Origin of the sequence: Micromonospora sp. NPDC005298 (genome assembly GCF_040607375.1) — a bacterium.
Lineage (GTDB): Bacteria > Actinomycetota > Actinomycetes > Mycobacteriales > Micromonosporaceae > Micromonospora.
Genome location: NZ_JBEXGP010000013.1, coordinates 1 through 115343 on the forward strand (window position 1 = coordinate 1; position 115343 = coordinate 115343).

Consider the following 115343-nt stretch of genomic DNA (forward strand, 5'->3'; position numbering starts at 1 on the left):
CTGCTGGGCAGCATGGGCGTGAAGGCCACCGCCGGGGACAGCGCCGCGCTGCTCCCGCCGGCGCACACGTTCGACACGCTGCGCATGGCAGGGCCGAGTCGCATACCGGAAGCCTATTGACGGCACCAGGCCCGCCCATCTCGGAACGTGCCGGGCCTGCCGTGCCGCCGGGCGGGAAGCAACCGGAAAGGTGCGGTCGCGGCGGCACCCGGGAAATCCTCGACTCCGGACCAGCCGCCTGCGCACCCGGCCTGGCCCGTCCCGCGACAGAGGTGGAGGAGAACCCCGAATGTACGACTATGTGATCATCGGTGGCGGCTCGGCGGGATGCGTGCTCGCGGCGCGCCTCAGCGAGGACCCCGACGTGACGGTCTGCCTGATCGAGGCCGGTCCGCCGGACACCTCGCCCAACATCCACGTGCCGGCCGGTGCCGCGAAGCTCTTCCGGACGCAGCTCGACTGGGACTACGACAGCCACCTCGAACCGTTCTGCAACGATCGCCGGATCTACCTGCCGCGCGGCCGGGTGCTGGGCGGCACGGGCTCCATCAACGGCATGGTCTACACCCGGGGCAACCGCCTGGACTACGACTCGTGGGGCCAGCCGGGCTGGAGCTTCGACGAGCTGTTGCCGTACTTCGTGCGGGCCGAGGACAACGAGCGCGGCGCCTCCGAGTTCCACGGCGCGGGTGGACCGCTGTCGGTGAGCGAGAACCGGTCCCGCAACCCGATGTCGGACGCCTTCATCGCGGCCGCGCTCGAAGCCGGCTACCCGGCCACCGACGACTTCAACGGCCCGTCCCAGGACGGCTTCGGGTACTACCAGGTCACGCAGCGCGACGGGATGCGCTGTAGCAGCACGGTCGCGTACCTGGATCCGGCGCGGGAGCGTCCGAACCTGACGATCGAGACCGGCCTGCAGGTGCACCGGGTCCTCATGGAGAACGGCCGGGCCGCAGGCGTCACCGGCGCGCGGGCGGACGGCGAGGTCGTGATCCGGGCCGAGCGCGAAGTGATCCTCAGCGCCGGCGCGTACAACACGCCGCAACTGCTGATGCTGTCCGGCATCGGCCCGGCCGACCTGCTCACCGCGCTGGGCATCCCGGTGGTGGTCGACCAGCCGCTGGTCGGCCAGAACCTCCAGGACCACCCGCAGTTCTGGCTGGTCTACGCGCACTCCGAGCCGGTGAGCCTGCTCGCCGCGGGAGAACCGCGTCACCAACAGCAGTTCGCGGAACACCACTCCGGACCGCTGTCGTCAAACGGGCCGGAGGCCGGCGGCTTCATCCGCTCGCGTCCCGACCTGCCGGCGCCCGACCTGCAGTTCGTCTCCCTGCCGGTGATGTACGTCGACGGCGGCCTCGGCTTCCCCAGCGGCCACGCCATCTCGTTCGGGGCGTACGTGCTGCAGCCGCGCAGCCGGGGCAGCGTGACACTCGCCGGCGACGACCCCACGGCCAAGCCGCGGATCACCCACAACTACTACGCCGACGAGGAAGACCTGCGGATCGCGGTCGAGGGCGTGCGGGCCGCACTGCGCATCGCCGGGCAGAAGGCCCTCTCCCGCTTCACCGAGCAGCCCAAGAGTGTTCCGGCCTCGGAGTCCGACGCCGACATCCGTGACTTCCTCCTGCGCAACACGCAGTCGTCCTACCACGCGGCCGGTTCGTGCTCCATGGGGCTGGTGACCGACGCGGAGCTGCGGGTCCTCGGAACCGAGGGTCTGCGGGTGGCCGACGCCTCGGTGATGCCGCGTCTCGTCAGCGGCAACACCAACGCGCCGACGGTCGCGATCGCGGAGAAGGCCGCCGACCTGATCCGCGGCCGGGCACCGCTGACCCGGACGGCGGTCGCCGCAGTCGGCGGCTGACCGGGGGGCGGTGCGCTCCGCCACTGTGGTTCGCGGTGGGGCGCACCGTCCGCCACTGTGGTTCGTGGTGGTGGCGGAGCAGCAGGCCCGCCGCGGTTCCCGACGGGGACCGCGGCGGGCCTGTCTCCGTCTGCTCTCCATCGGTGGATGCGTGCCGTGGCAGCCTCCAACCGAGGGGACGCGGGCGTGCGGATGTCGCGAACGGGCACCAGGTCCGCTGCGGCACCAGGATCGTCACATGCCGAAAGGCCGGGCGGCGGCGGCCCGCCGGGGCAGGGTCGCGTCGACCCTGAATTCCCGCAGCGGTCCGCCGGCAGCCCGGCCTCCGTCAGGATGCAGCCCTCAACGAGCGGCCGGCGAGGGGGACCGGATCAGATGTACGCCGTGTTGGGGTCCAGACCGCAGATGATCCGGCCGTAGAGCTCGAGGTTGGTGTTCGGGTGCAGGATGCCGTGCAGGTTGAGTACCTGGATGTCCCGCAGGATGCGCTGGATCGGCACGTCGCGGTAGATCGAGGAACCGCCGCTGGCACCGTTCAGGATCTCGATCGCCTCCTTGGCGCGCTGGCACGCGGCGCCCAGGTCGAGCCGGACACGGGCCCGCTCCTCCAGGCTCCACGACTCGCCGGCCTGGCCCTTGGTGTCGATCATCGTCGCCGCGCGGTGGGCGTGGAACCCGACCTCGTCGATCAGGGTGATCGCCGAGGCGACCTCCAGGTGGGTGATCGGCGCCTCGGCCTGATTCTCGTAGGCGGTGTAGGAGATCTTCCGACCGGGCAGCCGGTCGAGGAAGGCGTCCTTCGCCGCCAGGGCCAGACCCAGGGCCGGCGCGCTCACCGTCGAACAGGCGGTGGGCATGAACGGGGCCTGGTAGATCGCCGCGTTCGCGTTCAGTACGGACTTGTGCTGGCCCTGCAGCACCGGCCCCATCTGCAGCACCCGTTCGGCGGGTACGAAGACGTCCTGGGCGATCGTGGTGACGCTGCCGGAGCCGCGCATACCCGAGGTGTGCCAGTCGTCGACGATCTGCAGGTCCTTCACCGGCACGGCGATCATGACCGGAGCGAAACCGCCGTCCCCGGTCGGCGTGACCGCCGCGTTCGTGTTCCAGGTGCTCTGCTGCACTCCCGAGTTGAACGACCACTTGCCGTTGACGAGGTAGCCGCCGTCGACGGGCACGGCCATCGCGCCGGGGCTGAGGATGCCGCTGATGCGCACATCCGGCGTCGAGAACACCTCGTCCTGCACCTCGTCGGGGAACAGCCCCATCATCCACGTGCTGATCTGCCAGACCGAGACCGTCCAGGCGGTCGATCCGTCGCCCCGGCCGAGCTCCGCCAGCACGTCCACGACCGTGCCCATGTCGGACTCGTAGCCGCCGTAGCGGACCGGGACGCGCATCTTCAGGATTCCCGCGTCGGTGAGGGCGTCGATGACGTCGTCGTGGAGCCGCCGGTTCTCGTCCATCCAGACGGCCTTGTCGCGCAGTAGCGGGACCAGCTCCGAGGCGCGACGAACAAGCTCGTCCCTGGGCGGTGCTTTGGTGATCTCCATGTTTTCTCTCCTCAGCGGGCGTCCCGGTGGCGGGGCCATGCCGGTTAAACATCGACAACCCTTCGAAGGCTGTCAACCCGATCACGCGGCCGCACCTTGGCGATTGCTGCGCGGCGCATCGACGACGGACGCCGGCACACCTCCGAGCAAAGGCGGATAAGACTGCGCCGGAACGCCGACATAGCTTCGAAAAGACGATCCATCTTGATGGTCGGAGGAAGGAATCGCGGTGCCGACAAGTGTGAATGCGCCCCCGACAAGGAGGTCGGCCGTCCCACCCGAAGTGAGCTCCCTGATCAGACCGATGTCCCGGCGGGACAACTGGCTGAACTGGCTCTTCCTGGCGGGCGACTGGTCTGTCATCGGCGCAGCCGTCGCGGTGCACCTGCTGAGGCCCGGCCTGGTGACCTATCTGCTCGTCCTGGCTGTCATCGGCAGCCGGATGCGCGCGCTGGCGAACCTGCTCCACGAGGCCGCGCACTTCAAGTTGTTCCGGAACCGCCGCCTGAACCACCTGGCGGGCCGTGTGCTCTGCGCATATCCCATCTTCGTCGGTTACGACAGATACGTCGCCGACCACAAACTGCACCACCACAACCTGTGGAAGAACGAACAGGATCCCGATCTGGCCCTGTACGAGATGACCGGGACGGTGGGCGCCTCCAACGGCCGGATGTCCTTCGCCCGGTTCGTTTTCTTCCACGTCGTCCTGGTGGTCATCCCGGTGATGCCGTTGTGGCGTCTCTACCGGGAGTCGCTGCGTGACCGGGCCAGGCTGGCGACCGTGTGTCTGCTGCTCGCGATCGGGGCCGTCCTGACGGCCACCGGCCCGACGGTGCTGACCGAGATCGTCGTCTTCTGCTGGATCATTCCCTGGTTCACCGCCTACCAGAGCATCACGTACTGGGCCGAGCTCGGGGAGCACGGCGGACTGAAGGCCTACGGCGGGAACTGGGGCAGCAGGAACTGGCGCGGGAACATCGTGACGCGCTGGGTGATCGGCTCCCACTCCGACGATATCTACCACCTGCTCCACCACTGGTTCCCGTCCATTCCGCACTATCGACTGCGGTCCCTTGACCGGGTCTGCCGGTCCCGCTGGCTCGAATACGGTTCTCAGGCACGGTGCGACGGCTTCTTCCTCAGCAACAGGTGGGGAAAGTCCGTGCTTCGTGACATCTGGCTCGGAGGGAAATAGCAATGACCAACGACACCTTCACGGATGCGGCCGGTGCGCCGGGCGGAACGCTCGCGAACGCGGTCGACGACGGACGGTTCGGGGTGCGGTCGATGATCGCGCCACTGCGCCGGGTGCTGGTTCGCCGTCCCTCGACGACGGGTGACTTCGACACGGCGGAATGGGAGCGGCCCGATCCGGAGCTGCTGGTCCGCCAGCACGAGGACTTCTGCCGGCTGCTCGCCAGCCTGGGATGTGAGGTGGAGCTGGCCGACACCGCCGAGGGCCTGGTCGACGCGACGTTCATGAAGGACCCGGGCCTGGTGATCGGCCGGGGCGCCGTGGTGTTCCAGATGTCGAAGCCGGTTCGGCGCGGCGAGTCGGTGCTGTTCGCGGAGGCGCTGAGGGCCGCCCGGGTGCCGATCACGGCCGAGCTGACCGGTGCCGCCCGGGCCGAGGGCGGCGACATCCTCTGGCTCGACTCCGCCAACGTGCTTGTGGGTCGCGGCTACCGGACGAACACCGAGGGGGTACGGCGGCTCCGGGAGATCTTCCGTGACGAGGGCGTCAACGTGCGATCGGTGGACATGCCGCACGACCGCGGTCCGCTGCACGTACTGCACCTCACCTCGATCGTCTCGCCGGTCACGGAGGACCTCGCCGTGGTGTACCTGCCCCTGGCGCCCGTGCCCCTGCTGGAGGAACTCGAGGCGCGGGGGGTGCGCGTGATCCCGGTGCCGCCGGACGAATACGAGACGATGGCCTGCAACGTGCTTGCCATCCGTCCCGGTGTGGTCGTCATGGTGGACGGGAATCCCCGTACGCAGGCGGCGCTGGAGGCTGCCGGCTGCGAGGTGCACGTCTACGACGGCTCGGAGATCTCGGTGAAGGGCACCGGCGGGCCGACCTGTCTGACCGGCCCGATCTGGCGCAGCTGATGCGCGGCGAGGGCGGCGACACGCTGCCGCGACTGCTGGAGCTGCAGGCGGCACGGACCCCGGACGCCACCGCGGTGATCTTCGGTGCCCGCAGTCTCTCCTACGCCGAGCTCCACCAGCGGGCCAACCAGCTCGCCCGGCACCTGGTGACGCTGGGCGCAGGCCCGGAGCGGCTGGTCGCGATCGCGTTGCCGCGTAGTGAGCTGATGATCGTCGCGGTGTTCGGCGTGTTGAAGGCCGGTGCCGCGTACCTGCCGATCGACCCGGACTATCCGTCCGAGCGGATCTCCTTCATGCTCGCCGACGCCGCCCCGGTGCTGATGATCACCGACGCCGCGGCCGGCGTGCCGCGTACCGGTGGGCTTCCGGTCGTGGACCTGGACGACCCCCGGACCCTGGCCGTCCTGGCGGACCTGCCGGAGACGGACCTGGCCGACGAGGAGCGGATCGCCCCGCTCCGGCCGGAAAACCCGGCGTACGTCATCTACACCTCGGGCTCCACGGGCACGCCCAAGGGGGTCACCGTCGCCCACCGCAGCGTCGTCAACCTGGTCCACTGGGCGGCGGCCGAGTTCACGCCCGAGGACCTGTCGCTGGTGCTGGGCGCGACGTCGCTGAGCTTCGACGTCTCGGTGTTCGAGATCTTCAGCCCGCTCGCGTGGGGCGGCAGTCTCGAGATCATCCGGAATCTGCTGGCGCTGGCCGACCGGCCGGGCGGCGCGTGGGAGGGCAGTCTCCTCACCGCGGTGCCGTCGGCGATCTCGCAGCTGCTCGGCACGCCGTGGGCGCCCGTCAAGGTGCGCAAGGTGCTGCTGGGCGGCGAGACCCTGACGGCGCACGTGTGTGCGAACGTCCAGGCCGCGCTGCCGCAGGCGGAGGTCGTGAACGTCTACGGCCCGACGGAGTCCACGGTGGACTCGATCGTGCGGCGTTCCGTGTACGGCGACATCGCCGGCGGCGAGGCCCTGCCGATCGGGCAGCCGATCGCCGGCACGCGGGTGTTCGTCCTGGATGACGGGCTGCGGCCGGTCCCGCCGGGAGTGGCGGGGGAGCTCTACCTGGCGGGTGCCGGTCTGGCGCGCGGATATCTGAACCGGCCGGGCCTGACGGCGCAGCGGTTCGTGGCCTGCCCCTCCGCGTCCGGCGAGCGGATGTACCGGACCGGTGACCTGGTGCGGTGGCGGGCGGACGGGAACCTGGAATTCGTCGGCCGGGTGGACGACCAGGTGAAGGTCCGGGGGTTCCGGATCGAGCTGGGCGAGATCGAGGCGGTGCTCGCGGCGCAGGAGGGCGTGGCGCAGGCGGCGGCCGTGGTGCGCGAGGACCAGCCGGGGGACCCGCGCCTGGTGGCCTACGTCGTGCCGGAGCAGGGAGCGGCGATCGACGCCGCCGGGCTGCGTGCGGCGGCCGCGCGCCGGCTGCCCGAGCACATGGTGCCCGCGGACGTGGTGCCGCTGGCGGAGCTGCCGCTGTCGGCGAACGGGAAGCTGGACCGGTGGGCGCTCCCGGCGCCGGACGCCCGGGTTTCCGCCGGCGGGCGGGACCCGGCCTCCCCGCGGGAGGAGATCCTGTGCGAGTTGTTCGCCGACGTACTCGGGGTCGACCGGGTGGGAGTGGAGGACAGCTTCTTCGAGCTGGGCGGGCACTCGCTGCTGGTGGTCCGGCTGATCAGCCGGATCCGGTCGGTGCTCGGCGTGAAGGTCGGGGTCCGGGCGGTGTTCCGGAATCCGACAGCGGAGGCGCTCGCGAAGGTCCTGGGCGAGACCGGCAGCCCGTCGCTGCCCCTGGTGGCGGCGACCCGGCCGGAACGGGTGCCGTTGTCGTTCGCCCAGCAGCGGCTCTGGTTCCTCGAGCAGCTCGACGGCCCGAGCGCGACCTACAACATTCCGCTCGCCTGGCGCCTGAGCGGGCGGCTGGAGGTGGCCGCGCTGCGGTCGGCCCTGCACGACGTGGTCGGGCGGCACGAGTCGCTGCGGACCATGTTCTCCGTCGCCGGTGGCCAGCCGCAGCAACGGATCGTCGACACCAGCGCGGCGGTGCCGGAGGTCACGGTCCGCGCGACCGATGAGGCGGGTCTGCCCGCGCTGCTCGACGAGGCGACCCGCCACGTGTTCGACCTGACCGTCGAGCTGCCGGTCCGCGCGTGGTTGTTCCAGCTGTCGCCGACCGAGCACGTGTTGCTGCTGCTGACCCATCACATCGCCTTCGACGGCTGGTCGATCGGCATCCTGGTGCGGGACTGGGCCGAGGCCTACCGGGCCCGCACCGCCGGCCGGGCGCCCGGGTGGAGCGAGCTGCCCGTGCAGTACGCGGACTATGCCGTATGGCAGCGGCGCCTGCTCGGGGACAGCCAGGACGCGGACAGCATCCTGGCCGCCCAGGTGGCCTACTGGACGTCGACGTTGCAGGGTTTGCCGGACCAGCTTTCGCTGCCCTTCGACCGTCCGCGACCGGTCGAGTCCACCCACCGGGGCAGCACGGTGCCGTTCAGCGTGGACGCCGCCCTGCACGGCAAGCTGCTGACGGTGGCGCGCGAGCACGGAGCGACCCTGTTCATGCTCCTCCATGCCGGCCTGGTGGCCCTGTTGAACCGGCTCGGAGCGGGCACCGACATCCCGGTCGGGACGCCGGTGGCCGGCCGCACCGACGAGGCGGTGCGTGATCTGGTCGGGCTCTTCGTCAACACGCTGGTGTTGCGGGCGGACGTCAGCGGCGCCCCGAGCTTCACCGAGTTGCTGACCCGGGTCCGCGAGACCGACCTGGCCGCCTACGACCATCAGGACCTGCCGTTCGAGCGCCTGGTCGAGATACTCAACCCGGCCCGCTCGGCGTCCCGCCACGCGCTGTTCCAGGTGATGCTCGTCTCCAACAACACGGTCAACCGGCCGTGGCAGGTGCCGGGCCTGCGGAGCGAGATCGAGCCGGTCGGTCACGAGACCGCCAAGTTCGACCTCATTCTCGCCGTCCGCCAGGAGCAGGCCGCTGACGGCTCGCCGGCGGGCATCCAGGGCGCCTTCGAATACTCGCTGGACCTGTTCGACGAGGAAACCGTGCGGGCGATGGCCAACCGGCTGACACGGCTGCTGAGCCAGGCCGCCGAGAACCCGGCTCTGCCGGTGAGCGACCTCGACATCCTGTCCGACACGGAGCGGCAGCGGTTCCTGCACGAGTCGACAGTCGGTCGGCTGGCATCGGACGCGACGCTGCGCAAGGCGCTGGAGCGCGACGAGTTCGGTGCGGCCCGGCCGGTGGCGGACTCGCGGGTGTACGTGCTGGACGGGCAGCTGCGGCTGGTCCCGCCGGGGGTGGCGGGGGAGCTGTACCTCACGGGTACGGAGCCGGTGTGGGCCGACGAGGACCGGCCGGCGTTGACGGCACAGCGGTTCGTGGCGTGTCCCTTCGGCTTCGGTGAACGCATGTACCGCACGGGAGAGCCGGTGCGGTGGCGCGTGGACGGGACCCTGGAGTTCGCTGGCCGGACCGACGACCCGGAGTCGCCGCCGGACCTCGACATGGCGACCGGTGACCGCGACCAGGCGTCCCCGCAGGAGGAGCTCCTGGGTGAGCTGTTCGCGCAGCTGCTCCGGGTGGACCGGGTGGGAGCCCGGGACAGCTTCTTCGATCTGGGCGGCCATTCCCTGCTGGCGGCGGTTCTCGTCGCACAGGTGACGGAGCGCTTCGGTGTGGAACTGCCCCTCAAACAGTTCTTCAAGGACCCCACCGTCGCCGCTGTCAGCCGATACCTGGAGAGCAGCCTCGGCAGCGGCGGACCGCGTTGACCGGTCCACGGATCTACCCGATGAGCCGCGAGCAGGAGGCGCTGTGGCTCGACGACCTCTTCTGTGACGGGCAGTCGATGTACGGGGAGTCGTGGGCCTGCCGGGTCACCGGGAATCTCGACGTCGACGCGGTCGAGTGGGCGATCGGCCAGATCGTCGCCCGCCATGAGGTGCTGCGCACCCGGCTGACCGAGAGGGCGGGTGAGCCGGTCCAGATCGTCGGTGCGACGGAGTCCGTCCGGCTGGCGCAGCTGTCCTGCTCGCCGGAGGACCTTCCGGGCGCGCTGAGCCGGGTCGTCGCCGAGCCGCTCGACCTCGACGAGACACCGATCCGGCCCTGGCTCGTCCGGTTGTCCCCGACGGAGGCCGTCCTGGTGGTGCAGCTTCACCACGCCGTGGTCGACGACTGGGCGCTGAACATCTTCCAGCGCGAGCTCATGCACCTCTACAGGAGCCGCCTGCTCGGCCGGCCGCCCGGTCTGGAGCCGTTACCGGTGCAGGCCGGCGAGTTCGCCGTCGCCCAGCGGGCGCAGGAACTGGACCCGGCGGACATCGAGTACTGGCGGGAGCGCGTGCGGGCGGCTCCCCGGTCGTTCCCGCTCCCGCCGGACCGGCCCGGCTCGGCGGACCCACCGCACCGCGCCGAGCGGTACGTCCTCACCGTCGATCCCGAGCTGGGCCGGGCGGTCCGCGCCGCCGGCCGGGTTCTGCGGACCACTCCGTTCACCGTGTTCGCCGCGGCGATGGCCGCGCTGTTGTGGCAGTACGGCGAGTCCGACGAAGTGATCTTCGGAACGCCGGTGTCGCTGCGGGGGACCGCCGCCGTCGACGACATGATCGGCTACCTCTGCAATCTGCTGCCGCTGCGGCTGACGGTCTCGCCGTCCACGTCGTTCCGGGCGCTCGCGAACGCCACCAGGGCCGAGGTCCTGGGCGCGATGGCCCACCGCTCGGTTCCCTTCTCCCACCTCGTCCGCATGAGCGGACGGAAGGCCGACGACGGCCTGCCGTTGCTGTGCGACGTGTTCCTGGTGGTCGACGACATGACCTGGGAACCGCTCGCCCTCCCCGGGCTCGCTGTGGAACGGATCTACATCCCTCCGGTGCGGGCCAAGTGCGCTCTCATCATCAGTCTCGTGGCGGGGGAGGACGGCGGTTACACGGGATACTGCGACTACGACGCCGACGCCTACGAAGCCTCCACCGTGGCGCGGGTGGCCGGCCGGTACGCCGCGCTGCTGGCCAAGTGCGTCGCGGCGCCGGACGAGACCGTCGGTCACCTCACCGGTCTGCCGGGGACGTCCGCGGCGCACCCGCGGTCGACGGCGCTGAGCACGTCGTCTCCGGGAGGGACCTGAGGGTACCGACGGGTGCCGCACCCCGCGCCTCAGCGGATACGCCCGCGCTGCGGGCGAACGGGTGGGGGACGGGCGATGGCTGCTGGCGGGTTCTCGGCCGGACGACTGACGCGGCTGCGTCGGCTGCTCGAACGGTACGTCGATTCCGGCTACGTCCCCGGCATGCTCGCCGTTCTCGCCCGCCACGGCCAGGTCCACACCGAGGCGATCGGCAGCCTCGCGTTCGAGGGCGCCGGGGCCGGGGTCCCGATGGCGGGCGACTGCTGACCGACCCGGGTGGATCCCTCGACGACACCGTTGCGGCGGTACGACCGATCACCCTGCGGGACCTGCTGACGCTGACCCTCGGCACCGGCATGGTCCCCGCCGAGCCGGGAACCGTCCCCATCGGCGACGCCCTGGGCGCCCTGGGCGAGCCGTCGCTGGACGAGTGGGTCGGCCGGCTCGGTGCCCTGCCGCTCGTCCATCAGCCGGGCGAGCGCTGGATGTACGAGACCGGCTCGGACGTGACGGGTGCGCTCATCGCCCGGGCCACCGGCACGTCGTTCGGGGAGGCCCTGCGCGAGCGCGTCTTCGAGCCGCTGGGCATGAAGGACACCGCCTTCAGTGTGAGCGCGGACCGCCTCGACCGGTTCGCGACGGCGTACGACGTGCAGGACGGTCCCACCGGTGCGGCACAGGTCGCCGACGGTCCCGGCGGGATGTGGAGCGCGCCGCCGGAGTTCGAGGGGGGTGGCGGCGGGCTCGTCTCGACCGCCGACGACTATCTCGCGTTCGCGTCGACAACGACCCGGCCGAGGACATGTCGGTGATCCGCATGATGCAGCGGGCGCGCGCGGGCGATCCCCGGCGTCCGCTGCGGAGGGACTTCTGGACGACCGTCTACCAGGCCATCGACGACTGATCCCGGCCGATCGTGGGCCGCCGACCGCCCCTCAGCACTGGGGGAGATGGTCGCGGCCGCGGACCCTGCGAGGCTCCCAGTGAACCGCAGGCGGCGACACGCTGGATGTCAGCGCCGGCGCGGTTCGATCTGGACCCTGCCGGAATGAGGAAGCGTGGCTCATCGATTCAAGGTCGAGGAACTGTCTCCGGCCGGCGGGTACCGGACACTGACGGCCACCGAGCGGCACCAGCTCCTGGACGAGTGGAACGACACCGCCCGGCCGCTACCGGCGCGGACGCTGCCGCAACTGCTGGCGGCCCAGGCGGCACGGACCCCGGACGCGCTCGCGGTGACCTTCGAGGGCCGTACCGAGCTGTCGTACCGGGAACTGCACGAACGGGCCGGGCAGCTGGCCCGGCGGTTGACGACCCTGGGCGCCGGGCCGGAGCAGACCGTCGCGGTCGCGCTGCCCCGCAGCGAGTCCCTGGTCGTCGCCCTGCTGGGCGTGCTCCAGGCGGGCGCGGCCTACCTGCCGATCGACCCGGACCACCCCGCCGGCCGGGTGGAGTTCATGCTCGATGACGCCCGTCCGGTGTTGCTGCTCACCGATGCCGCCACCGCGACGGTGCTGCCGGCCACCGCCGGTCTGCCGGTCGTCCTCGTGGATGATCCGGCGGTCGCGGCGCCGCCGGCTGCGGCGGCCACCGGCACCGGTCACGAGCGACCACTGCTGCCCGGGCACCCCGCGTACGTCATCTACACCTCCGGCTCCACCGGCCGGCCCAAGGGTGTCAGCGTTCCGCACTCGGCCATCATCAACCGCCTGACCTGGATGGACAGCGAGTACCCGCTGTCCGCCGACGACCGGGTGCTGCAGAAGACGCCCTACAGCTTCGACGTCTCGGTGTGGGAGTTCTTCTGGCCCCTTCTCACCGGTGCGGCGCTGGTGCTGGCCCGGCCGGGCGGCCATCAGGATCCCGACTACCTGGCCGACCTCATCGAGACCACCGGGGTGACCACCCTGCACTTCGTACCGTCCATGCTGGACGCGTTCCTGGCCGCCGGCGGTGCCGCGCGGTACCGCACCGTCCGGCGGACGTTCTGCAGCGGTGAGGCGCTGTCCGGGCGGCTGGCCGCCCGTTTCCTGCGGGAGACCGGGGGTTCGCCCCTGCACAACCTCTACGGCCCGACCGAGACGGCGGTCGACTCCACCTACTGGGCCTGCACACCCGGCGACGGCCAGCAGGCGCCCCCGATCGGCCGGCCGATCGCGAACACCCGCGTCTTCGTGCTCGACAGCGCGTTGGAGCCGGTTCCGGTCGGGGTGACCGGCGAGCTGTACCTGGCGGGCGCCGGGCTGGCCCGCGGGTACCTGCGCCGGCCAGGGCTGACGGCGGAGCGGTTCGTGGCGTGCCCGTTCGGTGTGGCGGAGCGGATGTACCGGACCGGGGATCTGGTGCGGTGGCGTGCGGACGGGAACCTCGAGTTCCTGGAGCGCGCGGACGACCAGGTGAAGATCCGCGGTTTCCGCATCGAGCTGGGCGAGATCGAGGCGGCGCTGGCGGCCCAGCCGGGGGTGGCGCAGGCGGCGGCGGTGGCGCGGGAGGACCAGTCGGGCGACCGCCGGCTGGTGGGCTACGTGGTGCCGGCCGCGCACGCGCAGGTCGACCCGGCCGTGGTGCGTGCCGCCCTGGCGCAGGACCTGCCCGAATACATGGTCCCGGCCGGGGTGGTGGTGCTGGCGGCGCTGCCGTTGACGACGAGCGGAAAACTGGACCGGCGGGCGCTGCCGGCACCGGAGTTCGAGGCCCCGACCGGCGGGCGGGCACCGGCCTCGCCACGGGAGGAGATCCTGTGCGAGCTGTTCGCGGACGTGCTCGGAGTCGACCGGGTGGGGGTCGAGGACAGCTTCTTCGCCCTGGGCGGGCACTCCCTGCAGGCGATCCGGCTGACCAGCCGGATCCGGTCCGTACTCGGCGTGGAGGTCCCGTTGCGGGCGCTGTTCCGCAATCCGACGGTGGCGTCGCTGACCCCGGTCCTGGACGGCGCCGACAGCGCCCGGGCGCCCCTGGTGCCGGTCCGCCGGCCCGAGCGTCTGCCGCTGTCGTTCGCACAGCAGCGACTGTGGTTCCTGGCCCGGCTCAACGGCCCGAGCACGGCGTACAACATGCCGTTCGCCTGGCGGTTGCACGGCCGAGTGGATCCGGACGCGCTGAGGTCGGCTCTGCACGACGTGGTCGGGCGGCACGAGTCGCTGCGCACCAACTTCCCGGTGGCCGGCGGTCAGCCGTACCAGCGGATCGTCGACGCCGCGGACGCGGTGCCCGAACTGACGGTGGTGGAGGCGGACCCGGCGGACCTGCCCGGCCTGCTGGACCACGCCGCGCGGCAGGTCTTCGACCTGGCGGAGGATCTGCCGGTCCGCGCCTGGCTGTTCACCACGGCGCCCGGCGAACACGTGCTGCTGCTGCTCGCCCATCACATCGCCTGTGACGGCTGGTCGATGGGCATTCTGGTCCGGGACCTGGCGGAGGCGTACCGGGCCCGGGCCGGGGGCCGCGCTCCGGACTGGACCGGGCTGCCGGTGCAGTACGCCGACTACACCGTGTGGCAGCGGAGCCTGCTCGGGGACGGCCGTGACGCGGACAGCCTGCTGGCCGGCCAACTGGACTACTGGAGTTCGACCCTGCGGGAGCTGCCCGATCAGCTCGAACTGCCCTACGACCGGCCGCGCCCGGCCGAACCCACCGACCGCGGCGACACCTTCGGATTCGACCTGGACGCCGCACTGCACGGCGCGTTGCTGACGCTGGCACGGAAGCACCGGGCGACCCTGTTCATGGTGCTGCACGCCGGGCTGGCGGCCGTGCTGTCCCGGTGCGGCGCGGGCACCGACATCCCCATCGGTACGCCGGTTGCCGGCCGCAGCGACGAGGCGGTCCACGACCAGGTCGGCTTCTTCGTCAACACCCTCGTCCTGCGCACCGACGTGTCCGGTGATCCGAGCTTCGCCGAGCTGCTGGCCCGGGTCCGCGAGACCGACCTGGCCGCCTACACCCACCAGGATGTGCCGTTCGAACGCCTCGTCGAGATCCTCAACCCGGCCCGGTCCGCGTCGCGGCACTCGCTGTTCCAGGTGATGCTCGTCGCCGACAACGCCGTCACCCACCAGTGGCAGCTGCCGGGTGTGCGGATCGAGCCCGAGCCACTCGGCCACGACACGACCAAGTTCGACCTGTCCCTGTTCATCCGGGCGCAGCACGCCGCCGACGGCTCACCGGCCGGCATCCGCGGCACCTTCGAGTACGCGATGGACCTGTTCGACGCGACGACGATCGAGACGCTCGCGGACCGGCTGCTGCGGTTGCTCCGGGAGGCGGTCCGGGATCCGTCCCTGCCGGTGGGGGACCTCGAGGTCCTGACCGACGCCGAGCGGAAGCAGATCCTGCACGACTGGAACGACACGGACCGGCCGTTGCCGGCGCTGACAGTCGCCGGGTTGTGGGACGAGCAGGTGGCCCGGACCCCGGAGGCCACCGCGGTCGTCTGCGGCCCGAGGAGGCTCACCTACGCCGAGCTGGACCGCCGCGCCAACCGGCTGGCCCGCGCCCTGATCGGGCGGGGCGCCGGTCCGGAGCGGACGGTGGCGGTCGCGGTGCCCCGGAGCGAGCTGATGGTCGTCGCCCTGCTGGCGGTTGCCAGGTCCGGGGCAGCCTGTCTGCCCGTCGACCTCGACAGCCCGGCCACGTCCGTCGCGTCCCTGGTCGCTGACACGTCTCCGGTCCTCGTGGTCAGAGACACCGTGGCCGAGCTTCCGGGAGCCGCCGGCGTGCCGGTTGTCGACGCCGGTGAGGCCGCCCTCGATGCGCTGCCGGCGGGTGTGGTCACCGACACCGAGCGCACCGCGCCGCTGCTGCCCGCGCACCCGGCCTGGATCACCCGCACCTCGGGGTACACCGGCGCCCCGAAGAGCGTCGTCGCCACTCAGCAGGGCGTGGTCAACTACTGCCTCTGGGCGCGCGACACGTACCGCGTCGGGCCGGGCTGCACCACGCCGGTCCGGGGCCCCTTTCTCGACTCCGCCCTGGTGGCACTCTCGGGTGGGGGAACGGTCGCGGTGGACCCGGAGGGCGCCGGCTCCCCGGACGGGACGGCGGGCCGTGTGTCACCGCTGCGGAAGCCGCCGTCCGATCTCCGGGCGGCCCACGGCCCGGCGAGCCCGTCGGTGACGGTCGTGACCGGCGGTGAGGTGTTGCCGTCGGCGTCGGCGCGGAGCTGGTCGCAGGCGGGTGCCGAGGTCTTCAACGAGTACGGCGTGGCCGAGTGCACGGCCGGCAGCGTCGTGCACCGGGCCGGTGACGCACCGGGTGCGGTGGTGCCAATCGGCCGGCCGATCGCGAACACCCGGGCCTACGTGCTCGACGCTGGTCTGCGGCCGGTTCCGGTCGGGGTGGCGGGGGAGTTGTACCTGGCGGGTGCCGGCCTGGGCCGGGGTTACGCAGGTCGGCCCGGGCTGACCGCGGAGCGGTTCGTGGCGTGCCCGTTCGGCCGGGGCGAGCGGATGTACCGTACCGGTGATCTGGCGCGGTGGCGCCCGACCGGCGACCTGGACTTCCTGGGCCGAGCGGATGACCGGGCGACGATCCGGGGATTCCGGATCGGCGTGGGTGAGATCGAGGCGGCACTGGCCGGCGAGGCCGGAGTGGTCCAGGCGGCGGTGACGGTACGGGAGGACGAGCCCGGCGACTTCCGGGTGGTGGCCCACGTCGTGCCGGACGCGGAGGCGACGGCCGATCCCGGCTGGCTGCGGGAGGTGGTGGCGCGGCACCTGCCGGAACTCCTGGCGACCACAGTCGTGGTGCTGTCGGCGAAGCTGCCGACGACGGCGAACGGCAAGCTGGACCGGCGGGCGTTGCCGGCACCCGGCCCCCAGGACCAGGCGGGTGCCCCGGAGCCGGCATCCCCGCGCGAGGAAATCCTGTGCGGACTGTTCGCCCAGGTGCTCGGCGTCGAGCGGGTGGGGGTCGAGGACAGCTTCTTCGACCTGGGCGGCCATTCCCTGCTGGCCGCCGTCCTCATCACCCGGGTGGCGGAGGCGTTCGGGGTGGAGGTGTCCCTCAGGGAGTTCCTCAGCGACCCGACCGTCCGGGCCGTCGACAGCCATCTGACCGCCTGGGAGTCGTGATGCCAGCGGCTGACCAACGACCGTCCGCGGACTTCTGGCTGTACTTCGCGGGACGGTTCATCAGCGATCTCGGATCGGCGTTCACCGCGTTCGCCATTCCGCTGCTGATCTTCACGAAGACGGGCTCGTCGGTCGGCCTCGGCCTGTCCCTGGCCGTCTCGCTGCTGCCGTACCTGCTGTTCGGGTTCGTGGCCGGGGCTGTCGTCGACCGCGTCGACCGGCGCTCGCTGATGATCGGCGTCGACCTCGCCCGCGCGGCCCTGCTGGTGTCGCTGCCGCTGATCGCGCTGGGCGACGAGCTGAACCTGGTCTGGATCTACGTCGTCGCGTTCCTCGGGTCGACGCTGCAGATCCCGTTCACCGCCGGGCAGTTCGCGAGCGTCACGCACCTGGTGGGGAAGGACCATCTGGTCACCGCGAACGCCCGCCTGCAGGGGGCGACGTCGCTGGCTCAGATCGCCGGCCCGGTGCTCGCCGGCCTCGCGGTCGCCACGCTGCCGGTCGTCGACCTGCTGCTGATCGACGCGGCGACCTTCGCCCTGTCGGCGGCCTCCCTGGCGTTGATCAGGTCGACCTTCAACGACGCCCGGCCGCCCGGCGAGGGGCCACGCCGGGTGGCGGTCCTGCTGCGCACGCTGCGCGCCGACATCCGGGAGGGCCTGGCCTACGTCTGGCACAACCCGTTGCTGCGCAGCATCGCGGTGACCATGGCGGTGGTCAACCTGTTCGCCTCCACCACCCTCGCCCAACTCGTCTTCTACGCCAAGCGCCAGCTGTCGGTCGGCAACGGTCAGGTGAGCCTGATGTTCGCCGCCGGTGCCGCCGGGGTGGTGCTGGTGTCGCTGTCGGCCGGTCGCCTGCGGCACATCCGGCTGGGGGTGATCCTCGTGGCGAGCCTGGCCCTCAACGGCCTCACGGTCGTCGGGCTGGGGCTGACCACGAACTACGCGGTCGCGATCGTCCTCTGGGCGGTCAACAGCGCGGTGAGCGTGCTGTTCAACATCAGCACGATGACCCTGCGCCAGCGGATCGTCCCCGACCGCCTGCTCGGCCGGGTGATGACGGTCTCCATGGTGCTGGCCTGGTCGGTGATCCCGGTCGGGGCCCTGGCCGGCGGTTTCGTCGTCGAGCGGGCCGGCATCGGCCCGGTCCTGGTCGGGATCGGCGTGGTGATCGCCATGACCGCCGCCGTCACCGCCGGTTCGCCGCTGGGACGGGCCCGGCTGGCCTCGGACGAACCTGCCGCGCCGCCGCAGACCGCGCCGCCGCAGACCGCGCCTGGCGATGCCAATGAAACCGTGTCCGGTGGGAGGACGACCCGTGAGTGAGATGTTCCTGGTGGTCCGCAACGACGAGGACCAGTATTCGACCTGGCCGCAGGCCCGGCCGGTGCCGGCGGGCTGGCACCCGCTCGGTGTCGCCGGGGCGCTCGACGACTGCCTGGCACGGATCGGGCGGCTCTGGACCGACCTGCGTCCGCGCAGCGCCCGCCGGGCCGAGACGGGACCTGTCCGCACCGTCCACGACACCGGACGGCTCCAGCTGCGCCAGGTGCTGCCGGCCGAGGTGTCGTGCCGGCGCGTCGACGGCCACCGGCACGCCGACTGGGCGCCCGGCTACCTGCCGGCACCCACGTCGTCCCGAGCCCCGGCGGAACTCTACGAGATCGTGCTCACGTCGACCGGCAGGGTGATCGGCGACCTCGGGGTCGCGCCGGCCGTGGCCGACGTCCACGATCTTTACTACGCGCTGGAGCCGCTGTCGCGCGGCCAGGGCTACGCCACCGAGGCGGTGGACGCGCTGGCGGCCCGGCTGCTCGCCGAGCCCGGCGTCTCCGGGGTGACGGCCACCGTCGAACAGAACGACGCGGACGCCGTGGGTGTGGCCATCCGCGCCGGGTTCAGCCTGGCCGACAGCGGCGACGGAGCACGTGTCTTCCGCCGGTCCGCCTGACCGCATCGCTCCCGCACCCCCACCACGAGGAGGCAACCGCGTGACCGACACCACCATCCGACCCAACCGCTGGATCCAGCGTGCCCAGCCACGCCCGGACGCGCCGGTACAGGTGGTGTGCCTGCCCAGCGCGGGCGCCGGCCCGAGCATGTACAGCCGGTGGGCGGCCGCCCTGGGCGACCGCGCCGAGGTCGTCGCCGTGACGCTGCCCGGCCGGGAGGGCCGGATGGCCGAGCCGGCCTGCCCCGACCTGCACCTGCTCGCACGCCGGATAGCGGTGCCGCTACTGTCCACATTGGACCGCCCGTACGTGTTGTTCGGGCACAGCATGGGCGCGCTGATCGCGTACACGATCGCGCGGGTGCTGCCGGAGGCCGGTGGGCCGGCGCCGGCGCGGCTGGTCATGTCCGCGGCTCGTCCACCGGACCTGCCACTCCCGGCTGCGGTGGCCACCAGCAGCGACAAGGAACTGGTCGCGGGGTTGCGCGAGCTGGGCGGCATGCCGGACGAGATCCTGGCCGAACCGGACTGGCTCGCGATGTTGCTCAAGCCGCTGCGTACCGACCTCGTCGCGGTGGACGCGTTCCAGCCGCTGCCCGGAGGTCCCCCGTCGTGCGCGGCGGCGCTGGTGGCCGGTGTCGGCGACGACCACGCGCCGCCGGCCGTCGTGGCCGGGTGGCGGCGCTTTCTCACCGGTCCGACACCCGTGTACGCCCTACCGGGCAACCACTTCTACCTGCGGCAACCGGACAATGTGAAGGCCCTGGGCGACATCGTGCTCGGTGCCCCCGACCGGCCCCACCCGAGGCCGTGGGGCGGCTACGCCGTCGAGCCGTTCGACGGCGACCCGGCCGCGCTGGCGGCGCTGGCGGCAGCCTGTCCGCACGCACCGGCCCCGCCTGCCCCCGATCCGGACCGTCACCTGCTGCGGATGGCCGTCCGCGACGGTGACCAGCTGATCGCCTACGTGGAGTGCGGCGAGGCCGGCGACGACGAGTGTCACGTCTGGGGCCTCGTGCATCCGGCCGCCGCCCGGCGCGGTATCGGCGGGTTGCTGCTCGGCGAGTGCCGGGCGTACGCCGCCGCGCTCGGCCGGAAGGCGCTCGTGACCACCCTCGACGGGCACAAGGAACCGCCACCGTGGGTCGTCGCCCGCGGCTTCCGCCCGGAGCGGTCCGTGGGCGGCCGGGCGACGTGGCGACTAGGAATGGAAGGCTGACATGGTTGACGCACCCGAGCTGCCCCCGCCGGACTGGTTCGCCACCGACCGTCCCTTCGTCCCGAGAACTGTTCCGGACCTGCTCGCGGCGGGCGCGGCGGCCCACGGCGGGCGCCCGGCGCTGGTGACCGCCGACGGCATCGCCTACCGGCACGACGAGCTCGCCGCCGCGTCCGCCACCACGGCGGGATTCCTGCACTCCGTGGGCGTGGGGCCGGGCACCGCTGTGGGACTCCTCTGCGACCACCACCCCGAGGCCGTCCGATCGGTCATCGGGGTGCTGCGCGCCGGCGGCGTCTACGTGCCGGTCGACGTCCGCTGGCCGGCCGAGCGCATCGCCGTGGCGCTGCACCAGATGAACTGCCGGTCGCTGCTGGTCGACCGCTCGACCGCCCGGACCGCCTACGAACTGCTCGACCGGGTGCCGAGCCTGACGTCGATCGTGTGCGTGGACGGGGACCTGGACGCCTTCGACGACCCGGACCGTCTCACGATGATGGTGGGCCTGTGGAACTCGATCGCCGCCGACCCGGACGAGTACCGGGGCGCCGGGTTCAACCTGCGCCCGAACAGCGTCACCTTCACCGAGGCGGAGATCCTCGCCTATCGCGACCACGTGGTCGATCTCGTCGCCGCCGCCGGTGACGGCTGCCGGGTGCTCGAGATCGGCTGCGGCAACGGCCTGATCGGCAAGGCCCTGATGGCCGCCGGCTTCGACTACGTCGGTGTCGATCCGTCGCCGGTGGCCGTCGCCGGGCTCACCGCCTGGGCCGCCGAACACGATGTCAAAGCCACCGTCCGCACGGGGTACGCCCACGAGCTCGGCCCGGACGACGAGCCGTTCGACGTGGTCCTGGTGGCCAGCACGGCCCAGTTCTTCCCGGGACCGCGGTACCTGGCCACAGTCGTCGGGGAGTGCCGCCGGGTGCTGCGCGACACCGGCCGGCTGGTGATCGCCGACGTCATCGACCCGATCAGCGGCGACAACCCCGACCTGTTCCGGATTCCGGTCCGGGCCTGGGAGTTCCTGGCCGCCGACGGGTTCGCCGGGGCCGAGATCGTGCGCCGGTCGGACGACCGCCTTCCGGGCCTGCTCCAGCGGCGCTACGACGTCGTGCTGGCGGCCGGCGGATCGGACCGGCCCGCCGACCGGCTGGTGCTGGCCGGGCGGCCCCAGGTCGATGCGAGCACGCCCTGGAGCGGATCCGGCCCCGCGACCCGGGACATGGCCTACTGCATCTTCACCTCGGGCTCGACCGGTCAGCCCAAGGGCGTCCTGGTCACCCATCACGCGGTGGCGAACCTGATCGACTGGGTCAACCGCGAGTTCGGGGTGGACGCCTCCGACCGCCTGCTGTTCGTGACGTCGTTCGCGTTCGACCTGTCGATCTACGACATGTTCGGCGTCCTCTCCGCCGGCGGCAGCGTCCACCTGCTGCCGGACGCGGTGCTGGCCCAACCCGAGCGGGTGTACGACGTGCTGACCAGCGAGGACATCACCTTCTGGGACTCGGCCCCCGCCGCCCTGTCGGTGGTGCTCACCGCGACCCGCGGCCGGCCCCCCGGCGGTCGCCCGGCACTGCGCCGGGTGTTCCTGTCCGGCGACTGGGTGCCGGTCAGCATGCCCGCCGAGATCCGCGACCGCTTCGGAGCGGACACGACAGTCGTGGCCCTCGGCGGCGCCACCGAGGCCACGGTGTGGTCCAACGCCTTCGTCGCCGGTGAGGTCGATCCCCGCTGGCCGAGCATCCCGTACGGCAAGCCGATGCAGAACGCCCGCTATCACGTGCTGGACGAGCGGTGGGACCCGTGCCCGGTCGGTGCACCCGGAGACCTCTACATCGGCGGCGAGTGCCTGGCGACGGCGTACGCGGGTGATCCGGAACTGACCGCGACCAAGTTCATCCCGGACCCGTCACCGGACCGCCCTGGCCAGCGCCTGTACCGCACCGGCGACCGGGCCCGCTGGCTCGCCGACGGCAACCTGGAGTTCCTCGGCCGGCTCGACGACCAGGTCAAGATCCGTGGATACCGGATCGAGCTCGGCGAGGTGCAGGCCGCGCTCGTCCGGCAGCCCGGCGTCCTGGACGCGGCGGTGGTCACCGCGGTGATCGCCGGGGACCGGGCGCTGTGCGCGTTCTACGTGGCCGGTGCCGATCCGGTGGACGAGACCCGGCTGCGCTCCGGTCTGGGCAGGACACTGCCGTCGTACATGATGCCGACCCGGCTGACCGCGCTGCCGGCGCTGCCGGTCACGGCCAACGGCAAGGTCGACCGCGCGGCGCTCGCCGGCCTCGCGGCCGGCCCGCCGGCCACCACGCCGGACACACCACGGCAGGACCGGCCCGCCCCGGTCACCGGTGAACCCGACGGGGTGGAGCAGGTCGTACGGGCCGCCTGGGTCGAAGTCCTCGGCCCCGGCGCCGAGTCCGGCGGCGACTTCTTCCTGGCCGGCGGCGACTCGCTGACCGCGGCGCGGTTCGTCGCACTTGTCAACGAGGACGCCGGCACCGCGCTGAAGGTCCGGGACGTGTTCGACCTCCTGACCCTCGACGCGCTCGTCACGCGCGCCCGTGCCACCGAGGAGGCCCCGCAGTGAGCAGCGACGGACAGCCGACCGACCACGCGGCACTCGTGCGCACCATCCAGTCGGTGTGGGCGACCGAGCTGGGATCACCGGCCGCGCCGGACGACGACTTCTTCACCGCCGGCGGCACGTCACTGGCCGCCGCCCGGATCGTCGGGGCCATGCGCGAGCAGGGCATCGACACCGCGTTCACCGTGCTGATGCGCCACTCCACCCCGGCCCGGTTCGCCGCGGCGATCCTCGCCGGTGACGGTGCCGCGCGGCTGAGCCTGCCGCACCTGGAGGACGGTGACACGCCACCGGTCACGGTCCAGCAGGAGACGATCTGGTTCCTGGAACAGCTGCGGCCCGACAACATCGCGTACCAGAATCTCGCCGTCATCGACCTGCCCGAGCGGGTCGACCGCATGCGGCTGGCCGACGCCCTGGCTGCCCTCGCGGCGCGGCACAGCCTGCTGCGGACGTCGTTCCCCGTCCGGCGGGGCCGCCCGGTCCTGCTCGAGCGGCCCGACCCGGTCGTCCACCTCGACACCGCGGACCTGTCGGCGTCGGATCCGGCCGAGCGGAACCGGTGGATCCGAGACCTGGGCCGCCAGCGCTTCGACCTGACCGAGGCCGGAGCGCTGCGGTGGACCCTCGCGGAACTCGGCGACGGCCGGCAGGCCCTGATCCTGGTCGAGCACCACTTCCTGCACGACGGGTGGTCACTGGGCCGACTCATGAACGAGCTGGCCCACGTCTACCGCACCGGTTCGAGCGCCGGCCTGCCCGCGCTTTTGCACCGGTACGCCGACTACGCCGCCTGGCAACGGATGTGGCTGCACACCGACGACGCCGCGGCATCGCGGAAGTTCTGGGCCGAGTTGCTGGCCGATCCGGTCGAGCCGCTGCGCCTGGGCGACGACGCCCGGCGCCCGGCCGAGTTCTCGTTCACCGGTGACACCTACCACGATCGGCTGCCGGCCGCGGTCGTGGCGGCGGCGGACAGCTACGCCCGGTCGCAGCGGACCACGAGCTTCGTCGTGCTGATGGCCGCCTTCGCGGCGGTGATCGGCGGGGTCAGCCGCAATCCGGACTTCAATCTCGGCTCGATGATGCGCAATCGCCGGGTCCCCGGCACCGAGGACATCCTCGGCATGTTCGTCAATACCATCGCGCTGCCGGTCCGCGGCTGGCCGACCCGGACGATGCGGGACCTGACGGCGGAACTGTCGGAGGTGCTCACCCGCGGTCTGGACCATCAGGAGATCCCGTTCCCGAGCGTGGCCCGCGAGCTGCGCGGCGGGCGGGACGGCTCGCGCAATCCGCACTTCCAGGTCTGCTTCTCCATGAACGACTACCCGGACCTGCGTCCCGCGTGGGGGCCGGGAAAACGGGCCAGCCTGCGGTTCCCCAGCAACGGCGGCGCCAAGTTCGACCTCGACGTCGTCCTGGTGCCCGATCCGCAGGGCTACGGCACACTGTGGCGGTTCTGCACGCCGCTGCTGACCGCAGAGCAGGTCCGGGGCCTCGCCACCGTCTTCCACGCCGCGGTCCGGGCGCTCACCGGCGCACCGGATACCCCGATCTCCGTGGTGCTCGGCGACGTCCTCCCCGGCGCGCCGCGGTGACCGGTCACCCACGACCGAGCTGGACCGCCATCGCCGCGACGTCCTTCCAGCGCGACTTCTGGTTCCTCGACCGGGTCACCCGCCGTCCGGGCACCTACAACGTCGCGGCGAGCATGCGCTGGCCGGTTGCGCCGGACGTCGAGCTGGTGACCGCCATCGCCACGGAGATCGCCGGACGGCAACCGGCGCTGCGGACCCGGCTCGCCACCGCCGACGACGCGCTCTACGCCCTGGTCGGTGACCAGCCCGACGCGCAACTCGACGTGACCGCCGTACGCGCCCCGCCGGAGAACTGGGACACGATGGTCACCGCGCTGGCCCGTGAACCCATCGACCCCGGTGCGGCCGGCACCGTACGGCTGCGGTTGATGTCGCCGGAGTCGGACCGGTCGGCTCCCGGCGAACCGCGGCTGTGCGCGGTCAGCCACCACGCGCTGATCGACGGCCGGTCGCTCGCCGCGTTCCTGGCCGAGGTGTGCCACACGGCGATCCACCCAGACCGCGCCGACGCGCCCCGCTTCGTGCCCGGCTCCAGCGCGGCCGCGCAGCTGGTCAACTTCCGCCGCCGTCACGATGACGACGTCACGTACTGGACGCGGTTGCTGCGGCCGGCGGACCGGCCACCCGCCGCGCCGCACCGGCGGGACCCGCCGGCGGATCCGCACGAGACCGAGTCCGTCCAGGTACGCCTCGACCGCACGCAGCGGCAGGCGGTCGCCGACTTCGCCGCCGGGGAACGCAGCAGCGCCTTCCTCGTCCTCGTCGCGGCGTTCCTGGAGGCCCGTCGGCGCGGCGGGAGCGGCGCGGAACTCGCCGTCGGCATCCCGGTCGACGGCCGGCCGGCGACCGTCGACCGCGGCGAGTACGGCTGCTTCACCACCGTCCTGCCGATCCGGGTCGGCACCGCCGGCCCGGCCGCCCCCCAGAACCTGGCGGCCATGCACGCCCGCCTGCGCGACGCGTTCCTCGACGCGCTGGACCACGCCACGATCACCGTCCGGGACCTGCAGTCGATCGGCGGGCGGGCGGGTCTCACGGCGGCCTACGACTCGATGGCCACCATGCTGACCTCCGCCGCTGACATCCGCCCTGTCAGCAGCGGCACCAAGGTCGATCTCGCCCTGACGATGATCGACCGGGACGGTGCCACGGACTGCCTCTTCGTGTACCGGCCGGGCGTGCTCGGCCGGGCCGAGGTCACCGGGCTCACCAGGACCTTCGTGCGGCTGCTGGCCGGTCTCTGACCGGGACGGCGGGCGCCGGAACGCGTCGCGGGCAGGGCAAGCAAAACCGGAGAAGCCGGACGACCGGGACTGTTGCGACGATTGGCGACCGAAGACGGGAACGCGGAGCAGAAGGATCGGAATGACTGAATCCAGGGAACAGTTCGTTGACAACGTCTTCGCCGAACCGGAGGGGGACGGCGAGCAGGCCGTCGCCGGGGTCATCGCCGAGGTACTGGGCATCGACCGTGTCGGCCGGACGGACAGCTTCTACGACCTCGGTGGGACGTCGCTCGCGGCCATCAAGATCTGCGCACGGCTCGAGCACGAACGCGGCTGGCGGGTGGACCCGGCGTGGCTGTTCACAAGCGACGTCGTCGCCGACTTCGCCCGCAAGGTGCAGTCCGAGGCCGCGCTGGCAGCCGAGACATGACCGGTCCGGTCGGCTTCCCGCCGGTGATCCACGCGGCCGTGGCGGAACAGGCGGCGCGTGATCCACGGGCGACCGCGCTGGTCTGGCACGACAGCGAGATCAGCTACGGGATGCTCGAAACGGCCGCGAACGACTACGCCGCCGACCTGTCCGAACGCGGTGTCGGACCCGGCCTGATCGTGCCGCTCCTCATGGACCGCTCGCCGGAGATGGTGGCGCTGCAGCTGGGGGTGCTCAAGACCGGTGCGGCCTACGCCAACCTCGACCCGAGCTGGCCGGTCGAGCGACGGCGCGTGATCCTCGACCTCCTGGCGCCGGTGGTGGTCATCGCCGCAGCCGGCCAGGAGACCGGCGGACACGCCAGTTGCCTGCCGCCCGCCGGCGGCATCGCCGGCGCGGTCCGGCGCGCCCGGCCGTTCGACGCGGCACCGGTGGCGCCGGACGCGCCCGCGACGGTCCTCTTCACGTCCGGCACCACCGGCATCCCGAAGTGCGTGGTGTCGCCCCACCAGGCGGTGACCCGGTTCTTCGGCGCGGGAGGCCTCAGCGGTTTCGGTCCCGGTCACGCGACACCGCAGATCGCGGCACTGCCCTGGGACATGTACGCGTTCGAGCTGTGGGGCCAGCTCACCACCGGCGGCACGGTCGTGCAGATCCCGGCGAACTACCTGCTCCCGAGCACGCTGCGCCGGATCGTGGCGAAGCAGGGTGTCGACACCCTGTGGCTGACGACGTCGGTGTTCAACCTGCTCGTCGACGAGGACCCGCACTGCTTCACCGGCCTCACCGACGTGTACTTCGGTGGGGAGAAGGCGTCGCCGGACCACGTCCGCAGCTTCCTGCTGCATCATCGGGGCATACCGCTCTGGAACGCCTACGGCCCCGCCGAGAGCTGCATGATCACCACCCTCCGGCGGGTGGTGCCCGCCGACTGCGACCGGCCCGGCGGGCTGCCGGTCGGGACACCGGTGCCGGGGACGGACGTGGCCGTGCTCGATGCCCTGGACCAGCGGTGCGCGCCCGGTCAGGAGGGCGAGATCTGCATCTCCGGCGCCGGCCTGGCCACCGGTTACCTGGGGCAACCGCAGCTGACCCTGGAGAAGTTCCCGACCATCGACCTCGACGGGCCGGTCCGCATCTACCGGACCGGCGACATGGGGGTGTGGGACGACGACGGCGTCCTGCACTATCGCGGTCGGCGTGACCGCCAGATCAAGATCAGCGGACTGCGGATCGAACTCGCCGAGATCGAGTCGGCGGCCGCCGAGCTGCCGGGCGCCCGCAACTGTGTCGCCCTGGGGGTGAACGGCGCCGACGGCAGGCCGGAACGGCTGGCCCTGGTCTACCTGGCACCGAGATCGGACGCGGCACCGGAGACATCCGGCCCGCCCGACGACGACCCGCTCGGCGTACGCGCCCACCTGCGTCGGGTGTTGCCCGACTACCTGGTGCCGCAGATCGTGCGGGCCCTGCCGGAGTACCCCGTGACCGCCAACGGCAAGGTCGACCGTGCCGCCCTGCACGACGTCGTGCGCCGATCGCGGCGGGCGGCCCGGCGGTGACCGTCGGGCGAGGGCTCCGGCACGCCGGCGGGGCGCGGCTGCTCGGCCGGGCCTAGCGGCGCGCCGCCCCGGGCGTCTCCCGCGAGTTCGTGGTTCCCGTTCGGGACCGGAGACGCTGCCCGGGCGGGCTTCTACCGGACCTGGGGCCGCGTCGACGGCCGGCCGCTCCCTCCGGCCACCCGCCGGGAGGAGCGGCACCCAAAAAGGCCGACGACCTCGGCCGGGGAGGCCGTCCGACGGCTCACGCCAGAGCTGATCAGCGGCGGCAATCGCGGAGGTGTGACCGGTGGCCCGGACTGCGATCGTCGGGGGTACGGGCCGCCGACACCGGTGTCAGCCCCCGCGGCACATGAGGCTTACTTGGAGGTCTGTGGTGAGTGAGCGTGATGCGCCAGAGCAACGGGAAGCGGTGACCGTCGCGATCGTCGGTCTCGGCGTCCGGGGACTGAGCGTTCTGGAGCGTCTCGTCAGCCACGCCGCACTCGCCGGTCCGACGGTGACGATGCGCGTGCACCTGATCGACGCCCGCCCCGCGCAGCCCCGGCAGTACGACGTCCGCCAGCCGGACTATCTGCTGCTCAACCACGCCTGCGCCCAGGTGTCGATGTTCCCCTCCGACCGGTCCGTGACCCGGGCACCGGCGATCAGCGGTCCCAGTCTGTTCGACTGGGCGCGGGAGCGGGACCTGCGTGTGGCGGACGACGGTTTCACGGTGGGAAGCGCCGGGCGCCCGGCAACGCCTGACGACAATCTGCCGCGCCGGGTCTTCGGTGAGTATCTCGTCTGGTTCTACGAGCGCCTGCGCGCCATGGCGCCGGACAACCTCCAGCTGATCGACCACCACTCCGAAGCCGCGGATGTCGTGCCCCGGGGCGCAAGCTCGGTGCTGCGGCTCGACAACGGCGACCGCATCGAGGCGGACCACGTCTTCGTCACGGTCGGCCAGCGTCCCCAGCCCGCCCCGGAGGCCGAGGACGGCTCGTCCCGCCGACTGATCGGTCTGCCGTACCCACTGCCCGAGCAGTTCGCCTCCGTCCAGCCCTGCGACACGGTCGCCATCGCGGGACTCGGCCTGACGGCCGCCGACGCGATCTTCGCCCTGACCGTGGGGCGGGGCGGCCGGTTCGACCGGACGGACTCGCGCGAGCGGTACGTGCCCAGTGGCCGCGAGCCGCGCATCGTGGTGTTCTCACGCTCCGGTCTCCCGTACGGCGCCCGGCCCACGCCCTCGTCGTCGGTGTCGTACGAGCCGGTCGCGCTCACCCGGGAGGCGATCGACCGGCTGCGGGCCCGGACACCCCGGCTGGACTTCGAGCGGGACATCCTCCCGCTGCTCCTGCTCGAGCTGCGGGTGGCGTACCGCCGGGCGACGCTCCTGCGGGACGCCGGCCGGGAGGACGCCGAGGCGTTCCTCCTCGGCGCCCGTGCCGCCGCCGCCGAGGGATGCCTGGCCACCCTCGCCGACCTGCCGGGGCCGGCGGAGTTCGACGCCGACGCCGCGTACCACGGCACTCTGACGCCGGCCGGGGCGGAAGCCGCCGCCCGGGCCGACGGGCGCAGCTATCAGCGCTCGATCGAGTCCTGGCTGGAGGCCGACATCGCGCGGGCGGTGCGCGGATTCGAGGGGAGCCCGTTCAAGGCGGCGACCGAGACGGCCCGCGAGGTCCGGGACCTCCTGCGCTACGCCATCGAGTTCGGCGGACTCACCGACGCCTCCCTGGACCGGTTCTACAGCTATCACGTGGAGGCGATCAACCGCCTGGTCATCGGGCCGGAGAAGGAGCGGGCGGGGGACATCCTGACCCTGCTGAGGTCGGGCACGGTCACCGCTCCGCTGGGCCCGGACCCGCTCGTCAGCTGGGACGGCGGAAGTCGCACGTGGACCCTGTCCTCGACGGCGCTGGCGGTGCCCGAGACGATCAGCGCGGACTGGCTCTACCGGGGATTCACCAACCGCCTCCGGTCGCTGGAGAGCGATCCGACGATCGTCGGCGCGATGGCGCGCCGGGGCCTCGTCCGGCGCTACCGGCCGGAGAGCACAGTGGTGTCCTCGATCGACGTGGACGGAGACGGTCACCCCATCGGCGAGAGCGGTGAGCCCGCCGCCGGGATCACGGTGTTCGGGCTGCTCTGCGAGGGCGCGACGTTCTACAACGGCTACCTCACCTCGCCCGGACGGTTCGAGCGCGCCCAGTTCGACGCCGACCGCGCGGTGGCGGAGCTCCTCGAGAGGTCCCGGCCGGAGCGCCGGGTCATGAGTGCGGCCGAGGGGAGTACGCAACGATGATCATCGAGACCGGGTTGTGGGGAGGGCCGGCTCAGCCGCCCTGCGTCCTCACGGAGTTCGAGCGCACGGTCGCACTCCGGCCGGACGCGCTCGCCGTCACCGACCCGGAACACCGGCTGACCTATCGCGAGCTGGCCGACTGGATCGCCCGCATCTCGGCGGTGCTCCGGGAGGCGGGCATCGTGCCGGGTGACACGGTCGCCGTCACCGGGCCGCGGGGCGCCGCACTCGTGGCCGCGGCCTGGGCGGTCATCGGCGCGGGCGCCACGTACCTGCCACTGGACAGCAACTTCCCGCAGAAGCGGCTCGCCTACATGCTCGCCGAGAGCGGAGCCAAGCTGCTCCTGCAGGCGGGGCCGGAGCACGAGGTGCCGGGACCGCGACGGATCATGATTCCCGAGTGGAGCGAGACCGAGCGGACGGCCGGGGCCGGTCTGAGCTTCGCCCCCTGCACGCCGGAGGCGCCGCTCTACGTCATCTACACGTCGGGGTCGACCGGGAATCCCAAAGGGGTGGCGGTCCCGCACAGGTGCATCGACAACATGGCGTACTGGCAGCGGCAACACTCGGCCCGCCCGGACCTGCGGACGGCACAGTTCGCGCCGATGAACTTCGACATCTGGTTCCAGGAGGTGCTCAGCACGCTCTGCGGGGGCGGAACGCTCGTCGTCATGCCCGAGGAGCTGCGGCAGGACCCGATCGAGCTGCTGGACTGGCTCGCGCACGAGCGGATCGAACGCCTCTTCACGCCCTGCGTGGCGCTGCACATGCTGGCCACCGCGGCGACGGCCGCCGCCTCGCTGGAGGACCTCGCCCTCCGGGAGATCAACACCGCGGGCGAACAGCTTGTCTGCACACCGGCGATCAAGGAGTTCTTCGGCCGCCTGCCGGACTGCCGCCTCAACAACCACTACGGCCAGAGCGAATCGCACACCGTGTCGGTGCACACCCTCGACGGGCCGAGCGGCGACTGGCCCTCGCTGGCACCGATCGGCCTGCCGCTGCCCGGCTGCGAGGTCCTGCTGGACACCGCCGAACCCGGCGACGGGCCGGTCGGCGAACTGCTCGTGGCCGGGTCGCCCGTCTCCCTCGGCTACCTCAACCAGCCGGAGCTGACCGCGCAGCGCTACGTGCAGGTACCACCGACCGCGTACGGGCACACCCGGGCCTTCCGGACCGGTGACCTGGCGAGAGTCGAGAACGGGGTGCTGTACTTCCTCGGCCGCATCGACGACGAGGTCAAGATCCGGGGCTTCCGGGTCAACCCGCTCGAGGTCGAGGCCTGCCTCGGCAAGCTGCCGGGGGTGGCGGAAGCCGTCTGCGTCCCGGTCAATCTGGGCGCCGGATCCCGCCAGCTACGGGCCGCCGTGACGGTCGCGGCCGGTGAGCGGTTCGACGCGGTCACCTCGCTCGCCGCCCTGCGCGACGAGCTCCCGTGGTTCTCGGTGCCCCCGTCGATCGCGGTGCTGCCGGCACTGCCCCGCAAGTCCAGCGGCAAGGCCGACCGAGCCGCGGTCGCGCGGCTGCTGAGCCCCCGCCGGCCGGCGGCAACCGTCGACGCAGAGGAGCGATGACCCCTTGTCCGAGAACTCCCTGCTCGTCCTGGACTTCCCGGGCCGCCGGCCCGAGGCCCACGTCAGCGAGATGCAGCTCGACCGACACGGCTTCACCTGTACGGAGGTTCTGACGTCGCCGATGCCGGTGGCGCTCACGACTCCCGCGTACGCCGGTGAACTCCGCGCCCGGCAGTCGCTGGACCGGCCGCTGGCCATCATCGCGTACTGCGCCACCGCGCCTCTCGCCGTCGCCCTCGCCGGGCTCCTCGCCGGCCCCGACCGGCCGGTGCCCATCGTGCTGCTCGACCCCCAGCGGACACCACCCGACGAGTTCCTGCGCGAATACCGGGAGGTCGTCAGCCAGGTCGAGGGCCAGGCGGTGTCCGCGAAGCGGCCGGCGCTGCTCGACGTCGAGCGCCTGCTCGCCACTCCGGGCGTCCTGGTCGAGCGCATCGGTACGGATCTGCGCCGGCGCGCCGAACTGGCGCTGGCCTCCTACGGTTTCACCGGCGCCGACGTCAGCGGCCCGGTGGAGAGCCTCGTCGGCGTCTACGTCGAGTGGCTCACCTTTCTCGTGGCGGCTCACCACGACGAGCTGAGCCCTCCGCGTGGGCCGGTCCTGCAGGTGATCTCCCGGGACCACCCGGCCGACGCCGGCTGGTTGGGTGCCAGCGACCTGCGCACCGTGCGCGTCCCCTGCGAACGGCCGGAGCTGGCCGTCAACGCCGAGGCGCGGACCGCGATCGTCGACTTCCTGTGCCAGCAGGCCGTCGCGGGACATGAGAGGTAGGGACATGCACGCCGACCTCGTCACCGAGACCGAGCTCGCTCTCGCCGGACTGTGGACCGAGATCCTGCAGGTCGACGACATCGGACGGTCCGACAACTTCTTCGACCTCGGCGGTGACTCGATGCTCGCCACCAGGGTGGTCCTCTCCGCCCGACGCACCTGGAACGTCCAGTTCTCCGTCCGCGTCCTCGTCGAGTCGCCTGTGCTCAAGGACCTGGCCGACCACATCGACGCGCTGGTAGCCGGGGCCGATTCGGCCGGTGAGCCACCGGCAACGAGCAAGATGCCCGATCCCGCCGCAGCACGCAGACTCGGAGCGGATGTCCGCCCCGTGACAACGGAATGAGGGGTACTCGTGTCCAACCCGTTCGAAGACGCCGATGCTCGCTATCAGGTCCTGGTGAACGGCGAAGCCCAGTACTCCCTGTGGCCCGTCGCACTCGCCTGCCCCGACGGCTGGACAGTCGTGCACGACGACGACTCCCGCGCCGCCTGCCTCGCGTACATCGAGGAGCACTGGACGGACATGCGTCCGGCCAGCCTCGTCCGCGCCGACCATGGCTGAGGCGCGATGATCTATGACGCGACCTACGAGATTGTCACCGACGACATCTTCCTGAACATGGACGGGTTCATCCCGGGGGTCGATCTGATCCTCAAGCTGGAGGGCCTGAACCCCGCCGGCTCGATCAAGCTGAAGACCGCCGTCGCGCTGATCGAGGACCTGATCACCAGGTTCGGCATCGGCCCCGGTGACCGCCTGATCGAATCCTCCTCGGGGAACCTCGGCATCGCGCTCGGCACCCTGTGCGCCACCCGGGGGATCAACCTCACCATCGTCGCCGATCCGAACACCAACGCCGCCGCCATCTCCACGATGCGGGCCCAGGGCACCAGGGTCGTGGTGGTCCAGGAGCGGGATCCCAACGGAGGCTTCCTGCAGACCCGGATCGACTACATCCGGTCCCAGCTCCGGCAGGACCGGAAGCTGTTCTGGCCCAACCAGTACGCCAACCGGGCCAACAGTTCCGCCCACTACCGGCACACTGCACGCAGCATTCTCCGGGAAGTGCCCGAGGTCGGCGCCGTGGTGGTGGGAGTGAGCACCTCCGGGACGCTCATGGGCTGCCGGGAGTTCTTCCGGGAGAACCGCCCGGAGACGCGCGTGATCGCCGTCGACGCCGAAGGCTCGATCCTGTTCGGCGGCCCCGGCGCCCCACGCCTCATTCCCGGTCTGGGCGCGAGCCTCCGGCCCGGGTTGCTCGTCGACGACGGTGATTTCGAACGCGTCATCGTGCCCGAGATCGAGACCGTCGCGGCGTGCCACATGATGGCGCGCCGGTGCGGGCTGCTGGTCGGTGGTTCCACCGGCACGGTGCTCGCCGCAGTCCGCCGGCTGGCACCCACGTTCCGCAACGGGGAGCCGGTGGTGGCCGTCTCGCCGGACAACGGCGAGCGCTACGTCGACACCGTCTACTCGGAGAAGTGGGTGAGCGAGCACTTCCCGGGCATCGACTCGGTCCTGGCCCGCTGGTGAGGAGTCCGAATGTTCCAGGTCGTTCCACACGCGGTGGCCGCCGACGTGCTCGGCGGCTCCCGGGACGCCGTCCTGGCCGCGGTCGAGCAGGCGTACCTCGCCCATGACAAGGGCGACACCGTCAACCCGCCGAGCCACTTCCTGCGCTTTCCGGACCGGCCCGCCGACCGCATCATCGCCCTGCCCGCCTACCTCGGTGGCGGTGCCGGGATGCCGGGCCTCAAGTGGATCAGCAGCTTCCCCGGTAACCACGAGCTCGGCCTGCCCCGGGCGTCGGCGGTGCTGCTGCTCAACGACGACCGCACCGGCCGGCCCGTCGCCTGCCTCGAGTCGGCGCACATCAGCGCCGCGCGGACGGCGGCCTCGGCCGCGCTGGCGGTGCGCGCCCTCCGGCCCCACGGTGGACCGGTCAGTCTCGGCGTCGTCGGCACGGGTGTGATCGCCGCGACGATCGCCGCCTACCTGCACCACACGGCGCTGCCGGTGACCCGGTTCGTCTGCCACGACCTGGTGACCGAACGGGCCGAGCGGTACGTCGGCGACGCCGAGAAGCACTGGCCCGGGCGCGGCTCCGCCGGCGACCTGGAGGCCGCGCTCGGTTGCGACGTGGTCGTCCTGGCCACCACCGCGGCCGAGCCCTACCTGCCGGAGACGCTGCGGTTCCGGGCCGGACAGACCGTCCTCAACATCTCCCTTCGCGACATCCACCCGCGCACGCTGCTGGCCGCGCGGAACATCGTCGACGACGTGGACCACTGTCTGCGCGCGGGGACCTCTACGCAGCTCGCCGAGGAGTTGTCCGGCGGGCGCGAGTTCGTCACCGGAACCCTCGCCGACGTCCTGACCGGCCGGTGGACGCCGGGGGAGCAGGAGCCGGTCGTGTTCTCACCGTTCGGCCTGGGCATCCTCGACATCGCCGTCGGTGCCGTCGTGCTGGAGCGCGCGGCGCACGATCCCCGCACCGTCGTGGTGCCGGGCTTCCTCGAGGACTGAAGCGCTGGGAGGGCGACGGTGGGTGAGGCGTGGCTGGAGTGCGGCGACCACGGACATCAGACATACACCTACGACTACGCGAGATCTCTGCTGCCGGGCCCCGGCACGGGCGCCGGCATGTGGCGCTATCAGGCTCTGCTGCCACGGCCGGACGAGCCCACGAGCTATCCGCTGCCGGTGGGTGGCACGCCCCTGCGTGCCCCGGGGGCGCTCCGGCAGCTGCTCGAGCTGCCGGAGCTGTGGCTGAAGGACGAGACCACCGGGCCGAGCGCGTCGAACAAGGACCGGGCCACGGCTCTCGTGATCGACGAAGGGCTGCGTACCGGTGTCCGGGTCGTCTCGACCGCGTCGACCGGAAACGCGGCCCTCTCGACGGCCATCGGCGGCGCGGCTGCGGGCCTGGCCGTCGTCATCTTCGTGCCGGACGACTGCGCACCGGCCAAGGTGGACCTGATGGTCGCCCGGGGGGCGTACGTCTTCAGGGTCCGTGAGGGTTACCGTGCCGCGTTCGAGTTGTCGCGGCGGGCGGCGGCGCGGTTCACCTGGCTGGACCGCTGCACCGGGCTCAATCCGCTGACCGTCGAGGCGAAGAAGACAACCTCGTTCGAGGTGTGGGAGCAGCTCGGCCGGCGCGCGCCGGACGCGGTGGTGCTGCCGGTGGGCGACGGGGTGACGCTGATCGGCGCGGCCAAGGGTTTCCGGGAGCTCGTCGCCTGCGGGGCGCTGGCACGGGTGCCCCGCATCATCGCCGTGCAGGCACGGAACTGTGCGCCGCTCGCCGCGAGGTGGCACGGTGACCCGGAGCCGGCCCACTGGCCGGGCACCGTGGCCGACGGCATCGAGGTGCCGCAGCCGATGCTCGGGGACTGGACCCTCGACGAGGTACGGGCCGCCCGCGGAGACTTCGTCACGGTCAGCGACGCCGAGATCCTCGACGCGGCCGGCCTGCTGGCCGACGTGGCGGGAATACCGAGCGAGCCGGCCGGTGCGGCGGCCTTCGCCGGTCTGCGCCGGGCCGTCGCGGACGGCCTGCTCGAGTCCCGCGAGACGGTGGTCGCCTGGGTGACCGGGGCGAACCTGCCGGTCGCGCCGGTCGGTGCGACCCGGCCCGGCGCGGTGTCCACCATCTCGGCCGATCTGGACGCGGTGGCCGCCGCGCTCGCCGACACCCCGATTCCGGTGCCGTGAGCACCGGCGCCGGCGAACGGCACCGCGTCGTCCACAGGGGTCGGACGCGGTGCCGCACCGGAGATCGACCCCAATGGTCAGGCGTCGACGAAATGGGAGCTGATCCGTTGCCGCCACACCTCGTACGCCGGTTCGGCCCCCGCCTCGCGGACGGCGGTGGCGTCGGCGAGGGCGAGCGCCTTGTCGATGTCCAGCCCGGTGAGGGCCCGGCAGGCGGTGGTGGTGTAGTCCGGCACCAGGCCGGCGTACGTCCGGGCCTTCACGGCGAAGATCGAGCCCAGGGCCAGTTGCGCTTGCTCGTCTCCGGCGGTCCGCCGCAGCGCGGCCAGGCTGTCCGCGTCGCTCCCTCCGGCGAACGTGGCGGCCAGACCCACACCACTCCACAGGTCCGCCCGGCGGTGGGCGGCGAAGCGGTGTACCGCGGCGGCGACGTCGGGCGCCTGGCCCCCGCAGATGAACCACAGGGCCCGGCCGATGCCCTGGTCGACCGCGCGGAGGAAGTAGTCGGGCGAGCCTTCCCAGCCGTACGGCTCGGGTTGCTTCTGCTCGGTGACCCAGCGCCGCGTGTCGAAGTAGGCGCGGTCGAAGCCGTACCCGTCGACCGCCAGCCAGCTCATGGTCGGGTGGTAGGGATCGCCGTCGAGGTCGGGGACCACCTTCTTCCACAACGGCCGCGGCAGCCGGGCCATCGCGAAACCGATGCCGATGTACGCGAGGAAGATGTGCCGGCTCCCCGGCCCGAGCAGCAGATCGCGGGTCCGGTGACCGCGGCCCATCGCGTCGAGGACGGTGCAGGCCATGGTCGCCCCTTCGTAGGCGAATCCGCGCAGTTCCGCCTCCACCAGCTCCAGTCGGCGCTCGACCTCCCACTGGTCACGGGCGTCGATTCCCCACTCGAACCCGCAGATCACCGCCTGGGGAACGGCCTCCAGGTGCCGGACGGCGGGGGACGGCCTGGCCGGGAAGCCCCGCTTGGCGAAAGTCACGTCGGCGAGCTGAGGCGAGAGTACGAGCCTGCGCACCGATCCGAAGACAGTTGGCATGTGTCCACCTTCTACGGTTGTCACCGACGGTCACCCGGCCATCATGGCGGGCTACGGCTGCGGGCCACCACCTCCCGATTGCTGCCCGGTGAGGGGGTTCGAGCCCATGACCAGCGAATGTCGCGATCTCATGCCCGTGGCATGAATTTCTCACCCTCCGGGTCGTGACCAGGTCTCTGGAGTGCCGGGTGCAACTCGACGCATGCTCGGAACTGCAAACCCGCCGCGCGAGCGTTTGGAGCTGCGAGATGGACGAGGAACACGGAAACGTGACCCTGCGGTTGCTCGGCCCGGTGTCCGCCCACCTGCTCGGCCGGCCCGTGATGCCGACCGCGCCCAAACAGCGCCAGACGCTCGCGCTGCTCGCGCTGCACGCCGGCCGGGTGGTCACCAAGCAGACGCTGATCGAGGAACTCTGGGGCGACGAGCCGCCCCGCAGCTTCGCCACCACCCTGCAGACGTACATCCTTCAGCTGCGGGCCCGGCTCGGGGCGGCCGCCAGGGACCGCGGGTGGGCGCGGCGGCTGCTCGAGACCAAGCACGCCGGGTACCAGTTCAACGCGCAGCTGGTCGACACCGACGTGGCGGAGTTCCAGCGTCTGGTGCATGCCGGACGGCGGGCGGCTGAGGCGGGGGACCCGGTGGCCACCTCCGAACTGCTGGGCGGCGCGCTGGGGCTCTGGCAGGGGCCGGCCCTGGTGGACGTGCCGGTCGGGCGGGTCCTCCGGGCGGAGGTGGCGGCGCTCGAGGAGACGCGGCTCGGCGCGCTGGAACGCCGGATCGACGCCGACCTGATGCTCGGCCGCCACGCTGACCTGCTGGGGGAGCTGACGATGCTGGTGGCCAGGAGCCCGATGAACGAGAACTTCCGGGCCCAGTTGATGACCGCCCTCTACCGTTCCGGGCGGGCCGGTTACGCGCTTGAGGTGTTCCGGCAGGCGCGCAGCGTGCTCCGCGAGGAACTGGGGGTGGAGCCGGGCCCGCGGCTGCAGCGGCTCCACCAGGCGATCCTGACCGGTGACCTCGACGCCGAGTCGGCCTGGCTCGCCTCCTGACCGGCGACCCCGCCGGTCAGGCCGCAAGCACCCGGACCGGGAGGCCGCCCCGCACCCGGAGGGACAGCATGGCCTCCGGCACCGGCTCGGCCGGTCCCGCGAACTCGAACCGGAATCGACGCGCGACCATGGCCGCGATGAGGGTGGCCTCCAGCATCCCGAGATGGCTGCCGACGCAGACCCGCGGGCCGGCCCCGAACGGGATGTACGCGTACCGGTGCGCCACGGGCGGCGCGTCGGCAGCGAACCGCTCCGGCCGGAACTGGTCCGGCTCGGTCCAGAAATCACGGTGCCGGTGCAGTGTGTACGGGCTGATCATGACGTCCGCGCCGGCCGGGACCGGGTACCCGCCGATCTCGTCGGCGGCCAGCGCCCGTCTCGGCAGTCCCCAGACCGCGGGGTAGAGCCGCATCGTCTCCTGGATGACCATCGTGGTGTACGGCAGGCCGGTCAGGTCGGCGTACACGGGCGTGCGGTCGCCGAGCGCCGCGACAGCCTCGGCACGCATCCGCTCGGCCACCTCCGGGTGCTGGCTGAGCAGGTACCAGGTCCAGGAGAGGGTGCTCGCCGTGGTCTCGTGCCCGGCGAGGAGCATCGTGACGATCTGATCGCGCAGCCCGGTCCAGCGGGCGTCGGCGTTCGGCTCGCCGCCGCCGGCGCGCAGCAGCATGGCCATCAGGTCGGAGCCGTCGGTGCCGGCGCCCTGTTCCCGGGTGTTGACGAGCGTCCGTACCGCGTCCTCGATCTGCCGCCGCGCGGCCCGGAACCGCCGGTGCCGGGGCAGGGGCAGCCACAGTGGTAGCGCGCCGAGCGTGACCATCTCGAACATCGCCTGTTCCTGGGCGGTTTCGAACGCGGATCCCAGGAAGCTCAGCGGGCTCAGGTCGGCGTCGAGCAGCGTCCGGCCGAGGACGTCCATGGTGAGCGCCGTCATCTCCCCGGCCACATCGACGACGTCGCCGGTCCGGGCCTCCAGACGCCCGGTCAGCTGGACGCCGGCTTCGGCCACCACGTCGGCGAAGCCCGCGATGCGCTCCCGGCGGAACGCCGGGGAGACGACCCGGCGCTGGCCCCGCCACGTCTCGCCCTCGCTGGTGAGCAGGCCGTCGCCGAGGATCCGCCGCCGTGCCTCGGCCAGGCCCAGTCCCTTGTGGTAGTTCGCGGCGTTGTCGGTGAGGACGTGCCGCGCGTGGTCCGGGTGGTTGAAGAAGTAGAGGGTCTTGGGACCCATCGCGAAGCGGACCACGTCGCCGTACTCGTCCGCCGCGTCGGACAGCAGTCGCAGCCGGTCACCCCACAGCTTGCGCAGCAGTCCGGGGGTCGCCCACGGCGGTGGCCCCGGGTAGGAGCGGGGGCCGCTCCGGACCATGCTCATGCCCGACCCCCGGAGCTGCTGGCCGCGGCTGACGGGGCGGGGGCGACCGCGTAGGCCTTGAGCGCCGATCCGAGCTGCGGCGGAACCCGCGCCGGGGTGGCGGCGCCGTCGGTGTCGCGCATGCAGGCCACCCGCTGACGGCTACGGGCGACCAGCTCCTCCCCGCTTCCGCCCACGCGGACGAGGTCGAACGCGAAGCCGATCTGGGTCGGCGACAGGTGCTCCAGCCGCATCCTGATCGACACCTCGTCGAACGCCGAGATCTCACCCAGCTGTTCGTCCTCGGACTCGACCGTGCACAGCTCCAGGTCGCCGTTCAGCTCGTCCAGCACGCCCGGGGCGTGTTCGAGCAGGAACATCTCGCGGCACCGGCCCTGCCAGCGCACGTAGTTCACCGGATAGACGTTGCCGACGAGGTTGGTCTCCTCGAAGTCGACGACGTGCCGGTACTCGTAGTACTGCTTCCTCATGGCCGCCTCCGTCAGTCGCTGACTTACGACCAACATGCGGGCCGGGGGTGCCCCGCTCCATCTCGGACCTTGCTCACAGAAAGGCACCCCGTGGTCGCCGAGAGACACGGGCTACGGCAGCCAGCCCGAGTCGTAGGCCATCTTGACCGCCTCGACACGGTTGCGGGCGTGCAGCTTGACCACGACCGTCGTGAGGTAGTTCCGGACGGTCCCGACGGACAGGTGCAGGGAGAGGGCGATCTCCGCCGGGTCGGCGCCCTGGGCCGTCAGCCGCAGGACCTCGTGCTCCCGGGTGGACAGCGGGTTCTCACCGCAGTCCCACGCGGAGAGGGCCAGCTGCGGGTCGATCACCCGGCGGCCCTCGGCGACGGCGCGGATGGCCTTGGCCAGGTCCTCCGGCGGAGAGTCCTTGAGCAGGAAGCCGGACACCCGGGCGGTCAGCGCCCGGCTGACCGTTCCGGAGCGGCCCAGGCTGGTGAGGATGAGGGTGCGGCATTCCGGCAGCTCGGTCCTGAGCTGGGCGGCCGCCGACAGGCCGTCCAGGCCCGGCAGGGCGATGTCGAGCACCGCGACGTCGGGCCGGCAGGTCAGCGCCGTGGGAACGATGTCCGTGCCGTCCTTGACGGCCGCCACGACCCGCAGATCCTGCTCCAGTTCGATGAGGGCCACCAGTGCCCCGCGAACCATGGCGACATCCTCGGCCAGCAGGATCCGCAGCATGGCAACTCCCTCCGTGGGACCGGTCCGGCAGACGCCGCGGGCGACGAGGTGGGTCCGGCGCGGTTCTACCGGACACCCACGGGCGCGTCAGCTCCGCTGGCGATCGCCGCGAGCACATGGAAACGTCCGTTGTCGCGCACCGTTGCACTCAAGGTGCCGCCGACAGCTTCGAGCCGGAAGGCGAGGTTCTCGAGTCCGCCGCCGTGGCGGTGGACGGCAGCGGTGCGCGGCACTCCGTCGTTGGCGACCGACAATGTGACGTGCTCGTCGGTCTGTTCCGCGGTGATCCAGCAGTTCCGCGCGCTGCTGTGCCGGAGGACATTCGTGATCAGCTCACGGAGGATCATGGCCAGGACACTGTCGACCTTGTCGGGCAGCATTCCGCAGTTCATCTCGACGCTTACCGCGATGTCCGCCCGGGCGAGCAGAGCCGCCGCGGACGCCACCTCCTGCGCCAGCGAGATGTTGCGGTAGCCGTCGGCCACCTGCCGTACGTCGGCGCAGGCCTCCCGTGAGGTGGCGACCACCTCCCGCAGCTCGTTGCCCGCCGAGACCGGATCGCTGGTCATCAGCCGTCGGGCCAGCTCGGCCCGGAGTGTGATCGCGTTCAGGCTGTAGCCGAGGAGATCGTGCAGGTCGCGGGCGAAGCGCAGCCGTTCTCGGACCACGGCCAGCTGCGCCTGTTCGGCGTGCCGGCTGTGCGCCTGTCCGAGCGCGTCGGTCAGGCGGCACGGGGCGAACATGGTCAGGCCGATGGCGAGGCTGGCGACGGCTATCACGTTCGCGTCCCGCAGGCCGGTCCCGAGCGCCAGGGCGGCGGCGAACAGGCTCACGACGACCGTTCCGGACAGCGCCCAGGCGGCCGGGCCGGGCACCACGAGCAGCACGGACGCCGCGAGGAATCCGCCCATCCCGGGCCAGGCGGCGCCGGCGGTCAGCAACGGCAGGTAGGTGGCGAGCCCCTGGACGGCGAGCACTCCCGTGCGCAACAACCCGGAGTTCCGAGCCGCCCGCAGGAAGAGCATGCCCTGCAGCACGGCCAGGGCGGCGACGGCGGCCAGGCAGCCGGTCTGCTGCCCCGCCGGCATGGGCGCGGCCAGGATCACGCTCACCTGCACCGCCAGGAGCGCGGCGAGGATCACCAGCCGCAGGCGTGTGACTTCGGGTGAGCCGTCCTGTGCAGTCATTCGGCACCTCCTGAAACCGGGTGTTCGCGGAAGGTCGAGCGACGTGAGGACCGTTGCGCCGGGGAGGCGCAGCGTTGACGGTGCCAGCCGTCCGGGGACGCACGGCAAAGCCTTCCGGCACGGTGCCGGGATGCGACACCTGCACAGGTAGCGGTCGAGTCGGTGGGGCAGTGGTCGGCACACGGTGCGCGTCCACCGCTGGACGTCGGGGATGCGGTGGTACGTGGTGCCGAGCAGTTCGTCCCGGGGGCGCAGGGTGACCGGGCCGGGGTGGCCGTCGCCGATCGTCCATGTGTCATGCGCCCCGCGCACGTGCGGACCGGCGCGATGTCCGCGCCGTCCCGCAGGCGAAGACCTCGGTGATCAGGCCGGCCCCGTGTTCCGGCATCGCCGGCCGGCGGGCGGACTCGTCGAACCGGGTGGCATCGCACTCGCGGCGGAACAGCGCTGCCGACCCGTCCGGTCGGCGGTACGCCTTCAGCCCCTCGGCGCTCTCCGGTCCATGGTGGAAGACGAACGCGGACGGCCGAGCGGTGGGGGCGTGGAACTCCTCCAGTCGCCCGTCGTGCCACCCGGGTCCGGCGTTCCGCCGCTTGGTGATTGAGTGGTCGGTGACCATCTCCTCGACGTCCGGCGTATCACGCGTCGCCCCCCGCTCCGCTTTGGACATCGGACTGCCGCTCGGACGCATGTCGAATTGCAGGATGACTACTGCCCTCCCCCTGGATCGACATGATGGAACGGCCCGGTCCCGCAATATGGGCCGCGATTTACGATGACATTCTTTTATTGATTGCTGGGGCGTCGCCGTGATAACTCGTCGTACCGGAAAGGTCACTCGATCGGCATTTCGACGCGCGGATCCAGTGGCATTCAAACGATCGGCCGATAAGTCCGTTGATGCACCGCACGACCGATCGGACCCATTCATACTAATCGCCTCCCCGGGTCGGCTCAGCGGACCTCAGCGGACTATCTCCTCGGTGATGGTAGATCATGTCGCGTTCACGCGTCGAGACCCGTCGATCACGCGTCCGGTCGCATGGCCTGCTCTTCCTTCGCATCGTGCCAGCTCAACGTAGCCTCCAAGATCTTTTGCAGGCGACCCGGCCCTTGCTTGGCCACCTTGCGGCCCCGAGCGGCCCGGTCGGGGCGCGCGCTGGCGGTCGGGACGCCCGATCGGTCGGATTCTGCTTCCGAATATCAGTTCCCACGCGAAAGCGACATTGATCCCCATGGCTATGATCTTCCCTATAAACGTCCTTATCCGTGTCGTGAGAGGAGCCCGGGGTATCCTCGATCCTTACGTCCCCTCCCGGGTGCGCCGGGCACCGGGCCCGGTGCCTCCATCCTGCCGGAAGCATGCGATCCGCGCTCTTCTTGATGTTTGCGTCCGCAAATAGTCAGTCGGCCGGTGATGCCGGGGGACCGGCCGCGCCGTCGTCCGGCGCCCGGCGGCCGGGCCGGGGTCCGGCAACCCGGCGCGGCCCGCCTCGGCGCTCTCCACCGAGGACGTCGCCCGCGTCGTCGCGGGTCGGAGCGGCGCTCATCACGACGAGCCGCACCGCGGCGGGATGCGAGCCGCTTCCCGGCTCCACCGGGCGGGTGCGCGCGGCTTGCCGGGCTGTCGAAGCGGGCTTCGAGATCCGTGCCGCCGCCTCCGTCGTCGGCGGGTGAGCGCTCGCGCTCAGGCGCCCAGGGCGCGAGTCAACGTCGCCAGTAGGCGCTCGAGCGCAGCGCGGTCGCTGTCGCTGAGGCCACGCAGGACTCTCGCCTCGTTTGCCAGATGCTCCTCGATCAGGAGGTCGACCAACGCCAGTCCGGCGGGGGTCAGTGCCACCACTCTGCCGCGAGCGTCGGATTCGACCACCGAGCGGGACACGAGCCCTCGGGCGATCAACCGGTCCACCCGCTTGGTGGCCGCGCCGGTGGTGACGAGCATCCGTTGGCTCAGCTGCCCAGCCGTGAGCGCGTACGGCTCACCCTCGCGGCGCAGCGCCGCGAGGACGTCGAACTCGCCGTTGCCGAGGTCCGCCGCGGCGAACGGGGGCCGCAGGGCCGTGTCGAGTACGGCGGCCAACTGCTGGATCCGACCAATGATCAGCAGCGGTCTGGGGTCGAGGTCCGGTCGCTCGCGTCGCCACTGATCAACGATCCGGGTGATGCGGTCGTCATCCACCGTCGCATCCTATCTTCCGTGGAAGGTAAACTCTCTTCCATGGAAGATAAACTTGAGCGTGCGGTGCCGGTCACGGCCTACGTGGACCCGTCCTGTCCGTTCGCCTGGATCACCTCACGCTGGCTGGTGGAGGTGGCGCGGATGCGCCCGGTCGATCTCCGGTTCGAGGTGATGAGCCTCGCGGTGATCAACGAGAACCGCGAGCTGGAACCCTGGTACCGCGAATTCAACGACCGTGCGTGGGGGCCGGCGCGGGTGTGTACGGCGGTATCGGCCGAACACGGCCCCACCGCCCTCGCGAGTCTGTACGAGGCGCTCGGTCGCCGGATCCACACCGAGGGCGACAAGGATTTCGACGCCGTCGTCCCGGCGGCCCTCGCGGAGGCGAGCCTCCCCGCCGACCTGGCCGGAGTCGCCCGTCGCAGCGACGTCGACGCGAGGATGCGGGCGAGCACCGCCCGCGCACAGCGACTCGTGGGCGAGGACCTCGGCACCCCGACGGTCGTGGTCGACGGCGTGGCGTTCTTCGGCCCCGTACTGAGCTCGATCCCGCGCGGGGAGGAAGCTCTGCGCGTCTTCGAGGGCGCCCGTCTGCTCGCCGCCTGCGGAGCCTTCTCCGAGCTCAAACGCGTCCGGGCCGACAGCCTCAGTTTCGCCTGACCCGTCCTACCGTGCGGCGGGTCGAGACCGTGAGAAGGAAGTCCCCGGGGGTCGCCCGCACCGCGTCAGTCGGTCAGGCGAGGCCGGCGTCGTGGGCGAGCAGAGCGACCTGGGTACGGTTGTCGAGGTCGAGCTTGGTCAAGATGTGCGACACGTGGGTCTTCACGGTGGCCAGGGTCATGTCCAGCGCGGTGGCTATCTCGGCGTTGTTGTGGCCCTGACCGATCGCCACGACGACGTCGTGCTCGCGGGGGCTGAGCGCCCCGAGGATGGCCTTGGCGCGGGCGTACGCGCCAGCTTGGACGGCGACCCGGTCCATCAGCCGACGGGTGATCCGCGGGGACAGGATCGGCTCGCCGGCCGCGACCTGCCGGACCGCCTCGGCGATCCGAGCCGGCGGCGTGTCCTTGAGCAGGAAGCCGCTGGCCCCGGCACGCAGCGCGTGCAGGATGTTCTCGTCGGTGTCGAACGTGGTGAGCACGATGATCTCGGGCGGTCGCGGGCGCGCCCGCAGGCGACGCGTGGCGGTTATGCCGTCGACTTGACGCATGCGCAGGTCCATCAGCACGACGTCCGGCGCGTGCGCGTCGGCGGCGGCCGGCACCTGGTCACCGTCGGCGGCCTCGCCGACCACCGCGATGCCCGGCGCTCCATCGAGCATCATGGTCAGCCCCGCGCGGACGAGCGCGTCGTCGTCGACGACGAGCACACGCACCGCAGGGGTCACGCCGGCCATGGTATCGAGGCGTGCAGCCGGAACTCCCCGCCGACCACCTCGTGGTCGAGCTGCCCGCCGGCCAGGTGCACCCGCTCGGTGAGCCCCACCAGCCCGGCGCCTCCGGACCACCCGGGCGGTGCATTGCCCTCCGTCGTCAGCGCGTTGCGCACGTCGATCCGCAGGCCCGCCCCGGGCCCGCCACGCAGGGTGACGTGGACCGGTTGGCCGGCAGCGTGTTTGCGGGCGTTGGTCAGGCCCTCCTGGATCACCCGGTAGGCCGTGCGGGCCACCGAGGGGGGCGCCTCGGCCGGCTCGGCCACCGCCTCTCGCAGCAGAACGTCGGTGCCGGCGTCACGGGACTCCTCCACCAGGCGTGGGACGTCGGCCAGCACCGGCTGCGGCCGGCCGCCATCGCCGTACGGCGGGTCGTCGTCGCGCAGCAGCGAGATCACTTCGCGCAGCTCTTCGAGTGCCTGGTGCACGCCGTCCCGGACGACCCCGGCGGCCCGGGACAACCGTTCGGGTGAGGAGTCCGGACGGTACTCCATCGCGCCGGCGAACGTCGCCAGCAGCGACAGGCGGTGGGCGAGGACGTCATGCATCTCCCGGGCGATCACGCGCCGTTCCAGCATGCGCGCCTCGGCCACCCGGCGGCCCTGCTCCGCCTCGGCGCGGCGCGCCCGGTCGTGCAGCGAGCGGATCAGCGCCTCGCGGGCCCGCGCCCACGCACCCCAGCCGAGCAGCGCCAGGTAGCCCACGGCGACCAGAGCCAGCCACCAGCCGTACGAGATGCCACCGCTGGATCGCCAGGCACCCTGGACCGCGTGTGCCGCGAGCCCGGCCGCCGCCACCGCGACGGCAGTCGGGGTACGTCGGCGCCGTGCCACCTGCACCGCGCCGATGATGGCCGGTGGGGTGGCCGCCGGCGACACCGCGGCGAGCAGGGTGAGCACCACCGTGGTAGCGGTCGGCCGCGTGAGCAGCAGCGGCGTCAGGAGCAGGCTCAGCGCGCCGGCCGAGAGGTCGAGCGCCAGCAGCGGGCCGACCGGACGATTGATCCACCAGCCCAGGACCGTCGCCGCGACGAGCATGCCCGACACGCCCAGGATCGCGCCGACCGCCGCGACGCCGGGACGCCTGTCGCAGTCCTCCGACCCTGGAGAGAGGCTGTTCACCCGGCGAGGCTAACGGGCGGGCGTCGGATCCCGACACCTTCCAAAGTTGGTGGTCGGGCTCTCCGAGGAGGGTATCGGCGCGGCTCCCGGTCCGATGTGCCCACGCGGCCAGCGCCGTGATGCTCTCGGCATGACGAACGAGACGCAGCAGACCACCGACACGACCAGGGCCACCGCGCGGCGTACGGGCCGTGCGTTCACCATCACCGCGGGTGCGGCCGGCGCCCTCCTGCTCTGGGCGGTCCACAGCCCCTGGGCCGGCACCGACCTCGCCGTCCGACGCGGGGACGCAACTCAGCACGTCGGCCCGGTCGCCGTCGTCGTGACCGCGCTGATCGCCGGCCTGGCCGCCTGGGCCCTGCTCGCGCTGCTGGAGCGGACCGTCCGTCGCCCCGCCCGGACGTTCCGGGTCATCGCGCTGATCGTGCTGGTGCTGTCGCTGGCCGGCCCGCTGGCCAGCGCCGTCGACACCACCAGCCGGCTGGCGCTGCTCGGCATGCACCTGACCGTCGGGGCGGCACTGATCATCGGCCTGCCCGGCCGGCGGAACTGCCGGTGAGCACACGCCACCGTCGGTGGTCGGTCGCACGCGCTGCTTCCAGGCCGACCACCGACGGCGGCTCGCCGAGGACGGCGCTACCGCCGTTCGTGCCTCAGTCCGTGCTCTCGGTCTCGGCCAGCCGGTCGGCCGGGGCCTGCGCCACCGGGTGGCCCGTGTCGTCGACCAGTCCGGGTGCCATGCTGCCGCCGTGGGCGTCCTGCGCCGCCCGGGTGCGGCGGGTCTCCTCATCCTGCGGCACTCCGGTCCGCTCCCCGTCAGGTCGCTGGTCCCGCTCGGTCATGCGTGCCCCCTTCGTCGGTCCTGACCAGCGGCGGTACCCCGACGAGCGGCCGGGAAACCGATCAACGACCGGTCCCGGCCGCCCGACCGGTCACCGTCGATCACCAAGGCGGCTGACGGCCACGCGCCGCCCGGGACAGGACCCGGGGGCGCGCCTCCCACCTGGCGGACGTTGCCCGATGCGTACCAGCCGCGCGTGCTCCACTGCCGGTTGGCGCCGCCGGGGCAGGCTCACAGGTGAACCTGACCCCCTGCTGGGAAGATCGCCGGGTTCAGCTCCGACTCCATCGTTGGTTGGCCGAGCCGGTGCAGTCCCAGATCTGGATGCGCGTGCCGTTGGCCGTACCGTTGCCGACCGTGTCCAGGCACCGGCCCGAGCCGACTCCGGTGATCGAGCCGTCGGCATTGAACCGCCACTGCTGGTTGGACTGGCCGTTGCAGTCCCAGATGATCACCGAGCTGCCGTTCGTGGTGCTGGCGCCGTTGACGTCGAGGCACTTGCCGCCGAAGACGCGCAGCTCCTGGGCGGCCGTCGAGGTCCAGCTCTGGTTGCTCTGGCCGTGGCAGTCCCAGATGATCGCCGCCGTGCCGTTGGCCTGAGAGGCGCCGTTGACGTCCAGGCACCGTCCGGACGACGTGCCGCGCAGGGCAGACGTGCCGCCCGGTGGCGGGGTCGTCGGTGGCGGGGTGGTCGGATCGGTGCTGCCGAACTGGGTGAAGAACCTCCACACCTCGCCCTTGGTCCACGTCCTGGCTCCGCTGTCCCCGCCGCCGTCCACCGGGCCGGGAGTGTGCCCTCCGTCGAAGGCGGCCCAGACCACCGGATAGCCGGACCGGCAGCCCGAGTAGGTGGTGGTGATGTGGGTCAGGCTGCCCGCCCTCGGCTCGGGCGGGTTCTGTGCGGTGCACCCGTTGTTCCGTACGAACGTGTCACGCAGGGTCCGTCCGGCGGAGACGTTGAGCACCGGGTCCCCGATGCCGTGGATTCCCATGTAGGCGATCGGTTGGGTGCCGCCGTTGCATCCGCTGAGCTGCCCGCCGGAGTAGACCGCGACAGCGCGGAAGACACCTGCCCGCGAGCAGGCCAGCGAGTAGCTCATGCCGCCGCCGTAACTGAAGCCGAGCGCGAAGAGCTGTGTCGTGTCGACACACAGGTCCGCCTCGATCACCCGGATCATGTCGTCGACGAAGGTCACGTCCTGGCCGCCGGGGTTGGCCCAGCCGTTGCCGTTGCCCTGGGGGGCGACGAAGATGGTGCTGTTGTTCGCCTGCTGCCGCAGCCCGTAGTAGGACCAGGCCGCCCCGTCGGACCCGCCGCCGTCGACGTCGTTGGCGGTGCCGCCGTTCCAGTGGAATCCGAAGATCAGCCGGTAGGCGTGGTTCCGGTCGTAGTTGTCAGGAATCCGCAGGATGAAACTGCGGTTCTGGCCGCTGCTCTGGATGGATCGTTGGCCGCTGGTCAGCGTGGGCGCCTTGCCGCACCCGGCGGTCGCCGCGGCCGCTCCGACGTCCGCGGCCGACGCGGTGGTGCTCAGACCCCCGGCCAGTGCCGCCGCGCTCACGGTCACGATGACGGCCGCCGCCGTCGCGAGAAAGCCGAGGATGGGTCTACGTCTTGTCATGAGAGGGCTCCCGCCACTCGACGCGAACTGATTGAGGTCCACGGCGATCCGGCTCATCGACGCAGGTCTTCGCCGCCGGTCTCGCCGCCCACGCGGGACCGGTCGTTCGTCGACTCGGCGGTGGCCCACATCGTGCGCGCCCGAACACCACGCCACCGATGCCGGACGGTGCCACTGCACCAGGCCCGACGTCGAATCGATTCGCTCCGACGCTAGGTGGCACAGTGAAAGATGTCAATGCCATCTCCCGCCGGGCGGCTCGTGCACCTGGTCGCCCCGGTTGCCCTGGGCAGTCGTCTCGTGCCCACGGGCGACGAACCCGGGCGTCGAGGGCGATCACGGCTTGCGGCGTAGTTCGCGCAACACTCCGTGCCGGCGGACGGCCCAGGCGAGGCGCCGGACGCTCGGGTGCCGGACGAACAGCACCGCCGCCCGGCGGATCAGGCCGAGCCTGTTGTCACTCATCTGGTTGTCGACCGCCTGCCAGATCAGCTCGCGTACCGTGGCGCTGTCCAGCACCGCCCGTACCTCACGTCGCACCGCGGGATCCTCCGCGGCCGAGGCGATGGCGGCGGCCAGGCGCGGTCGGTCGGCCAGCGGCTCCACCACGGCCGCGACGAGCGGCCGGCGGACCTCGTCCTGCTCCAGCAGCAGCAACACCGCTTCCCGGATCTCGACCGTGTCCAGGCCGGACCGCAGGAGGCTCAACAGGCTGCGCTCGACCTCATTGTCGTGGTCGGTGACGGACAGCGCGGCCAGCAGCACCGCCACCTCGTCGAGGTCGATGAGGTGACGCACTCCACTGCGGAACTCCGGCAGACCCCACGCAACCTGCAGGCCCTTCACCAGATTGCGATTCATGAGGGATCCGCTACCCGCAAGCCGAAGCTGGCGAAACCCGTATCAGCCACGACGGCCGAGGAGCGGCGGGTGACCGGGTCGCCCCACCGCGCAACGCCCCGACGGCGAAAGGCGACGAAACGTCGGCATTGGCGCGTGGTGAACGACGGCTATCCGAACGGCGGTCCGGCGTCGATCATTGCCCGGAGATAGATATGAGTCATTCTCACCTCCGGGCGGAACGCCCGGGCACGGAGGGCGAGACGTGAGCACCGAAAGCCGGGCGTACCGAACGGTCCGACCCCGCGTCCCCGGAGGTCCGCCATGCCCCGTCCCGCTCACCGTTCCCGGCTCGCGGCGTTCACCGCCGCAGCCCTGACCGCGAGCGTCCTGACCGTCATCCCGCCGACACCGGCGATGGCCGCCAGCACGTTCGCCGCAAACGACTACTGCCTCGGCCAGTGCGCCGACATCCTGCCCCCCGGGCAGAACGGCAACGCCACGCTCGTCGACATCCTTGCGCACCAGGCGCTCGGCACCCGCCCGGCGCACTCCAGCGACCAGCTCGACGAGTACGCGAACCTGGTCTACAAACTACGCCGGGCTGACCGACGAGCAGATCGGCCACTTCTACAACGACGCATCGTTCGGCGTACCGGCCGCGCAGGTGGAGAGCACCGTCTCGCCACGCGCGGACGTCACGATCGTGCGGGACAAGGCCACCGGCGTTCCGCACATCACCGGCACCACCCGCGCCGGCACCATGTTCGGCGCCGGCTACGCCGGTGCCCAGGACCGGCTCTGGGTGATGGACCTGCTGCGGCACGTCGGCCGGGGCAACGTCACCTCGTTCGCCGGCGGCGCCCCCGGCAACCGGGAACTGGAACAGAGTGTCTGGGCCAACTCGCCCTACACCGAGGCGGACCTCCAGGCCCAGGTGGACGCCCTGCGCACCAAGGGCGCGCGGGGTCAGCAGCTCTACACCGACGTGGTCGACTACATCGCCGGCATCAACTCCTACATCGACAAGTCGATCGCCGACGACAACTACCCGGGCGAGTACGTGCTCGCCGGCGCCGGCAAGCCGAAGCACTTCACCATGACCGACCTGATCGCCACCGCCGGCGTCGTCGGCGGGCTCTTCGGCGGAGGCGGCGGCAGCGAGATCCAGTCCGCGCTGGTCCGGGTGGCCGCCCGGGCGAAGTACGGCGCCACCGAGGGCGACAAGGTCTGGGCGGCGTTCCGGTCGCAGAACGACCCGGAGACCGTGCTCACCCTGCACGACGGGCAGAGCTTCCCGTACGGGGCGACGCCGCCGGGCGCGACGAGCGCGGTGCTGCCCGACGCCGGCTCGGTGGTCGCCGAGCCCCTCGCCTACGACGCCACCGGCGGCGCCGCCGCCCGCACCGGCGCCAGCACCGCCACGAAGGAGCTGCTCGGCGGCCTGTCCAACCTGCGCGCGCACGGCATGTCCAACGCGGTCGTGGTCTCCGGGCGGCACACCACCACCGGCAACCCGATCGCCGTGTTCGGCCCGCAGACCGGCTACTTCGCGCCGCAACTGCTGATGCTCCAGGAGTTGCAGGGCCCCGGCATCAGCGCGCGGGGCGCCGCGTTCGCCGGGCTCAACCTCTACGTGCTGCTCGGGCGGGGCCAGGACTACGCGTGGAGCGCCACGTCCGCCTCCCAGGACCTCACCGACACGTACGCGGTGCCGCTGTGCACCACCGACGGCAGCGCGCCGACGCTGCGCACCAACCGCTACCTCTACCACGGTCAGTGCCTGGCCATGGAGGCCCTGGAGCAGCGCAACTCCTGGTCGCCGACGCTCGCCGACTCCACCCCGGCCGGCTCCTACACACTGCGCGCGCTGCGCACCAAGTACGGGCTGGTGTCCTACCGGGGCCTGGTGAACGGGCGGCCGACCGCGTTCACCAAGCTGCGCTCGACCTACCGGCACGAGGCCGACTCGGCGATCGGCTTCCAGGCCTTCAACGACCCGTCGGCGATGGGCAGCGCGGCGGCGTTCCAGACGTCCGCGGCAAGCGTCGGGTACGCGTTCAACTGGTTCTACGTCAACTCGACCGAGGCGGCGTACTACAACTCCGGGTCGAACCCGGTCCGGTCGTCGGTGACCGACCCGAACCTGCCGGCGAAGGCCGAACCGGCGTACGAGTGGGTCGGCTGGAACCCGGACACCAACGACGCCACGTACGCCCCGCCGTCGGCCCACCCCCGGTCGGTGAACCAGGACTACTACGTGAGCTGGAACAACAAGCAGGCGCGGGACTTCGGGGCGGCGGACGGCAACTTCAGCTTCGGCTCCGTACACCGGGGTCAGTTGCTCGACGGCCCGGTGCGCGCCGCGATCGCCCAGCGCAAGCTCGGCCGCGCCGACCTCGTCAAGATCATGGCGGACGCGGCGGTGACCGACCTGCGCGGTCAGCAGGTCCTCGGTGACCTGCTGCGGGTGCTGGACGGCGCGCCGGTCACCGACCCGGCGCTGGCCGACGCGATCGGCAAGCTGCGGGCCTGGCAGCAGGCCGGCTCCCGGCGGGTGGAGACCGCACCCGGCTCGAAGGTCTACCAGCACGCCGACGCCATCCGGATCTTCGACGCGTGGTGGCCGCTGCTGGCCTCGGCGGAGTTCCGCCCCGGCCTCGGGCCGGACCTCTACGGCGCGCTCGTCGACGCCATCGAGGTGAACGAGGCGCCGTCGGGCGGCCAGAACGGCGGGCGTGGCGGCGCGGTGAGCTGGGCGCCGCAGGGACAGGCCCACAAGGGATCGTCGTTCCAGTACGGCTGGTGGGGCTACGTCGACAAGGACCTGCGCACCGTGCTCGGCGACCCCGTCGCCGGTGGACTGGGCCGCGCGTACTGCGGCAACGGCAACCTCGGCGCGTGCCGGCAGTCGCTGACCGACACGCTCGGCCAGGCCGCCGCCGTGCCGGCGACCACCGTCTACCCGGGCGACAAGTCCTGCGGGGCCGGCGACCAGTGGTGTGCCGACTCGATCGCCCAGTCCGGCCTCGGCGGCATCACCCACCCGCTGATCGCCTGGCAGAACCGCCCCACCTACCAGCAGGTCGTCTCGTTCCCGGCACGCCGGGGTGACGACGTCACCAACCTGGCCCAGGGTCGCCCGGCGAGCGCGTCGAGCACCCAGTTCCTGACCAGCTACACGCCGGACAAGGCGGTCGACGGGAGCCTGGGCAGCCGGTGGGCCAGCAGCTACAACGACAACCAGTGGCTCCGGGTCGACCTCGGCGCCGCCCGCACGGTGAGCCGGGCGGTACTGCGCTGGGAGTCCGCGTACGCCACGTCGTACCGGATCGAGGTCTCCGGTGACGGCAACTCGTGGACGCCGGTGTTCACCACCACCGCCGGTAACGGCGGCGTCGACAACGCCACCTTCGCCCCGGTCACGGCCCGCTACGTGCGGGTGTACGGCGTCAAACGGGCCACCTCGTACGGGTTCTCGCTCTACGAGTTCGAGCTGTACGGACGGTGACCCCAACCCCGGGGGCCGGCGGGAACACCCGTCGGCCCCTGCGGGCCGGGACGGGTCCGGTCGCATCGCCTCAGCGCCCGCACCGACTCGGCGAGATGGGCCTGCCAACGCGGGCAGGTCGCGGTGTCCCCTGGTCACCGTGGATGGCCGAAGTGGTGGGTGAGGGACGCGCGCAGCGTCTCGGCGTCGCCGGCCGACCAGGCGACGAAGCAGTCGGGGCGTACCAGCATGGCTGTCGCGGTGGTGCCCTCCAGCGATCCGGTGACCACGTCGACCCGGTCCCGCCAGGGCGCGGCCACCTCGGCGTAGGCGCCTGTGGAGTCCAGCAGCAGCGGACGGGCGGCACGGGTCAGTTCGGCGAGACGGACCGGGCCGCTCTCACCGTGCACGACCACCTCTGGCGCGTAGCGACCGGCCAGTGGGTCGGCGGGGTCGGCAGGGTAGCGGACGTCCGCGCCCGACATCAGCGCCGCGATGTGCCCGGTCACCTCCGGGATGCGCAAGAGTTCGGCGAAGAGTTCCCGCAGGCCGGTGATCTCGTCGCCGGGGCCGATGAGCGCCGACTGCGCCTGGGTGGACATGACCACCCGTTCTGCGACGGGGCGGCGCTCGGTCTCGTACGTGTCGAGCAGGCCCTGCGGTGCCCGGCCGCGCACCGTGGCGGCGAGCTTCCAACCCAGGTTGGCGGCGTCCTGTAGCCCCAGGTTGAGGCCGGGGCCGCCGATCGCGGGGTGCACGTGCGCGGCGTCGCCGACCAGCAGCACCCGCCCGGCGCGGTAGCGGGTGGCGATGCGGGTGTTGCCGGCGGTCAGCCGCCGCAGCAACCCGGGGCCGTCGGGCGGACCGAGGGGGATGTCGGCACCGAGCACCCGCACGACGCTGGCGCGTAGCTCCGCCAGGTCCATCGGGGTCTCGTCGGTCGTCGGCGCGTCGGGCCACTCCGTCGTGCTCAGGATCGCCGGGCGACCGGGGAACGGAGCCCAGGCGATCAGGCCGCGCGGGGTGCGGGTGTGCTGGAACGGCGGGACGACGCCGTAGCCGGGAACGCGCAGGCCGCCGGTCCCGGGGTCGAGAAAAGGCGCGGGGACGGTCACCGTGGCGGTACGGGAGACCGACCGGTCGTTGGTGACGCCGGGAAAGTCGATGCCGGCGAGGCGGCGCACCGCGCTGTGACCGCCGTCGGCGCCGACGAGGAAACGGGACGTGAGCCGCGTACCGTCGGCAAGTCGGACCTCGACCGCGTCGGGGCGTTGGTCAAGGTCGACGACCTCGTGGCCGCGACGCAGGTCGACTCCGAGCTCGACGGCCCGTGCGGCCAGGGCGGCCTCGAGCTGGGCCTGTGGCACCCCGAGCGCGTAGTGCGGGTTCTCCGTGAGCACCGTGAGGTCCAGCGGGAACGCCCCGAAGACGAAGGCGGGCTGGGGGAGCGGCGGGGTGCTCTCGCCGGTGAGCCGTGTGTAGAGGCCGCGTCGGTCGAGCAGGCGGACGACCTGGCCGACGAGGCCGTTGGCACGGGGCTCGCCGGTGGGTGCGGCGTGGCGTTCGAGGACGACCGGGTGGACGCCGGCGAGGGCGAGCTCGCAGGCGAGCATGAGGCCGTTGGGGCCGGCCCCGGCGATGAGGACATCAATCATGATCGTGATCCTTTTCGGACGTGCGTCATCGCCACGGCGGGCGGCGGCGCGCGGCCGGCCCGCCGCGGGGTGTACGCGGCTGAGGAGGTGGGTGCTGTCGGCGTCGAGTGCGTGCTTCAGCGGCGGGGCGGCGGGAGGCCGGCGGCGACCTGGGTGAAGGCGTCGGTGATGAGGCGCTCGATCGGGGTGGGCGGGTCGGCGTTGTCGAGGTAGTGCTGCATGGCCACGGTGACGGCGGCGCTGGCGGCGGCCGCGACGAGTCGCGGATACATGTCGGTGGCGAGGTCGGTGCCGGTGCGGTCGGCGACCGCGGCGGCGAGTTCGGCCTCGGCTGTCGCGACGGCACGCAGTCGCTCGCCCTGTAGCGCGGGCTCGGCGAGCATGGTGCGGATGCCGGCCGCCCACTGGGTGTGGGCGGGGGACGGCATCGCCTCGACCTCGGGGCCGGGCGTGAACTGCTCCAGCGCGGCGTGGGTCAGTGCCGTCCAGAGCGGCTCGTCGGCGGGGCGTTCCCGCAGCGCGGCGGCGGTGCGCAGGCTGCGGTCCAGGTGACGGGAGGCGATCGCCTCGGCCTTGCTGGAGAAGTAGTTGTTGAAGGTGCGCGGGGAGACGCCGGCCGCCTCGGCGATGTCCTCGACGCGGACGTTGTCGTAGCCGCGCTCGACGGTGAGGTGGATCGCGGCCCAGCCGAGCGCCGCCCGCGTCTCGGCCTTCTTGCGCTCTCGGAGCCCCGTCATGTCACCCACGTTAGCACTAGTTGCGTGGCACGCAAAGATGCGTGCCACGCAACTTTAGTGGCGGGGTCCGGCGGTGGCGGCTACGGTTTGCGGGCGAGAAGCCCCACGAAGGTGTGGTACGTGTCGGTCTGGGCCGAGGCGGGCGTACTCGGCTCCGGACGCCACTCCGCCAGCGGCACGACCCCCGGCTCCAGCACCGTCAGGCCGTCGACGAAGGAGAGGATCTCCTCGTCCGTCCGCCAGCGACCGGTGCCCAGCGACTCGTTGAAGATCCGCTCGACCTCGCGGGCCTTGCGGGAGCCCTCCGGGTCCCGCTCACCCGGGTCACGGAAGTGCGAGATCGCCACGTAACTGCCCGAGGGCAGCGCGTCGATCAACTCCGCCGCCACCGCGCGCGGATCCTCGTCGTCACCGAGGTGGTGCAGGATCGCGAAGAGCAACAGCCCGATCGGCCTGTCGAAATCGAGGAACCGACGTGCGTCCGGGTGGTTGAGGATCTCCTGCGGTGCCCGGATGTCCGCCTGGATCACCGTCGCCGTGCCCTCCGCGGCGAGCAGCGCCCGCCCGTGGGTCAGGACGATCGGATCATTGTCCACGTACACCACCTGGGCCTTGGGGTTGTGCTCGGTGGCGACCTCGTGCACATTGCCCTGGGTGGGCAGCCCCGATCCGATGTCGAGGAACTGGTCGATGCCCGCCTCGGTGACGAGGAATCGAATCACCCGACGCAGAAAGGCCCGGTTCGCCTGACCGGCCGCCGGCCCGTCCGGTGTGATCCGCAGCGCGTGCTCGGCGACCTTCCGGTCGGCCTCGAAGTTGTCCTTGCCACCCAGGAAGAAGTCGTAGACGCGGGCCACACTGGGAATGCTGGGGTCGATGCCGGGGGGTGCCGCCTTGTCGCGGGTCACAGGCGTCTCCATTCGATTCGGATCAGCGCCCGCAGACGTCTGCGGGCGGTGCCGGGGTTGCGGCGAGTGTAGCGATCGGGAGGGCCGGATTCCGCCCCGACTGGTACCGCTCCCAACCGACCGGCCGTCACCTCGGCTGTCGTTCGGCGACGGTGTGTCGACGACCTGGGCATTGGTGCGAATCGACTCGACGATGTCACCGGGCGTGGTACCAATACCCGGATAGACGAGACCGGAGGAATTGGGCGTCCCATGTCGACGAGGGCTGTGGCGCTGCTTCGCAGGCCTGGGCAACCGCAGCGGCCGAGTCTTCTGGAACTCTTCTTCGACCTGGTGTTCGTCTTCGCCCTCAACCGGGTCTCCCATCGACTGGTCGAAGATCTGACCGAGCGACGGGCGGTCGTCGCCGAGGTCGGCGAGACGCTGCTGTTGCTGCTGGCATTCATGGTGCTGTGGTTCGTCACGGCCTGGGTCACCGACCTCTACGATCCGCAGAGGCTGCGACTTCAGCTGCTGGTCTACGCGGCGATGCTCGGCGCGATGATGATGGCGGTGGCGGTGCCGCACGCGTTCGGCGACCGGGCCCTGGCCTTCGCCGGCGCGTACGTCGCCGTGCACATCGTGCGTGGGCTGGTCATCGTGCCGGGGCTGCGCGGCCACGAGGCTCAGCGTCGAGCAGCCGGGGTGTTTCTCTGGTTCACGATATCGGCCGTGCCGTGGATCGCCGGGGCGATCGTGTCGGATCCGGCCCGCGGGCTGTTGTGGACGCTCGCGATCGGCATCGACTTCGCGGCGCTGCTGCTGTTCTATCCCGCGCCGTGGACCCGCCCCATCCAACGTGAATGGCCCGTCCTGGCCGAGTACATCTCCGAGCGCTACCGCCAGTTCTTCATCATCGCGCTCGGCGAACTGATCCTGACGACCGGATCGGCGTACAGCGACACGTCGTTCCGCGAGGGCGGAGCCGCGGCGGCCTTCGGGGTGGCGTTCGTCACGAACATCCTGCTGTTCCGGGTCTATCTCTTCAAAGCCGGCCAGTTGCTGCCCGAGGCGATCAGGGCCTCCGACGAGCCCGCCCGCCTGACCCGCGAGGCGTTCCTCGCGCACGTGCTCATGGTGGCCGGAATCGTGGCCGTCGCCGTCGGGTACGAGATCGTGATCGACCATCCGTTCGGCCACACCGAAACGGCGTGGGTCCTCGTCGTCCTCGGCGGACCCACACTGTTCCTGGCCGGACGTGCGCTTGTCGAACACGCCGTGTTCAACCGGGTCTCCCGCTCCCGGATCATCGGCGCGCTGGTCCTCGTCGGCGCCGCCCCGGTCATGCTCCCCCTGCCGCCGCTGGCCGCGGCCGTCACCGCCGTCGTCGTCCTCGGCGCCATCGCCACCTCCGACACGATCCGCGCCTGGGGACGGCCCCCCGAACGGCCGTACCCGCCCCGTCTGCACCACTGAGGTGGGGCGAGCCGTGGTCGGCGGGCCCGGGCCCGGCCGACCAGGCGGTGGCCGGGACTCCGCCTGTCGCTCAGGACAGCCCGTGTCGGCGCCGGCGGGTACGGTTTTCGATGCTCGACAAGCACAGTCATCGGCGGCTCGCCGCCGGGCGGCAGCGGCCAGCCTGGTGACGGACCGGGGAGGAGCGGGGTGTGACGCAGCGGAGGGCACTTGTGGTACGCGGCGGCTGGGAGGGGCACCAGCCGGTCGAGGCGACAGAGTTGTTCATCCCGTTCCTCGAGCGCAGCGGCTACGCGGTACGGGTCGAGGGGTCCACCGACATCTACTCCGACGCGGCCGAGATGGCCGAGACGGACCTCGTCGTGCAGTGCGTGACGATGTCGCAGATCACCCCGGACCAGGTGGCGGGCCTCAGCGCGGCGGTCGTCGCCGGGACGGGCCTCACCGGCTGGCACGGCGGCATCGTGGACTCGTTCCGCGCCTCGTCGGATTACCTGCACCTGGTGGGTGGCCAGTTCGCCACCCACCCGGGAAAGGAGCCGTGCGAGCGACACGGCGGCGCCGAGGACAATTTCCTGCCGCACACGGTGACCATCACCGACCTCGGTCGCCAGCACCCGGTCACCGCGGACATCGAGGACTTCGACCTGGTCACCGAACAGTACTGGGTGCTGCACGACGACCTGGTCGACGTGCTCGCCACCACGACCCACCCGACGCGGGCCTGGCATCCGTGGCAGCGGCCGGTCACCTCGCCGGCGATCTGGACCCGGCAGTGGGGTGCCGGGCGCATCGTCGTGACGACCCCGGGCCACAGCCTCGACGTGCTGGAGCACCCGAGCGTCCGTACCGTCATCGAAAGGGGAATGGTGTGGGCGACCCGCATCGCGTCGGCGTAGTCGGTCTCGGGGTCATCTCCCGCGCGTACCTGGACACGCTCGCGAACCACCCGGCGGTGTCCATCGCCGCGGTGGCCGACCTCGACGCCTCCCGGTCGGCCGCGGTCGCCGCCACGATTCCCGGCGCCGAGGCGTTGAGCGTGGACCGTCTGCTCGACCGCCCGGACGTGCAGACAGTCCTCAACCTCACCATCCCGGCGGCGCACGCCGAGATCTCGCTCGGCGCGATCGACGCCGGCAAGAACGTCTACGTCGAGAAGCCGCTCGCCGTGACGTTCCAGGACGGCGCTTCCGTCATCAGCAGGGCCGCGTCGGCCGGCGTCCGCGTCGGGTGCGCACCGGACACCGTCCTGGGCACCGGTACGCAGACGGCGCGGGCGGCGATCGACGACGGCCTCATCGGGCGGCCGTTGTCCGCGTCGGCAGTCATGGTCACGCCGGGGCACGAACGCTGGCACCCCCAGCCCGACTTCTACTACGCCCCGGGCGGCGGCCCGTTGCTGGACATGGGGCCGTACTACATCTCGGCGCTCGTGCACCTGCTCGGGCCGGTCCGCGCGGTGGTCGGGGCCGCCAGTCGGCTGCGCGCCGAGCGTGTCATCGGCTCGGGTCCGCGCCTCGGCCAGCGGATCCCGGTGCGGGTGGACAGCCACGTGACGGGCGTACTCGAACACGCCAACGGCGCCCTGTCCACCATCACGACGAGCTTCGACGGCGTCGCCACGACGGCCGCGCCGATCGAGGTGCACGGGGAGACCGGGACGCTCGCCGTACCCGATCCGAACGTCTTCGACGGCGAGGTCCGCCTGTTCGCGCTGGGCGGCAGCGAGTGGCGTGTCCTCCAACCGCTGGCCGGGTACGCCCAGGCGTCCCGGGGTGTCGGCCTGATCGACCTCGTCCGGGCCGACGACAAGCGTCCGCCGCGTGCCGGTGGCGACGTCGCGCTGCACGTCCTCGACATCATGACCGCGCTGCTGCGCTCGGCGGCCGAAGGCCGGCGGGTCGAGCTGACGACCGTGGTGCGGCGCCCGGCGCCCGTCCCGCTCACCCCGGTCGAGGACTGGACGGCATAGACGACGGGTTCGGGCTGACCGGCGCCGGATGCCAGCTCCGGATACGTCAGACCATTCACCGCCGCCAATGATCAACGGATGTTGATATTGACCGATGTCATGATCGTCGTTAGCCTTGGGCAAGCGATCATGCCCGGTGGACGAACGTTGTCAACCCGGCAGTGACTTCGGGGGGGCTGGCCCGTTCATGCGCAGATTCGGCATCATCTGGGCAGGGCAGCTCGTCACGTTGATCGGAAATTCGGTCCTCCGGTTCGCCTTCGTGGTGCAAGCCTGGACGTCCGGCCAGCGGGCCACCGCGGTCGTGCTCCTCTCGGTCCTCGCGGTGCTGCCGCAGGTGCTGCTGAGCCCCACCGCCGGGGCGCTGGTGGACCGGTTGCGCAAGCGGACGGCGCTGCAACTCGCGGACATCGGTGGGCTGGTGGTCGTGGGCGCGCTGACGGCCCTGCACTTCTCCGGGCAGCTCCAGCTCTGGCAGATCTACCTGGCCGTCGCGCTCCTCGGTGCCGCCGCCGCCTTCCAGTACCCGGCGCTCTTCTCGGCGATCCCCCTGCTGGTCGCCAAGGACCAGCTGCAACGCGCGAACGGTCTGCTGGGGACGGCCCGCAGCACGGCGGAGATCTGCGGACCCGCCCTGGCCGGGGTGCTGGTCGCCACCTCCGGGCTCGGAACGATCCTCCTCGTGGACCTGCTCAGCTTCGTCCTCGCCCTGCTCACCATCCAGGCGGCCGGGCTGCACGAGCAGCCTCGCGACGGCGGCACCGCCGAGCCCCGCCGCAGACTCGGCGCCGAGTCCCTCGACGGACTGCGGTACCTGTTCGTACGACCCAGCCTGCGTGGCCTCGTGTTCGTCATCTTCGTGGTCAACCTGGTGATGGTCTTCGGGTACGCCATCGTGCAGCCGATGATCCTGGCCCGCACCGGCAACGACGCGTCCGCGCTGGCGAGCGTCATGGCCAGCATCGGCGTCGGCGGGATCCTCGGTGGCCTGCTGATGGGGGTGTGGGGCGGCCCGAAGTCCCGGATCCGGGGCATGCTGCTGGGCGTGGTCGGCATGTGCCTGACCTCCCAGGTCCTGCTGGCCGCGTCCCGCGACGTCCCCGCCTGGTGCGCCGCCATCCTGGTCGGGGCACTGCTCATGCCGATTGTGAACGGCACCATGCAGGCGATCATCCAGACCAAGGTGCCCCCGCAGCGGCAGGGCCGGGTCTTCGGCGCGGTGATGTTCGTGTCCCAGATCTCCGCGCCACTGGCCATGGTCAGCTCCGGGCTGGTCGCCGACGGGGTCTTCGAGCCGCAGGCCGCCGCGGGCAGCGGGCTGGTGGGACTGCTCCAGCCGGTCGTCGGGAGCGGCCCCGGCAGCGGTATGGCGGCGATGCTGCTGATCGCCGGGGGATGCGGGATAGCCGTCGCGGTGTGGGGGATGGCCTACCGCCCGCTCCGCGACATCGACGTGATTCTCCCCGACTGGGATGGCGTTGCCGAGCAAAGGGAAGAGAGGAAGGTGCCGACATGACGAGCAATCCGTTCGAGGACGAGAACGGCGAATACCTGGTGCTTGTCAACGACGAGAACCAGCATTCCCTGTGGCCGGTCGACATCGACGTTCCGGACGGCTGGCGTACCGTCCACGGTCCGGCCGGCAGGGCGGAATGCCTGTCCCATGTCGAGACCCACTGGTCGGACATCCGGCCGGCGAGCCTCGTACGGGACGCCGCCGACGCCGACCGGGTCCCGGCTGACACCGGAACCGCGGGCTCCTGAGGTGGGCTCCGAACGGGCGGGCGCCCGCTGCGTACACGAGGTCTTCGAGGAGCAGGTCGCCCGTACCCCGGACGCGACGGCACTGGTGTACGGCCCGGAACGGGTGACCTATGCCGCCCTGGACGCGCGCGCGGACCGCCTGGCCCGGTGCCTCGCCGATGCCGGCGCGCGGCCCGGCACGGTGGTCGGGGCGCACCTGGAGCGCGGTGTCGACCTGGTGGTCGCGATCCTCGCGGCGTTGAAGGCCGGTGCCGGATACCTGGTGCTCGACCCCGCCTTTCCCGCACAACGGCTGCGCGGCATGGCGGAGGATGCCGGCGTGGCCCTGGTGGTCGCCCGGACCGACGCGGCCGTGCGGCGGCTCGGGACCGGAGCCCGGTTCGTCGACGTGGACGTGGACCAGGGAGGACAGCTGCCCCGGGGTGCCGGCCGGGCCCGACCCGGAGACCTCGCGTGCGTCATGTTCACCTCCGGCTCGACCGACCGGCCCAAGGGCGTCGCGGCGCCGCACCACGCGATCGTCGGCACGCTGACCGGGCAGGACGACCTGCCGACCGCGCCCGGCGCGGTGTGGCTGCAGTGCGCGCCGGTCTCCTGGGACGCCTTCGTGCTGGAGCTGTGGGGCGCGCTGCTGCACGGTGGCACGTGCGTGCTGTTTCCGGGGCACCGCATGGACCCGGTGGTGGTGGCCCGTCTGGTCGGCGAGCACGGCGTCACCGCGATGTACCTGTCCAGCAGCCTGTTCAACGTGCTGGTAGACGAGTACCCGGCCGCGCTCGACGGCGTCCGCGACCTGCTGGTGGGCGGCGAGGCGCTGTCACCGGCGCACGTCGGCCGGGCGCTGGACCGCTTCCCCGGGCTGCGGCTGCGCAACGGGTACGGGCCGGTCGAGGCGATGATCTTCGTGACCACCCACCCGGTGGTCCGCACCGAGACGGAGAGCGCCTCGGTGCCGATCGGCCGGCCACTGGCCGGGAAGGCCGCGTACGTGCTCGACGAGCGGCTGCGGGTGGTGCCGGACGGCGAGGTCGGTGAGCTGTACGCAGCCGGGGCCGGCCTGGCCGACGGTTACCTCGGCCGCGCCGGACTCACCGCCGACCGGTTCGTCGCCAACCCGTTCGGCGCGCCCGGTGAACGGATGTACCGGACCGGGGACCTCGTGGTCCGCCGGGGCGCCGACGGGCCGTTGGACTTCGTGGGACGGGTCGACGCCCAGACGAAGATCCGGGGCTTCCGGGTCGAACCGGCCGAGGTCGAGGCGGTGCTGACCCGGCATCCGGCGGTGGAACGGGCCGCCGTGGCGGCCGCCGACGACCGTCACGGCGAGCGGCAACTCGTGGCGTACGTGGTGCCGGCCGAGGGGTGCGAACGCGCACCCGGGCGGGACGAACTGCGTACCCACGTCGCCACCGTGCTGCCCGAGTTCATGGTGCCGGCGGTGGTGGTCGCGGTGGACGCGCTGCCGCTGACCGCCAACGGCAAGCTCGACCGCGCGGCCCTGCCGGCGCACCTACCAGGTGCCGACAGGCCCGGGGCGTCACGTCCGCCGGGCACCGACGCCGAGAAGGCCCTGTGCGAGCTGTTCGCCGAGGTGCTCGGCGTCCAGTCGGTCGGCGTCGACGACGACTTCTTCGACCTGGGTGGCGACTCGCTGCGGGTGGCGCGGCTGCTCAGCCGCATCCACACCGTGCTGGGCACCGAGATCGGCGTACGGGCGATGTTCGAGGCGCCCACCGTGGCCGCGGTGGCGCGGCGCCTGGACGAGGCCCGAGGCGACTCGACCCACCTGCCGCCGACGGTCGGGGCCGGGAGCGCCGGGCACGGTACGCCGCTGTCGTTCGCCCAGCGGCGGCTCTGGTTCCTCGACCAGGTCGACGCGGGAATCGCCTACAACGTGCCGATCCTCGTCCGGCTCCGCGGCGAGGTCGACACCGCCGCACTGCTGGTCTCGCTCCAGGATCTCCTCGACCGGCACGAGGCGCTGCGGACGGTGTTCACCGTCGACGACGGTGAACCGGAGCAGCGGGTGCTGCCGGCGGGGCAGGCGCGGCTCGACACCGAGGTGGTCCGGGTCGCCGACGACGCCGACCTCGCCGAGCGGGTCGCCTCGGCCGCCCGGTACCGGTTCCGGTTGGACGCCGAACCTCCGTTCCGGGCCGTGGTGTACACGGTCGACGCCGACCAACCCGGCGCGGCCCTGCTGCTGGTGATGCACCAGATCGCCGCCGACGGCTGGTCGCTGGCGCCCTTGCTGCACGACCTGTCAGGCGTGTACGCGGCCCGCCGGGTCGGCGCGGCACCCGAGCCGCCGGTGCGGCACGCCGTGGCCGTCGACCAGCGGGCGCGGATCGGCGACCCGGCCGACCCGGACAGCGTGGCCGCCCGGCAGCTCGCCTACTGGCGGTCGGTCCTGGCCGACCTGCCCGGCGGGCTGGCCCTGCCCCGCCGCGCCGACCGGCCGACCGCCCCCGGCCCCCGGGCGGAGACCGTGCTCCGGCAGATCGACGCCGGCGTGCACGCCCGGCTCGTCGAGCTGGGCCGGCGGCACCGCGCCACGCTGTTCATGGTGCTGCACACGGCGCTGGCCGTCGTGCTGAGGCGGGCCGGCGCGGGTGACGACATCGCCGTCGGCGCGCCGATCGCCGGACGGACCGTCGCCCCGACCGACGCGGTCGGCTTCTTCGTGAACATGCTGGCGCTGCGGACCGACCTGTCCGACGAGCCGACGCTCGCCGAGCTGCTGACCCGGATCCGGGAGGTCGACGTCGAGGCCTTCGCCCACCAGGACGTGCCGTTCGAACAGGTGGTGGCCGACCTCAACCCGCCGCGCTCGCCGGGTCGGCACCCCCTGGTGGACGTCGTGCTGGTCCTGCAGAACAACGTGCGGACCAGTCTCGCCGTGGACGGCGTCCCGAGCGGGGCGGAGGTGATCCGCACCGGCGCGGCCCGGTTCGAGCTGCTGGTGGACGTGACCGACGACTACGGCCCGGACCGTACGCCGGCCGGGATCGCGGTGACCGTCGAGTACCAGGCGGAGGTCTTCGACCACGCCGTGATGCAGTGGCTGGCGGACGCCCTGCTGCGGGTGCTCGACGTGATGGTCGAGGCGCCGCAGACCCGGCTCACCGACCTCGACGCCCGGCTGGCCCTGCCAGCGGGTGCGGACGCGGCGGCACCGCCGCCCCGGCGGCCGTCCGGCCGACCGGTCCACGTGGCGCCGCGTACCGAGCTGGAACGACGGCTGGCCGCGCTCTGGGCCGACGCGCTCGGCGTCGAGCGGGTCGGGGCGCACGACAACTTCTTCGACCTGGGCGGCAACTCGCTACGGGCGGTCCGGGTCGCCGCGCGTCTCGCCACCGTGGAACGGCTGCCGGTGACCGCCAGCCACATCTTCGCCGCCCCGACCGTCGCCGAGCTGGCCCGGGCGTTGACCGACGCGCCGACGGTCGCCACGACCCCGATTCCCCGCCTGCCCCGCATCCCACGGGTCCGCTCCGGCCGGACCTCCCCCGGCGAGGAGTGACGACACCATGGAACTCAGCGTGATGTTCTTCGGCGCCGACGACTGCGACAGCGGCGCCGGCCATGCCGCCAAGTACGACGACATCCTGGAGATCACCCGGGTCGCCGACTCGCTCGGATTCACCGCCGTGTGGACCCCCGAGCGGCACTTCCAGCAGGTCGGGCAGGTCTTCCCCAGCCCGCCGGTGCTCTCCGCCGCGCTCGCGGCGGTCACCGACCGGATCGCCGTACGGGCCGGCAGTGTCGTGCTGCCCCTGCACCACCCGCTGCGGGTCGTCGAGGACTGGTCGGTGGTCGACAACCTCTCCCGGGGCCGCACCGGCATCTCGGTGGCCACCGGCTGGCACTCCACCGACTTCGTCCTGGCCCCCGACCGGTACGCCGACCGGCGGCAGCGGGCCCTGGCCGACATCACGCTGCTGCGCCGACTCTGGGCGGGTGAGGCGGTCGAACTGCCCGACGGCACCGGACGTCCGGTGGCGGTACGACCCCAGCCCCGGCCGGTGTCGCCGAGGTTCCCCATCTGGTTGACGACCTCCGGCAGCCCCGAGACGTGGACGGCGGCCGGAGGGCTGCGGACCAACGTGCTCGGCGCGACCATCGGGCAGACCCGGGAGGAGCTGGCGGAGAAGATCAGGCGCTACCGCGCGGCGTACCAGGCCGCGCCCGAGCAGCTGGGCACCACCGACCGGGGCACGGTCACCCTGATGGCGCACACGTACGTCGGCACCGACGACGCCGAGGCCAGCCGGCTGACGAGCGGGCCGCTACGGGCGTACCTGCGGTCGTACGTGGCGCAGACGGCCGCCAACCGGGCCGGCGACGGCCGGGCCGCGGCGCTCACCGCCGAGCAGACCGACGCGCTCGTGGAATTCGCCAGGCAGCGCTACCTGGGCTGGGGGAGCCTGCTCGGTTCACCGGACACCTGCCGCAGATCCCTTCTCGACCTGCGCGACCTCGGCTGCGACGAGGTGGCCTGCTTCGTCGACTTCGGCCTCGACCGGTCGGACATCCTCGCCGGGCTGCGCCGGCTTGCCGAACTGCGAAAGGACCTGACGGCATGACGGTGTCAAGCGGTGCGCCCGGCGCGGTCCCGGCCAGCGCCTCGACGGCCGCCCGGTTCGCCGCGCTGCGCGGCGAGCAGCGGGTCCGGCTGCTGCGCCGGCTCGTCGAGGCGGACCGGCTCGGCGAGGTCCCCGCAGTCGTGCCGCAACGGGACGACGACGGACCGGTGCCGCTCAGCCTCGCCCAGGAGGACCTCTGGGTCTACGAGTCGCTCTATCCGGGTACGGCGGCACTGAACCTCTGCTGCGCCTACCACTTCGACAGTCCGGTGGCGGCCGCCGACCTGGAGCGGGCGTTGACGATCGTGCGGGAGCAGCACGACATCCTGCGCACCAGGATCGCCGGCGCCGTCGGCGACCTACGCCTCGAATTCCTCCCCGCCGACCGGTTCGTCCTGGAACGGATCGACCTTCGGGACAGCGGCACGACCCGGTCCGAGGAACTCGCGGCGTTCAGCCGCCGCCCGTTCGACCTGGGCCGCGACGAACTGATGCGCGGATGCCTCATCACCGTCGACGACACCCGCTCGACGCTGGTGCTGGCGCTGCACCACATCGTCACCGACTGGTGGTCCTTCGACGTGCTGCACGGCGAGTTCGTCGAGGCGTACCGGGCGGTGCGCGCCGGCGTCGCGCCCCGACGGGGACGTCCGCGGATCCAGTACGCCGACTTCGCCTCCTGGCAGCGTGAGCTGGAGGCCGCCGGGGTGTTCGACGCGCAGCTCCGGTTCTGGCGGGAGCGCCTGGTCGACCCGCCCGAGCCGTTGACCGTGGGCGGCACCGGGGCTGTCGCACCGGCGAACGACAGCCCGATCCGGCAGATCCCGTTCCACATCGACGCCGCGACCGAGGCGACCCTGCGGGCGTTCGCCCGCGAGCGCGGCGCGACCGCGTACGGCGTGCTGATGACCGCGTTCGCGGTGCTGGCGTACCGGCTGTCCGGGCGGACCGACCTCGTCATCGGCACCCCGACCGCCAACCGCTCGGCTCAGGGTCTCGACCGGGTCATCGGCTACGTGATGAACGCCCTGCCCACCCGTTGGCGGATCGGGCCCACCGACAGTTTCGGCGACCTGCTCGGCCGGTTCACCACCGGGTTTCCCCGGATGCTGGCCAACGCCGACGTGCCGGTGGGCCGGATCGTGAGCGCCGTCGGCGCGCCGCGGACGCACGGCCGGTCCCCGCTGTTCCAGTGGGTGTTCATGCATCTGAACCGACAGGAGAGCGTCCGCGCGTTGCGGGAGATCGCCGAGCCGGAGCGGGTCCACACCGGCGGCGAACACGACGTCGTCGGGATCACCCGGGACACCGAGGACGGCATCGAGGGCACGTTCGAGATCCGTACCGACGTCTACCCGGCCGAGGTGGTGCGGAGCTGGGCCGACAGCTTCCCGGTCCTGCTGGCCGGGCTGCTCGCCGAACCCGAGGTGCCGGTCGGGGCGGTCGCCCTGCTCGGCGAGGACGAACGGCGACGACTGCGCACGGCCGGTGACGGGGGCCGGGTCGACCTACCACCGACGTCGATCGCCGACCTGGTCGCCCGACGGGCCGCCGAGACACCCGACGCGGTCGCCGTCGAGTCGGACGACCTCTCGCTGACGTACGCCGAACTGCTCGACCGGGCCGACCGGCTCGCCGGCCGGCTGCGGGAGCACGGCGTCGGCGCGGAGAGCGTGGTGGCGCTGGCGCTGGGCCGTACCGTGGCGACGGTCGTCGCCGTGCTCGCCGTGCAGCGGGCCGGCGGAGCGTACCTGCCGGTCGACCCGGACTATCCGCCCGACCGGATCCGGTTGCTGTTCGACGACGCGGCGCCGCTGCTGGTGGTCGCCGACGCCGGGGCGGTGGCGGCACTGCCGGACACCGGCGTACCCCGGTTGGTGCTGGATCCGGCGGACCTCGCGGGCGAACCGGGCGGCGCGGTGGCCCGGACGGTGCCCACCGGTGCCGGCTACCTGATGTACACCTCCGGCTCGACCGGCCGGCCGAAGGGCGTCGTGGTCACCCACAGTGGCATCGCGAGCCTGGCCGAGGCGTTCGTACGCCGGTTCGAGCTGACCCGGGAGAGCCGGGTGCTGCACCTCAGCTCGCCCAGTTTCGACATCTCCGTCGGCGAACTGTGCATGGCCTTCGGCTCCGGCGGAACCCTGGTGATCCCACCGTCGGGCCCGCTCGTCGGCGCCGCCCTCGGGACGGTGCTGCGCGAGCGCCGGGTCACCTGCGTGCTGCTTCCGCCGGCCGTGCTGGCAAGCGTGCCCGCCGACGGGTACCCGGAGCTGCGGACGGTGTGCGTCGGTGCGGACGTCTGCCCACCGGAGCTGGTCGCCGCCTGGGCCTCGCCGGGGCGGCGGTTCCACAACGCGTACGGGCCGACCGAGACCACTGTGGGTGTGACGGTGAGCGACCCGCTCGAGCCCGGCGGCGGCGCCCCGCCGATCGGTCGTCCGATCACCAACACGACGGTGCACGTGCTCGACGCGCGGCTGCGCCCGGTCCCGGTGGGAGTGCCCGGCGAGTTGTACCTCGCCGGCGAGGGCCTGGCCCGGGGGTACCGGGGTCAACCGGCGGCGACTGCCGAACGGTTCGTCGCGGATCCGTACGCGCGGCGGCCCGGTGCCCGGATGTACCGCAGCGGTGACCTGGTGCGGTGGCGGGCGGACGGCCAACTGGACTTCCTCGGCCGCACCGACGAGCAGCTGAAGCTACGCGGATTCCGGATCGAGCCGGCCGAGATCGAGGCGGTGCTGGCCGGGCATCCGGCGGTGGCCCGTGCGGTGGTGCTGCTGCGCGAGGACACCCCGGGCGACCGGCGACTGGTCGCCTACCTGGTGCCGCGCCCCGGAGCGCGGCTCGAACCGGACGCGGTCCTGGCGCACGCGCTGTCCGCGCTGCCCGTGCAGATGGTGCCGAGCGCGATCGTCACGCTTGCCGCCCTGCCCACCACGGCGCACGGCAAGCTGGACCGGGCCGCGCTGCCCGCTCCGGCGACCCGGCCCAGACCCCGGTCGGCCCGGCCCGGCAGCGTCGCGGAAGAGGTGCTCTGCGGGCTCTTCGCCGAGCTGCTGGGAGTCCCGGAGGTCGGCGTGGACGACGGCTTCTTCGAACTCGGCGGGGACAGCATCACGGCGCTGCTGCTGGTCAGTCGCGCCCGGGCGGCCGGACTGGAGCTGACCCTGCGCGAGGTCTTCACCGCCCGGACGCCGGCCGGCCTGGCGGTACTCGCCCGTACCGGTGTGGTGGCCGCCGCACCCGAGTGGTCCGGTCCGGGGCGGTTCCCGCTCACACCGGTCATGTCCTGGTGGTGCGAGCACGCCACCGAGCCGGCCGCGTTCGCCCTGTCGGTGCACGTCCCGGTCCCGGCCGCGCTCGACGCCGGGCGTGTCGACGAGGCGCTGCGGATCCTGACCGACCGGCACGGCGCCCTGCGGCTGCGGCTGCTGCGGCCCGCGCCCGACGACCGGGCCCTGGAGATCTTGCCGCCCGGCTCGGTCCGGGTCGACGCGGTGGTGCGGGTGGACGCCGCCGCGATGACCGAGGCCGAGCGCGCGGCGGCGATCCGCGCGGCGGCGGCGCGAGTGCGGCTGGCGCCGGAGGCCGGCCGGCTGCTGTCGGCGGTGTGGTTCGACAACGGTCCCCGGCAGGACGGACGCCTGTTGCTGACCGTGCACCACCTGGCCGTCGACGCGGTCTCCCTGCACATCCTGCACCGGGAGCTGGTCCAGCTGCTGACCGCTGGTCGGCCCGACCAGTCGGTGCTGGCCCCGGTCTCGGGTACGTCGCTGCGGCGCTGGACGGAACTGCTCCACGTACGGGCCGGCGAGGTCGTCGACCAGCTTCCACTCTGGACCGAGGTGCTGACCGGGCCGGATTCCCGGCTGCTGCCCGAGCGGGCCGCCACCGGTCGGCGGGCCACCCTGACTGTCGACCTGTCGGCGGCCGAGACCGGTCCGGTGCTCTCCGAGATCCCGGAGGTCTTCCGGTGCGGGACCGAGGACGTGCTGCTGACGGCGCTGCTCGCGGCCGTCGTGCGGTGGCGGGGCCGGGGCACCGGCCTGCTCCTCGACCGTGAGGCGCACGGCCGGGACGCGCCGGTGGACGGGGTGGACCTCGCCGGCACGGTCGGCTGGTTCACCACCCGGTACCCGGTCCGGCTGGACGCCGGTGCGGCGGCGACCGGGGCGTTCTGGCACGGCGGGGCCGACACCGGCACGGCGCTCAAAGCGGTGAAGGAGCAGCTCCGCGCCGTGCCGGCCGGCGGGTTGGACTACGGCCTGCTGCGGTACGCCAACCCGGAGACCGCCTCGACGCTCGCGAAACTTCCCGAGCCGGACGTCGGGTTCAACTACCTGGGCCGTTTCGAGTCGACGGCCGGCGGGGCGGAACTGCTCGGCGTGGTCCGTACCGAGGCACTGCCGTTGACCCAGGCGCTGGCCGTGGACGCCGTCACACGGGTGGGCCCGGACGGCCCGTACCTGGCCAGCACCTGGTCGTACGCGCCCGGCGCGCTCGGCGCCGAGGATGTGCGGGAGCTGGCCGACCACTGGCGTTCCGCCCTGCGGGTGCTCGCCGAGCACGCGTCGACCGCCGGGGCCGGCGGCGCGACCCGCTCCGACTTCCCGCTGGTGGACCTCAGCCAGGAACAGCTCGACGCCCTGGTGGACGACCTGGACGCCCCGGACGGAGGCGGTTCGTGGTGACCGGCGGCGCCGTGGCCGACCTGCTGCCCCTCACGCCGGCTCAGGAGGGCCTGCTCTACCACTCCCTGGTCGACGATTCGGGGCTGGACGTCTACCTGGTGCAGGTCCGGTTCCGGATCGACGGCCCGGTGGACCCGCACCGGCTGCGGGAGGCGGTGGCGGCGCTGCTCGTGCGGCACCCGAACCTGCGGGCCTGTTTCCGGCACAAGGGCCTGCCCCGGCCGGTGCAGGTGGTGCCGCGCCAGGTGTCGGTGCCGTGGACCGAGGTCGACCTGGCCGGACACGACCCGGCCGGGGCACAGGAGGAGCTGCGGCGCCTCCTGGCGGCCGACCGCGTCCGGCGGTTCGAGATGACCCGCCCGCCGCTGCTGCGGTGCGCCCTGGTCCGGTTCGGCGCGCAGCGGGCCGAACTGATCGTGACGCTGCACCACATCCTGGTCGACGGCTGGTCGATGCCGATCCTGGCCCGGGACCTGGCCGCGCTGTACGCGGGCCGCGGCGCCGAGCTGCCGTCCGCGCCGCCGTTCCGGGAGTACCTGGCCTGGCTCCGTGGCCTCGACGGCGAGGCCGCCACCGGAGCGTGGCGGGACGCCCTGGCCGGCCTCGGGCAGCCGACGCTCGTCGCGCCGGGCCCGGCGTCCCGCACTCCGGTCGAACCCGCGACCGTCGAGTGTGAACTGTCCGCAGGGCTGGCCGCCGGGGTACGCCGGCGGGCGGGCGGGGCCGGACTGACGGTGAACACCATCGTCCAGGTCGCCTGGGCGCTGGTGCTCGCCCGGATGACCGGTACCGACGACGTGGTCTTCGGCGCGGTGGTGTCGGGTCGCCCCCCGGAGCTGCCCGGGGTGGAGACGATGGTCGGCCTGCTCATCAACACCGTGCCGGTCCGGGTCCGGCTCCGGCCGGGGGAGCGGGTCGCCGACCTGCTGGCCCGCGTGCAGGACGAGCAGTTGCGGCTGACCCCGCACCACCACGTACGGCTGGCCGAGACGCAGCGCCTGGCCGGGGTGGGCGAGCTGTTCGACACGATGCTGGCGTTCGAGAACTTCCCGCGCGGCGCGGCCGACCCGGCCGGGGCCGCCGGACCTCGCCTGGTCGAGGTGTGGGACGCCACCCACTATCCGCTGACCGTCACGCTGGTGGCCGCCGACCGACTCTGGCTGCGGCTCGGCTACCGCCCCGACCGCTTCGGCCCCGCCGAGGCGGACCTGGTGGCGCGGCGGCTGGTCCGTGCCCTCGACCTGCTGGCCGGTGACCCGGACGCGCCCGTGGACGGCGTCGACGTGCTGCCCGCCAGCGAACGGCACGACGTGCTGAACGGTTGGAACGACACCGTACGCCCGGTGCCCGGCGGCAGTGTGCCCGAGCGGTTCGCGGCCCAGGTGGCCCGCACCCCCGACGCGGTGGCGGTCGAGTCCGGCGACGGTGTCCTGCGCTACCGCGAGCTCGCCGCCCGCGCCGATGCCCTGGCCGGTCGGCTCGCCGGCGCGGGCGTCGGGCCGGAGTCCCCGGTCGGGTTGCTGGCGGGCCGGTCGACGGAGCTGGTGGTCGGCCAACTCGCGGTGCTGGTGGCCGGCGGCCACTACGTGCCGCTCGACCCGGGGCAGCCCCGGTCCCGGTTGGTCCGGCTGGTGCGGGACGCCGGGGTGCGGGTGATCCTTGCCGACCGGGTGCCGGACTGGCTCCCCGACGACCTGCGCGCCGTCACCACGCGGGGCGCCGACGACGCGACAGCTCCCGCGCCCGTTGCGGTGGCGGCCCACCCCGACAACGCCGCGTACGTGATGTACACCTCCGGCTCGACCGGCACCCCGAAGGGCGTTGTCGCGACCCACCGGAACCTGGTGGCGCTGGCCGCCGACCGGTGCTTCGCCGGCGGCGCGCACTCCCGGGTGCTGCTGCACAGTCCGCACACCTTCGACGCGGCCAGCTACGAACTCTGGGTGCCGCTGCTCACCGGTGGCACCGTGGTGGTCGCGCCACCCGGACCACTCGAACCGGACGTCCTCAAACGGATCCTCACGGACAGCCGGATCACCGCGCTCTGGCTCACCGCCGAGCTGTTCCGCACCGTGGCGCAGCTCGCCCCCGACGTCCTGACCGGGCTCGACGAGGTGTGGACCGGCGGGGACGTCGTCGACCCCGACGCGGTGCGCCGGGTCCAGCGGGCGGTTGCGGGGCTGCGGGTGGTGAACGGGTACGGGCCCACCGAGACGACCACCTTCGCCACCTGCCATCCGATCCGCCGCCCACCGGCCGCCGGCACGGTCCCCATCGGCCGTCCCATGGACAACACCCGCGCGTACGTCCTGGACGCCCGGCTGCGCCCGGTCCCGGTCGGCGTCGTGGGGGAGCTGTACCTGGCCGGCGCCGGCCTCGCCCGCGGCTACCTCGGCCAGCCGGCCCGGACGGCCGAGCGTTTCGTCGCCTCGCCGTACCCGTCCGAGCCGGGTGCCCGCATGTACCGCACCGGCGACCTGGTGCGGTGGAACACCGACGGGGAACTGGAGTTCGTCGGTCGGGCCGACGACCAGGTGAAGGTGCGGGGCTTCCGGATCGAGCCGGGGGAGGTCGAGGCCGTCCTGCGCTCCGCACCGGGCGTACGCCACGCGGTGGTCGCCGCCACGGCCGGGCCGGACGGGGGTCAGCAGCTCGTCGGGTACCTCGTCCTGGACGGTGACGGCGACCTCGCGGCCGTATGCGGGTACGCGGCGCAGCGGCTGCCCGACCACCTGCTGCCGACCGCGTACCAGCTCGTCGACGAGGTGCCGCTGACCCGGCACGGGAAGGTGGATCGGGCCGCGCTGCCGGGGCGGGTGACCCGCGTCGGCCCGGCGGAGGCGACGACGCCGGCCTCGGCGCGGGAGGCGAAGCTGTGCGAGCTGTTCGCCACCGTGCTGGGAGTGCCGGCGATGGGCCCGGACGACAACTTCTTCCTGGCCGGCGGCCACTCGCTGCTCGCGATGCGCCTCGTCGCGGCCGTCGAGGGCGCCCTCGGCAGTCGGATCCCGATCGGCGCGCTGTTCGACGCGCCGACCCCGCGCGCCCTCGCCGGCCGGCTCGACGCCCCCCGGGGCGACCTCGGGCTCGCGCCGCTGCTCACGCTGCGCGCCGACGGCGACCGTACGCCGCTGTTCTGCCTGCACCCGGCGATGGGGCTGGGCTGGTCGTACACGGCGCTGCTGCCGCATGTGCCGGGTCGGCCGTTGTACGCCCTCCAGTCGACAGTGCTCGGCGGGCAGACCCCGCCGCCGCCGAGCATCGACGAGATGGCGCGGGAGTACCTGCCCCGGATCCGGGCGGCGCAGCCGACGGGGCCGTACCTGCTGATCGGCCGGTCGTTCGGCGGCCTGCTGGCGTACGAGCTGGCCAGCCAGCTGCGCCGGGCCGGGCAGGAGGTGGGGTTGGTGGCCGTACTGGACGCCGTGCCGGTCACGGCGCTTGCCGACCCGGCGCCCGCGGCGCCTCACGACGACCTGCTGGAGCAGGAGATGTTGCGCGTCCTGCTCCAGGCGGGGCCACCGGAGCTGCTGGACCGGCCGGGACCGCTGCGCCGCGCCGAGGTGTTCGCGGCGGTGCGGACCGCCGACGGTCCGCTGCGGGGTGCGAGCGAGCAGCGGCTCGCCGCGCTCGTCGAGCTGGGCGGCCACCATCTCCGGCTGACCCGGACCTACCTGCCGTCGAGGTACGACGGTGAGGTGCTGCTCTTCTCGGCCACCGCGGAACCCGGTGGCCTGACCTCGGACGTGAAGGCCGCCGCCTGGCGGCGGACCGCCGGGCAGGTCCGGGTACGCGACCTCGACTGCGCCCACCGCGACGTGCTCCGGCCGGGGCCCCTCGCCGAGATCGCCGCCACCATCGACCCGTTCCTCGAAAGGGCCGACCATGCTGCCCGCTGACGTGAGCGACCGCGCCGACGAGCCGGTGGAGTACGAGTTCCCGGTGTCACCCGCGCAGGCCAGCCTCCTCGTGCTGGAAGGGTTGCAGGCCGGTAGCGCCCAATACCATGTGCCTGTCGCGTTCGCCGTCCACGGCCCGTTCGACGTCAACGCCTTCGGCCGCGCCCTCGACGCGCTGGTGGCCCGGCACGAGTCGCTGCGCACCGTCTTCCGTACCGTCGACGGCGAGCACCGTCAGGTGGTGGCCGCCGAGGCGACCGCCGATGTGCGGGTCGACCGGGACGTGTCGCCGGCCGAGGTCGACGCGGCGATGCGGGCCGAGGCCGCCCGGCCGTTCGACCTCGCGGCCGGCCCGCTGCTGCGCTGCCGGGTGTACGCCCTCACCGACGGCGGCCACCGGATCCTGGTGACCGTCCACCACCTGGTCTGCGACGGCTGGTCGATGGAGATCATGCTGCGTGAACTGGCCGAGCACTACCGGGTCGAACGCGACGGCGACGGCACGCCCCCGCAGCCGCCGCCGATCCAGTTCCCCGACTACGCCGCCTGGCAGCGGGACCGCCTCGCCGCCGGCGGGTACGCCGACTCGGTGGCCCACTGGCGGCAGACGCTCCACGGGGCGCCGACGGTGCTCGCCCTGCCCGGCGACCGGCCCCGCCCGGCGGTGCAGACCCCGGTCGGCGGGGTGGAGTCGTTCGTCCTGCCGGTCGGGCTGCGGGAACGGCTGGCGCGGTTGGCCCGTACCCGGGACACCACGCCGTTCGTGGTCCTGCTCGCCGCGTACGTCGCGCTGCTCAATCGGCTGTCGGGCCACGACGACCTGGTCGTCGGCATCCCGGTCGCCGGCCGGGACCACCCGGACGTGCAGGGCATGGTCGGCCTCCTGACGAACACCCAGGTGCTGCGTGTCGACCTGGCGGGCGAGCCGAGCTTCACCGACCTCGTCGACCGGGTACGGGACCTGCTGCACGCCGGCCGCGACCACCAGGACGCGCCGTTCAGCGCCGTGGTCGACGCGGTGGCCCCGCAGCGTCAGCCGAGCCACGACCCGGTCGTGCAGGTGGTGTTCGCGTACGACGACGAAACCGTACTCGACCTCGACCTGCCGCCGGCCCGGGTCGAGCGGGTGCCGCTGGTCCTGGACGTGGCGAAGTTCGACCTCCTGCTGTACGTGGAGCGCTGGGGATCCGACCTCGTCGGGCAGTTCATCTACCGCGCCGAGCTGTTCGACCGGGCCACCGTCCGGCACTGGGTACCCGGCTTCCAGGTGCTGCTGGACGACCTGCTCGACCGGCCGGACCGGCCGACGGTCGCCGCCGAGATGCTCGACGCGCCACAGCGGCGCCGGATGCTGCACGAGTGGAACAGCACCACGACTGACGTGCCGGACCGCCTCGTGCCCGACCTGGTGGCCGACCGCGCCGCCGAACGTCCGGAGGCGACGGCGCTGGTCTGCGGCGACATCGTCCTGAGCTACCGCGAGCTGCTGACCCGGGCCGACCGGTTGGCGGCCGAGCTGGTGTCCGCGGGGGTCGGCCCGGAGGTCCCGGTCGGACTGTGCCTGCCCCGGTCCGCCGAGATGGCCGTCTGCGCGCTCGCCGTGCTCCGGGCCGGCGGCGCGTACCTGCCGCTCGACCCGGAACAGCCGTCGGCGCGGCTGCGCGAGATGCTCACCGGTGCCGGCGCCCGCCTGGTGCTGCTGGGCACCGCCACCGCCCGGCGTGCCGCGGACCTCGGCCTGCCGGCGCTGGTGGTGACACCCGGTGCGGCCGACGTGCTGACCCGCCCGGCGCCGGCCCCCCGGAGCACGTCGGGGACACCCGGCCCGGACAACGCCGCGTACATCCTCTACACGTCCGGCTCGACGGGCACCCCCAAGGGGGTGAGCGTGCCCCATCGGGCGCTGACCAACCTGGCCACGGCGGTGCGCCCACAGTTCCCGGTCACCGCGACGGACCGGGTTCTCCAGTACGTCGCGTTCGGCTTCGACGTCGCCGTGTCCGACCTGTTCTTCACCTGGGTGGCCGGGGCCGAACTGCACATCGCCGAGGAGCACGAACGGCTCGGCGAGGCGCTCTACCGGCGGCTGCGGGACTCCCGCATCACGTACGTCTTCCTGCCACCCACGGCCGCGATGTCGCTGCCCTGCTCGCCGGACGCCCTGCCCGACCTGCGCACGATCGCGGTCGGCGGCGAGCCCTGCCCGGCCGAACTCGTCGACCGGTGGGCCGTGTCCGGTCGCCGGCTGCTCGACGCGTACGGGCCGAGCGAGGCCACCATCTACGCCACCACCGCGCAGCTGCGTCCGGGCGAGCCGGTGGTGATCGGCCGCCCGGTGGCCAACGGCCGCGCGTACCTGCTCGACCGGCGGCTGCGGCCGGTGCCGGTCGGTGTGGTGGGCGAGATCTACCTGGCCGGGACGCACCTGGCCCGGGGCTACGCCAACCAGCCCGGGCTCACCGCCGAGCGTTTCGTCGCCAACCCGTTCGGCCGGCCGGGGGAGCGGATGTACCGCACCGGGGACCTCGGCAGGTACGACGCCGAGGGGACGCTCAGCTACCTCGGCCGGTCCGACAACCAGGTGAAGATCCGTGGTTTCCGGGTCGAGCTCGGGGAGATCGAGGCGGTGCTGGTCCGCCATCCGGCGGTGGCGGCGGCCGTCGCGGCGGTGCTCGGCGACGGGTCCCTGCGCCGGCTGGTGGCGTACGTGGTCGGCGTGGACGGCGCGCCGCCGGGCACCAGCGAACTGCGGGGCTGGCTCGCCGAGCGGCTGCCCGGCTACATGGTGCCGGAGAGCGTGGTGCCGCTGGACGAGCTGCCGACCGGACGGACCGGGAAGGTCGACCGCGCCCGGCTACCCGCCCCACCGAGCACCCGGCCCGACCTGGCGGACCGGTACGTGGCGCCGACCACCGGCACCGAGAACCGGCTGGCGACGATCTGGCGCCAGGTGCTGGAGCTGGACCGGGTCGGCGTCCACGACAACTTCTTCGAGCTGGGCGGCAACTCCCTGCGGCTGCTGGGGGTGCTGTCCGCGCTGCGCGACCAGGGTGTCGCCGGACTGAGCATGGTCGACCTGTTCCGGTACCCCACGGTCGCCGCCCTCGCCGCGCACCTGGAGGGTCCCGGCGATCCCGGACCGTCCGCCGGCGTCGACGCGGGTCGACGCCGGGGCCAGGACCGGCGGGCCCGACTGATGAACCGGACCACACGAGCCCGACCGTCCGGTGACGACACAGTGGAAGGTGGCCTGACATGACCGAAGCGCCAGCAGTGGCGATCGTGGGGATGAGCGGGCGTTTCCCCGGCGCCCGGCACCTCGGCGAGTACTGGGAGAACCTCCACTCCGGCGTCTGCTCGATCGCCACGTTCGACTCCGAGGAGCTACGGGCCGCGGGTGTCGATCCGGCGGAGCTGGCCCATCCGGCGTACGTGCCCGCGAAGGGGCACCTGGACGGCGCGGACCGCTTCGAGGCGGAGATCTTCGGCTTCAACCGCACCGAGGCCGCGATCCTGGACCCGCAGCACCGGCTGCTCCTGGAGACCACGTGGAGCGCGTTGGAGGACGCCGGCTACGACCCCCGCCACGTCCCGCACCGCACCGGCGTGTACGTCGGCGGCAGCCCGACCGACCACATGCTCGCCGCCGCCGTGGACCGCCGGCTCGCCGCCGAGCTGGGGCCGCTGCAACTGCGCATCCTCACCGACCGCGAGTTCCTGGCGCCGTGGGTGTCGTACCGTCTCGGACTGGACGGTCCCAGCCTCAGCGTGCAGACCGCCTGCTCGACCTCGCTGACCGCCGTCCACCTGGCCGCGCAGGCGCTGCTGCTGGGCGAGTGCGACGCCGCCGTGGCGGGCGGGGTCTCGGTGGACTCGGTGCACCCGCGCGGCTACCTGTACCGCGACGGCGGCATCTTCTCGCCGGACGGGCGGTGCCGGCCCTTCGACGAGAAGGCGGCCGGCACGGTCAGCGGCAACGGCGTCGGGGTGCTGGTGCTGCGCCGGCTGGCGGACGCGCTCGCCGACGCGGATCCGATCCACGCCGTCATCCTGGGTTCGGCGGTCACCAACGACGGCGCGACGAAGGTGGGCTTCACCGCGCCGGGCGTCGACTCGCAGAGCAGGGCGATCGTCGAGGCCTGGTCGGCGGCGGGTCTCGACCCCGGCGCCGCGCAGTACCTGGAGATGCACGGGACCGCCACCGAGCTGGGCGACCGTGTCGAGCTCGCCGCGACCGCCGCCGCGGTCGGCGCCACCCGACCTGGCCGGCCCTGCGGGATCGGTTCGGTCAAGTCGAACATCGGGCACCTCGACGCGGCGGCCGGGGTGGCGAGCCTGATCAAGGTCGCGCTGATGCTGGGCCACCGGAGCATGGCGCCGACGGCGAACACCAGCGGGCCACATCCGGACCTGGCGCGGATGCCGGGCTTCGAGCGGATCACGCGTCCGACTCCGTGGGACCGACCGGACGGCGGCCAGCGGCTGGCCGGGGTGACCGGGCTGGGCATCGGGGGCACGAACGTGCACATGGTGCTGGCCGAGGCGCCCGGGACGGACCGCCCCGTCCCGCCGGACCGTCGCGAGCTGCTGCCGATCTCCGCCCGGACGGCCGACCAGCTCGGTCGGGCGGCCGCCGAGCTGGCTGCCGCGCTGCGCGCGCCCGCACCGCCGGTCCTGGCCGACGTCGCGTACACCCTGCGCAGCGGACGGGCCACGCACGCCGTGCGGGCGTACGTGGTGGCCGGCGGCACCGCCGAGGCGGCCGACGCGTTGGAGGCCCTGGCCGAGGGCCGCCAGGTGACGTACGACGGGCAGGACGACGAGCTGCGGGCGCTCGGCGACTCCTGGGTCGCGGGTGCGGACGTCAGGTGGCCGACGCCGGCGAGCGGGGCGCGGCGGGCGCACCTGCCGACGTACCCGTTCGCCGGGGAGAGCCTCGGCGCGTTGAGCCTCACCACGGCCGCCAGCGGGACCCCGGCGCCGCAGGCGGTGGCCCCGCCGCCCGCCGACGAGCCGGCCGCCCGTGCGGTCACCGAGGCCGCCGTGACCGAGCTGCTCGTCACCACCCTCGGGCTGGCCGGGCCGGACGACCTCGACAAGTCGTACTTCACGGTGGGCGGGGACTCGCTGACGGCGGTCCACCTGATCGGCCGGCTCGGCGACGACCTGGGCATCCGGGCGCCCATCGAACTCTTCCTGGAGCCGGTCAGCCTCCGTGAACTCGTCACCCGGCTGACCGAGCTGGGCGGTGGCGCGGACGACGCCCTGCTCGCCGCACTGCTCGACGAGGCGGAATCGTCGCAGTGACCGGGGAGCCGGAGACGGTCGACCTGCTCGACCCGTACGTGCACGCCACCCGGGACCTGACCGACAGGTGGCGGTGGCTGCGCCACCACGACCCCGTGCACTGGCACCAGGCGAGCGGGGCGAGGGGATTCTGGGTGGTCACCCGGCACGCCGACGTGCTGCGGGTGGTCCGGGACAGCGACACCTTCACCTCGATGCGCGGCAACATGCTCGGTACGCTGCTGCGTGGTCACGACCCGGGTGCGGGCCGGATGCTCGTGGTCACCGACGGTCCGTTCCACACTGGTCTGCGTAGTCTGCTCACCGGCGGCTTCGGTCCGCGGACGCTGCGGCGGGTGACCCACTCCATCACGCGGGCCACCCGCGACCTCCTTCGTCGCCTCGTCGAGCGGGGTGGCGGGGACTTCGTCGCCGAGGTGGCCGCGCAGGTGCCCCTCCAGGCGATCTGCGAGCTGCTCGGCGTCCCCGAGGTGGACCGGCCGCGCGTCCTGGAGCTGACCGGAGCGGCGCTGCTCGGCGAGTCCGCCGACCAGGCGGGCACGAATGCCCGCATCGCGCAGAGCGAGATCCTGCTGTTCTACACCCGACTGGCCGCCGCGCGCCGCGACGTACCCGCCGACGACGTCGTCAGCCTCCTGGTCGGCGGCACCGTCGACGGTCGTCCGCTGACCGACGAGGAGGTGCTGTTGAACTGCTACAACCTCGTCATCGGCGGGGACGAGACGGCCCGGCTCGCCCTCGCGGGCGGCCTGCTGGCCCTGGCCACCCACGACGAGCAGTGGGCGCGGCTGACGGCGGATCCGGCCCTCGTGCACAGCGGCGCCGAGGAGATCCTGCGCTGGACGACGCCGGCGGCGCACGTGGGCCGTACCGTGACGGCCGACACCGAACTGTGTGGCCGGGCCCTGTCCGAGGGCGACGTGGTGACACTGTGGATGGTGTCGGCCAACCGGGACGAGGAGGTCTTCGCCGACCCGGACACCTTCGACCTGGCGCGGCAGCCCAACCGGCATCTGACCTTCGGGTACGGCCCGCACTTCTGCGTGGGCGCCCAGTTGGCCCGCGAGGAGATCCGTGCCCTGCTCACCGAACTGCGGGCGAGCGTGCGGACCGTCGAGGTGACCGGGCCGGTGCGGCGGCTGCCGTCGAACTTCATCAGCGGGTTGAGCACCCTGCCGGTGGCCCTGACACCCCGGTAGGTCGTGCCGTGGGCGTCAGGGCTGCTGCTTGGCGCGCTTCGCGGCACCCCACAGCGAGCCGGGGTTGACCCGTCGCGGATGCCTGTCGAGCATCGCGCGGTACAACTCCTCGGCGGTCGTGGTGTCGGCGTCGAGCAGGTCGAACTCGCGCAGGTAGGCCGCCGTCCCGGCGAGGATGCGGGGGTCGTCGGGCCGGTCCGGGTTCTTGTGTCCGGCCACCACGGCGGCCGGGTCGAGGTCACCGAGCCGGTCGAGCGTGGTGGCCCACTCCCGACGTGTCGCGGCGGTGCTCTCCGACAGGAAGGGATGGGTGTCGTTGTAGGCGACGTCACCGGCCACGATCAACCGCAGGCCCGGCACCCAGACGACCGTGCTTCCGGCCGTGTCGCTGAAGCCGGTCTGAAGAACCTCCAGCCGCTCCCCTTCGAGGTCCAGGTGGTCGTCGCCGAGCGGTTCGGGGATCGTCAGCCGGGCCGGGATCTGGCCGGGGAACAGCCGCTCCCAGAACGAACTCACCATCTCGGGCCCCGTCTGGACCCGCGCCGCCGCCACCGTCGCCTCGGTGGCCACCGCCCGTACGCCGGGGAACGCCCGCGCCAACTGGCCCAGACCGAACAGGTGGTCGCCGTGGCCGTGGGTGACGTAGACGTGGGTCAGTCGACGCCCGAACGACCGCACCCAGCTGATCAACTGCTCGTTCTGTTCGACGGTGACGAAGGTGTCGACGAGCACCGCGTCCTCCTCGCCGATCAGGAGCGTGGCGGTGTTGGTGACCCACTGGAGGTCCTCCGGGCCGTACGGCAGGTCCCGGGTCAGGCTCGGCCTGCGTACGTGGTGAACGGCGTACCGCATGACAACTCCGTCCTGTCCGCGAACTGCCTCACGCCGCCGCGGCGCGCGTCTGCTCGTCGTCGGCGGCCATGGCCTCCTGCCGGTCGGGTTCCTCGCGCAGGATCGCGGCGTGCAGCCACGGGTCCGGGATGGCGAAACCGTCGACGAGGGTGCGCATGTGCGGGCGCAGCTCCTTGAGCAGAGCGTTGACCACTCCCGTGACGGCCTTGGCGCGGGCCGGCGTGAGGCGACCGTGCTCCAGGAACCATCCCTTGTTGGCCTCGATGACGCTGAGCGCGTACAGGTCGCAGACCCGGGAGAGCAGCTCTCGGACCGTCGGGTCGGCGGCGTCCTCGATGCCGGCGACGAATGCCTCCAGGGTGATCCGGTCGATGTGCGCGGCGGCCACGGTCAGGACGTGGTCCTGGACGTCGTTGAAGATGTCGAAGGGCCGGTCCTTCTTCGTGGCCGCGCCGCCCCGCAGGCGGCGGACCGCGCCGTCCAGGAGGTGCCGCTCGCGGTCCTCGAAGGCCTTGAGCTGCCAGCCGCGGTCGGTGACGGCGACCTCCTCGTCGCGACCGGGCACGGCGCCGATCAGCCGTTCGATGAGCGACCGCGCGGCGGTGCGCTCGAGCACCATCTCGCGGACCTGTTCGGCGACGAAGGAGGCGCGTCCCCAGCCGTCGAGCGAGCCGAACTCGTCCCGGTAGCCGGTGAGCAGCCCCTTGGCAACCAGTTGCAGCAGCACCGTGTTGTCACCCTCGAAGGTGGTGAAGACGTCGGTGTCGGCCTTGAGGCTGGGCAGCCGGTTCTCGGCCAGGTACCCGGCGCCGCCGCACGCCTCGCGGCACGTCTGGATGGTGCGGGTCGCGTGCCAGGTCTGCGCGGCCTTCAGGCCGGCGGCCCGGGACTCCAGCTCCCGTTGCCGGTGGTCGTCGACCGGGCCGTCGCCACCCTGCACCTCGCTGAGCGCGGCGACCAGCTCGGTCTGGGCGAAGTGCAGCGCGTACGTGGTGGCCAGGGCGGGCAGCAGCTTGCGCTGGTGGGCCAGGTAGTCGTTGAGCAGCACCTCGCGCTCCGCGTCGGGCGTGCCGAACTGGCGCCGGATGTCGCCGTAGCGCACCGCGATGGTCAGAGCCGACTTGGTGGCCGCCGACGCGGCGCCGCCCACGCTCACCCGGCCGCGGACCAGGGTGCCGAGCATGGTGAAGAAGCGCCGGGAGTCGTTCTCGATCGGGCTGGAGTACGTCCCGTCCTCGGCGACCTGACCGTAGCGGTCCAGCAGCATGTCCCTCGGCACCCGTACGTGGTCGAAGGTGAGCCGTCCGTTGTCCACGCCCAGCAGGCCGGCCTTGGCCCCGGCGTCGCCGATGCTCACGCCGGGCATCGGGTTGCCCTGCTCGTCGCGGATCGGCACCAGCCACGCGTGTACGCCGTGCCGTTCACCGTTCGTGATCAGCTGCGCGAAGACGACGGCCATCCGCCCGTCGCGGGCGGCGTTGCCGATGTAGTCCTTGCGGGCCGCCTCGTGCGGGGTGTGCAGGTCGAAGGTCTGGGTCTGCGGGTCGTACGTGCAGGTGGTGCGCAGTTGCTGGACGTCCGAGCCGTGCCCGGTCTCGGTCATGGCGAAGCAGCCGAAGATCTCGCCCGAGACGATGTCCCGGAGGTACGCCTCGTGGTGCCGTCGGGTGCCCAGGGCCGCGACCGCGCCGCCGAACAGCCCCCACTGCACGCCCGCCTTGACCATCAGCGACAGGTCGACCTGCGCCAGCATCTCACTGGCGATGATCGAGCCGCCGACGTCCGAGCTGCCGCCGTACTCGGCGGGGAAGGCCGACGCCATACCCAGCTCGGCGGGGAGTTCGCCGAGCAGTCGGGTGATCCGCTCACGTGCCTGGTCGCCGGTCTCGCCGTACACCGGGAGGAAACGCTCGTCGAGGTGCTCCCGGTGCGCGTTGCGCACCTTGGCCCACGGTCCGTCGAGGACGTCCTGAAGGCCTGCGAGATCGATACGGTCGGACGCGTGATCGGGCATGGTCACCCTCCGGATGCCGGACATATGGTCACAGTCTGTACCCAATCAAGAGTACGGTCCCCAACCGTGGTCCTGTCCGGCAGACGGCGGTGAAACGGGACACCATCGCCGCGTCGCCGCGCCACCGGTGCGGGGCGGCCGGCCGGTGACGTCACCCGGGCGGCAGCACCGCCACCCCCTGCATCTCGATCAGCAGGTGCGGGTGGGGCAGTTGGTGCACGGCCACCGTGGTGCGCGTCGGCCCCGTCTCGTCGAAGAACTCGCCGTACACGGCGTTGTAGCCGCCGAAGTCGTTCATGGTCACCAGGTACGTGGTGACCTGCACCAGATCGGACAGGTCCGCGCCGACGTCGCGCAGGATGTCGCGCATGTTCTCGATCACCGCGCGGGTCTGCACGGCGATGTCCAGCGACGCCGTGCCCAGCGCGTCCACGGTCGCACCGGCGATCGTGTTGTCCGGGCGACGGCTGCTCGTACCGGAGACGAAGACCAGACCGCCCGCGACCTTGACATGCGGGAACCGGCCGCGCGGGACGGCCTTGCCGGCGACGGTCCTTGCCCCGCTCATGCCGACGCCCGCAGCGACGCCGTGCCGAGTTGCTCGACGGTGACCCGTACGTGCGCGCCGGGCGTCAGCGGCACGGCGGCGGTCGCCGCGCCGGCCAGCAGCACCCAGCCGTCCCGCAGGTCCCCGGCGAGACGGGCCGCCTCGGGCAGGGCGCGACGCGGGTCGCCGAGGATCGCCGCCGTCGAACCGACCTGCGCGACCCGGCCGTCGACCTCCAGCAGTACGCCGAGGTTGTCGACACCGTCCGGCACCGGCCGCCACGGCCCGACGACGAAGCCCGACGCGGACGTGTTGTCGGCGATCACCTCCGGCAGGGTGAACCGGAAGTCCCGGTAGCGGGAGTCGATGAGCTCGATGGCGGGAGCGACCGCGACGATCGCACCGCCCTCGACGAGGAACGCGACCTCCGGCTCGACCTTCGGATGGATGCGTTCGGACAGGCTCACCGTGCCGCCGTCCGGTACGCGCATGGCGTCGGTGAGCCGGCCCCAGATCACCTCGTCGACGCCCATCTGTGTCATCTTGGCGCGGCTGGTCAGGCCCAGCTTGAGCCCGACCAGCGTCTCGCCGCGGTCCAGCCGCCGCGCGACCAGGGCCTCCTGCACCGAGTACGCGGTGGCCACGTCGAGCCCGGCGTCGGCCCCGAACTGCGCGACCGCCGTACGCGACACGGCGGCCTCGTCGAGACGGCCGGCGAGGGTGTCGATCACTGGGTGTCCTTCCCGGCGTCCCGGACCAGGTCCAGCGCCACGTCGACGATCATGTCCTCCTGGCCGCCCACCATCCGGCGGCGGCCCAGCTCCAGCAGAATCGTGCGCACGTCCACCCCGTACCGGTCGGCCGCGCTCTCGGCGTGCCGCAGGAACGACGAGTAGACCCCGGCGAAGCCCAGCGACAGCGTCTCCCGGTCCACCCGTACCGGCCGGTCCTGCAACGGGCGCACCAGGTCCTCGGCGGCGTCCATCAGCGCGAACACGTCACAGCCGTGCTGCCAGCCGTTCAGCTCGGCCACCGCGACGAACACCTCCAACGGCGCGTTGCCCGCCCCGGCACCCATCCCGGCCAGGGAGGCGTCCACCCGGCGCACCCCGTGCTCGACCGCGACGAGGCTGTTCGCCACCCCCAGCGACAGGTTGTGGTGCGCGTGGATGCCGATCTCCGTGCCGGGGTCGAGCACCTGCCGGTACGCGTCCGCCCGCTGCGCCACGTCCGTCATGGTGAGCCGGCCGCCGGAGTCGGTGATGTAGACGCAGTGCGCCCCGTACGACTCCATGAGTTTCGCCTGCCCCGCCAGGGTGACCGGGTCGGCCATGTGCGACATCATCAGGAACCCGGCGACGTCCATGCCGTTCTCCCGGGCCCACGCGATGTGCTGCGCGGAGATGTCCGCCTCGGTGCAGTGCGTCGCCACCCGCACGCTCGTGACGCCGAGATCGCGGGCGGCCCTGAGGTCGGCGATCGTGCCGATGCCGGGCAGCAGCAGCGTCGTCAGCTTCGCGCGGGTCAGCACCGACGCGGCCGCACTGATCCAGTCGGCGTCGGTCGTGGCACCGTGGCCGTAGTTGACGCTGGACCCGGCGAGGCCGTCGCCGTGCGCCACCTCGATCGCCGCCACCCCGGCGGCGTCCAGCGCCGCCGCGATCTCCGTGACCTGACCGACCGTGTAACGGTGCCCGATGGCGTGCATGCCGTCGCGCAGTGTGACGTCCTGGATGTAGAGGTCGGTCACGACGAGACCATCCGTTCGGCGGTGCGCAGCGCGGCGCTGGTCATGATGTCGAGGTTGCCGGCGTACGCGGGCAGGTAGTGACCGGCGCCGGAAACCTCCAGGAAGACGGAGACCTGCACGCCGGTGAAGTGTCCGCCGAGCGCCGGCACGTGCGCGTCGACCCTGGTGAACTGCACCTCCTGCTTGAGTCGGTAGCCGGGCACGTACTGCCGCACCGCGGCCGCCATCGCCTCCACCGACGCGGCGATCGCCGCCCGGTCGGCGTCCGCGTCCGGGCAGAGGCAGTAGACGGTGTCGCGCATCAACAACGGCGGCTCCGCCGGGTTCAGCACGATCACCGCCTTTCCGTGGCCCGCCCCGCCGACCACCTCGATGGCGCGGGCCGTCGTCTCGGTGAACTCGTCGATGTTGGCGCGGGTACCCGGCCCCGCCGAGCGGGACGCGATCGAGGCCACGATCTCGCCGTACGCCACGGGCGTGACGGCGGCGACGGCCGCGACGATCGGCACGGTCGCCTGCCCGCCGCAGGTGACCATGTTGACGTTGCGCTCACCCAGGTGGGCGTCGAGGTTCACCGGGGGTACGACGTACGGGCCGATCGCGGCCGGTGTCAGGTCGACCACCCGCGTGCCGTGCCGGCGCAGCACCGCGTTGTTGTGCCGGTGCGCGCCCGCGCTCGTCGCGTCGAAGACGATGCCGACGTCCGCGAACTCCGGCATCGCGACGAGCCCGTCGACACCCCCCGCGGTGGTGGCCACGCCGAGCCGGCGGGCCCGGGCCAGGCCGTCGGAGGTCGGATCGATGCCGGCCATCGCCACCATCCGCAGCGACTCCGACAGCCGCAACACTTTGATCATCAGGTCGGTGCCGATGTTGCCGGAACCGATCACCGCCACACCGGTGCTCATGCGTCGCCCTTCGAGAAGCAGGCCCGGACGCTGCCCAGGCCGGAGATCCGGGCCTCGTACGCGGCGCCCGGGGTGACCGCCACCATCGGCCCGAGCGCGCCGGACAACACGGTGTCCCCGGCGCGCAGCGGACGACCGTTCGCGGCGAGCGTCGCCGCCAGCCAGGCGACGGCGTGCAGCGGGTTGCCGAGGCAGGCCGCTCCCGCCCCGACGGAGACCGGCTCGCCGGCGTGCTCCAGCACGGCCCCACACAGCCGCAGGTCGAGGTCCCGCACCCGGCGCGGGGTGGTGCCGAGCACGTACCGGCCGCTGGAAGCGTTGTCCGCCACCGTGTCCACGATGGAGATGTCCCAGCCGGCGATCCTCGAATCGACGATCTCGATGGCGGGCAGCAGGTGGTCCGTGGCCCGCACCACGTCGGCGACGGTGACCTGCTCGTCGGGGAGGTCCCGCCCGAGGACGAACGCGACCTCCGCCTCGACCCGCGGTTGCAGCAGGTCCCGCAGGTCGATCTCGGCGCCGTCGGGGACGGCCATGTCGCCGAAGAGGACGCCGAAGTCGGGCTGGAAGACACCGAACGACTCCTGCACCACCCGCGACGTCAGGCCCACCTTCGCCCCGACCAACCGACGGCCCTCGGCGAGCCAGGCCCCGACCTGCGCCTGCTGCACGGCGTACGCGGCGCTCAGGTCCCCGGCCGGCAGGAGGTCGTCGCGCAGCGGCGTCCGGGCGACCCCGGTGGCGTACGCGTCCCGCAGTGCCGCGGCCGCGCCGTCGATGTCGGCCCTCATCCGAGGTCCACGCAGACGTTCGTGAGTTCGGAGTAGAAGTGCAGCGAGTGCGCGCCGCCCTCGCGGCCCACACCGGACGCCTTCACCCCACCGAACGGGGTGCGCAGGTCCCGCAGGAACCACGTGTTCACCCAGACCAGGCCGGCGTCGAGTCGCGCCCCGGCCCGGTGCGCGCGGCCCACGTCACGGGTCCACACGGTGGCGGCCAGGCCGTACTCGCTGTCGTTGGCCAGCGCGAACGCCTCGTCCTCCTCGTCGAAGGGCGCGATGTGGCAGACCGGTCCGAAGATCTCCTCGCGGACCGTGCGGGCGTCCTGCCCGAGCCCGGTCAGGACTGTGGGCTGCACGTACGCGCCGCCGTCGCGGTCGTCGCCGAACGTGGGCACGCCACCGCCGGCGAGCACCGTGGCACCCTCGGTACGGGCCAGGTCGTAGTGGCCGAGCACCTTCTCCCGGTGCTTGCCGGAGATCAGTGGCATCGTCATCGTCGCGGCCTCCGACGGCCAGCCGTACGCCAACTCCCCGGCACGCTTCGCCAGCCGGGCCGCGAACTCGTCGAAGACCGGCCGCTGCACGTACAGCCGTTCGGTGCACAGGCACACCTGGCCGCCGTTGGTGAAGCTGGACCGCACGGAGCCTTCGACGGCCGCGTCCAGGTCGGCGTCGGCGAAGACCAGCCCGGCGTTCTTGCCGCCCAACTCGAAGGAGACGGCCTTCACCCCGTCAGCGGCGGAGCGCATGATGGCCGAGCCGGTCGCGGACTCGCCGGTGAAGGTGATCGCGTCCACGCCGGGGTGCCGGGTGAGCAACTCGCCCGCCGAGCCGGGGCCGAAGCCGTGCACCAGGTTGAACACGCCGTCGGGCACGCCGGCCGCGGCCATCACCTCGGCCAGCACGGTCGCCGACGACGGTGTCTCCTCGCTGGGCTTGACGACCACCGCGTTGCCGCAGGCCAGCGCGGGCGCCACCTTCCAGGTGAGCAACAGCAGCGGCAGGTTCCACGGAACGATGATCGCCACCACGCCGACCGGCTTGCGGACGGCGTAGTTCAGCGCCCGCCCGCCACCCGCCGTGACCGTGGTGAACGATTCGGTCGGAGTGGACGTGATGATGTCGGCGAACGTCCGGAAGTTCGCGGCGCCGCGCGGGATGTCCAATGTGCGGGCCTGCGTCACCGACTTTCCGGTGTCGGCGACCTCGGCGGCGACGAGATCGTCGAAGCGGCGCTCCAACTCGTCGGCGACGCGGCGGAGCACGACGGCCCGCTCGCCCTCGCCCATCGCGCCCCACGGCCCGCGCAGCGCGGCCCGCGCGGCGTCCACGGCGGAGTCCACCGTGGACGCGTCGGCTTCGGCGACGTGCAGGATCGTCTCGCCGGTCACCGGCGACACCTTCGCGAACGGGGTGCCGCCGGTGACGAATTCACCGCCGACGTAGTTCGGCAGCAGCAGATCTCCGCTCGGGCGGCCGTCGATCAGCGCGCTCGGCCAGTGGGTGGTACGCCCGGATGTCATGGGCAACGCCTCTCGGTCCCTATCGTTCGGTCGCGGAGTCGGCGACGAGCGCCACGACGGCCGCGTCGGCCGTCGGCTCGCCCGTGGCCGCGGCGGCCGCCTCGTCGGTGGCGACCAGCACGACGGTGCCGACGCCCACGTTCAGCGGGTCGATCGCGACGAGGTCGTGTCCGTCGCCCCGGGGCCGGACCAGCACCAGCCGGCGGCCCTGCAGCGACGGCAGGATCTTGTCCGGCCAGACTTTCGCGACGACCTCACCGAGCAGCATCAGCTCTCTCCCCGCAGGCTCGCCATGACCTCGCGGATCCGGGCGGCCTCGGGATCCTCCAGCAGCGCGGCGGTGGTGGGGTGCGGCTTGGGGTAGACCTGCGAGCTGCGCAGGTCGCCGTGCGCCCGGACGGCGGCCTCGCCAGCGGCGACGGCCTGCCGGACGGCCGCGAGGCTGCCCTGCACGGCGACGGCCAGGTAGCCGCTGGTCACCCGCTCCACGGCGACGCAACGGACGTCCGCAGTTTTGATCATGGCTTCGATTCCGGCGGACAGGGCCACGACGCCCCGGGTCTCGACGATGCCGATGGCGATGTCAGAAGGCATGTGCTGTTCTCCTTACCGGGTCAGTTGCCGACGAGGCGGGGGTCCACGGCGAGCGCCGACACGGCGTCGCAGGGGCTGGCGAAGACGATGGAGTGCACCGTCCGGCTCTTGGCCTTGGCGGTTGCCTCGCCGATGTCGACGGCCTCCTCGACGGTGGCCAGGTCGCCGCGCAGCGCGACGGCGACGATGCCGCCGCCCAGACGGACGACGCGGGTCACCTCGACCTCGGTGGCCTTCACCATCGCGTCGACCGCGTCGAAGATGGCGGTGTAGCCCTCGGCCTCGACGAAGCCGGCAGCCATGTTCCGCATGAGTTCTCCTTCTCCAGTGTTCAGGGCAGATTCCAGGACAGGACGGCGCCGCCGGTGCCCCAGAGCGGTCCGTACGCGTGCAGCTGCGCCGGACCGGCGGCCGCCCCGGCGCCGGCGGCGAACGCCAGCGCGCGGAACTGGCTGTCGGCCTGCGCCTGGCGGGCGAAGTCCTCGCGGATCTTCAGCACCTCGTCGACCTTGCCGGCGGTCAGCAGGTCCAGCACCCGCCGGTTCCAGCGGTCGTGCGCGGGGTCGCCGATGTGGTCCTCGTGCGGCTCGATCCACTGCTGGATCAGGCCTGACGACATGCCGGTGACCACGACGACGGCGGCGCGTACGCCGGCCTCGCGGGCCGCGGCGGCGCCCGCCGCGCCGACGTCGGCGAGCGTCTGCGCGTCGGCGTAGAGGTTGCACGACACCTGCGACCAGCGCAGCTCGCGATCCGGGTCGAGCAGCGCCGACGTGATGATGGTGCCGGTGTCGATCGGGAACCCGTCGTAGCGGGTACGCCGGGCCTGCATGCCGCCCTTCTGCACGTGATCGGCCCACCGTTCGGTGAACGGCACGTCGAAGCGCAGGTCGTAGCGGAGCAGGCCGTAGTCGTAGGCGTACCAGTTCTCGTCGACGTGCTCGCCGCGCGGGTTCGGGTCGCACTGGAACTGGTGGCCCAGGACGGTGAACCACTGCGTGGACAGCAGCAGCACCACGTCGGGCTTGAGCCGGCGCAGCCGGTCGCCGACGTCGCGGGCGGCGCCGGCCAGGTCGGCCCAGCACTTGGCGGGATTCTCCGCCAGCAGGTGCGGCATGCCGGGCAGCAGCGCACCGGCGACGATCCCGGTGTCAGCCACGGTGTCCTCCCTGGGGGGTCCACTCGACGACCGCGTTGCCGGTGCCGATGATCGTGCCGTAGCCCAGGACGTCACCGGGCACCTGCGGCCAGCCCATCGCGGCCAGCATCCACGTGAGGCTGCCCGCCTTGGTCTCCGACGAGGTCGCCTCGATGTGTTCGCTGATCAGCTCCCGCAGCGGCGCGGTCGGGCCGCGGCGCATCGCCTCCAGCAACTTCATGTCCCAGCGGTACTGGTGGTTGTTGTACGGGTGCTCGCGCTCCATGTCCTCCGGCAGGTCCGGCTCCTCGTGCCAGTGGAGGTGTGACAGCGAGTTGGAGGCCAGCAGCACGGCGCGGCGCCCGGTGCGCTCGACGGCCCGGCGGGTCGCCTCACCCAGCACCTCCATCTCCTCCAGCGACGCGTCGGAGTAGAAGTACGGGTTGTTGTTGGCCGACAGCGACACGACCGGGATGTCCCAGGCCGGGTTGACCAGGTGCAGCGCGCCGATGGTGGCGTAGTCCACCCGTACCCGAGGGTCGCGCAGTTTGCGGGTGACCAGGCCCAGGTCGCTGGCCTCGTCGGCGATGGCCTCACCCAGCTCCACGTCGGAGCGGAAGTCGTAGGAGTAGCGGAACAGGTGCGGGAAGATCGGCTCGACGGAGACCCCGCGCGGGTTGGGCACGCAGTTCACGTGGTGGCCGACCATCGTGATCCAGTGCGGGGCGTGCACGATCAGTACGTCCGGGCGGTGCACCTCGCGGATGCGCTGCCGCAGCCGCTCGTACGCCCAGCGCAGCACCTCCCACCCGCCGGTGGAGCGTGGCTCGTTCTGCGGCGGGTTCTCGGCGTAGATCAGGTGTGGTGGGTGCGGGCTGAGCACCCCCGCGACGATGCCGGCGCGGGCGGACGGCACCTCCGGCAGCCGGTCCGCGGTCTCGGTGCGGCGGGCACCGCCCGTGCGGGCGGGCGCCACGGGAACCCGGAAGACCCTGCTCATGCCTGTCCCTCCCCGGTCGTGCCCCGGTCGGCCAGCACCCGCACGAACGTGCGCTCGTCGGGTTCGGCGCCGAGGATCTGCAGCCCGTCGTCGTCGAGGGCCAGTTGGTCGTCGGCCAGGTCGGCGTCGTGCCGGACCCAGGCCCGCAGGGGTGCGGGGTGCGCGCCGTGGATCTCCACGAGGGCGTCCTCGGCCAGGCCGGCGCCGGGGGCCACGTAGGCGAGCCGCTGCCGCCCGCGCTCCCCGGCGTACGGCCTCCGGTCGCTCGTGGTGACACGCAGCCATCGCCGTCCCGCGCGCATCTCCCGCCGGGCCGCCGCGGTCCCGCCGGTGTCGACGCGGCCGTCGTCGTCGAGGCGCAGGCCGTAGCGGCGCTCGGCCTCGGTGGCGGTGAGGTATCCCTGCGCGACGTCATCGGCGACGTCGGCGGGTTCACGGTCGAGCGGGTCACCCCAGCCTCCGCCGCCCGCGGACTCCATGACGAGGACGTCGCCGGCACGCATCGGGAAGCCGGCGACCTTGCCGGGGGTCTCGAAGTCGACCCGCTCGCCGCTCGCGCGGACCACGTACGTGACGGTCGGGGCACCGGGGCCGCCGTGGTGCAGACCGTACGGCGGCACCGTGGTGCGGTCCGTCTGTACGGAGTAGGCGCCGGTGCTGGCGAGCAGTCGGGTTTCGCGTCGGCTGCCGAGCCCGCCTCGGCGTACTCCGTCTCCGCACGAGCCGAGGCGCAGCTCGGACGCGTCGACGAGGATGGGGATCTCGGTCTCCAGCCGTTCGACGGACTGGATGGTGGAGATGTCCCCGAGGTCGACGGGGTTCATCGCGCTCGGTCCGTCGGCTTCCAGGAACCCGCCGTTGCCGCCGGCCGGGTAGTCGTAGTACAGGTAGGGCCGGCCGGTGCGCTGGTCCACGCCACCGATGAGGTTCTGGAAGGTGGTTCCGAACTGGTCGGCCGCGATGAGGTCGGGCGCGACCTGGCTCAGCGCGGCCATGACGGCGGAGATGACGCGCTTGCGCACCTCGCTGTGGGCGTTGGCGGGCGCCGGATAGGCGACGTGTACGACGGTGCCCGGCTCCGTGTGCACCCGCAGCGGACGGAAGGCGCCGTGGTTGACCAGGCCGCCGGGATCGAGCGCGCTCTTGACGGCGATGAAGACGCCAGCGACGGTCATGGCATGCGAGGAGTTGACGACTGCCGCGACCTGCGTGGACGATCCGCGGAAGTCGGCGTCGATCTCGTCGCCGTCGACCGTGAGCACGCAGCGCACCAGCGCGGGATCGTACCGACCGTCGGTGTAGAGGTCGAGGTAGTCCTCGTAGCGGTAGACGCCGTCGGGCAACTCGCGGATGCGGTCGCGCAGCCGCTGCTCCGTGCGGTCCATGTTGGCGGCGACGCTGTCGAGCAGGAGTTCGGCACCGTAGCGTCCGACGAGTTCGCGCAGTCGCCGCTCGGCGGTGTGGCAGGCGGCGATGCAGCTCTCCAGGTCGCCGCGCCGTTCGTCGGCCATCCGCACGTTGGCGAAGAGGATGGCGTACGCGGCGGCGTTGGGGCGCCCCTCTTCGATCAGTTTGATCGGCGGGATGCGCAGGCCCTCCTGGAGGATCTCGGTGGCCTGCCCGGAGACGCTGCCGGGGGTCATCCCGCCGATGTCCGCCCAGTGCATGCGCACGCAGGGGAAGAGGAACAGCTCGCCGTCGACGAAGACCGGGGTGATCAGGGTGACGTCGTTGAGGTGGCTGCCGCCCCGGTACGGGTCGTTGACGATGTACAGGTCGCCGGGGCGCATCTCGTCGGCGAAGTCGGCGAAGATCTCGGCGACGGAGGCCGGCATGGCGATGACGTGCCCGGGCATGTCGCGCCCCTGGGCGACCATCTGGCCCTTGGGGTCGAACAGTGCGCAGGAGAAGTCCTGCGCGTCGGCGATGACGGGGGAGTGCGCGGTGCGGAAGATCGTCTGGCGCATCTCGCGGACGATCGAGATCAGACCCTCGGTGACGATCTCGAGGTCGATCGGGTTCAACGTCTTGGTCATGCGACGCCTCATGTGTTCCGGCTCGTTGTGCCGAGCGGTTCGGCCTTGACCTCACGTGGACCATAATGTGGTCCGTGGTTTATATTGTGAAACACTATCAACCGAGAAAGTGGGAAGCAAGATGTCGCAGGCCGCAGAACCCTCTTCAGCTGCGGAGGAACCCGTCGCCCGGGAGTCCGGCACCCAGGCGCTCGACCGCGCCCTCAGCGTGCTGCTGGCCTTCCGCGGTGGCAGCGTCGAACGCAAGGTGAGCGACGTCAGCCGGGAGCTCGGGCTGCACAAGTCGACAGCCAGCCGGCTGTTCCGGGCCCTCGCCGACACCGGCTTCCTGCACCGCAACGACGAGACCGGCGCCTACCGGCTCGGCGTCACCGTCTTCGAGCTGGGCGCCTGTTTCCTCGCCGGGCTCGACATGCACGCCCTGGCCCGGCCGCTGCTGCACCAACTCGCCCAGGACGAGGGCGAGTCGGTGAACCTCTCCATCCGCGACGGCTCGGACGCCCTGTCGATCTACATCGAGCACGGCACCCGCAACGTGCAGCTCGTCTCCCGCCTCGGCCGCCGCATCCCCCTGTGGTGCAGCGCGGCCGGCAAGGCCCTGCTGGTCGACCTCGACGACGAGCAGATCCGGGCCATGTTCGCCGGCACTCAGTTCACGCCGCTGACCCGGAACACCATCACCGACCTCGACACGTTCGCCAAGCGGATGCACCAGGTCCGTGAGCAGGGGTGGGCACTCAACGACGAGGAGAGCGAGGAGGGCCTGCGCGTCGTCGCCGCCCCCGTACGCGACCGTCTCGGCCACGTCACCGCCGCGATCAGCGTCTCGGGGCCGATCTTCCGCCTCGACGAGGCCCGCGTCGCCGAGCTGGCCGCCGCCGCCGTCCGCACCGCGAACGAACTGTCGCGTCAGATGGGCCACGGCGTCGGCGCGATCTGGGGGGACTGACCGGCTCAGAAGTGTTCCTGCACGACACCGGGGTGCACCCGCACGTGCAGCAGGGCAGGGCCGGTGACCGGCAGCACCGCGTCGAACGCGGCGTCGGCACCGGCCTCGTCCGTCACCGTCCAGGCAGGCACACCCAGCGCCCGCGCCACCCCGGCGAGGTCGCGCTCGGGAAAACGGGCGAGCGACGGATCCACCCCCCGGGGTCGCAGCTTGCGCACCTCCGCGCCATACGCGGCGTCGTCCAGAACGACCAGCAGTACCGCGGCACCCGTGCGGGCGAGCGTGTCCAGCTCACCCAGCCCGGTGAGCAGACTCCCGTCACCCTCGAACGCCACCACCGGCCGGTCCGGGCGGCCCACCGCGGCGCCCACCGCGAACGGCAGCCCCACGCCGATGCTGCCGAAGTCCCACGGGGCGATCAGCGCCCGGTCCACCGCGGGTGAGTCCAGCAGCAGGTTCGGCCAGCCGCCGAAGTGCCCCACCCCCACCACAGTGGTGCGGCGCGCCGGCAACCGCCGGGCGCACACCCGCAGGAACGCCCGCGGGTCGATCCGGTCCGCCGCCCGCAACGGGACCAGACCGGCGAACGGGTCGGCCGCCGCCACCTCCCGCGCCAGCTCCGCGGAACGCCACCGTGGCCGCTGGACCGGCGGCAGCGCCGCCGAGACCGCCGCCGCCACCACCGCCGCGTCGCCCACCACCCCGGCGTCCACCGGCCAGCGCGCGCCGATCGCCGCCGCGTCGGTGTCGACGCACACCACCTCGGCCTGGGCGAACAACCGGCCGTGATCCGCCGTCCACCGGTTCAGCCCGGCACCGAACGCCAGCACCAGATCCGCTTCGCCCAGCACCCGCCGGGTCAGCGGCCGGGCCAGCCCACCCGCCACCCCCAGGCAGTACGGGTGGTCCGCGAAGACGCCAGCACCCATGAGCGTGGTGGCCAGCACCGCCCCGCCGCGATCCGCCAACTCCCGTACCGCCGCCGCGGCCTCCTGCGCGCCCCGGCCGGCCAGCACCACCGGGCGCTTCGCGCTCCGCAACCGCCGCGCGAGCATCGCCACGTCGTCCGGGTGCGGCGCTGGCGGCCCCGGAGGGCGCGGCTCGGCCACCGCGACCGGCTGCGGAACGTCCTCCGGGACGTCCTCGTCCTGCAGGTCCATCGGCACGTTCAGCACCACCGGCCCCGGTGCGGAGCGGGCCAGCCGGAACGCCGCAGCGACGTCACGGACCGCCCCCGCCGCGCCCACCACCTGCACCATGTGGCCCGCTGTCGCCAGGGCGAACGGCTGCTGCGGGAAGTTCTGCACGTGCCCCGGATCCCCGGGCGGCGTGTCACCCGCCACCAGCACCAGCGGGGTACGCGCCTGGCGGGCGATCGTCAGCGCCGCACCCGCCACAGCCAGCCCCGGCCCCTGGGTGACCGTGGCCACGGCGCACCGGCCGGTCGCGCGGGCGTACCCGTCGGCCATCATCACTGCGGCGTTCTCGTTGCGGGCCGCGACGAACCGCACACCGTGCCGGCCGACCAGGTCGCTGACGAGGAACATGTTGGCGTCGCCGAGCAGGCCGAACACCGTGTCGACGCCGTGCGCGACGAGCGCGTCCGCCAGCAGTTGGTACACCTTCACCGTTGCCCGCCCTTCGGGTAGGGGCCGGCCGGCCGCAACGCGACGCTCAGCGCACCCAGGTAGGAGTCGTTCGCGGCGGCCTCGAAGCGCGGTCCGGCCAGGCGCGCGGCCCGCTTCGTCATGGACCGGCCCACCGGCGAGACGGTCAGCAGTCGCTCGACCACCGCGTCACACGCCGCGCCCAGCTCGTCGGCCGGCACCGCCGCCGTGACCAGGTCGTGGCGCAGCATCTCCGCCGGGCCGATCCGCTCTCCCAGCAGCAGCCAGCGCTTCGCCCGGTCCGCCCCCACCAGGTCGGCCAGGATCGCCATGCCGCTCCACGTCAGCGGAATGCCGAAGGTGACCTCCGGGAACGTGAAGAAGCAGCGGTCCGCCGCGACGCGCAGGTCGGCGGCGAGCCCGAGCACCGCGCCGGAGCCGATCGCCGGGCCGTTGAACGCGGTCACCGTCGTCTGCTCCAACCGGTACCAGCGCTCCACCAGCTCGGCCGTGCGGCGCTGCACCTGCATGGTGGCGGCGGCGTCCAGACCGGCCAGCTCGTCCAGGTCGGTACCCGCGCAGAACGCCGACCCGGCACCGGTGAGCACCACCACCTCCACCTCGGAGTCGCGTCCCACCTCGTGCAGCACGTCCTCGAACCGGGCCAGCATCGCCAGGTCGAAACTGTTGCGCCGGTGTGGGCGGTTCAGAGTGATCCGGGCCAGCCGACCCGCCCGGTCGAGGAGCACGGGCGACGAGGTGGACGGTGCGCTGGTCATGGCGACTCCGAGGTGAGCAGGGCGCGGTCCACCAGGGCGGCGGCGTGACCGACGTACGACAGCGGGTCCAGCAGCCCGGCGACATCCTCGCCGGGCAGGGCGGCGGCGACCTGCGGGTCGGCGCGCAACACGTCAGCGAAGGGGCGGTCCTGCTCCAGGCTGTCGCGCACCACCCGCATCACCAGGTGGTGCGCCTCCTCGCGGCCCAGCGTGCCCGCCAGCCGCAGCATCACCGCCTCCGACAGCACCAGCCCGCCGGTGAGATCGAGGTTGGCGCGCATCCGGTCCGGATTCACGCCCAGGTCACCGAAGACCTCCACCAGGCGCTCCAGGACACCACCGATGAGGATGAAGCACTCCGGGAGAAGCTTCCACAGGGTCATGCCGACGCCCATGTCCCGGTCGTCCTGCGCCACCATCGTCTGCAGGGCCAGCGGCACCTGCGCGCGCAGCGTGCCGGCCGCCGCGATCACCGCCTCGCAGCGGATCGGGTTGCGCTTGTGCGGCATCGTGCTGCTGCCGACCTGGGTCGCGCGCTGCGGCTCGTACGCCTCGCCGACCTCGGTACGGCCCAGGAAGTACACCTCGCGGGCCAGCTTCTCGCCGCTGGACGCCACCATGCCCAGCACCATGAGGCACTCGGCGAACCGGTCCGAGGTGGCGTGCCACGGGGTGTCCGCCACGGCCAGGCCCAGGTCGTCGGCGACGGCCCGCTCCAGCGCGAACGCCTGCGGCCCGTACCCCGCCATCGTGCCCGCCGCCCCGCCCATGCTGGTCACCAGCAGCCGGGCGCGCATTTCGCGGAGCCGGTCCCGGTGGCGTTGCAGCTCGCTCTGCCACACCGCGCAGCGCAGCCCGAACGTGGTCGGCAGGGCCTGCTGGCCGTGCGTACGCGCCGGCATGGGGGTGCTGCGGTGCCGCAGCGCCAGCCGGCGCAGCAGCCGCACCAGCTCGTCGAGTTGGCGCCCGACGACGTCCAGGCCGGCGCGGGCGCGCAGCACGAACCCGGTGTCCATCACGTCCTGTGTGGTGGCGCCCAGGTGCACGTACCGTCCGGCGTCACCGGGGCAGGCGGCGGTCAGGGCGCGCACCAGTGGCACCAGCGGGTGGACGGTGTCCTCGGCATCGGCGACAAGGGCCGCGGTGTCCAGCTTCTCCAGCCGCGCCGTCGCGGTGATCGCCTCCGCGGCCGCCCCGGGGATGATCCCGAGCGACGCCTGCCCGCGGGCCAGCGCGGCCTCCACGTCCAGCCAGGACTGCATGAGCTGCCTGTCGTTGAAGACTCCGCGCATCTCGGCGTTGCCGAAGAAGCTGGTGACGGTCAGCGAATCGAGGAAACACGACCCGAGTTGCATCAGTTCTCCCCCTCGAAGAGCGTCAGCGCGGCGCGCCGATCGACCTTGCCGGACGGCAGCAGGGGCAGTGCGGCGACCGCGCGTACCCGGGTGGGCAGCTTGTGTCGGGCCAGCCTCCCGGCGACGGCGGCGACGACGACCTCGGTGTCGAGCCGGGCGCCGGGCGCGGCGACCAGCAGTGCACCGACCTCCTCGCCCCAGCGCGCCGACGGCACGCCGAGCACGCACGCCTGGCCGACGGCGGCGTCGTCGAGCAGCGCGGCCTCCACCTCGGCCGGGCTGACGTTCTCGCCGCCACGGATGATGAGCTCCTTGACCCGGCCGGTGAGCGTGAACACGCGCTCGGCGGTCATCGCGCCGCGGTCGCCGGTGCGCAGCCAGCCGTCGGCGGTCAGGGCGGCGGCGGTGGCGGCGGGGTCGTCGACGTAGCCGGACATGACCGACTCGCCGCGCACCAGCAGCTCACCCGCCTCGCCGGGCGATACGGCGTCACCGGTGCCGGGCCGCACCACGGCGGCGTCGAGGCCGGGCACGATCCGGCCGACGGTCCGGCCGATCGGTGCGCAGCTGCCGTCGCCCGGGTCGACGCTGATCGTGGGACCCGCCTCGGTCTGACCGTAGACGACGGCCGTGCGGTCCAGGCCCAGCACGCGCGTGGTGCGCTCGCGCAGCGCGGGCGGGCACGGCGCGCCGCCGAGGAAGCCGACGCGCAGCGACGACAGGTCCCACCGGCCGGGCTCGCCCTCGACCCGGTCGGCGAGCATCGTGGCCATCGTCGGTACGGCCTGAAGCACGGTGCAGCGGTGCCGCTCCACCAGGTCCAGCACGGTCTCCGAGCGGAACCGGCGCGTCGACACCCAGAGCGCCCCCGTGACCAGCGCGAGCACCGCGCCGCTGCTGAGCCCGGCGGCGTGCGCCAGCGGTAGGGGTGAGGCGAGGGTGTCGGCCTGGCGCAGCCCGGCCGCCCGGGCCGTCCACTGCGCGTTGCGCACCAGGTTCCGGGCGGTGAGCGCCACCATCTTGGCGGGGCCGGTGGAGCCGGAGGTGAACTGGATGTTCAGCACGGCGTCGGCGTCACCGGCCGGTTCGGGCGGCGCGTCAGCCCAGCCGGCCAACGCCGTCAGCGCGCCCCGGCCGCCGTCGTCGGCGAGCGTGTGGACACCGTCCGGCGCGTACGGCGACCCGGCCAGGGCGGCGGCCGCCTCGGCGGTCGCGTCTCGGTCCCGGATCCGACCGGCCGCGAACAGCCGGCGGGGCCGGGCGCGGGTCACCGTCTCGGCCAGCTCCGCGGCGGTGAGACCCGGGTGCAGGGTCACCAGGGTGGCGCCGCGCCAGGCCGCCGCCGCGAGCAACGTCAGCCAGGCGAGGCTGTTCTCCGACCACACGGCGATCCGGTCACCGCGACCGATCCCGTGGGCGGCCAGAACCGCCGCGCCCCGACCCGCCAGCTCGGCGAACTCGGCGTACGTGACCGGGCGGTCCAGCTCCGCGAACGCGTACAGCGGCCGGTCCGGGTGCCGGGCCGCCCCGTCGAGCAGGACGGCGTCGAGGGCGAGTGACGGCACGGTCAGTCCCGGGTGAGCAGCAGGTTGCCGTGCTCGTCGGCGGCGCCGCGCCAGCCGGCCCCGACGACTGTCGTACTGCCGTTCTCGCGCACCACGGCCGGGCCGGTCACCGCGACACCGGGCGCCAGTTCGGCGCGCCGCCACACCGCGGCGTCCACCCAGCCGTCCGGCCCGTACAGCCGGGTGTGGCCCGGTCGGGCCTCGCCGTTGGCCGGCGCGGCGAAGCGCACCTCGGGGCTGGGCCCGAAGGCGGTGAGGCGGCAGTTGACGATGTCGACCGGGTGGCCGGTGCGCACGTAGGCGTACCGCTCGGCGTACGCGTCGTGGAACGCCGACACCAGATCCTCGGCCGTGGCGGGCAGGTCGGCCACCGCGACCGCCAGGTCGTGGCTCTGTCCGCGGAAGCGCATTCCCACAGTCAGCGCGAACGAGACCTGGTCGGCCTCGACGCCGTCCTCCGCCTTGAGCTGTGCCCGGGCCGCGTCCTGCAACTCCGCGACGACCGCCCGTGCCGAGGCCAGCCCGGGCTCGTCGGCGGCCACCAGGACGGTACGGACGTAGTCGTGACGGGCGCGGGCCGTGACGAATCCCAGGGCCGAGAAGTTGCCCGGCACCGGCGGCACCAGCACGCGGCTGATGCCCAACTCGTCGGCGAGCGCGGTGGCGTGCATCGGCCCGGCCCCGCCGAACGGCATCAGCACGAAGTCGCGCGGGTCGTGCCCGCGTGCGACGGAGATCTCCTTGATCGCGCTGGTCATCTTGATGGTGGCCAGGCGCAGGATGCCGTGCGCCAGTTCCATGTCGTCGAGCCCGAGCTGCCCGGCGAGCGCCGTCGCGGCCTCCGCCGCCGGCGCGGGATCCAGCCGCACCTCACCGCCCAGGCTCTCCTGCGGGTCGAGGTGCCCGACCAGCAGGTGCGCGTCGGTGGTGGTCGGCTCGGTGCCGCCACGGCCGTAGCAGGCCGGGCCGGGCGTGGAACCGGCGCTGCGCGGCCCGATCCGCAGCTCGCCGCCGAGGTCGCGCCAGGCGATGGAACCGCCGCCCGCCCCGATCGTGTTGATCTCCACCTGGAATGTCCGGTTCGGGTATCCGGCGATCGTCCCGTCGCTGGTCATCAGCGGCGCGCCGCCCTTGATCAGGCAGACGTCGGTGCTGGTGCCGCCGATGTCGCAGGTGATCACGTTCGAGTATCCGGCCAGGCCCGCGACGTGGACGGCGGCGGCGACACCGCCCGCCGGGCCGGAGAGGGCCAGGTTGATCGGCAGGCGGCTGGCCTCGTCGGTGGAGACGACGCCACCGCTGCTGGTCATGATGGACAGCGGCTGCACGTACCCGGCACCCGCCAGGGCGGTGCCGAGCCCGCGCAGGTAGTCGGCGACGGCGCCCCGGACGCTGGCGTTGAGCACGGTGGTGGCGAACCGTTCGTACTCGCCCTGCTCCGGTACGACGTCGGAGGAGACGGTGCAGACCAGGTTGGGGTGGCGCTCGGCGAGCCGCAGCGCCGCTGCGCGCTCGTGGGCGGGGTTGCGGTACGAGTGCAGCAGGCAGACCGCCACGGCCCCTGGCCCGGCAGCCGCCACCCGGTCCAGCACCTCGTCCAGGTGACCGGGGTCGAGTGGCTCGGTGACCTCGCCGTCGGCGGCGATCCGTTCCCGCAGGGCGTGCCGCAGCGAGCGGGGCGCCAGCGACGGACGTGCCGCCTCCTTGACGCTGTAGAGCCGCGGCCGATGCCCGAGGCCCATCTCCAACACGTCGCGGAAGCCGGCGGTGGTGACCACGCTGACCGGGTCGCCGGAGCCCTCCAGCAGCGCGTTCGTCACCCGCGTGGTGCCGTGCACGAAGCGTTCCACCGCGTCCAGTGAGACGCCGAGCTTGGCCAGCCCCTCGAAGATCGCGGCGGCGGGGTCGTGCGGCGTCGACAGGGTCTTCGCCTCGGCGAGCCGTGCGGTGGCCGGCTCGTAGACGATCACGTCGGTGAAGGTGCCGCCGATGTCGACGCCGATGCAGAGCATGCGGGAGTGCCTTTCGTGGGAGGGGGACCGTGCGGCGGTGACGCTGGAGGGCGTCAGAAGGTGACGCCGTAGCGGCGCAGGCTGCCCCGCGCGACGGTCCGCAGGATCCAGTCGAAGAGGTAGCCGAGGAGGCCGAGGGCGAGGATGCCGACGAAGACCCACTCGGTCTTGGCGTAGTTGCGGGCGGTCCAGATCAGCGAGCCCAACCCGCTCTGCGCCGCGACGATCTCCGCCGAGACGATCGTCAGGAACGAGTTGCCCATGGCGAGCCGGGCGCCGGTGACGACGTGCGGCACCGTGGACGGCAGCACCACCGACACGAGGGTGCGCAGCGGCGAGGCGCCGAGGGCGCGGGCCGCCCGCAGTCGCAGGTCGTCGACGGCCAGCACGCCGGCCAGGGTGTTGAGCGCGACGATGAAGACCGTGGTGTAGAAGATCAGCGCGATCTTGGACGCCTCGCCCGGGCCGAGCCAGATGATCGCCAGCGTGACGAAGGCGATCGGCGGGACGAACCGGAAGAACTGGATGTACGGGTCGAGCATCAGCCGCAACCAGGGGATGCACCCCATGAGCAGCCCCACCGGCACGCCGATCACGACGCCGAGAGCCCAGCCGGTCAGGATGCGCGTCGACGAGGCGCTGATCGAGTCCCACAGGGTGCCGTCACGGATAAGGTCGACCGCGCCCTGCCAGGTCAGCATCGGCGACGGCAGGAAGAACGCGGTGTAGTTGCGGCTCACCAGGTCCCAGACGACGATGCCGAGGGCCACGGAGAGCAGCGACAGCCCGATCCGGGTCAGTCGGGGCCGGGCGCTCGCCCGGCGCGCCGGGCGGCGCGGCGCGACGGGGGTGGGCGCCGGGTCCGTACGCACGTCGACGGTCATCGTCCCGCCCCTTCCTGGTGACCGGCCGGCCGGCCGTCGTGCCCGTCGTCGAGCCCCTGGGCCCGCAGGGTGCGGGCCACCTCCTCGCCGATGTCCTCACGCAGCTGCCGGAACAGGGCGGCGCTGGCCGGGTCGGTGAGGTCGCGGGGCCGGGGCAGATCGCAGGGGTACACGTTCTTGATGGCGGCGGCGGGGCCGGCCGTCATGGTGACGATGCGGTCGCTGAGCAGGATCGCCTCGCCGATGTCGTGGGTGACGAACAGGATGGTGGCGCCGGTGTCGCGCCAGATCCGGTCCAGTTCGACCTGCATGACCAGCCGGGTCTGGGCATCCAGGGCCCCGAACGGCTCGTCCATGAGGATGACGGAGGGCTCGTTGGCGAGCACCCGGGCGAGCTGCGCCCGCTGCCGCATGCCGCCGGAGAGCTGGCTGGGAAACCGGTCGGCGCTGTGGCTGAGCCCGACCATCGCCAGGTAGCGGTCCTCGACGGCGGTGCGCTGTGTCTTCGGCATGCGCCGCATCCGGGGGCCGAACGCGACGTTCTGCCGGACGGTCAGCCAGGGGAACAGCGCCTCCGCGCTCTGGAACACCACGCCGCGCGCCACGTCCGGTCCACTGACCGGGGTGCCGCCGCAGGTGACCTCGCCGCCGGCCGGTGTGACGAACCCGGCGACCGCGTTGAGCAGCGTCGACTTGCCGCAGCCGCTGGGCCCGAGCAGGCAGACGAACTCGCCCGCCGCGATGTCGAGCGTCGCGCCGCGCACCGCGTCGAAGTCGCCGAAGCGGATGTCGACGTCGCGCAGGGAGACGGGGTCCCCGGCCCGGCCGGTCGCGGACGACCGGCCGGTCGGGTTGGCGGTACGTGTGCCGTCGGAGGTCACACCAGGCCCCTGACCATCACCGTCGCAGGGTCCGCCGCCTTCTGCACGATCTTGCTGTCCTGCTGGAACTTGGCGATCTCGGCGTAGCGCTGCAGGTCCTCGTCGGTGAAGTCGCGAACCTTGCACTCCACGCCCTCCAGGAGGGTCTGCGCCTCGGCGGCCGGGACCTTGATCGCCTTCTCGGTGACCGTGCCAGACTTCGCGGGGTCGGCGGTGAGCTGCTCGCACGCCTTGCCGACGGTGTCGACGACCTTCTTGGCGGCGTCCTTGTTCGCCTCGTACCAGGCGCCGTCGACGCCGATCACGAGGTTGTAGACGTAGCCGATGTCGCCGCTGGTGAGCAGCACCTTGCCGCCGTTGGCGACTCCGCGCGACGGCCACGGCTCCCACATGATGTAGCCGTCGACGTCGCCGCGCTGCAGCAGCGCCGGCATCTCGGCGGGGGAGGCCTTGACGAACTCGACCGCGTCGCGGCTGATGCCCTTGGACGCGAGGACCTTGTTGGTGGCGTACTCGTTGACGGTGCCGGGCACGACGCCGTACTTCTTGATGGCGGCCACGTCCGCGATCCCGGAGCGGGCGACGAGCTTGATGAAGCTGGGGGACTGGGAGAACACGGCCAGGCCCTTGATGTCGCCGCGGGTGGCCCGGTTGAGCAGGCTGGACTCGGTGCTCGCGGTGAACTGGCCCTGCTTGGCCAGGATCGCGTCGAGGCCGCCGGTGCCCTCCTGGAACTGGGTCACCGTCACGTTGACGCCCGCCTCGGCGAACAGCTTGTCCTGGTCGGCGAGGTAGATCGGTGAGTACGCGGGGTCGACGCCCACGCCGAACGTGACGTTGGCGGACGGTGCGGCGGCGGAGCCACCGGCCTCGTCGGCCGTCTGGTTCTCGGCGCATGCGGCCCCGGAGACCGTTATCAGCAGAGCCGCGGCCGCTACCCGCAACGTTCGCATCTTCATGGCTACCTCAGTCCTCGACCGGCTCATATGGTGGTCCGTGTTGCTTAATATGGGACGGTACTGTGTGGCCGAGCACACCGTCAAGAGATCACGACCCTCTGACCAGCAGTTCGTTACCGTCCAGACTCACGACCGGGGGCTTCCCATGATGCGTCGCGCAGGCGCCGAACTGCCCGGCGACCGTTTCAGCCCTGCCTCGCTGCGCCACTGGCGGCGCACGATCGAACGGCACTGGAGTAGCACCGACGCGGTGCTGTACGCCCTCGGCGTCGGCGCGGGACAGCACGACCCCGCCGCCGAACTTCGCTTCACCACCGAGAACTCCGCCGGCCACCCACACGCGGCACTACCGACCTTCGCGGCCCTGCTCGCCGCCGACCCACCCCCGCTCGGCGACCCGGCGGCCGTCCGGCACGCCGAGCAGTCCCTGGTGCTGCACCGCGAACTGCCCGCCGCCGGCACCGCCCGCACCACCGCCACCGTCACCTCGGTGTACGACCAGGGGAGCGGCGCCCTGGTCCGCGTCGTCTCCCGGATCCGCGACGCGCAGGACCGCCCGCTGGCCACCGCCACCGCGGGCTTCTTCGTCATCGGTGCTGGCGGCTTCGGCGGCGACCGGGCCCCCGCGCCCGCCCGGCCGGCCCTGGCCGGACCACCCGACCACGAGATCAGCTACCCGGTGCCCACCGACCAGGCCCTGCTCTACCGCCTCAGCGGCGACCGCAACCCGCTGCACAGCGATCCAGCGGTCGCTGATCGCGCCGGCCTGCCCCGGCCGCTGCTGCACGGGCTCTGCACGTACGGCTACGCCGGGCGTGCCCTGCTGCACACGGTCGCCGGATCGGATCCGGCCCGGCTGCGCCGCGTCGACGCGCGCTTCACGGCACCCATGTATCCCGGCGACACCCTGACGATCCGCATCTGGCGCCGCCGCCACGGCGCCGCCTTCCAGGCCGTGGACGGCACCGGCCGGCTGGTCCTCACCCGGGGCGTCGCCCGGGTGCTGCCACCGCCGCCCGGGGGAGTGTCACCACACCTTGCTGAGATCCGTTCACGGGCGTAGGAAGAACACCACCCACCACCCTCGCTCCGCACCGAGCCATCGTCCACCGTCGAAGGAGATGTGTGTGACCACCCCCGTACGGCTCCGTCTCTCTGTGTCCGTGCTGGTGACGGCGGTCGCCGTCCTGCTCGCTCCGGCCGCTGCCGCGGCACCGCCCGCGACTCCCGGCGCGACCGGGCGTCCGGGCTGCGACCCGATCGACCCGACGGCCTGCCTGCTGCCGTTCCCGAACGACCACTTCACCGTGCCGGACCGGACCAGCCCCACCGGCAAGCGGGTGCGGTTCGCGGCCTCCGCGATGCCCGCGAACGTCCAGGGAACGCCGATCGACCCGACGGAGTGGAACCGGCAGGACGGGTTCAGCCCCGGATCGCCGATCCTGGTTCGGGTGCCCGGCCTCGACACCGCCGCCACCGGGATCGCACCGGTCACCGACATCGGCCGCTCGCTGGCGCCGGACGCGCCGATCGTGCTGCTCAACACGCGGACCGGCGAGCGCACCCCCTACTGGGCCGAGCTGGACGCGCACGCCGCCGGCCAGCCGGACCGGCAGTCATTGATCATCCGCCCGGCGGTGGCGCTGACCGAGGGCACCCGGTACGTCGTGGGCCTTCGCGGCATGCGCGACGGCACGGGTGCGGTGATCCCGGCGCCGAAGGCGTTCACGGCGTACACCAGGGGCGTCGGCCTCGGCCATCGGGACCCGCGCGTGCCGCAGATGAAGCGGATCATCGGCGACCTGGGCCGGGCCGGCGTCAAGCGGCACAGCCTCTATCTGGCCTGGGACTTCACGGTCGCCAGCCGGCAGGGCCTGACCGGCCGGATGCTGGCGGTGCGGGACAGCGCCTTCGCCGACCTCCGCCGGGCGGCACCCTCGTTCACCGTCACCACGGTCACCGACCACACCCCCGAGCAGGACCCGTTGATCGCCCGGCAGGTGACCGGCACCGTCGACGTGCCGTCCTACCTGACCGGCGACGGCGGGCCCGGCTCCCGGCTGCACTACGGGCCGGTCGGCGGCAACGGGACACCACCGACGCCGAACGCCCTGCCCACGCCGTCCGGCGCGACCGTGGCGGCCGACTTCGTCTGCAACATCCCGCGCAGCGCCTCCCCGGCGAGACCGGCGCAGCTCTCGCTCTACGGCCACGGCCTGCTCGGCAGACCCACCGAGATCAACGCCGGAAACGTCAAGACGATGTCGAACACGTACGGCTTCACCTTCTGCGCGACCAGCTGGATCGGCATGGCCGCCGCCGACGTCCCCTACGTGGCGGGCGCCTTCACCGACCTCACCGCCTTCCCCGCCGTGGCCGACCGGTTGCAGCAGAGCTACCTGAACTTCCTCTTCCTGGGCCGCGCGATGATCCACCCCGGCGGGTTCGCCGCCCACCCGGCGTTCCGGGACGGCAGCGCACGACCGCTGATCGACGTGGCCGGAGGGCTGCACTACGACGGCAACAGTCAGGGCGGCATCAACGGCGGCGCGCTCACCGCCATCGCCCAGGACTGGACCCGTTCGGTGCTCGGCGTACCGGCGATGAACTACTCCACGCTGCTGCAACGCAGCGTGGACTTCGCGCCGTTCCAAAACGTCCTGGACGGCTCCTACCCGGACAGGGTCGACCAGCAACTGATCCTCGCGCTGCTGCAGATGCTGTGGGACCGCTCCGAGGCCAACGGGTACGCCCAGCACATGACCGACCGACCGTTGCCGAACACCCCGGCGCACCAGGTGCTGATGCACGTGGCCTTCGGCGACCACCAGGTCTCGCCCGCCGCGGCCGAGGTGCAGGCGCGCACCATCGGCGCCCGCCTGCACACCCCGGCGCTCGCCGATGGCTGGTCGACCGACGTGCGGCCGTACTGGGGCATCGCGCCGATCCGCAGGTACCCGTACACCGGCTCGGCGATGGTGGTCTGGAACAGCGGCGCCGCGTACGCCCCACCGCCGACCAACCTCGCCCCTGCCGGGCCGGAGTACGGCGACGACCCGCACGAGTTCCCGCGCGCCCAGCCCGAAGCGCAGAAGCAGAAGGCGGTCTTCCTCCGTACCGGGAAGGTCATCGACGTCTGCGCGCGTACGCCCTGCCCCTGACGCGTCACCGGCCGGGCCCGCCGGGAGCACCCTCCCGGCGGGCCCGGCCGACCCGGGTCAGTCGTCGATCGCCTGGTAGGCGGTGGTCCAGAAGTCGCTCCACATCGGCAGCCTCTGGTCGCCCATATGTGCCCGCTGCATGATGACGAGGGCTGTCATGTCCTCGGCGGGATCGTTGTACCAGGCGGTGCCGTAGAAGCCGGGCCAGCCGTAACTGCCCACCGAGGGGCCGATGCGCCCGCACCTCGTGATGACCGACATCCCGAAACCCCAGCCGATGGAGTCGAAGTACCCCGGCCAGAATCCGGAGATCGCCTTCTGCTCGGGTGTCAGGTGGTCGGTGGTCATCAGGGCCACCGACGCCCGCGAGAGCACCCGCTCGCCGCGGTGGGTGCCGCCGGCGAGCAGCGCGGACGCGAAGGCGAGAAAGTCGTCGGCGGTCGAGACGAGCCCACCGCCTCCACTCTCGAACGTCGCCGGCCTGCTGAACGCCCCGTCCGGCAGGTCCTCGACGACCGCCTCGCCGGTGGGGGCGCTGTCCCGGTCGTACGCCGTCGAGAACCGGTCGAGGCTGTCGGCGTCCACACTGAACCCGGTGTCCGTCATCCCCAGCGGGTCGCAGAGCCGTTCGCGCAGGGCCTCGCCGAGGGACTTGCCGGTGGCGCGGGCGATGAGGGCGCCCGTCGCGTCGGCGGGGGTGTGGTACATCCAGCGCTCACCGGGCTGGTGGACCAGGGGCAGCGCGCCGAGGCGGCGCACCCACTCGTCCAGGTGCGGCTGGCCGATCGAGTCCAGGGCGTCGGCGATCGGGGCGGTGCCCTGCTCGGCCAGGACGGTGCCGGTGCCGGTGGTGAAGGTCAGCATGTCCCGCAGCGTCGTCGGACGGGTCGCGGGAACCGTCTCGTCCAGCGGCCGGGTCGGATCGCCGAGCACCCGCATGTCCGCCAGTTCCGGCAGCAGGTCGTCCACCGGGTCGTCCAGGCGCAGCGTGCAGTCCTCGACCAGGGTCATCGCGCAGGCCGCGACGATCGGCTTCGACATCGACCCCAGGCGAACGATCGTGTCTCCCGCCATCGGGACCCGCGAGCCGGCGCCGTGGAACGCGAGAGTCCCCCTGGCCTCGACGTGCACCTCGCCCCGGCGGGCCAGGACCATCATCAGGCCGGGAACGAAACCGGAGTCGACGTGCCGCTCGAGCAGGTCGCGTACCCGGACCAGCCGCTTCGCCGAGAACCCGCCCACCGACACGTGCAGCTCCCTCACCTCGGTCGATCCAGAGTGGCATCGATGGTAGCCGTGTCGCCTGCTACCGGTTGCCCGCACGGCCCCGCCGTCGTCCGTCGACGCAACCCCCCTGACAACGGCTCGTTGGGCGACAGGGTGGAACGGGGGGCGGTCGATGACGGCGGGACGGGGTGCCGCACTGCTTCGTCCTGCCGAGAGTTCGGGACGGGCCACGTTCCTGGAGCTCTTCTTCGATCTGGCGTTCGTGGTGGCCCTCACCCGGGTCTCGCAACGATTCGCCGGCCTGGGCGACGACACCGGCTGGGCGCTCGCCGAGGGGTTCGGTCGTACGCTGCTGCTCTTTCTGGCGCTCTGGCTGATCTGGTCGCACACCGCCTGGATCACCAGCCGTTACGAGCCGGAGCAGCCGGTCGTCCAGGCGGTCGTGGTCGGCACCATGTTCGCCGGGCTGGTGATGGCGGTGACGTTGCCACGCGCCATGGAGGAGCGGGCGGTGCCGTTCGTGGCCGCGTACCTGGTGGTGATGGTGGTGCGACCGCTTGTGGTCGCCGCCGCGCTGAGTGGCCATCCGCGACGGAGGGTGCCGTTGCGGCTCGCCGTATGGGCCGCGGCGACCGCGCCGCTGTGGCTGGTAGGCGCGTTGGGACCGGACCGGTTCCGCCTGTCGCTGTGGGCCGTGGCCCTCGCTGTCGACTACCTCGCCTGGACCCTGGGTTGGCCGCTGCCCCGGGTCGGCGCTTCGAGGATCGGCCGCTGGCGGATCGCCGGGACGCATCTCGCCGACAGGTACCAGCAGATGGTTCTCATCGCCCTGGGTGAGTCGATTCTGGTTCTCGGCACGGTTTTCAGCGGCGCCGACTATTCCGGGGAGCGGGCGGCCGCCTTCGTCGTCGCGTTCGCGACCAGCGCGCTGATCTGGCGGATCTACTTCCACCGCGCCGGTCTGCTGCTGACCGAGGCTCTGGAGCGGGCGACCCCGCCCGGTCGGCTGGGCGCGATGTCGGAACGGACGCATCTGCTGATCGTGCTCAGCGTGCTCGTCACCTCGGTCGGCTACGAGCTGGTGATCGATGACCCGTTCGGACCGCCCCGGCCCGCTTGGCTCCTGTTCCTGGTCGGCGGTCCGATGCTCTTCCTCGTCGCCCGCGCACGGCTGGAGCACGAGATCTTCGGCCGGGTCTCCCGATCCCGGATCGTCGGCCTGGTGGCGCTGCTGCTGTTCACGCCGGCGGTGGCCCGCTGGGAGCCGATGGTCGGGCTGAGCGTGGTGGCCGGCGTGCTGGCCCTGGTCGCGCTCCTGGACGCGCGGCGGAGTCGGGGACGGCCGACGGAGGTCCCCGCCTCACCGGTCGCGGGGGAGACACCCGGGGATCGCGACTGCGAGGCCTGACCCGTCGTCGCCCGCGCCGCCGGCCTGGGCGAGGCTCGTTACGAGCGGGCGGAGTCGCTCGCCCGGCGTTCGGTGTTGATGCGCAGCAGTCCTTCGACCCCCTGGAGGAAGGTGTCGGACACCAGGGACGGGTCGAAGAGGCAGCCGGCTGCCATGGCGCCGTCGCGGAGCATGACGAAGTGGCGCGCGGCGGGATCCGCCGTCTCCGGGTGCACCTGGGCCATCAGCGTGGTGAGCGTGTCCAGGAACCACCGCCGGTGGGCGATGATCTCCTGGCGTACGGGATTGTCGGTGTCCGGGTACTCCGCCGCGGCGTTGAGGAAGGCGCATCCACGGAACCCGGGGGACTGGATGTGCTGAGCGATGGAGCCGGCGATCTCCAGGAGGGGGTCGACCGCCGACGGGTTGGCGGCGATGGCCGCGTCGACCCTGCCGCGTTCCATCTCGTGGACCTCACGCAGGTACGCGAGGATGAGGTCTTCCTTGCTGGGGAAGTGCCGGTAGAAGGTGGCTCGGGTCACCTTCGCCTCGGCGATGATCCGGTCGACGCCCACGGAGTGGATGCCCTCGGCGTAGAAGATCCGGGTCGCCGTGGCCAGGAGCCGCTGTCGCGCCTCGGAGGGCCGGGTGTCGGTGTCGCCACGTGCCATACCCCCACTTTAGCGGATAGAACGTTCGGTCTGATGCGTCTCGCGGACCGCTGACTTCGCTGTGCGGCAGGTCACTCGGACAGATAGAACGGTCGGTCTTGCTAATCGGCGTCGGCGCGGCCATGCTGAACAAGACAGAACGTTCGGTCTCCTCGCGTTTCCGGAAGGGCCCCCGTGACCACCACTGCTTCCTCGACAGGCATGTCCCAGACCGCTGCCGCGCTGCGCCGCCTCTACTTCGTCCGCTTCGCGTTCGCCATCGTGTGGGCACTCGTGGCGATCACGACCGCCACGGAGATCGCCCCCCTCACGGTGGTGCTGTTCGTGCTCTACCCGCTGTTCGACGTGGGCGCCGCCATCTACGACCTCCGCTCGTCGCGCACCACCGGCACGCCGTCCCTGCTGTACGTGAACGTCGCGGTCAGTCTGATCGCCGCCGTCGGCGTGGGTGTCGCGGCCGCGTCCGGCATTCCGGCGGTGCTGCGCGTGTGGGGCGCCTGGGCGGTCGTGGCCGGTCTGGTCCAGCTCGTCGTGGGCGTCACCCGTCGCCGGATGGGCGGACAGTGGCCGATGATCATCAGTGGCGGCATCTCGGTGCTGGCCGGTGGGTCCTTCATCGTCGCCGCTTCCGCGGACGACCCGTCGCTGACCAACGCGGCAGGCTACGCCATCCCCGGCGCCATCTTCTTCCTCATCGCCGCCCTGCGTCTCGGCCGCCGCGCGAAGGGCAACTGACATGACCACCACCATCGGGTACGACGTCGTCGTGATCGGTGCCGGCCCGGTCGGGGAGAACGTCGCCGACCGGGTCGTGCGGGGAGGCCTGACCGCTGCCGTCGTCGAGCGGGAACTGGTCGGCGGCGAGTGCTCGTACTGGGCGTGCATGCCGACCAAGGCGTTGCTGCGCAGCGCGTCCGTGCTGCGGGCGGCGCGGCAGATGCCGGGTGCCCGCGAGGCGGTGACGGGTGAGCTGGACGTGGCGGCGGTGCTGGCTCGCCGGGACTCCTTCGCGTCGCACTGGAAGGACGACGGGCAGGTGGCGTGGCTGGAGTCGGCCGGGATCGCGCTGCACCGCGGCCAGGGGCGGATCGCTTCCGCCCGGGTCGTCGAGGTGACCGGCGCCGACGGTGTCACGACGAGGTTGGCCGCGCGACACGCGGTGGTCGTCGCGACCGGGAGCAGCGCTCTCCTGCCGGATGTCCCAGGCCTGCGGGAGGCAGCGCCGTGGTCCAGTCGGGAGGCGGCCTCGGCCGGGTCGGTTCCCCGCCGGCTCGCCATCATCGGTGGTGGCGTGGTGGCGGCCGAGATGGCGACCGCGTTCTCCGCTCTGGGATCCGCGGTGACGGTGCTGGCCCGCGACGGTGTGTTGCCGTCGGTGGAGCCGTTCGCGGGTGAGCTGGTCACCGAGTCGTTGCGCGCGGCAGGTGTGTCGGTACGGGGTGGCGCGGATGCCGTCTCCGTCCGCCGGGACGACAGCGGAACCGTCGACATCACCACCGCCGACGGCGGTCGGGTGGAGGCCGACGAGGTTCTCGTGGCGATCGGTCGTACGCCGAACACCGGGGACATCGGCCTGGAGAGCATCGGGCTGACGCCGGGAGCCTGGCTGGCGGTCGACGACACGTTACGCGTCGTCGGCGGCGGGGAGTGGCTGTACGCCGCAGGTGACGTGAACCGGCGGGTGCTGCTCACGCATCAGGGCAAGTACCAGGCGCGCGCGGTGGGCGACGTGATCGTGGCGCGGGCGACGGGCCAGGAGGTCCAGGACGGCAGGTGGGGCCGGCACGCGGCCACGGCCGATGAGCGTGCGGTGCCGCAGGTGATCTTCACCGACCCGGAGATCGCGTCGGTGGGACTGACCGCGGCCGCGGCCGGGGCGGCCGGACTGCGGACCCGGGTCGTGGACCACGACCTGGGCGCCGTTGCCGGATCCTCCCTGCACGCGGACGGCTACCGGGGCCACGCGCGCATGATCGTCGACGAGGACCGGAAGGTGATCGTCGGCTGCACCCTCGCCGGCCCGGACGTCGCGGAACTGATCCACGCCGCCACGATCGCCGTCGTCGGCGAGGTCCCGCTGGACCGGCTGTGGCACGCGGTCCCCGCGTACCCCACCGTCAGCGAGATCTGGCTGCGGCTGCTGGAGACATACGGCCGTTGACGGCCCGACACGTGCCCCTGCCGCCGGCTTCGCAGATCTCGCTGACAGGAGTCTGACCGGCCTTGATACTGGTCCTGTCGCACGGCTCCCACCTCCGGAAGTGGGAGCCGGTACGCGGCCGTCAGCGAGACGCCGTCGAACATCACCGTCGTCCGGCCCGCGCCACCGCGTTCAGCGGACAGCCGAGGCCTCTCGAAAGGAATGCCAGATGAACGCCGCTTCTGACATGCCCACAATTGTTCTCGTACACGGCGCCTTCGCCGACTCGTCGAGCTGGAACGGGGTCATCGCCCACCTCAAGCGCCGGGGTTACCCGGTCATGGCCGTCGCGAACCCGTTGCGGGGTGTGCAGAAGGACGCCGCCTACGTGCGGTCTGTTGTGGACGCGATTTCCGGGCCGGTCGTGATGGCCGCCCACTCGTACGGCGGAGCGGTGATCACCGAGGCCGCGGATGGCGCCCCCAACGTCAAGGCTCTGGTGTACGTCGCCAGCATCAGCCCCGAGGTCGGCGAAAGCGTCTTGGATCTGGTCGCCAAGTACCCCGGAAGCCAGCTCGGCACCTCCATCAAGATGCTGCCGATCCCCGTCGACGGCGGTGGCACGGCCATGGAGCAGTACATCCATCAGGACAAGTACCCGGCGGTGTTCGCGGCCGACGTCGACCCCGACACCGCTGAGCTGATGGCGGTGACCCAGCGACCGCCCACAGACGCGGCCCAGCAGGAGGGCGTGACGAAGACCGCCTGGAAGACGATCCCCTCCTGGACCCTGGTCAGCACCCAGGACCTGGGCATCCCACCGGACCTGCAACGCTTCCTGGCGAAGCGGGCCGGGTCGACGACTGTCGAGATCGACGCGTCCCACGCCGTGGCGGTCTCGCAGCCCGGCCCGGTCGCGGACCTCATCGACACGGCCGCCCGCGCCACCGCCAGCTAGGGTGCCGTTCCCGACTCGTCGGGGTGCGCCAGCCATGCGAGGCCCGGTCACCGGGCCAGCCCGGCACGCCGGTCCTGCCGCGTGCGCCCGCGGCCAGCCTTGCCCGAAAGGCGGAGGGCCGACGGCCGGCCAGGGCGACATCATCAGCGTGGGATCGGCGTCGGCCGGCGGTGAAGGCGGCGTCGCCGCTCGCAGGACCTGTGCGTGCCGGAGAGCTCAGGCCGGGCCACGGCGTCGCTGCGGGAGAGACGGCCGGCTGGAGGTCATGGCGTGGTGGCAGGTCAACACGACTTCCGGGTACGCGGTGAACGCGCCCGTGCGATCGGCGCCGCGACGCACCGCTGCCTGAGGGCCGCCCAGGGGCAGTGGTTCAGGGAACGACCGAGGCGGTGCGAGGTGATCACTCGTACGACGGTGCCCGCCGCCACA

Annotated in this window: 87 protein-coding genes and 2 pseudogenes (1 of these 89 running past the window's edge); 49 read left to right on the forward strand and 40 right to left on the reverse strand. The window is 72.5% G+C overall.

All coding sequences use genetic code 11. The annotated features are described in order from the left end of the window. Positions 1–289 precede the first annotated feature (289 nt). A complete protein-coding gene (locus ABZS77_RS18815) occupies positions 290–1870 on the forward strand; it encodes a GMC family oxidoreductase N-terminal domain-containing protein (protein ID WP_354824106.1) in 1581 nt (526 codons plus the stop codon). Between the two features lie 371 nt (positions 1871–2241). Here the strand turns inward: ABZS77_RS18815 and ABZS77_RS18820 are convergent, their stop codons facing one another. Further along, entirely contained in the window at positions 2242–3423 is a 1182-nt protein-coding gene (locus tag ABZS77_RS18820; protein WP_354824108.1) for an acyl-CoA dehydrogenase family protein, read from the reverse strand. A gap of 304 nt (positions 3424–3727) precedes the next feature. Between ABZS77_RS18820 and ABZS77_RS18825 the strand changes: the two genes are divergently transcribed. The 24 genes and pseudogenes from ABZS77_RS18825 (at position 3728) to ABZS77_RS18940 (ending at position 35684) form a co-directional block, all read left to right on the forward strand. Then, positions 3728–4621: a fatty acid desaturase family protein gene (locus tag ABZS77_RS18825; RefSeq protein WP_354824110.1), complete on the forward strand. Its 894-nt coding sequence runs from the start codon at positions 3728–3730 to the stop codon at positions 4619–4621. A gap of 2 nt (positions 4622–4623) precedes the next feature. Beyond that, on the forward strand, positions 4624–5538 hold the full coding sequence (locus tag ABZS77_RS18830) for an arginine deiminase family protein (RefSeq protein WP_354824112.1): 915 nt from the start codon (positions 4624–4626) through the stop codon (positions 5536–5538). After that, the gene (locus ABZS77_RS18835; RefSeq protein WP_354824114.1) at positions 5538–9317 is read left to right on the forward strand and encodes an amino acid adenylation domain-containing protein; all 3780 of its coding nucleotides are present in this window, start codon (positions 5538–5540) and stop codon (positions 9315–9317) included. Before ABZS77_RS18830 ends, ABZS77_RS18835 begins: the two co-directional genes overlap by 1 nt. A 20-nt stretch (positions 9318–9337) precedes the next feature. Beyond that, positions 9338–10675, forward strand: coding sequence for a condensation domain-containing protein (locus ABZS77_RS18840; RefSeq protein WP_354824116.1), 1338 nt, complete (start codon positions 9338–9340; stop codon positions 10673–10675). A gap of 75 nt (positions 10676–10750) precedes the next feature. Then, positions 10751–10942, forward strand: coding sequence for a hypothetical protein (locus ABZS77_RS18845; protein ID WP_354824395.1), 192 nt, complete (start codon positions 10751–10753; stop codon positions 10940–10942). Positions 10943–11013: 71 nt separating this feature from the next. Continuing rightward, positions 11014–11487 carry a serine hydrolase domain-containing protein gene (locus tag ABZS77_RS18850; RefSeq protein WP_354824386.1) on the forward strand — a complete coding sequence of 158 codons (474 nt, stop codon included), beginning with the start codon at positions 11014–11016 and terminating at the stop codon, positions 11485–11487. A 246-nt stretch (positions 11488–11733) separates the two neighbouring features. Next, on the forward strand, positions 11734–16746 hold the full coding sequence (locus ABZS77_RS18855; protein ID WP_354824118.1) for an amino acid adenylation domain-containing protein: 5013 nt from the start codon (positions 11734–11736) through the stop codon (positions 16744–16746). Beyond that, a complete protein-coding gene (locus ABZS77_RS18860) occupies positions 16746–18074 on the forward strand; it encodes an MFS transporter (protein ID WP_354824120.1) in 1329 nt (442 codons plus the stop codon). Before ABZS77_RS18855 ends, ABZS77_RS18860 begins: the two co-directional genes overlap by 1 nt. Further along, positions 18037–18243: pseudogene (locus ABZS77_RS18865) on the forward strand (MbtH family NRPS accessory protein); the annotation flags it as partial. The gene ABZS77_RS18860 and the pseudogene ABZS77_RS18865, both read left to right, overlap by 38 nt. Beyond that, complete coding sequence (locus ABZS77_RS18870; RefSeq protein ID WP_354824389.1) at positions 18217–18699, forward strand: GNAT family protein; 483 nt, start codon at positions 18217–18219, stop codon at positions 18697–18699. The pseudogene ABZS77_RS18865 and the gene ABZS77_RS18870, both read left to right, overlap by 27 nt. 40 nt (positions 18700–18739) lie before the next feature. Next, positions 18740–19918: a GNAT family N-acetyltransferase gene (locus ABZS77_RS18875; RefSeq protein ID WP_354824122.1), complete on the forward strand. Its 1179-nt coding sequence runs from the start codon at positions 18740–18742 to the stop codon at positions 19916–19918. 1 nt (position 19919) lies between these two features. Then, positions 19920–22517 (forward strand): amino acid adenylation domain-containing protein, encoded by a 2598-nt coding sequence (locus tag ABZS77_RS18880; protein WP_354824123.1) that lies wholly within the window; start codon positions 19920–19922, stop codon positions 22515–22517. Next, a complete protein-coding gene (locus tag ABZS77_RS18885) occupies positions 22514–24115 on the forward strand; it encodes a condensation domain-containing protein (RefSeq protein ID WP_354824125.1) in 1602 nt (533 codons plus the stop codon). The genes ABZS77_RS18880 and ABZS77_RS18885 overlap by 4 nt, the downstream gene beginning before the upstream one ends. After that, positions 24112–25359, forward strand: a complete 1248-nt coding sequence (locus tag ABZS77_RS18890) for a condensation domain-containing protein (RefSeq protein WP_354824127.1) — start codon at positions 24112–24114, stop codon at positions 25357–25359. The genes ABZS77_RS18885 and ABZS77_RS18890 overlap by 4 nt, the downstream gene beginning before the upstream one ends. Before the next feature lie 121 nt (positions 25360–25480). Next, entirely contained in the window at positions 25481–25771 is a 291-nt protein-coding gene (locus ABZS77_RS18895) for a phosphopantetheine-binding protein (protein ID WP_354824129.1), read from the forward strand. After that, positions 25768–27333 (forward strand): amino acid adenylation domain-containing protein, encoded by a 1566-nt coding sequence (locus tag ABZS77_RS18900; protein ID WP_354824131.1) that lies wholly within the window; start codon positions 25768–25770, stop codon positions 27331–27333. Before ABZS77_RS18895 ends, ABZS77_RS18900 begins: the two co-directional genes overlap by 4 nt. A gap of 373 nt (positions 27334–27706) precedes the next feature. Continuing rightward, positions 27707–29620, forward strand: a complete 1914-nt coding sequence (locus ABZS77_RS18905) for an FAD/NAD(P)-binding protein (RefSeq protein WP_354824133.1) — start codon at positions 27707–27709, stop codon at positions 29618–29620. Beyond that, entirely contained in the window at positions 29617–31194 is a 1578-nt protein-coding gene (locus ABZS77_RS18910; RefSeq protein WP_354824135.1) for an amino acid adenylation domain-containing protein, read from the forward strand. The genes ABZS77_RS18905 and ABZS77_RS18910 overlap by 4 nt, the downstream gene beginning before the upstream one ends. 4 nt (positions 31195–31198) lie before the next feature. Further along, a complete protein-coding gene (locus ABZS77_RS18915; RefSeq protein WP_354824137.1) occupies positions 31199–31966 on the forward strand; it encodes a hypothetical protein in 768 nt (255 codons plus the stop codon). Between the two features lie 4 nt (positions 31967–31970). Further along, the gene (locus ABZS77_RS18920; protein WP_354824139.1) at positions 31971–32312 is read left to right on the forward strand and encodes a phosphopantetheine-binding protein; all 342 of its coding nucleotides are present in this window, start codon (positions 31971–31973) and stop codon (positions 32310–32312) included. 9 nt (positions 32313–32321) lie between these two features. After that, the gene (locus tag ABZS77_RS18925; protein ID WP_354824141.1) at positions 32322–32531 is read left to right on the forward strand and encodes an MbtH family protein; all 210 of its coding nucleotides are present in this window, start codon (positions 32322–32324) and stop codon (positions 32529–32531) included. 6 nt (positions 32532–32537) lie between these two features. Continuing rightward, a complete protein-coding gene (gene sbnA / locus ABZS77_RS18930; RefSeq protein WP_354824143.1) occupies positions 32538–33503 on the forward strand; it encodes a 2,3-diaminopropionate biosynthesis protein SbnA in 966 nt (321 codons plus the stop codon). Positions 33504–33512: 9 nt separating this feature from the next. Further along, positions 33513–34496, forward strand: a complete 984-nt coding sequence (gene sbnB, locus ABZS77_RS18935) for a 2,3-diaminopropionate biosynthesis protein SbnB (RefSeq protein ID WP_354824145.1) — start codon at positions 33513–33515, stop codon at positions 34494–34496. 18 nt (positions 34497–34514) lie between these two features. Next, positions 34515–35684 (forward strand): pyridoxal-phosphate dependent enzyme, encoded by a 1170-nt coding sequence (locus ABZS77_RS18940; RefSeq protein ID WP_354824147.1) that lies wholly within the window; start codon positions 34515–34517, stop codon positions 35682–35684. A gap of 77 nt (positions 35685–35761) precedes the next feature. Here the strand turns inward: ABZS77_RS18940 and ABZS77_RS18945 are convergent, their stop codons facing one another. Beyond that, positions 35762–36727 (reverse strand): DUF1702 family protein, encoded by a 966-nt coding sequence (locus tag ABZS77_RS18945; RefSeq protein WP_354824149.1) that lies wholly within the window; start codon positions 36725–36727, stop codon positions 35762–35764. Between the two features lie 248 nt (positions 36728–36975). On the opposite strand from ABZS77_RS18945, the gene ABZS77_RS18950 reads away from it, so the two are divergent. Beyond that, on the forward strand, positions 36976–37782 hold the full coding sequence (locus tag ABZS77_RS18950; RefSeq protein WP_354824151.1) for an AfsR/SARP family transcriptional regulator: 807 nt from the start codon (positions 36976–36978) through the stop codon (positions 37780–37782). 16 nt (positions 37783–37798) lie between these two features. On the opposite strand, the gene ABZS77_RS18955 is transcribed toward ABZS77_RS18950, so the two are convergent. The 6 genes from ABZS77_RS18955 to ABZS77_RS18980 all read right to left on the reverse strand — a co-directional run bounded on the left by ABZS77_RS18955 (position 37799) and on the right by ABZS77_RS18980 (position 43713). Beyond that, positions 37799–39157, reverse strand: coding sequence for a cytochrome P450 (locus tag ABZS77_RS18955; RefSeq protein ID WP_354824153.1), 1359 nt, complete (start codon positions 39155–39157; stop codon positions 37799–37801). After that, entirely contained in the window at positions 39154–39627 is a 474-nt protein-coding gene (locus ABZS77_RS18960) for an acyl-CoA thioesterase (RefSeq protein ID WP_354824155.1), read from the reverse strand. Before ABZS77_RS18960 ends, ABZS77_RS18955 begins: the two co-directional genes overlap by 4 nt. Before the next feature lie 111 nt (positions 39628–39738). Next, positions 39739–40347, reverse strand: coding sequence for a response regulator transcription factor (locus tag ABZS77_RS18965; RefSeq protein WP_354824157.1), 609 nt, complete (start codon positions 40345–40347; stop codon positions 39739–39741). 65 nt (positions 40348–40412) lie between these two features. Beyond that, positions 40413–41534 carry a histidine kinase gene (locus ABZS77_RS18970; protein WP_354824159.1) on the reverse strand — a complete coding sequence of 374 codons (1122 nt, stop codon included), beginning with the start codon at positions 41532–41534 and terminating at the stop codon, positions 40413–40415. Positions 41535–41829: 295 nt separating this feature from the next. Further along, positions 41830–42204: a hypothetical protein gene (locus tag ABZS77_RS18975; RefSeq protein WP_354824161.1), complete on the reverse strand. Its 375-nt coding sequence runs from the start codon at positions 42202–42204 to the stop codon at positions 41830–41832. A 1017-nt stretch (positions 42205–43221) separates the two neighbouring features. Beyond that, positions 43222–43713 (reverse strand): MarR family transcriptional regulator, encoded by a 492-nt coding sequence (locus ABZS77_RS18980; RefSeq protein ID WP_354824163.1) that lies wholly within the window; start codon positions 43711–43713, stop codon positions 43222–43224. A gap of 39 nt (positions 43714–43752) precedes the next feature. On the opposite strand from ABZS77_RS18980, the gene ABZS77_RS18985 reads away from it, so the two are divergent. Next, positions 43753–44373, forward strand: a complete 621-nt coding sequence (locus ABZS77_RS18985; protein WP_354824165.1) for a disulfide bond formation protein DsbA — start codon at positions 43753–43755, stop codon at positions 44371–44373. A 73-nt stretch (positions 44374–44446) separates the two neighbouring features. Here the strand turns inward: ABZS77_RS18985 and ABZS77_RS18990 are convergent, their stop codons facing one another. Both ABZS77_RS18990 and ABZS77_RS18995 read right to left on the reverse strand, forming a co-directional pair. After that, a complete protein-coding gene (locus ABZS77_RS18990; RefSeq protein WP_354824167.1) occupies positions 44447–45109 on the reverse strand; it encodes a response regulator transcription factor in 663 nt (220 codons plus the stop codon). Continuing rightward, positions 45097–46266: a histidine kinase gene (locus ABZS77_RS18995; protein WP_354824169.1), complete on the reverse strand. Its 1170-nt coding sequence runs from the start codon at positions 46264–46266 to the stop codon at positions 45097–45099. The genes ABZS77_RS18990 and ABZS77_RS18995 overlap by 13 nt, the downstream gene beginning before the upstream one ends. Positions 46267–46396: 130 nt before the next feature. Between ABZS77_RS18995 and ABZS77_RS19000 the strand changes: the two genes are divergently transcribed. Further along, on the forward strand, positions 46397–46825 hold the full coding sequence (locus ABZS77_RS19000) for a DUF6069 family protein (protein WP_354824171.1): 429 nt from the start codon (positions 46397–46399) through the stop codon (positions 46823–46825). Between the two features lie 94 nt (positions 46826–46919). On the opposite strand, the gene ABZS77_RS19005 is transcribed toward ABZS77_RS19000, so the two are convergent. From ABZS77_RS19005 to ABZS77_RS19015, 3 genes are all read right to left on the reverse strand, one after another. After that, a complete protein-coding gene (locus ABZS77_RS19005) occupies positions 46920–47108 on the reverse strand; it encodes a hypothetical protein (protein WP_354824173.1) in 189 nt (62 codons plus the stop codon). Positions 47109–47379: 271 nt separating this feature from the next. Then, positions 47380–48729: a ricin-type beta-trefoil lectin domain protein gene (locus ABZS77_RS19010; RefSeq protein ID WP_354824175.1), complete on the reverse strand. Its 1350-nt coding sequence runs from the start codon at positions 48727–48729 to the stop codon at positions 47380–47382. Between the two features lie 336 nt (positions 48730–49065). Further along, positions 49066–49590 (reverse strand): hypothetical protein, encoded by a 525-nt coding sequence (locus ABZS77_RS19015; protein ID WP_354824176.1) that lies wholly within the window; start codon positions 49588–49590, stop codon positions 49066–49068. Between the two features lie 303 nt (positions 49591–49893). Between ABZS77_RS19015 and ABZS77_RS19020 the strand changes: the two are divergent. Next, positions 49894–53080 (forward strand): annotated as a pseudogene (locus ABZS77_RS19020) (penicillin acylase family protein). 134 nt (positions 53081–53214) lie between these two features. Here ABZS77_RS19020 and ABZS77_RS19025 read toward each other — a convergent pair. From ABZS77_RS19025 to ABZS77_RS19035, 3 genes are all read right to left on the reverse strand, one after another. Then, positions 53215–54714 carry an FAD-dependent monooxygenase gene (locus tag ABZS77_RS19025; RefSeq protein WP_354824178.1) on the reverse strand — a complete coding sequence of 500 codons (1500 nt, stop codon included), beginning with the start codon at positions 54712–54714 and terminating at the stop codon, positions 53215–53217. Positions 54715–54830: 116 nt separating this feature from the next. Then, positions 54831–55451 carry a helix-turn-helix domain-containing protein gene (locus ABZS77_RS19030; RefSeq protein WP_354824180.1) on the reverse strand — a complete coding sequence of 207 codons (621 nt, stop codon included), beginning with the start codon at positions 55449–55451 and terminating at the stop codon, positions 54831–54833. A gap of 80 nt (positions 55452–55531) precedes the next feature. Further along, entirely contained in the window at positions 55532–56359 is an 828-nt protein-coding gene (locus ABZS77_RS19035; protein ID WP_354824182.1) for an SAM-dependent methyltransferase, read from the reverse strand. A gap of 252 nt (positions 56360–56611) precedes the next feature. Between ABZS77_RS19035 and ABZS77_RS19040 the strand changes: the two genes are divergently transcribed. The 12 genes from ABZS77_RS19040 to ABZS77_RS19095 all read left to right on the forward strand — a co-directional run bounded on the left by ABZS77_RS19040 (position 56612) and on the right by ABZS77_RS19095 (position 81235). Next, positions 56612–57814, forward strand: a complete 1203-nt coding sequence (locus tag ABZS77_RS19040) for a low temperature requirement protein A (RefSeq protein WP_354824184.1) — start codon at positions 56612–56614, stop codon at positions 57812–57814. Between the two features lie 191 nt (positions 57815–58005). Next, positions 58006–58713: a ThuA domain-containing protein gene (locus ABZS77_RS19045; RefSeq protein WP_354824186.1), complete on the forward strand. Its 708-nt coding sequence runs from the start codon at positions 58006–58008 to the stop codon at positions 58711–58713. Then, positions 58686–59786: a Gfo/Idh/MocA family oxidoreductase gene (locus ABZS77_RS19050; RefSeq protein WP_354824188.1), complete on the forward strand. Its 1101-nt coding sequence runs from the start codon at positions 58686–58688 to the stop codon at positions 59784–59786. The genes ABZS77_RS19045 and ABZS77_RS19050 overlap by 28 nt, the downstream gene beginning before the upstream one ends. A gap of 187 nt (positions 59787–59973) precedes the next feature. Continuing rightward, the gene (locus tag ABZS77_RS19055) at positions 59974–61302 is read left to right on the forward strand and encodes an MFS transporter (protein ID WP_354824190.1); all 1329 of its coding nucleotides are present in this window, start codon (positions 59974–59976) and stop codon (positions 61300–61302) included. After that, the gene (locus ABZS77_RS19060; protein WP_354824192.1) at positions 61299–61550 is read left to right on the forward strand and encodes an MbtH family protein; all 252 of its coding nucleotides are present in this window, start codon (positions 61299–61301) and stop codon (positions 61548–61550) included. The genes ABZS77_RS19055 and ABZS77_RS19060 overlap by 4 nt, the downstream gene beginning before the upstream one ends. Before the next feature lies 1 nt (position 61551). Then, positions 61552–65073: an amino acid adenylation domain-containing protein gene (locus ABZS77_RS19065; protein ID WP_354824194.1), complete on the forward strand. Its 3522-nt coding sequence runs from the start codon at positions 61552–61554 to the stop codon at positions 65071–65073. Positions 65074–65080: 7 nt separating this feature from the next. Continuing rightward, positions 65081–66136, forward strand: a complete 1056-nt coding sequence (locus ABZS77_RS19070) for a MupA/Atu3671 family FMN-dependent luciferase-like monooxygenase (protein ID WP_354824196.1) — start codon at positions 65081–65083, stop codon at positions 66134–66136. Then, positions 66133–70830, forward strand: coding sequence for an amino acid adenylation domain-containing protein (locus ABZS77_RS19075; protein ID WP_354824198.1), 4698 nt, complete (start codon positions 66133–66135; stop codon positions 70828–70830). Before ABZS77_RS19070 ends, ABZS77_RS19075 begins: the two co-directional genes overlap by 4 nt. After that, positions 70824–74729, forward strand: a complete 3906-nt coding sequence (locus tag ABZS77_RS19080; RefSeq protein ID WP_354824200.1) for an amino acid adenylation domain-containing protein — start codon at positions 70824–70826, stop codon at positions 74727–74729. Before ABZS77_RS19075 ends, ABZS77_RS19080 begins: the two co-directional genes overlap by 7 nt. Further along, positions 74716–77988, forward strand: coding sequence for an amino acid adenylation domain-containing protein (locus ABZS77_RS19085; protein WP_354824202.1), 3273 nt, complete (start codon positions 74716–74718; stop codon positions 77986–77988). Before ABZS77_RS19080 ends, ABZS77_RS19085 begins: the two co-directional genes overlap by 14 nt. Beyond that, positions 77985–80036, forward strand: a complete 2052-nt coding sequence (locus ABZS77_RS19090) for a beta-ketoacyl synthase N-terminal-like domain-containing protein (RefSeq protein ID WP_354824204.1) — start codon at positions 77985–77987, stop codon at positions 80034–80036. Before ABZS77_RS19085 ends, ABZS77_RS19090 begins: the two co-directional genes overlap by 4 nt. Beyond that, on the forward strand, positions 80033–81235 hold the full coding sequence (locus tag ABZS77_RS19095; protein WP_354824206.1) for a cytochrome P450: 1203 nt from the start codon (positions 80033–80035) through the stop codon (positions 81233–81235). The genes ABZS77_RS19090 and ABZS77_RS19095 overlap by 4 nt, the downstream gene beginning before the upstream one ends. Before the next feature lie 15 nt (positions 81236–81250). Here the strand turns inward: ABZS77_RS19095 and ABZS77_RS19100 are convergent, their stop codons facing one another. The 14 genes from ABZS77_RS19100 to ABZS77_RS19165 all read right to left on the reverse strand — a co-directional run bounded on the left by ABZS77_RS19100 (position 81251) and on the right by ABZS77_RS19165 (position 94379). After that, complete coding sequence (locus ABZS77_RS19100) at positions 81251–82087, reverse strand: MBL fold metallo-hydrolase (protein WP_354824208.1); 837 nt, start codon at positions 82085–82087, stop codon at positions 81251–81253. 28 nt (positions 82088–82115) lie between these two features. Continuing rightward, on the reverse strand, positions 82116–84101 hold the full coding sequence (locus tag ABZS77_RS19105; RefSeq protein ID WP_354824210.1) for an acyl-CoA dehydrogenase: 1986 nt from the start codon (positions 84099–84101) through the stop codon (positions 82116–82118). Positions 84102–84252: 151 nt separating this feature from the next. Then, positions 84253–84669: a RidA family protein gene (locus ABZS77_RS19110; protein WP_354824212.1), complete on the reverse strand. Its 417-nt coding sequence runs from the start codon at positions 84667–84669 to the stop codon at positions 84253–84255. Further along, positions 84666–85379, reverse strand: a complete 714-nt coding sequence (locus ABZS77_RS19115; protein WP_354824214.1) for a fumarylacetoacetate hydrolase family protein — start codon at positions 85377–85379, stop codon at positions 84666–84668. Before ABZS77_RS19115 ends, ABZS77_RS19110 begins: the two co-directional genes overlap by 4 nt. Further along, a complete protein-coding gene (gene dmpG, locus ABZS77_RS19120; RefSeq protein WP_354824216.1) occupies positions 85376–86398 on the reverse strand; it encodes a 4-hydroxy-2-oxovalerate aldolase in 1023 nt (340 codons plus the stop codon). Before dmpG ends, ABZS77_RS19115 begins: the two co-directional genes overlap by 4 nt. Next, positions 86395–87306 (reverse strand): acetaldehyde dehydrogenase (acetylating), encoded by a 912-nt coding sequence (locus ABZS77_RS19125; RefSeq protein ID WP_354824219.1) that lies wholly within the window; start codon positions 87304–87306, stop codon positions 86395–86397. The genes dmpG and ABZS77_RS19125 overlap by 4 nt, the downstream gene beginning before the upstream one ends. Further along, a complete protein-coding gene (locus ABZS77_RS19130) occupies positions 87303–88097 on the reverse strand; it encodes a fumarylacetoacetate hydrolase family protein (protein ID WP_354824222.1) in 795 nt (264 codons plus the stop codon). Before ABZS77_RS19130 ends, ABZS77_RS19125 begins: the two co-directional genes overlap by 4 nt. Further along, a complete protein-coding gene (locus tag ABZS77_RS19135; RefSeq protein ID WP_354824392.1) occupies positions 88094–89572 on the reverse strand; it encodes a 2-hydroxymuconic semialdehyde dehydrogenase in 1479 nt (492 codons plus the stop codon). The genes ABZS77_RS19130 and ABZS77_RS19135 overlap by 4 nt, the downstream gene beginning before the upstream one ends. Positions 89573–89630: 58 nt before the next feature. Further along, the gene (locus ABZS77_RS19140) at positions 89631–89879 is read right to left on the reverse strand and encodes a EutN/CcmL family microcompartment protein (RefSeq protein WP_354824225.1); all 249 of its coding nucleotides are present in this window, start codon (positions 89877–89879) and stop codon (positions 89631–89633) included. After that, entirely contained in the window at positions 89879–90205 is a 327-nt protein-coding gene (locus ABZS77_RS19145) for a BMC domain-containing protein (RefSeq protein ID WP_354824228.1), read from the reverse strand. Before ABZS77_RS19145 ends, ABZS77_RS19140 begins: the two co-directional genes overlap by 1 nt. A gap of 20 nt (positions 90206–90225) precedes the next feature. Further along, positions 90226–90516 (reverse strand): BMC domain-containing protein, encoded by a 291-nt coding sequence (locus ABZS77_RS19150; protein WP_354824231.1) that lies wholly within the window; start codon positions 90514–90516, stop codon positions 90226–90228. A gap of 20 nt (positions 90517–90536) precedes the next feature. Continuing rightward, a complete protein-coding gene (locus tag ABZS77_RS19155; RefSeq protein WP_354824235.1) occupies positions 90537–91364 on the reverse strand; it encodes a 2-amino-5-chlorophenol 1,6-dioxygenase subunit alpha in 828 nt (275 codons plus the stop codon). Beyond that, the gene (locus ABZS77_RS19160) at positions 91357–92343 is read right to left on the reverse strand and encodes a tRNA U-34 5-methylaminomethyl-2-thiouridine biosynthesis protein (protein WP_354824237.1); all 987 of its coding nucleotides are present in this window, start codon (positions 92341–92343) and stop codon (positions 91357–91359) included. Before ABZS77_RS19160 ends, ABZS77_RS19155 begins: the two co-directional genes overlap by 8 nt. After that, positions 92340–94379, reverse strand: coding sequence for a hydantoinase B/oxoprolinase family protein (locus ABZS77_RS19165; RefSeq protein ID WP_354824240.1), 2040 nt, complete (start codon positions 94377–94379; stop codon positions 92340–92342). The genes ABZS77_RS19160 and ABZS77_RS19165 overlap by 4 nt, the downstream gene beginning before the upstream one ends. A gap of 121 nt (positions 94380–94500) precedes the next feature. Between ABZS77_RS19165 and ABZS77_RS19170 the strand changes: the two genes are divergently transcribed. Further along, positions 94501–95328: an IclR family transcriptional regulator gene (locus tag ABZS77_RS19170; RefSeq protein ID WP_354824243.1), complete on the forward strand. Its 828-nt coding sequence runs from the start codon at positions 94501–94503 to the stop codon at positions 95326–95328. A 5-nt stretch (positions 95329–95333) separates the two neighbouring features. Here the strand turns inward: ABZS77_RS19170 and ABZS77_RS19175 are convergent, their stop codons facing one another. The 8 genes from ABZS77_RS19175 to ABZS77_RS19210 are packed head-to-tail and all read right to left on the reverse strand — an operon-like array spanning position 95334 to position 105370. Then, the gene (locus ABZS77_RS19175; RefSeq protein ID WP_354824246.1) at positions 95334–96956 is read right to left on the reverse strand and encodes a thiamine pyrophosphate-binding protein; all 1623 of its coding nucleotides are present in this window, start codon (positions 96954–96956) and stop codon (positions 95334–95336) included. Continuing rightward, positions 96953–97714 (reverse strand): enoyl-CoA hydratase/isomerase family protein, encoded by a 762-nt coding sequence (locus tag ABZS77_RS19180; RefSeq protein ID WP_354824249.1) that lies wholly within the window; start codon positions 97712–97714, stop codon positions 96953–96955. Before ABZS77_RS19180 ends, ABZS77_RS19175 begins: the two co-directional genes overlap by 4 nt. Further along, complete coding sequence (purB, locus tag ABZS77_RS19185; RefSeq protein WP_354824253.1) at positions 97711–99069, reverse strand: adenylosuccinate lyase; 1359 nt, start codon at positions 99067–99069, stop codon at positions 97711–97713. Before purB ends, ABZS77_RS19180 begins: the two co-directional genes overlap by 4 nt. After that, positions 99069–100634, reverse strand: coding sequence for a class I adenylate-forming enzyme family protein (locus tag ABZS77_RS19190; protein WP_354824255.1), 1566 nt, complete (start codon positions 100632–100634; stop codon positions 99069–99071). The genes purB and ABZS77_RS19190 overlap by 1 nt, the downstream gene beginning before the upstream one ends. Before the next feature lie 2 nt (positions 100635–100636). Next, a complete protein-coding gene (locus tag ABZS77_RS19195) occupies positions 100637–102646 on the reverse strand; it encodes a hydantoinase/oxoprolinase family protein (protein WP_354824258.1) in 2010 nt (669 codons plus the stop codon). A gap of 53 nt (positions 102647–102699) precedes the next feature. Continuing rightward, on the reverse strand, positions 102700–103530 hold the full coding sequence (locus tag ABZS77_RS19200; RefSeq protein ID WP_354824261.1) for an ABC transporter permease: 831 nt from the start codon (positions 103528–103530) through the stop codon (positions 102700–102702). Then, complete coding sequence (locus ABZS77_RS19205; RefSeq protein WP_354824264.1) at positions 103527–104411, reverse strand: ABC transporter ATP-binding protein; 885 nt, start codon at positions 104409–104411, stop codon at positions 103527–103529. The genes ABZS77_RS19200 and ABZS77_RS19205 overlap by 4 nt, the downstream gene beginning before the upstream one ends. Then, positions 104408–105370 (reverse strand): ABC transporter substrate-binding protein, encoded by a 963-nt coding sequence (locus tag ABZS77_RS19210; protein WP_354824267.1) that lies wholly within the window; start codon positions 105368–105370, stop codon positions 104408–104410. Before ABZS77_RS19210 ends, ABZS77_RS19205 begins: the two co-directional genes overlap by 4 nt. 145 nt (positions 105371–105515) lie before the next feature. On the opposite strand from ABZS77_RS19210, the gene ABZS77_RS19215 reads away from it, so the two are divergent. Together ABZS77_RS19215 and ABZS77_RS19220 are read left to right on the forward strand one after the other, a co-directional pair. Further along, positions 105516–106433 (forward strand): MaoC/PaaZ C-terminal domain-containing protein, encoded by a 918-nt coding sequence (locus tag ABZS77_RS19215; protein ID WP_354824270.1) that lies wholly within the window; start codon positions 105516–105518, stop codon positions 106431–106433. Between the two features lie 58 nt (positions 106434–106491). Continuing rightward, complete coding sequence (locus tag ABZS77_RS19220; RefSeq protein ID WP_354824273.1) at positions 106492–108531, forward strand: hypothetical protein; 2040 nt, start codon at positions 106492–106494, stop codon at positions 108529–108531. 57 nt (positions 108532–108588) lie between these two features. Here ABZS77_RS19220 and ABZS77_RS19225 read toward each other — a convergent pair whose 3' ends face one another. Further along, positions 108589–109794, reverse strand: a complete 1206-nt coding sequence (locus ABZS77_RS19225) for a serine hydrolase domain-containing protein (RefSeq protein ID WP_354824276.1) — start codon at positions 109792–109794, stop codon at positions 108589–108591. 136 nt (positions 109795–109930) lie between these two features. On the opposite strand from ABZS77_RS19225, the gene ABZS77_RS19230 reads away from it, so the two are divergent. Further along, the gene (locus ABZS77_RS19230) at positions 109931–111166 is read left to right on the forward strand and encodes a low temperature requirement protein A (RefSeq protein ID WP_354824279.1); all 1236 of its coding nucleotides are present in this window, start codon (positions 109931–109933) and stop codon (positions 111164–111166) included. 38 nt (positions 111167–111204) lie between these two features. Here the strand turns inward: ABZS77_RS19230 and ABZS77_RS19235 are convergent, their stop codons facing one another. Next, positions 111205–111816, reverse strand: coding sequence for a TetR/AcrR family transcriptional regulator (locus tag ABZS77_RS19235; protein ID WP_354824282.1), 612 nt, complete (start codon positions 111814–111816; stop codon positions 111205–111207). A gap of 174 nt (positions 111817–111990) precedes the next feature. Here ABZS77_RS19235 and ABZS77_RS19240 point away from each other — a divergent pair, with 174 nt between their 5' ends. The 4 genes from ABZS77_RS19240 to ABZS77_RS19255 all read left to right on the forward strand — a co-directional run. Next, positions 111991–112551 carry a hypothetical protein gene (locus tag ABZS77_RS19240; RefSeq protein WP_354824285.1) on the forward strand — a complete coding sequence of 187 codons (561 nt, stop codon included), beginning with the start codon at positions 111991–111993 and terminating at the stop codon, positions 112549–112551. Position 112552: 1 nt separating this feature from the next. Next, on the forward strand, positions 112553–113977 hold the full coding sequence (locus ABZS77_RS19245) for an NAD(P)/FAD-dependent oxidoreductase (RefSeq protein ID WP_354824286.1): 1425 nt from the start codon (positions 112553–112555) through the stop codon (positions 113975–113977). A 208-nt stretch (positions 113978–114185) separates the two neighbouring features. Continuing rightward, positions 114186–114914, forward strand: a complete 729-nt coding sequence (locus tag ABZS77_RS19250) for an alpha/beta hydrolase (protein ID WP_354824289.1) — start codon at positions 114186–114188, stop codon at positions 114912–114914. 428 nt (positions 114915–115342) lie between these two features. Next, position 115343 carries a 1-nt sliver of an SIR2 family protein gene (locus tag ABZS77_RS19255; protein WP_354824292.1) on the forward strand. It continues 1949 nt past the right edge of the window, so only 1 of the gene's 1950 nt is visible here; only part of the start codon is in view: it crosses the right edge, with 1 base visible at position 115343; its stop codon lies beyond the right edge, outside the window.

Bases quoted from the DNA above. Each gene is read 5' to 3' on its own strand.
- ABZS77_RS19105 (WP_354824210.1), bottom strand. From the start codon at position 84,101: ATGCCCGATCACGCGTCCGACCGTATCGATCTCGCAGGCCTTCAGGAC.
- ABZS77_RS19235 (WP_354824282.1), bottom strand. From the start codon at position 111,816: ATGGCACGTGGCGACACCGACACCCGGCCCTCCGAGGCGCGACAGCGG.
- ABZS77_RS18900 (WP_354824131.1), top strand. From the start codon at position 25,768: ATGACCGGTCCGGTCGGCTTCCCGCCGGTGATCCACGCGGCCGTGGCG.
- purB (WP_354824253.1), bottom strand. From the start codon at position 99,069: ATGCAACTCGGGTCGTGTTTCCTCGATTCGCTGACCGTCACCAGCTTC.
- sbnA (WP_354824143.1), top strand. From the start codon at position 32,538: ATGATCTATGACGCGACCTACGAGATTGTCACCGACGACATCTTCCTG.
- ABZS77_RS18910 (WP_354824135.1), top strand. From the start codon at position 29,617: ATGATCATCGAGACCGGGTTGTGGGGAGGGCCGGCTCAGCCGCCCTGC.
- ABZS77_RS19125 (WP_354824219.1), bottom strand. From the start codon at position 87,306: ATGAGCACCGGTGTGGCGGTGATCGGTTCCGGCAACATCGGCACCGAC.
- ABZS77_RS19170 (WP_354824243.1), top strand. From the start codon at position 94,501: ATGTCGCAGGCCGCAGAACCCTCTTCAGCTGCGGAGGAACCCGTCGCC.
- ABZS77_RS19180 (WP_354824249.1), bottom strand. From the start codon at position 97,714: ATGACCAGCGCACCGTCCACCTCGTCGCCCGTGCTCCTCGACCGGGCG.
- ABZS77_RS18835 (WP_354824114.1), top strand. From the start codon at position 5,538: ATGCGCGGCGAGGGCGGCGACACGCTGCCGCGACTGCTGGAGCTGCAG.
- ABZS77_RS19025 (WP_354824178.1), bottom strand. From the start codon at position 54,714: ATGATTGATGTCCTCATCGCCGGGGCCGGCCCCAACGGCCTCATGCTC.
- ABZS77_RS18830 (WP_354824112.1), top strand. From the start codon at position 4,624: ATGACCAACGACACCTTCACGGATGCGGCCGGTGCGCCGGGCGGAACG.
- ABZS77_RS18965 (WP_354824157.1), bottom strand. From the start codon at position 40,347: ATGCTGCGGATCCTGCTGGCCGAGGATGTCGCCATGGTTCGCGGGGCA.
- ABZS77_RS19195 (WP_354824258.1), bottom strand. From the start codon at position 102,646: ATGCTCTGCATCGGCGTCGACATCGGCGGCACCTTCACCGACGTGATC.
- ABZS77_RS19220 (WP_354824273.1), top strand. From the start codon at position 106,492: ATGTGTGTGACCACCCCCGTACGGCTCCGTCTCTCTGTGTCCGTGCTG.
- ABZS77_RS19005 (WP_354824173.1), bottom strand. From the start codon at position 47,108: ATGACCGAGCGGGACCAGCGACCTGACGGGGAGCGGACCGGAGTGCCG.
- ABZS77_RS19110 (WP_354824212.1), bottom strand. From the start codon at position 84,669: ATGAGCGGGGCAAGGACCGTCGCCGGCAAGGCCGTCCCGCGCGGCCGG.
- ABZS77_RS18970 (WP_354824159.1), bottom strand. From the start codon at position 41,534: ATGACTGCACAGGACGGCTCACCCGAAGTCACACGCCTGCGGCTGGTG.
- ABZS77_RS19200 (WP_354824261.1), bottom strand. From the start codon at position 103,530: ATGACCGTCGACGTGCGTACGGACCCGGCGCCCACCCCCGTCGCGCCG.
- ABZS77_RS18960 (WP_354824155.1), bottom strand. From the start codon at position 39,627: ATGAGGAAGCAGTACTACGAGTACCGGCACGTCGTCGACTTCGAGGAG.
- ABZS77_RS19245 (WP_354824286.1), top strand. From the start codon at position 112,553: ATGACCACCACCATCGGGTACGACGTCGTCGTGATCGGTGCCGGCCCG.
- ABZS77_RS19055 (WP_354824190.1), top strand. From the start codon at position 59,974: ATGCGCAGATTCGGCATCATCTGGGCAGGGCAGCTCGTCACGTTGATC.
- ABZS77_RS18950 (WP_354824151.1), top strand. From the start codon at position 36,976: ATGGACGAGGAACACGGAAACGTGACCCTGCGGTTGCTCGGCCCGGTG.
- ABZS77_RS18985 (WP_354824165.1), top strand. From the start codon at position 43,753: ATGGAAGATAAACTTGAGCGTGCGGTGCCGGTCACGGCCTACGTGGAC.
- ABZS77_RS19060 (WP_354824192.1), top strand. From the start codon at position 61,299: ATGACGAGCAATCCGTTCGAGGACGAGAACGGCGAATACCTGGTGCTT.
- ABZS77_RS18880 (WP_354824123.1), top strand. From the start codon at position 19,920: ATGGTTGACGCACCCGAGCTGCCCCCGCCGGACTGGTTCGCCACCGAC.
- ABZS77_RS19130 (WP_354824222.1), bottom strand. From the start codon at position 88,097: ATGAGGGCCGACATCGACGGCGCGGCCGCGGCACTGCGGGACGCGTAC.
- ABZS77_RS19150 (WP_354824231.1), bottom strand. From the start codon at position 90,516: ATGCGGAACATGGCTGCCGGCTTCGTCGAGGCCGAGGGCTACACCGCC.
- ABZS77_RS19215 (WP_354824270.1), top strand. From the start codon at position 105,516: ATGATGCGTCGCGCAGGCGCCGAACTGCCCGGCGACCGTTTCAGCCCT.
- ABZS77_RS19230 (WP_354824279.1), top strand. From the start codon at position 109,931: ATGACGGCGGGACGGGGTGCCGCACTGCTTCGTCCTGCCGAGAGTTCG.
- ABZS77_RS18860 (WP_354824120.1), top strand. From the start codon at position 16,746: ATGCCAGCGGCTGACCAACGACCGTCCGCGGACTTCTGGCTGTACTTC.
- ABZS77_RS19145 (WP_354824228.1), bottom strand. From the start codon at position 90,205: ATGCCTTCTGACATCGCCATCGGCATCGTCGAGACCCGGGGCGTCGTG.
- ABZS77_RS18945 (WP_354824149.1), bottom strand. From the start codon at position 36,727: ATGCCAACTGTCTTCGGATCGGTGCGCAGGCTCGTACTCTCGCCTCAG.
- ABZS77_RS19090 (WP_354824204.1), top strand. From the start codon at position 77,985: ATGACCGAAGCGCCAGCAGTGGCGATCGTGGGGATGAGCGGGCGTTTC.
- ABZS77_RS19030 (WP_354824180.1), bottom strand. From the start codon at position 55,451: ATGACGGGGCTCCGAGAGCGCAAGAAGGCCGAGACGCGGGCGGCGCTC.
- ABZS77_RS18845 (WP_354824395.1), top strand. From the start codon at position 10,751: ATGGCTGCTGGCGGGTTCTCGGCCGGACGACTGACGCGGCTGCGTCGG.
- ABZS77_RS18920 (WP_354824139.1), top strand. From the start codon at position 31,971: ATGCACGCCGACCTCGTCACCGAGACCGAGCTCGCTCTCGCCGGACTG.
- ABZS77_RS18840 (WP_354824116.1), top strand. From the start codon at position 9,338: ATGAGCCGCGAGCAGGAGGCGCTGTGGCTCGACGACCTCTTCTGTGAC.
- ABZS77_RS18895 (WP_354824129.1), top strand. From the start codon at position 25,481: ATGACTGAATCCAGGGAACAGTTCGTTGACAACGTCTTCGCCGAACCG.
- ABZS77_RS19015 (WP_354824176.1), bottom strand. From the start codon at position 49,590: ATGAATCGCAATCTGGTGAAGGGCCTGCAGGTTGCGTGGGGTCTGCCG.
- ABZS77_RS18955 (WP_354824153.1), bottom strand. From the start codon at position 39,157: ATGAGCATGGTCCGGAGCGGCCCCCGCTCCTACCCGGGGCCACCGCCG.
- ABZS77_RS18990 (WP_354824167.1), bottom strand. From the start codon at position 45,109: ATGGCCGGCGTGACCCCTGCGGTGCGTGTGCTCGTCGTCGACGACGAC.
- ABZS77_RS18815 (WP_354824106.1), top strand. From the start codon at position 290: ATGTACGACTATGTGATCATCGGTGGCGGCTCGGCGGGATGCGTGCTC.
- ABZS77_RS19165 (WP_354824240.1), bottom strand. From the start codon at position 94,379: ATGACCAAGACGTTGAACCCGATCGACCTCGAGATCGTCACCGAGGGT.
- ABZS77_RS18975 (WP_354824161.1), bottom strand. From the start codon at position 42,204: ATGTCCAAAGCGGAGCGGGGGGCGACGCGTGATACGCCGGACGTCGAG.
- ABZS77_RS19010 (WP_354824175.1), bottom strand. From the start codon at position 48,729: ATGACAAGACGTAGACCCATCCTCGGCTTTCTCGCGACGGCGGCGGCC.
- ABZS77_RS19210 (WP_354824267.1), bottom strand. From the start codon at position 105,370: ATGAAGATGCGAACGTTGCGGGTAGCGGCCGCGGCTCTGCTGATAACG.
- ABZS77_RS19040 (WP_354824184.1), top strand. From the start codon at position 56,612: ATGTCGACGAGGGCTGTGGCGCTGCTTCGCAGGCCTGGGCAACCGCAG.
- ABZS77_RS19140 (WP_354824225.1), bottom strand. From the start codon at position 89,879: ATGCTGCTCGGTGAGGTCGTCGCGAAAGTCTGGCCGGACAAGATCCTG.
- ABZS77_RS19160 (WP_354824237.1), bottom strand. From the start codon at position 92,343: ATGAGCAGGGTCTTCCGGGTTCCCGTGGCGCCCGCCCGCACGGGCGGT.
- ABZS77_RS19250 (WP_354824289.1), top strand. From the start codon at position 114,186: ATGAACGCCGCTTCTGACATGCCCACAATTGTTCTCGTACACGGCGCC.
- ABZS77_RS19085 (WP_354824202.1), top strand. From the start codon at position 74,716: ATGCTGCCCGCTGACGTGAGCGACCGCGCCGACGAGCCGGTGGAGTAC.
- ABZS77_RS19075 (WP_354824198.1), top strand. From the start codon at position 66,133: ATGACGGTGTCAAGCGGTGCGCCCGGCGCGGTCCCGGCCAGCGCCTCG.
- ABZS77_RS19070 (WP_354824196.1), top strand. From the start codon at position 65,081: ATGGAACTCAGCGTGATGTTCTTCGGCGCCGACGACTGCGACAGCGGC.
- ABZS77_RS18820 (WP_354824108.1), bottom strand. From the start codon at position 3,423: ATGGAGATCACCAAAGCACCGCCCAGGGACGAGCTTGTTCGTCGCGCC.
- sbnB (WP_354824145.1), top strand. From the start codon at position 33,513: ATGTTCCAGGTCGTTCCACACGCGGTGGCCGCCGACGTGCTCGGCGGC.
- ABZS77_RS19000 (WP_354824171.1), top strand. From the start codon at position 46,397: ATGACGAACGAGACGCAGCAGACCACCGACACGACCAGGGCCACCGCG.
- ABZS77_RS18825 (WP_354824110.1), top strand. From the start codon at position 3,728: ATGTCCCGGCGGGACAACTGGCTGAACTGGCTCTTCCTGGCGGGCGAC.
- ABZS77_RS19100 (WP_354824208.1), bottom strand. From the start codon at position 82,087: ATGCGGTACGCCGTTCACCACGTACGCAGGCCGAGCCTGACCCGGGAC.